Source organism: Roseovarius litorisediminis (assembly GCF_900172295.1).
GTDB lineage: Bacteria > Pseudomonadota > Alphaproteobacteria > Rhodobacterales > Rhodobacteraceae > Roseovarius > Roseovarius litorisediminis.
This window is the reverse complement of sequence record NZ_FWFL01000001.1, coordinates 171,266-286,608: the sequence shown is the minus strand read 5'-3', so window position 1 is coordinate 286,608 and position 115,343 is coordinate 171,266. Positions and strand designations below refer to the sequence as shown.

Here is a 115,343-nt window from a genome sequence, read left to right as displayed (position 1 = left end):
GCCTGAAGGCGAATGGAAACCTCTGATCCTGACGGCGACCTACGTGATTGTGGTGTTTTCGATTATCGTACAGGGGCTGACGGTGGCGAAACTGGCCAATAAGATGGGCCGCGAACCCGACCTAGTATAGCGCCTCAAGCCGTTTGATGGTGTGGGCGTTAGGCATCAATTGTGAAATCCAGATCAGATGGAAAACGCTTTAACTTACGGCGCGCGTCTGCCCTGGCATTTTAGCCCGTTGGTAAACGCGCCGCGCAAATGCGCGCCAGAGCGGCAGCGGGCGCTCAAAGACCGCGGCAAACAGCATGCAGGTCACAAAGGTCACCGACAGTAAAAAGGCATCACCGGCAAGACCACCGATCATTGGCAAAACCGCCTTGTAGATCTGCAAAAGCGGATAGTGAATCACATAAAGCGAGAAACTTCCCCCCGCCAGCCAACGCGCGATACCCTCTGCGCGTGCGAATGATCTCTCTCGCATCAGCCCGGCGATGCCAGACAGATGCGCCAGCACAAGAATTCCCAGCAACCCATTCCACACGAATTCATCAGAAAACCGAAGCTTAAAAACCTGCGCGACCGGGGTGGTCAGATTTTCGCAGAAGCCGGGCAGGTCAAACGTCAGGGCCAGCACATAGCCCAGCACCGGCAGCCCTGCCAGGGCCCATGCCATGGTGCCTTGCGGCAGTTTCCGCTGCTCGACCAGATGATAAAGCACGACACCCAGCAACCAGGCAGGCATCAGCAGCAGCACATTCAGGCCAAACAGCAACAGACCCGTGATCAGCATCAAAACCCGGCGAATGCCGCGCAGATAAAAGGCAAATCCAAAAAGCAGGTAAAACGCAACCTCATAACTGAGTGACCAATAGGGGCCGTTCGACCCCAGTCGCGACACCGAGAGGCTCCATTCGTTCGAGAACGTCAGACCGCGCAGCACCTGTTCCCACAGCGGCAGCGGGTTGTAATACGGCCTGACATAAAGCTCGGGCGCCAGTTCTGCACCAACGCGATCCATCGCGAATCCCAGTACAAGCGCGGGCAGCGCAACCGACACAAGACGGGTGATGCGATCGAACAGATAGCCGCCAAACCCACCCTTTTTTTGTGCAGCAACTAATGCAATTACAAATCCGGAAAGGACAAAGAACACGATAACGGCGTCACTGCCGATGTTCAGGTCGCGCACCCACATCCAGCGACCTTCAGAAAATCGCGGGTAGCCAAAGTGCGACACAAGCACGACAAAAGCCGCGCCAAAACGCAGAAGGTCGAGATATATGGAAAATCCTCGGGTCATACTATTCGGCTGGAGATATGGTTTTGTTGCGTTCGGGCTTTTTGTTGCTACCGTTGAAGCGGCGGATGATCTGTTTCCAGCTGTCGCGCACCGGTACAACCAGAGCATTGATCAGGTTGTCGTGGCGCTGTTCCAACCGGTTGCCCTGCTTATCCGCCAGACCGAATTCAAGTTTTTCCTCGTGTTGAGGCACGTAAAGCGTACCGAACATCCAGTCCCAGATTGCCAGCACCTCGCCATAGTTCTTGTTGTGATGTTCAGGTGCCAGCGAGTGGTGAATCTGGTGCTGGGCGGGCGAAATCACGACATGCTCAGCTACCCGGCCAAAACTGAGCCAGATATGGGTGTGGCGCAGATTTGCCCCTGCCATGTTGAACAGAACATATCCGGCATTGACGCCGACCAGCGTGAAATAGGAAACACCACCGGTGAAAAGACCCAGCAAAAGGCCTTGCAGCACCCCCACGAAAAGCCCCCGCACCAATGTTGCAATCAGATCGTAGATTGGATGTTTGCGGTACACGGTGATGGGTGTCATCACCTCGGCCGAATGATGCAGCGAATGGAAGGGCCAGAAGATGCGCGACTCGTGATGCACGCGGTGCACCCAGTAGGTGCAGAAATCCCCGACAATCAGAAGCAGCAGTGCAACGATCACAGGGCTCAGATTGGGCAGCGCCGCCTCCGCGGTGAAAAGCCCGCTGACCTTATCGGCAACAAAGGCTCCGAAGAACACGAACTGCAAAAAGCCCAATGCGGCAATGGCACGGTTTACACAAAAGATTTTGAGATCGACGATATGCGAGGCGTGAAAATAGATGGATTTCGGCAGTAACCAGGCCAAAAAGGGCTGATCAACCCGGTTCCTGCGATAAATCACATAGCAAATCAGAATCGCCGCAAGCAGATAAAAAGGCCAAAGCCGGCTGCCGGGGCCCGCCAGGATATCTGCCAGTTCGCTGAAAACAGCCTGAATTTCGTCTAGCCCCATGTCCCATTCCTTTTTCCACGTTAAGGGTACCGCTGGAATTGGGCGAAATTATGCAGCCCGTATGGCATTTAATCCCTTCATGCGCGCGGTTGGGGCCGCAGGCGGAGCCCTTTTTTGTGACCCGTTGTCAAGGTGATGACGCACCTGGCTGGAAATTCCCCTGCCCCATTCCCCCCTGAATTGTGCTAACCTGCGCCAAGTAACTAAAGGGAGAATTCGCGTGAGTTTAATGAAAACATTGGCCAAGGTGGCCATTGGCGTAGCCGTTGCGAAAGGCGTCAGCGGAATGATGAAGCAAAGCGGCGGATCGCAGACGGCTACCCCAGGCCAGACCGGCGATGGCGGGTTGTTTGGCGGGGTTCACTCTCCAAACCGTCAGGCGCAGGCACAGACCGGTGGCGGGCTGGAAGATATGCTGGGCTCGGTTCTCGGCGGCGGCAGTAGCGCTGGCCAGGGCGGTGGGCTGGGTGGCCTGCTGGAACAGCTAAGCAACGGACAGGCCGCGGGAGGAACCCGAACCAGTGGCGGCGGACTGAACGACCTTCTGGGTGGTCTGGCCGGTGCAGCCCAACAAGGGGGCACTCAGGGCGGGCTGGGTGGCATCCTTGGCAGTCTGGCAAACGCCGCGCAACAAGGCGGCGGTGGCGCCGGCGGAGGATTGGGCGGCCTTCTGGGGGGCCTCATGGGCGGTGCCCGGCAAGGCGGCGCACAGGGTGGCTTTGGCGACATGCTCAACCAGGCGATTGCCAGACAGGACGAACCCGAGGTCGCGCCTTCGGCAGATCAAGAGATCGTCGCCGCGCTGATGCTGCGCGCTATGATCCAGGCCATGAAATCGGACGGCGAGATCGACAGGGCCGAGGAGCAGAAACTGCTGGGCCGTCTGGGCGATGTGTCTCACGAAGAGCAGGCGTTTGTTCAGGCGGAAATGCGCAAGCCCGTCGATGTGCAGAAACTGGCCCGTGAGGTGCCTCGCGGGCTTGAAAAGCAGGTCTATGCAATGTCGGTGATGGGGATTGATCTGGATAGTCAGAACGAAGCCAGATACCTGCACGATTTAGCTACAGCGCTTGGCATTCAGAAACAGGCCATCAACCTTATCCATGATCAATTGGGCGTACCCAGAATTTACGCCTGAGCGCAACGTAGTTGCCCGCTAACCCTGCCAGCGAATTGGCCAGGATAAATACGGCCGCTATACCAGCAGTTTGCCGCGCGCCAACCCATCCCGTGATCAGGAAAACGGGCAGAGAAGGACCCGTCGCCAATACCTGACAACCCGGATATGAAACCAATACCTGCCACGGAAGCCATTCCGCCAAAACGAGAAAGCCCTCGGGTCGTTGCAGAGAACACGGCGCTTGAGCGTGTTGTCTGCCAGATCAGATATGCTGCCGCAAAGGTAAGGAGCGTTCCGAGGAGCGGACGATACACCTCGTCGGGCAAGACGATTCCACCACCGATAAAGGCCATGGGACCCGATGCGATTAGAATCGGGACGGCCGATCCCCAATCGATAAAGCCGCCTTTTGCGAACCGATAGCTGGCCATAACGGCGATATAGCCGGAAGCAGCGCTATGACCGACTGAAGAATACAGCTTCGTGATCACTGCATGGATCGCGCCGATCAGCAATATTGAATCAGGTCCCATCCTAGTCCAACCCGCCCGATCATTTTACAACTGAACGAAGTCCAACCGGTCACCGGATGCGATGCGATCACTGTGCGCGGGGATCACGGCAAAACCATCCGATTTGCAGATCAGCGAGATTTTGGCCGAAAAGCTCTGGTCAAGCAGTTGAACCTTGGGCCTGCCATCTGGAGAGAAGCCGACGATCTTTGCGGGCCTGAATTCCTGACGCCCAGGCCGGCGGGTGAAGCTTTCCGACGCCTCAACCTGTGAAACAGAAACTTCATTGGTACCTTGCCCGGACATTTCCTCGGCGATACGGCTACCGATAATTTTCCAGGTGGTGAATGCGGCAACCGGGTTGCCCGGCAAGCCGACGAAAACGGCGCCGTTCAGTGTTCCAACCGACAGAGGCTTTCCGGGTTTCATCGCGATTTTCATCACCTCGATCCTGCCACCAGCGGAACGAAGCTGTTCAACCATGTGATCTTCTTCACCAACTGAAACGCCGCCCGTTGTCACCACCATGTCGACGGAGGCAGCGGCGTGTGTCAGCGCGGCGCGCAACGCGTCAGGGTCATCTACGACAGCCCCCATATTGGAAAGCTCGATCCAGGGTTGCCGAAGGGCGGCCATCAGGATGAACCGGTTGGAATTATAGATCTGGCCCGGCGCCAGGCTTTCTCCGGGCTGTCGGAGCTCGCTGCCGGTACAAAATAACGCAATGCGGACCTTTCTACGAACCCGAATCCGGGGCAATCCGACCGAAGCAATCGCCCCGATCTCTCGCGCACCAATCAGGCTGCCTTTCGGCAGCAGCAATGAGTCTTTTGCGGCATCCTCAGCTTGTCGGCGGATGCAGCTGCCCGGGGTAACAGGATTTTCGAGTTCGATGAAATCTCCGAGACGTCGGACACGTTCCTGCATAACCACGGTGTCCCCACCTTTGGGGATGCCGGCGCCAGTAAAGATGCGAAAGGCCTCGCCCTCACCTACAGCACCGGCCTTGTTCGCGTTGTCACCCGCAGCAACGCGCCCGGCTACCCGAAGGCGCCACGGGCCAACGCCGGACAGGTCCTCGCTGCGAAAGACGTAGCCATCCATGGCCGAGTTGTCGAACGGCGGCAAAGGGAAAGGAGCCAGCAGGTCTTCGGCCAGGACTCGGCCGATCGCCTCGTCTAGTTCGACGACCTCGATCCCATCAACTTTTCTGGCAAGTGATAACCCACGCGAGATAGCATCATTCACCGGGACAAGCCCGCCGATGCCTGTACGCTCGTCGACACAACAGGGATCCTCAACACTTTTTGTTGTGGTTTTCATCATTTCACCCCCTGTTTTTCTTCCTTCGGCCAGTATGAAAGTTTTTCTTTGGCGCCTGGCCGCTGTGCAGGGCCCGGTTGCTTGGAAATCGTTCCAATGGCCACAAAACCCAACAAGAGTTCGTCGGGCGCCAGCCCAAGCCCATCGCTCAAGGCCCGGGTAGAAACTTTGTCCCCGCTGACGAGCATTGATCCGAAACCAAAAGATTGCGCGGCGAGCAGGATATTTTGAATCGCAGCGCCGACGGATACCCATTGCTCATGCGGTGGAACGTCCCGAATGCCATTCCGGATTTCGGCGACGACCGCGATCAGGCAGGCGCCATTCTCTGCCTTCTCGCGAGCCCGTTTGACCTGATCACTGTTTAGCGCGCCATGCGTTTCCCGTGCCGCGGCCTCGAACAGATCGGCAAGGGCTTCTCTCGCATCCTTCCGGATCAGCACAAACCGCCAAGGACGCAACCGACGGTGATCCGGAGCCGCACAAGCGGCCTCGATGATCGCGTTCAGTTGCGCGGAGTTCGGACCCGGCTCGATCAACCGTCGCGGCGAAACCGATCGACGTTCGACTATTTCAGCTATTTGCATGACGTCACCTAAGCAGGAAACGGGCGGCGCCAAGGCCGCCCGTTCCAGTGGTTGTCACAAGTGTCAGGCCTTGTATTCCTTCGACTTGAAGGACACGGCCCGAGCCTGCGGCGGGGCATCCGCGAGTTTGCGGACATTGCCGAAAGTGAGCTTGTATTCCGGGAGAATCAGCTCACTGACGCCCGGGTTCACCACGTTGCCCTGACTGCCTGCCGGCGAGCCGAACACCATCGCCACCTGACCCCGCTTGGCGGTGTCAGTGGGATAGGCCATGCCCTGCGTTGCCCCGTTTTCGTTGGTGATCTCGATGAGGTCGCCGGCCGCAATGCCCAGATCGGCCATGTCGTCGGCGTTCATCTCGATGAACGGATAGGGGAAACGATCTTGAACGAAGTCGCTGTCCTGGTCCAGAAACTGGTTCTGCCAGAAGATGTTGGCGCGCACATTGTTGACGAAGAAATCGTGGTTCTCGGCCTCGCGCGCCTTGCCAGCGGCGGCATAGCCGCGCCATTGGGCCGCGCAGAACAGCGCCTTCCTATCGTCGCGCCCGTGCCTGTCGAACTGGCCGTCGGCATAAAGCCGCGGCGTGCCGACAAGCTGTCCGCTCTCATAGCCCGCGACCGGCTCTTGCACCCCGTTGTTTCCCATGGCACGCAGGCGGTCATAGGTCACTTCCGGATTGCCGGCGTTGTACCCGTCCATGAAGGCGTCTTCCTCGGTCTCCCAGTCATAGCCCTTGAACTGGTCGGCATAGGCATCGTTGCCCAGATCGCGCAGGGCGGTTTCCATGTGCTGGGCAACGCCGGCTGCGATCAGGCAGTCGGGTTTCGAATTGCCGAACGGATCCATGTAGCGCTCGGACAGGCGCATCCGCCGCTCACCGTTCATCGAGGTGAGGTTCATCTCGTTCGATTCACAGGCGGGCAGCAGAACATGGGCGTTCTGGCCGATCTGGCTGTGGATGATGTCCACATCCACCACGAAGATACCCCCGGCATTGACCGCCCCGACGATTGCATCGACCAGTTCTTCGCGGGTCCCGCCAGCGGCGGCGTCCATAGCCTCCTTGACCATGTCAGACCGCTTCTTGAGCACCCGCTTGAACTGCGATGCATTCAACGTGGTCTTGTAATGGTCGCAGGCCCAGATGTGGTAGACCTTGCCGCCGCCCTTGATCAAAAGCTGGTCGACATACTCCGCCGGCCGACCGACATGGGCGTCGGACGGACGGTAGTAGCCTTCCTGGTGGCCCCCGAGGCGGCAGCAACCGCCGCCTTCACGACCGATATTGCCGGTCGCCAGCGAGATGTTCACCAAGGCGCCGATCGTGCGGTAGTTGTCGTTGCCCCAGATGATGCCCTTTTCATAGGCGGTGACGCATTTGCGGCGCGCGCCGTCATCATGCGGCTGGGCAATCCACTCGGCGGCCTTGACGATATCGGCGGCGTCCACGCCACAGACTCCGGCCGCTTCTTCAATCGAGGTGCGGCAGGTCTGCATGGCATAGTCGAGGCTGCCCAGACCGGCGGGCTGGCTTGATCCCTCGGTAACCGCTTCGCCACCCTGAAAGGTCGAGGCCGCGATGAAGTCATTGTCGGTCCAGCCATTGTCGACGATATGGGTGAGCAACGCGTTGAACAGCGCCATGTCGGTGCCCGGCTTGATCGCCAGATGCAGGACGTTGTCCTTTCCGGCGACCTCTTCAGCGGCATGCACCGTGACCGTCCGGCGCGGGTCCACCATGATGAACTTCGCCCCGTTGCGCAGCCCCGGAACCATGTGATTGAGGAACAGGTTGGTCTGGGTTTCCAGCGAGTTGGCACCGATCATGAAGATCGTGTCGGTCACCTCGTAGTCGGAATAGCTGTAGTTCAGTTCACCCACACCCATGTCACGAGACGAATGCACTTCCGAGTTATAAGCCGGACGGTTGTGGATACGGCAGTTCTTCACCTTCATGCTGTCGAAATACAGCTTGCCCGTGGCCCAGGTGTTTTCGTAACCGCCAGCCGAGCCGCCGTGGTCGAACATCGACACGACAAGCTCGTCCTCGCCATATTCGTTGACAATCCTGGCTGTCACGCGAGCAACGAGATCAAGCGCATCGTTCCAGGTGGTGGGCTGCCATACCCCGTTTCGCCACACGAGCGGGTCCGAAAGGCGTTGCTGCTGGGTGCCGGTCACGCGGGACGGACGGTTTTCAGCCATGCGCGCGCCGCGGATCGAGGCTAGCCCCGAGTTCACCACGCATTCGTGGTCGGGCACAACTGCAAGGTGCACGTCCTGGCCGTTTTGCCGGACCATATTGTACATGGACGGCGCCAGCCAGGTTCCATCAGCCGGCTGCTGCTCGCCGAGGTCAATGCCAAAGGCATTGTTGTCCATCGTGCCTTGCTTGTTGCGTGGCCAAGTGTAGGCCTTGTAGCCGCAACCGACGATGCAATAGTGGCAGGTAACGTTGTGAACCTGAGCATCCGCGGGCGGAATGGGCAGGCGGTCGATTTGTCTTTTGTAGGCCATGTTCTTTCCTCCCCTCAGAGCACGTTGGACGGACGACCGAAGATCAGGTCGCTGCAACCTTCGGCGTAGATATCGCCCTTGTCATCGACACGCAGCGTGAACTGCGGAAGGTTCTGGGTTGCGTGGCCCCAGATCTGCTGTCCGCCGACCTCGGCGTCGAAGCGAGAGAAGTGGCCGGGGCAGTTGAGGCTGCGATCCTCGGCATTATAGGTCAGGTACCAGCCCTTGTGCGGGCACAGAACCGAATAGGCGACGATATCGCCGTCCGGCCCGGCGCCGCCTTCGACTGCCTGCCCGAGTTTCAGCAGGATGCCCGGGCTGTCGGCGTCAGGGTATTCGATATCCATCGGCTCATTAACGGCGAGATCTGCGACATTGGCCAACCGGTTCGACGGGTAGTCTAGCTGCGCGTTAGCCGGCGAGGCCTGGGCCGGGGCGCTTGTCACGGTCGCGGCCGCAGCACCCGCGACGGCAAAGGCGCCGCCACGCATGAATTGCCGGCGGCCGACATCGACAAGCCGGTTGCATTTTTTGCTCATTTCAGAGTCCTCCCTTCAAATCCTTCTGGAAGGATAGCACTGAGCGGAGTTCGGACGATGGTCGATCCGGATCGAAATGCAATAGCTATTTATTTGTTTTAAATCGATATTTTTTCGTGTTCAGATTTCCGAACACGTCTGCAGGGAGTCCGTTCAGTCGGATTGGCCAGAAAGTCCCAATTTCTGCATCTTGTCCCAAAGAGTGGTCCGCGACACATCGAGCAGCTTTGCCGCCTGTCCAATTTGTCCGTCGACACGCTCGAGCGCTTCGATGATCTGCCGGCGTTCCGCTGCCGCGCGGGCTTCGGCAAGCGTCATGATCCGGTCCTCACTGGCGATGCGTTCGGGAAACAGGTCGGCGGGCTGAAGATGGTCACCAGAAGCGGTCTCGATCGCTCTTGCCAGACGCGATCGCACCTCACGTCCGCCGCCCGGCCAGTCATGAGCCCGGATGGCCTGTTCCGCAAGCCGGCTGATGCCGGTCATTCGCATCTCCCGTCTGCTATTGAATTGGTCAAATAGCCTTGACGCCAGCCAGACCGCATCTTCCGTACGATCCGCAAGCGGTGGCACTGGAATTTCCAGCATGTCGAGCCGGAAGAACAGGTCGGGCAGAAACCCTCCGCCCGCCATGATCTGTTCCATGTCGTGGCCGCACGAGGCAACAATACGCCCGTCGAAACCATCGTCCAAAACGTGCAGTAATTTGAGCTGCTGTTCACCGGGAAGGCGGCTCAGCGCCTGCAGGAACAGCGTTCCATCGGCGACCGTCCTCACGGCACCCTGCTCTGCGAACAAAGCCGCATCAAGGTTGGGGTCGCGGGCAATGTTCACGGTCACAAAAGGGGCGGCGCGCCGATCGGATTGATCATGGATTCGTTTCGCAACCAAGGCCTTGCCGGTACCGGGACCGCCGCGGATAAGGACAGGCCGGTCGGACGCTGCCGCCTGCAGCGCCAGTTCGTCCACCCTAAGTGCCGCAGCGGAAATACCAATCGTCGGGTCTGCCTGATCATCGGATTGCGAATTCAGGAGCATGGAAAGCCGGTCGAGGAAAACCGGCATCTCGAACGGCTTGGTTACATATTCGGCCGCGCCCGCCTGCATGAGGCGCACGGCCTGTTCGACCCCGCCGTGTCCGGTAATAAAAAGAAATGGCGGTGGGCTTACCGTCTGGCACAGGGTGTTGAACAGGTTTTCGCCGTCCCCATCGGGCAAACGAATGTCGCAGATCACGGCGTCAACCGGGACGCGAGGCGTTCGTAGTGCTCCAAGCGCGGGGCGCACCTGTTTGAACCATTGCACCGAAGCGCCTTCTAGCTCGAGCCGTTGCAGCAATGACGAGCCCATGATCTCGTCGTCTTCCACCAAAACAATGCGAAACCCGTTCAGCATCTCAGTTGTCGACCTCTTTCGCATACGGCAGCACTAATTCGATCGCGTTCGCACCGCCTGTTCTTTGCACTTCGATCTTGCCGTTCATATCATGCACCAGGTCGTGAACGAGGCGCAAACCAACGCCGCCGCCGGGAGGCACCGGATCGGATGACAGTAGCCGCTGCCGCGCGGCATCATCCAGCCCAGGGCCAGAATCGACAATCCGAAGTCGCAAACCAGTTTCCTCCTCGGTCGCCCGCAGAGAAACCTCGCCTCCTTGGCCTGCGGCTGAACAGGCATTCAGCAGGAGATTCAGCAAAATCTGGCGAAGCTGCGCCGAAGGAAAACGGGCCAGCGTAACTTGACCAACTTCGATTTCCCAAACAAAGTTTTGGGCTCTCCGCCGGATTTCGGGGCCAATCAAGAGCTGCAGGTCTTCGAAGTCATCAGGGCCGGCGGGTGATCCCGCTCTGTCGATCCGGTTCTGTTCCAAGGTCACCCTTACGACGTCACGCAGGTGACGAAGGCCGCGTTCGAGAAGTTCGGTTGACTTCCGGACGACCTCGGGATTGTCGGCATAGGTCTGGATCGTGTCGGTTGCATTCAACAACCCGCCGAGCGGATTATTGATTTCGTGAGCCAGGGAAGACGATAGCCGACCCAGACTCACGAACCGCTCTCGTTCCGCCAGCCGCCGCTCTGCCTCGGCCTTTTCCCTCACGGCATTCGCCATGGTGTTATAGGTTCGCGCCAGCCGACCGAATTCGCTTTCCATTGAAAGTAAATCACGGTCGGTGATTGGTTCAGGCGCTTCGGCTGAAACGCTCATTTTTTCTGCGAGGGTCGTGACGGGCGCCATCATCCGGCGCATGGCAAAGAACCCGACCAGTGCGAGTCCTCCAGTGGCAATGGCATTCCAAAGAACTAGTAGACGTGCCACCCTCGCCCGTTCTGCAACAAGATCAGCGACATTCAACTCGGTGGCGATGCGTCCCACGCGCCGCCCTTGAAAAACAAGTGGCGCGGTGAGCCGAATAGTGGCCTGAGATCCGGAAAAATTGAGCCCTGCGAGCGCTTGCGCTTCCTGAGCGAGCGCTTCGAACGGGCTCCCCGTGGGGGCGCGAAAGGGATCGCTTGCCGCCAAGACCTGACCCGAAGCATCAGATACAGCGGTAAAAGCGATACGCCCCTTGCTCGAAGCCGAGGCGGCGCGTTCCAAGGTGTCGTAGACTTCCCACACGTCGTTACGCAACACGAGCGGGCCCAGTGCCACCGACAGGGCTTCGACATGCGTGGTCGCGAGTTCACGAATACGCTCGGTCTGCACAAGTCCCAGTGTTCTGAGAACTTGTTGAGACGCCACGATCCCCAGAAGCACCATGAGTCCCGCGGCGACAAGCGCCACCCGCGCAGTCAGTGGTATTCTTTTTAGCACGGGCCTCACCGCAGTGCTTCCAGTTCTCGCATCCGTGCGGCGATTCCGGCGTATAGATCCGGTTCTCCGAGAGCCATTCCATCAAGCTGCAGAAGATCCAGCGCCTGCTTGCCGGTGTCCTGTTCGACGAGCGTTAGCAACGCCTTTTGAAAGGCGCGGATTCGCGGTTCACTCATGCGTTCCTTTCGGGCACAGAAAGGTGGAAACCCGACCCACTCCGATTTTGCAATCACTTTGGTTCGCCGGGTCAATTCCGGTTCCTCTTTTGCCAGAACTTCCCAGACATAGCCGTCCACACTTCCGGAGCGGACCAGCCCTGCCGCCACCGCCCGGACAACATTCCGGTGCCCGTAGGTGAAAATCGAGCGGCTGAAGAAATCGGTTGGTGTTTCACCAGCGCGGACCAGATCGGTCACCGTCATGAGGTAACCCGAGTTTGAATCCGGGTCGGAAAAGGCATGCGCGGCGCCTTTGAGGTCATCCAGAGTCGTCGCAGTGTCCGAGGCGCCGACGATCAGATAGGATTGATACAAAGGCTGGCCATGCCATACCGGAATGGCCAGCAATGAAAGCGCATCCTGATGCTGAAGGAACGGGAAGCCGCAAAGCCAAGCCGCATCCACCGCCCCCTGCAGCAAGAGGCCGGTGACTTCCTCATAGGTTCTTCTCTGTTCGAATTCGACAGTGAAGCCGGACGCTTCAGACAAGGCCGTCCCGAGCTTGTCCAGCAGGTTGGCGTCGTTGTCGAGAAATACAGGTGTAATGCCTAGCCTGAACCGGTCCCTTCCTAGAGCAAAGCCAGGTCTTGTACAAAGTGTGCTTCCTAAAATCCCTAGAAGTTTGCGTCTCGAAAACAGTCGCAATGGCCGATCTCCTATACACATTGCTAAAGGATAGCATGTCGTGTCCGGCATTCTAATGTGGAACGCCAATTGTCGAAAGCTGTCAATTATGTGTGGTTTGGCTTCCGTAGGATCTGTCGAATCCGAAATTCGGTTTGTCGCGTACAGAAGTTCTTTTTTTCCACGTACGGCCGCTTTCGAGTAGAACCTTGGGCTAGGTCACACATCGGCTTTGGGTCGCCTGTTAAGACGGCCCAGAAAATCTAGATTTCATTGGCGTGTGCAATAGCCAGGGCGTCTTCAAGCTCAACACCAAGATACCTGACCGTGCTGTCCTTCTTCGTGTGACCTAACAGCAGTTGGACGGCGCGCAGGTTGCCCGCTTTCTCGTAAATTTGGGTAACCTTCGTCCGCCGGATCGAATGCGTACCGTAAGTGTTCACCTCAAGGTCAATCGAAGTTACCCAGTCACGGACAATCCGCGCGTACTGGCGGGTCGAGATATGCAGACGCTCATGGAAGCGGCCAGGCCTAAGGTACTCAGAGCCAACCATGAGCTCGTCTTCCATCTACTTCTCGACTGATGCCCGGGTGCCTTCTGAAATCTCGAATCGTACCGGTTTTTGAGTTTTGCTTTGCAGAACGGACGCGCGTTCTTTGATCTGACCCGAGGCCATCACATCCACGACTTTCATCTTCACAAAATCACAGCCGCGGAGCTTGCTGTCGATCGCCATGTTGAACAGGGCGAGATCGCGATGGTTTTCGGCCAATTCAAGTCGAACGCGGATGGCCCAAACGTGTTTGGGTTTCAAAGGCCGTTTCTGACCGACGATGCGACCCTTGTTCCAGGCGGGGCGAAGTGCGCGAATTGCCGGTAGGTCTGGTGTTTCCATGACTGATCCTCCGATCCGCCACGCCCTCCCACAACGACAGCCCGACGTTGACAATCCATCATAGCACAAGATGCTGCGCTGCCTCCGAAGTCTGCAACGAGCCCTGTTGGCAGATGCTGCGCTGAGCATGAATGTTCGCGAAGCGCAGAAGGTTGCCATTCGACATAAAATTTAATTTTGAGGGCCACACAACCTCGTGATCAAAAACCATCATAAACAAAACTGATTGCGGGAATGATGTTACGACGCTACCTAGAAGAAATGATGAAGTTGCACTGCATCTTTCGTATCTTTGTACTCGCACTGATTTTTGCAGTGGGTGCAAATGGTATTGTGATGGCATCTAACGACGTGATGCATAAAGAGAATTGTATTCATACAGACGCTGGTGACACTCTGACCGATCACCCCGTTCATGGGCATTCGGATCATCACGATACTGCTGACAATGCAGCGCCAGGGCATGACCACGAAACCTGCATGATGCACGCCTGCTCGGCCATCACGTTTGAAGCGCTCGCCGCAGGTGAGATACCGGCTTCACTGTCAGCGGTTCTGACCACATCTGAACATGAGCTTGCCCCGCTTGGCCTTGCTGAGAATTTTCTGAGACCGCCAGACGCCTGATCTATCCGGCTGGACCGGATGTGAGCGAAGGGACCGCACGTCAATCGTGACGGACCGCAAATCTCATCTATCGATCAGGAAATATCATGAAATTATTTATCGTTTTGGGCTTTCCAATTGCCCTTGCCGCTTGTGGCAATGTCACCGAACCCGCGCCGTCCGAGACATTGGCAACTGCTGCCATCGCAGACGGGCATCCATCTCACGCACCGAATCCTGCACTTCTTTCTGGCTACGTCGAGCGCCCGGTCACCGGCCCAGCTTCGTGGCGCAAACTGAACGAGCAGCAATCCCCAAGCCAGGGAGGCATTTGATGAGACATTTGAGAAGTACAGGTTTGAGCCTGTTCGCTGCACTGTCGCTCTCGGCTTGCGCATCTCCGCAGCAAGTGGCCCGGTTGTCGGACCCGAAATTTGCTTTCAACACCGTATCTGGCACCACGCAATCGGTGTTGAGAAAAGAAACCGTCCTGCTGATGGATGCGGCAGCGATTGAAGCCAACGCCAAACGCGTCCACGCAATGGTTCAGGGAAAGACGCTGAACGCAGATACCGCCGTACAGGTGGCATTATTGAACAATCGTGGCCTGCAGGCCGCTTATGCTCAGATGGGTATTTCCGCGGCCGAGGCCTGGCAATCCATCATGATGCCAAACCCGGTCGTCTCGATCGGAGTGCTTGGGATCAACGCAGATGGAGTGGGCGCGTACCGGTCTATCGAGGGGACCATCGCCAGCAATCTGCTGGCTGCGTTTACACAGGAAGGCCGCAGCAGGCGGGCAGACGTCCAGTTCCATCAGGCACAGCTGGCGGCTGTTCAGGAAACTCTTAGCGTTGCGGTTGAAACCCGCCGTGCCTGGGTTGAAGCTGTGGCGGCGTTTGAGGCCGCAGGTTTGATCCGGGATGCGCAAAGTACTGCGAATGCAGCCTCAGAGCTTGCGGCGCGTCTTGGGGATACCGGTTTTCTCAACAAGGCGGATCAAGCGCGCGAACATGCGTTTTACGCGGAGTTGACAGGACAACGTGCACAGGCCCGGCTTGCGGCCACATTGGCAAAAGAGACACTGACGCGACAGATGGGTCTTTGGGGCAGTGATGTGAACTACTTCGTGCCCAACAGTCTGCCGCGTTTGCCCGGACATGTGCACAGCCGCCCGCATATCGAGCGGGATGCGCTGAAATCGCGGGTTGATCTGGCCCTTGCACGGCTTGAACTGGACAGCATGGCCAAGTCGCGCAGCATGACCGAAGCCACACGTTATGTCACCGATCTGGAGCTGATCGTCGGGGCCGAAAAAGAGCGCGAGAATGACGGCGACGGAATCAGTTCCGAGACCACGCCGCAGGCCGAGCTAGAGTTCGCGATTCCGATTTTCGACAGCGGCAAGGCACGCCTGAAACGGGCAGAAGCGGCCTATATGCTTTCGGCGCATCAACTGGCGGAAAAGGCCGTGAATGTCCGCTCCGAGGCCCGGGCGGCCCATGCCTCGTATGTGGGCAAGCACCAGATCGCCCGCCACTACCGCGATGCTGTCTTGCCCCTGCGCCAGACCATCGAGGAAGAGGCGCTGCTTTCCTACAACGGCATGATCACCAACACGTTCGAGTTACTGGCTGACACCCGTGCACGGCTGAATTCAAACCTCATGGAGGCAAACGCCCGGCGGGATTTCTGGCTGGCGGACGCCAACCTTGTCTCGGCCATCCATGGCGGAGGCACTGCAAGTGGTGGCGGCGCGAAAATGGCAGAGGTGGCCGGTGGCAGCACCGCAGCGCACTGAACAGGAGAAAAAAGATGATGAACAGACGCCAACTACTTACTGCCGGTGCGGGTCTCATGGCCACCGGTGCCATGGCAAAATCCCAAAATATGGGCCTGCCCGAGGCCGCGATCATGGACAGCCCCAGCACGCAAGCCCCGCTCAGGCCCCAGTCCGGCCCCGACTACAACCCGGTGGTCACGCTGAACGGCTGGACGCTGCCCTATCGCATGAATGGCAACATCAAGGAATTTCACCTGATTGCCGAGCCGGTGGAACGCGAACTGGCCGATGGCATGACCGCCTATCTGTGGGGCTATAACGGCCAGTCCACCGGCCCGACGATTGAGGCTGTGGAAGGCGACCGGGTGCGCATCTATGTCACCAACAAATTGCCCGAACACACGACGGTGCACTGGCACGGCATGATCCTGCCTTCGGGTATGGATGGCGTGGGCGGTCTCAGCCACCCCGGTATTCCGCCCGGCAAGACCTTTGTTTACGAGTTCGACCTCGTGAAGTCGGGCACCTTCATGTACCACCCGCATGCCGATGAGATGGTGCAGATGGCAATGGGGATGATGGGCATGTTCATCGTCCACCCCAAAGATCCGGCCTTCATGCCGGTGGATCGCGATTTCTGCATCATGCTGAACGCGTTCGATATTGATCCGGGCACCTACATTCCGCGCGTGATGACGATGACCGAGTTCAACCTGTGGACCTGGAACAGCCGGGTGTTTCCCGACATTGACCCGCTGGTAGTCAACCATGGCGATCGCGTCCGCGTGCGCGTCGGCAACCTGACGATGACCAACCACCCGATTCACATGCATGGCTATGACTTCGAGGTGACCTGCACCGATGGTGGCTGGGTTCCGCCCGAGGCGCGTTGGCCCGAGGTGTCGATCGACATTCCCGTCGGCGCGATGCGCGCCTACGAGTTTGACGCGGTTCATCCCGGCGATTGGGCGATCCACTGTCACAAGTCACATCACACGATGAACGCCATGGGCCATGACGTGCCCAATTTCATCGGGGCAGACAAACGGGCTCTGACGGGGATGATCCGCAAGCATCAGCCAGAGTACATGCCGATGGGCAGCAATGGCATGGCCGAGATGGGCATGATGGAGATGGAATTGCCCGACAACACCGTACCGATGATGACCGGCTGGGGTCCGCATGGGCCGATTGAAATGGGCGGCATGTTCTCGGTTGTCAAAGTCCGGGAAGGCATCGGCGCCGACGATTACTCCGACCCTGGCTGGTACGAGAACCCACCCGGCACCGAAGCATATGAATGGACCGGCGAACTGCCGGAATTCTCCTCCAACAACAACCCAAAGACTGTCCTGACAAATCGCAAGGCCTGAGGGTTCGGCACGAATCCGATCAGATAAAGGAAAAACAAAATGAAACTCGTAACACTTTCTGCAATTGCAGCACTTAGCGCCTCGTCCGCCTTTGGCGCGGGCTCGCACGATCACTCTCATGGCGGAATGGAAGAAGGCCACATGATGGAAATGATGGCGATTGGTATGCCCGGTATGATGGGCAAAGAGGATCGCACAATCGAAGTCACGATGCGTGAAACCGATGACGGCGGCATGATTTTTGAGCCCATGCAGTTCGATATCAAACAGGGTGAGACGATCCGCTTTCACGTCACCAACAACGGCGAGCTGGAGCATGAATTCGTGATCGACACGCTGGTGGGTAACGCCAAACACAAAGAGCTGATGGCCAAGATGGAGATGGAGCACGACGATCCAAACTCTGTACGTCTTGATGCAGGCGAAAGCGGTGAGGTTATCTGGACGTTCGCCAATGCGGGAACGTTCGAGTTTGCCTGCCTCATCCCCGGCCACTACGAATCCGGCATGCATGGCCCGATTGAAGTTGCTGAAACGATGACCGAACGCACCTATACCAAGGGCGTGGTCAAGAAGATCAAGGCGAGTTCCGGCAAGGTCACCATCATCCATGAAGAACTGGTCGATCTGGATATGCCTGCCATGACTATGGTGTTCCGCGTCGCCGACAACGCGATGCTGGATGCCCTCAGCGAAGGCCAGGAAATCGAGTTCATCGCCAAACGGGTAAAGGGCAAGCTGACCGTCACTGACCTGAAGTAATACCTCTGGCCAAGACTGCATCGGTGCGGTCTTGGCCACTTTGTCTGCCCAGCGAAAACAAAATCAGACCAGAAAGGTGCAAATGCGAAAATTCATTATCCTGGTTGGGATTATTGTCATCGGAATAGCGGCCTATGTCGCTGCTCAGAAAAACCGGCACATGCCCATGACAATGGTCAAAACACCTGATCAATCCAATGCACTCGCGTCTGTTAAATTGCCGGCAACGCTATCGGTCGAGGCTTCTATAGGCAAAACAGCTTATCAGGCGAAATGCTCAACTTGCCACGGCGATAATGCGGCGGGAAAAGACGGTGTCGCACCACCCTTGGTTCACTATATTTACGAACCCTCGCATCATGGCGACGAGGCCTTTCAACGGGCTGCCTCACTGGGCGTGCGCAGTCATCACTGGCCTTTCGGGGATATGCCCAAGATAGAAGGTTTGACCCGCGCAGATGTTGCAACAATCATTGCCTACATCCGGGAACTTCAGCGCTTTAATGGTATCAACTGATACCCGCCATCTACACAAAGCACCGACACCGGACATTGGTGAAATCGCAGCGAAAGGCTGAAATATCATCACACTGGCCTCTTGGCCGAGGCAAGATCATGCAGCTGCAGCGTAAGTCCAGAGTGACGGGCTGCACTGCAGCATCAGGCCGTTACGTTCAACGTTGGCAATGGGCCGTGAGTACCGGGCGGAAATGCCACCAAAGCCCTCGATGCCGCGACGAAAGCGTGGTCCGCGGCAAGCCCAAGGTGACAAATGCTGCGCTGACGACAAATGGCCGATACGGCGGATGCGCGTGCTATTCTACTTAGTCAGGAATCCCTGCATTGCTGAGGCTAGACAGCCAGAGTCTTCGGTTCTCAGGATGGTTTTTCGATCCGGCGAACTGCCGCTGCATGGCCGTAATAGAGAGGTTCGGATTTAGGTCGAGCGCAGCCTCGACGGCTGCATTCGCCTCTTCCGCGCGATCCATCTCGATCAGGTTAGCCGCGCGCAAGAGATGGTGGAATGTCTGCCAGGTTTTGCTGGTGGCCACTGTGCCGAGTTGCCGTGCCGCCTCCAGGGCTTCTTCATGCCGACCAAGGTGAAACAGGATGTGGCCCTTGTAGAAATACATGTTCTGCAGCATCGGGTCACGGGGACTGAGCTTTAGCGCCATGTCGATTTGCGGCAGCGCATCTTCCTGCATGCGGAACCAGTCGTAGGTGTGGGCAAGCTCCAGCCTGATGCGTGCGTCGTTGGGGTTAAGCATCACCGCCCGTTCGAGGTTCGCGATGGCTGGCTCGGCGTCTCCAGTGAAACGGTAGATATATCCGAGCGCGGCATGGGCCTGCGCGTCCCTGTTATCCAGCGCAATCGCGCGCTTGGCGGCTTCGGTCGCAGCCACCAACGTATCTTGCGGTGTGTCGCTCCACTGAAAGAAGAAAATTGTTCCAAGCGCACGAGCCTTCAGACTGTAAGCTGCGGCAAAATCCGGGTCCCGTTCAATCGCTTCTTCCGCAAACCGGATTGCATCGGTCTGGGCGTCCTTTGAAAACACCGCCTGTCGGGCACGTCCCCGAAGATAAAGATCCCAGGCGCCAAGGTCGTCGGTCGGCTCTGCAAGCGCGTCCGAGACATCCGACTGATAGATTTCCGGAAGCAGTCGGCCGGCGATTGCCTGGCTGATTTCGTCCTGGACTTCGAAAATGTCGATCATTTCACGCTCGAAGGTTTCTGCCCATATCGTTTCGTTGGCTCTGACTTCCACAAGCTCGCCACTGACCCGAACTTTGTCACCGAAACGACGAATGCTTCCGCGAACGACATATCCGACGCCCAGGTCACGGGCGATTTCCAGGGGTGTTGCCGGTTCTTCCGCGTAAGAAAGCATTGTCGCACTCGAGACCACAAAGAGCTCGCGGTTGCGCGACAGATGGGCGGTCAGGTCATCGGTCAACCCGTCGGCGAAATACCGCGTCGAAGCGTCTTCACTCAGGTCGTCAAATCGCGTGACAGCAATCGAAGGCTTGCCGGTGTCCAGGGCGTCAGGACCATCGCCAGAAAGCAGTATCCAGACGGAAAGAAGCGCCGTCACAGCCAGGACCGCGACAACTGCCCAGCGTCTGGAGGGCTTCGGTTTCGCCTGTTCCAACGGCTCGACCAGTGAGACCGGCGCAACGAACTGAAACCCCCGTTTGGGATAGGTCTTGATGAAGCGGGATGTAGCCGCAGAATCGCCCAGAGCTTTCCGAACAGACCGGATACGCGTGTTCAATGCCGCATCAGTGATCGCATTCCCGTTCCAGATTTCGGCGATGATGTCCTCTTTGCTGACAATCCCTTCCCGGCGGCTGACGAGGAATTCAAGCAATTGAAGCGCCTGCGGTTCCAGGGCCACGGGATTGCCATCGCGGGTCAGACCATGCGCAGAATCAAGTTGGAAATCGAAGAATTTGTACATAAGGCAGCCTCTATCCGGGCGATGTCGCGGTTTAACGAGCGATCCCGGTTGTCATTTGAATGTCAGGGAAAATCATCTTTCGATCAAGCTTCGCGGCGGCAGCCGATCTATTCGTGGTGTCCGGGGTAAGTGCTCCAACACGAAAATTGTCAAACGAGGAGACTGACATGACACGTTTCACACGCGCCGCCGCTGCTGCTGTGGCTATTTCCTTGGCGGGAAGCGCCGCCATGGCGGAAACCGACTTGGAGGCCGCGCTGAAGAGCGGTGGAGAGAGGCTTAAGTCTGACGAGATCGCGGAGCTTTTGATCGGCAATATCGTCACGGCCAAATCGGGTGAGAAGATGTTCAGGTTCTTCTATGACCCGGCCAATGTCCTGAAAGGAGAACTGACCAGTGGCGGATGGAGTGGGACGGGCGCCTATGCGATCACTGACACCGACCAAGTATGTGTCTCGATGGCCGCCGATAAGGGCCGCTATCGTTGCCTGAGCGCTGTGCGCACTGGCGATACTGTCCAGAAGTTCAACGCCGACGGCAAGATGACTTTCGAGCTTCTTGATTTCGAACCATCGACGGGGCTTTGAATTCGATCATTGCTGCCATTGTCCTGGACAGTACCAATGGCAGCAAGCCCGCTGAGCGAGATTTAGTCACCTCGCGGATTTAGCGCGCGCAGCGAATGGCAGGTTCGACGGGCCGCGTCGCAGCATCACGGCCTTTTGGTGAACGGCAGGTCAGGGCCGTTCTCTCCTTCAAAATCCACCGCGCAAGCTTTGCAATTCTCGTCCCCGCAGCTTTCGAAACGTACGTCCGGGCTCAACCCTTGGCCTTGGTGCGTTTCTTCTCGGCCACCACTTTTTCGGCCAGATCGCGGGCGATGGCAAAGGCGCCCTTGATCTTGTCGCCCTCAACCTTCCAGTCGCGGCGCACGACGATCTTGTTATCGCGGACCTTGGCCAGCCCACGCTGATCCTGAATGAACTCGACCAGCCCTTGAGGCGAGGCGAACTTGTCGTTGTGAAACTGGATAGTGGCGCCCTTCGGCCCGCCATCCAGCTTGGCAATTCCGGCCTTCTTGCACATCGCCTTGATCCGCACGATCAGCATCAGCATGTTCACCTCGCGCGGCAGTTTGCCGAACCGGTCAATCAGTTCCGCAGCAAATCCTTCCAGTTCGACTTTGCTCTGTAACCCACTGAGCCTGCGATACAGTCCAAGACGTACATCCAGGTCTGGCACATACGCTTCGGGGATCAGAACCGGCACACCCAGATTGATCTGCGGCGCCCATTGATCGTCGGCCTCTGACAGGCCCTCCATCTCTCCGGCCTTGATCTTGGCAATCGCCTCTTCCAGCATCGACTGGTACAGTTCATAGCCGACATCGCGCATCTGGCCGGACTGCTCTTCGCCCAGAAGGTTCCCCGCCCCGCGGATATCCAGATCCTGACTGGCCAGCGTGAAACCCGCCCCCAGCGTGTCGAGCGACCCCAGAACACGAAGGCGTTTTTCGGCGGTGGGCGTCAGTTTCATCCGGGGTTTGGTGGTCAGATAGGCATAGGCCCGCGCCTTTGACCGCCCGACCCGCCCCCGGATCTGATAGAGTTGAGACAGCCCGAACATATCAGCCCGGTGAATGATCATCGTGTTTGCTGTCGGGATATCCAGACCGGATTCAACAATCGTTGTCGCCAGCAGAACGTCATATTTGCCGTCGTAAAACGCGTTCATCCGATCATCCAGCTGCCCCGCAGCCATCTGACCGTGGGCCACGACATAAGACACCTCGGGCACCTGGGTTTTCAGGAAATCTTCAATCTCGGGCAAATCACTGATGCGGGGCACCACATAGAAACTCTGCCCTCCGCGGTAATGTTCGCGCAGCAGCGCCTCTCGGATGGTCACAGAGTCAAATTCGCTGACATAGGTGCGGATTGCCAGACGATCGACCGGCGGCGTGCCGATAATGCTCAGATCGCGCACGCCGCTCAGACTTAACTGCAGGGTGCGCGGAATCGGCGTCGCGGTCAGCGTCAGAACATGCACGTCACTGCGCAGTTGTTTCAGCCGTTCCTTGTGACCGACACCAAAGCGCTGCTCTTCGTCGATCACCAGCAGCCCAAGGTTTTTGAACCGGATACCCTTGGCCAAAAGCGCATGTGTGCCCACGACGATATCTACCGTTCCGCGCGCCAGGCCGTCACGCGTCTTGGAGGCATCACCGGTACTGACAAAACGCGACAATGGCTTGACCGCAATCGGAAACCCGCGGAATCGTTCGGAAAAACTCTGATAATGTTGCCGCGCCAACAGGGTCGTCGGGGCAATTACCGCCACCTGCATACCGTTCATCGCGGCAACAAAGGCCGCGCGCATCGCCACCTCGGTCTTGCCAAACCCGACATCACCGCAGATCAGCCTGTCCATTGGTGAGCCAGATTCCAGATCGTGCATCACATCCTCGATGGCGCCAAGTTGATCCTCGGTCTCGGAATACGGAAAGCGTGCGGCGAATTCCTCCCAGGCGTGATGCTCGGCTTGCAGCACGGGCGCCTTGCGCAACGCGCGCTCGGCGGCAATTCTGATCAGCCGGTCAGCCATTTCGCGAATGCGTTCTTTCAGCTTGGCCTTCTTGGCCTGCCACGCGCCCCCCCCCAGCCGGTCCAGCAGGCCTTCTTCATGGCCGTATTTCGACAGCAGTTCGATGTTCTCGACAGGCAGGTAAAGTTTGGAATTTTCGGCATATTCCAGCGTCAGGCATTCATGCGCTGCCCCCAGGGCGGTAACCACTTCCAGCCCCAGATACCGGCCAATGCCGTGGTCCACATGCACAACCAGATCGCCGGGGCTTAGCGCGTTGGCCTCGGTAAGGAAGTTCTCGGCCCGGCGGCGGCGCTTAGGCCCCCGGATCAGGCGATCACCCAGCACATCCTGCTCGGCAATCACCGTCAGATCAGGGGAGTCAAATCCGTTCTCCAGCGGCCAGACTGCAAGATGCAGCCCGTTCCGGCCAATCCGCCCGGCGTCGCTGACCGTAATTGCACCGATCAGGCCCTCATCCTCCAGCAAACCCTCCAACCGCTCGCGGGCACCTTCGGAATAGGCCGCCAGCAACACCGGCCCATCCGCAAGCTTTGCGTCAATGTGGTCTTTCAGGGCACTGAACAGGTTGATGGACTCCTGCTGGCGCTCTGGTGCAAAGTTGCGCCCGATACGCCCGCCGGCATCAATCACACCGGGGCCTGTCGCCTGCGGCAGCGGCACAAGCTGCATCACCCGGCGGTCAGAAATCACCGAAGTCCAGGCCGCATCATCTAGGTACAGCAACTCTGGCGGCACGGGTTTGTAAACCGTATCGCCACGGGATTTCTGGCTTAGCACATGTTTGCGGGTTTCATATTGATCCGCCACGCTATCCCAACGGGCCAGCCGCGACGGTGTTACCTGATCGTCCAACGCAATTGTCGCGCCAGGCAGATAATCAAAAAGGGTTTCCAGATGCTCATGAAAGAACGGCAACCAATGTTCGACGCCCTGATGCTTGCGGCCGGCACTGATCGCCTCATAAAGCGGATCATCGGTGCCCGCCGCGCCAAACTCTATCCGATAGTTCTGCCGGAACCGGGTAATTGCAGCTTCATCCAGAATTACCTCTGAAACCGGGGCCAGTTCGATCACCGAGAGTTTCTCGATGGTACGTTGCGTGACCGGATCAAACCGGCGAATCCCGTCCAAAACATCGCCAAAGAGATCCAGGCGCACAGGGCCACTGTCACCAGGTGGATAGATATCGATAATCCCACCGCGTACCGCGTAATCACCAGGCTCGGTCACCGTGGGCGCCTGACTGAACCCCATGCGCACCAGAAAGGTTTTAAGTGCATCTTCATCAATCTGATAATTCACGCGTGCGCTAAAGGCCGCATCACGCAATACTTCGCGCGCGGGCACCCGCTGCGTCGCGGCATTGAGAGTGGTCAGCAGAATAAAACGCCCCGACATGCCATGAACAAGACCGGCCAGCGTCGCCATTCGTGTGGCCGAAATATCGGCATTGGGGGAAACCCTGTCATAGGGCAGACAATCCCACCCCGGAAAAGTGATGACCGGAACATCGGGCGCAAAAAACCGCAGGGCCGCCGCCATGGCCGCCATTCGCTTGTCATCGCGCGCCACGTGACAGACCGGCCCATCACGGTGCGATAATTCGTTCAGGATCAGCCGCGCATCAAACCCTTCGGGCGCACCGCTGACGGTGACATGATCCATGGTGTTTCTTCCCGATTACCTGCTTGCGACCTGGTCCGCTTACCACGACAGGGCGCTGTGGTTCATGTTCTGCAACATTCCCCACATGGCAGTTACAAAAATTGAGACCACACCAATCGCCTGTGTGATTACCCGGTGACGGTGCAAGCGCTTGAACAGGGCCTCCCCGGAAAGTTCCAGCCGCTGAATCGCACTGGCAGAACTGACAGACACCAGTGCCACAATACTCATCGGAAACGCCATCAGGAACAGAGCCTGCGCAAATTCATTATGGTAAACAAAGCCCAGCAGGCAAATGGCTGTTAATGCAAAAAAGATAGCACCGGTCAGCAATAACCCGGATTCGCGGGCGATGTACAAAATGCGATTGGTGTTGATTCGCACAAGATCTTCCAGATCCGCCACGCTCTTGGGGTCTTTCCCCTTGTGCGCTCGCATCGCCATATCCCATGGCACGCCAAGAACCCAATGGCTGGTTGTTGACCAAAGTACCGCCAGCGCAATCCAGAACCAAAGATTGCTGAAACTGCGCATGTCAATCAATTCGAAAACGTTGTCGTACCAGTCCACGGATTGACCCCAATTAATTCCCTGTCGCCCCTCTTAGCGCTGCTGCGCGGCAATTCCTACCCTTGAGATGCTTGAATTTCCATGTCACTCAGTATCGGAATTCTATTGGAAAGCCCCGCTATGCGCCCGACCCAAGCTTCTTTTCCCGCCACGCGCCTGCGCCGCACCCGGAAATCTCCGGCCATTCGCGCTCTTGTCGCCGAAAATACCCTCACCGCCGCCGATCTGATCTGGCCTGTTTTCGTCCGCGAAGGCGACAATATTGAAGAGCCGGTTACCTCGATGCCCGGCGTGGTCCGCCGCAGCGTTGACCGCGTGGTCGAAGCTGCCCGCGATGCCGCCGATCTTGGCATTCCCGCGATCTGCCTCTTTCCTTACACCGAGGCGCAAAATCGTACCGCCGACTGTGCCGAAGCCTGGAACCCCGACAACCTTTCAAACCGCGCCACCCGGGCAATCAAACAGGCCGTGCCCGGGATTGCGGTCATGACGGATGTCGCCCTTGACCCCTATTCCGACACTGGCCACGACGGTTTTGTCGTGGACGGTGAAATCGTCAATGACGCCACGGTCGAAGCTCTGGTCAAGCAGGCGCTGGCTCAGGCCGAAGCGGGTGTCGATATCATCGGGCCTTCTGACATGATGGACGGGCGTATCGGCGCCATCCGCTCTGCGCTGGAATCCGCAGGCCATCAGAACGTTATGCTGATGTCCTATGCCGCGAAATACGCCAGCGCGTTTTACGGGCCGTTCCGTGATGCAGTCGGCGCCAGCAACGCGCTTAAAGGGGATAAGAAAACCTATCAGATGAATCCGGCCAACACGCACGAGGCGCTGCGTTGCATTGAACGCGACCTCTCGGAAGGGGCCGACATGGTGATGGTTAAACCGGGCATGCCCTATCTGGACATCTGTCGCCGGGTCAAAGACCGCTTTGGCGCACCGACATTTGCCTATCAGGTTTCCGGTGAATACGCGATGATAATGGCCGCCGCCCAGAACGGTTGGATCGACGGTGATCGTGCCATGATAGAAAGCCTTCTGGCTTTCAAACGCGGGGGCTGTGACGGGGTGCTGACTTATTTCGCCCCAGCCGCGGCAAAGGCCTTGGCACGGGGGACTGCCTTGTATTAATTGGGGACTGTAAAAGGTATCGTGGTATCGGTGAGTGGGGGCTCATGGGAAAAGTTTTCAACAAATATACACCGTCATTTCGCGCGCCGTCGGGGCCGAGCTACCCAAAAATGGATGCGCGCTATGTGGACGAGATTTACCAGACAAGCCTTACGGTCGTCGACCATTCGGTTGATCCGGATATCGTTACGCTAAGCTGTCGTGCGATGCATGACGGCACCCCTGCCGGTTTTGATTTGTCACTGCCACGTGTGTGCTATGCCGGATTGTCCGGGGACGCACGCAAAGCGACAGTCAAATCGGGGGCAACGATGCGCCCCGGCGCCGTTTTCACCCACTCCGGCCGGGAAAGCGAAACCTTTACGCGGGCGCTGGCGGGCGGGCTTGGGCTGCCGGTCGCACCGGCCCGAAATGATCAATTACATGATGATATCGCATTCAGCGTGATCCATCTGTCTGCAAAAGACATAGAGCTGACCCAAACCAAAGCGACGTTCAAGCTGATCTTTGAAGCCGCTTCAAGTGCTCGTCTTTACTGGGAGGCACGCCTGATCGTCGACCTGCCCCTCAAAACAGTGCGACTGGCCGAACAATGCGCCAGTTACCGTGCGGCGATGGCGGCGACGTTCTGCAAATCATGGGGACCCGAGCGAACCATGGGGATGCAACATCTCGCCTAACGCTACAATCTCTAGTGACAGCAACCGCCTGAGACACTATAGTTATCCGCAGTTCGGTTCGCGCAAAGAAACCGGCATCAAATCAGGCAACACACAGGCAATATCATGAGCAATCTTTCCAGACGCAGCTTTACGCTTGGCGCACTAGCCGGCGTCCCCCTGTTGGCCGCTTGCGGCAACGGTGTGGGCAGCAAAGGCGCCGAAAGGATCGACGCGCGCGTCGATTCAACCCTGAACCACCTCTACACCAATTATCCCAACACCCAGTCACTGGCTGCCAAATCGACCGGCATGCTGGTAATGCCGCTGGTAACCGAGGCCGGCTTTGGTCTGGGCGGAGGCTATGGCCGCGGTGCGTTGCGGATCAATGACACAACTGTCGATTACTACTCGGCGACAAAAGGCAGCATTGGCCTGCAGATCGGCGCACAGCAGTTCGCCCATGTTATGTTCTTCATGACTGAAGACGCACTTGAGAAGTTCCGCCGATCCAATGGTTGGGCCGCCGGCGCCGATATCGAGTATGTGTTCAACGACCGCGGCGAGAACATCCGTGCCGAGACCACAACCGCTACCGCGCCTGTGGTTGCGGTTATTTTCGGCCAGGCCGGACTTTTGGCCGGGGCGTCGTTGGAAGGTATGAAATACAGCCGGATTATTCCCTGACCCAAGCACCACGAAAGGGCGCGCCTGCCCTCTTATCGTATTTGCAGCAAGGCGCGTTTCATAACGCGCCTTTTTGCGTCAATGCAGCGTAAATTCACCGGTGACATGGCGCCATTCGCCTGGCCCGATCAGTTTACGATGGGTAAAGCTGACGGAATGTAGCGGACCTTCAAGCTCGCGCTGCCAGAATTCGATGAATTCAAACATCCGCGGATGGTCCGGTGCCACATCGTAATCCTGCCAAATGAATGTGTTCAGCACATGCGCATAATCCGGCATGTGGTAAAAGAATTCCGCTGTCGTCAGCCCATAACCTTTCAGCATCATTTCTGTCTCTGACATCTGCATTTTTCTGCTCCTGCTTTTGCCCCCTGTCCCCATGATGCCTGAAAGAAATTACTTTTCAATAAAAACAGTGTGTTAGCAATCATACCCTGTGGCTGCCAAGCCCAAGCTATGACAACCATTGCACCCAATATCCGCCCTCTGATATAGTGCAAACAACAATATATAGAAAAAACAGACAGGACGGGCACCCAAGTGAGCGACACGCCTCAACCCCCTGAAAATATGGATGAAAATCCTCCGGAACGCCCCGTTTATGACGGGCCGAGCATCTCGATCGAAGACGAGATGAAAACCTCTTATCTGGATTACGCCATGTCCGTCATCGTCAGCCGGGCGATTCCGGACCTGCGCGATGGCCTGAAACCGGTGCACCGGCGCATCCTTTATGCGATGTTCGAGACCAACAATACCCACGATAAACCCTACCGCAAATCCGCGCGTCCGGTTGGCGATGTCATGGGTAAATACCACCCCCATGGCGACAGCGCGATCTATGACGCCCTTGTGCGGATGGCGCAGGATTTCTCGATGTCGCTGCCGTTGCTGGATGGACAAGGCAACTTTGGCTCGATGGATGGCGATAATGCCGCCGCCATGCGCTATACCGAGGTGCGGATGGACAAACCCGCCAGCGCCCTGCTGGCTGATATTGAAAAAGACACTGTCAACTTTCAGGACAATTACGACGGCAAAGACCGTGAACCAACCGTCCTGCCCGCCCGTTTCCCCAATATGCTGGTCAATGGTGCCGGGGGCATTGCCGTCGGTATGGCCACCAACATCCCGCCCCATAACCTGGGCGAAGTGGTCGATGCCACGCTTGCCCTGATCGACAACCCCGATCTGACCAGCGAAGAACTGATCGAATATGTGCCCGGCCCCGATTTCCCGACAGGCGGCATCATGCTGGGCCGTACCGGTGCGCGCAAAGCTTATCTTGAGGGGCGCGGTAGCGTCATTATCCGCTCGAAAACCCGTGTAGAAGAGATCAGGAAAGACCGCTACGCCATTGTTATTGATGAGATTCCCTATCAGGTGAACAAATCGGCGATGATAGAAAAAATCGCCGAGGCCGCCCGCGACAAAAAGATCGAAGGCATCGCCCACGTACAGGACGAATCCGACCGCAACGGCGTGCGGGTCGTGGTTGAACTCAAACGCGACGCCACTGCCGAGGTGGTGCTGAACCAGCTGTTCCGCTTTACCCCCATGCAGACCTATTTCGGCTGTAATATGCTGGCCCTCAATGGCGGTCGCCCCGAACAACTGACCCTGCGCCGCTTCCTCACCTGCTTTATCGCGTTCCGCGAAGAGGTTGTCGCCCGCCGCACAGCATTTGAGCTGCGCAAGGCCCGCGAACGAAGCCATATCCTGTGTGGTCTGGCCGTGGCCGTCAGTAACGTCGATGAAATCGTGGCGACCATCCGCAGTTCAGCCGATGCGGCCGAGGCACGTGAAAAATTGATGAACCGCCGCTGGCCTGCCGGTGACATCCTGGAATATATCGCGCTGATTGATGATCCCACTCACAAGGCCAATGACGACGGCACCTATAATCTTTCCGAAACCCAGGCCCGGGCAATCCTTGATTTGCGGCTGCAACGCCTGACCCAGCTGGGCGTGAACGAGGTAACGGACGAACTGCGCGAACTGGCCGGCAAGATCAAGGAATACCTAGCTATCCTTGCCAGCCGCGAACGTATCATGCAGATCATCAGCGACGAGTTGCGCGAAGTTCGCGAACAATTTGCCGTGCCCCGCCGCACTCAGATTGTCGACTGGTCCGGCGACATGGACGACGAAGACCTGATCGAGCGTGAAGACATGGTCGTGACCGTCACATCCGGCGGCTATATCAAACGTACCGCCCTGGCCGATTTCCGCGCGCAAAAGCGTGGCGGCAAGGGCCTGAGCGGCATGCAGACCAAAGAAGAGGACGTGGTTACCACCCTCTTTGTGGCCAATACCCACACTCAACTGTTGTTCTTCACCACCGACGGCATGGTCTACAAGTTGAAAACCTGGCGCCTGCCTCTGGGGGGACGAACCTCTAAGGGCAAGGCGATCGTCAACATATTGCCAATTCCCACCGGCGTCTCGATTGCCGCGATCATGCCGGTTGATGTCGCCGAGGATCAATGGGCCGATCTGCAGATCATGTTTGCAACCACCGCGGGCGATGTGCGCCGTAACGCGCTTTCGGATTTCACCAACGTGCGTTCCAATGGAAAGATCGCCATGGACCTTCCCGACGGGGTCGAATTGGTAAATGCCCGTATCTGCGACACCGATGATGACGTCATGCTGATCACCAAATCCGGCCGTGCCATCCGGTTTTCCACGACCGACGTACGTGTATTCAAAGGGCGTAAATCCACCGGCGTGCGCGGGATTCGCCTATCGGGTGATGACAAGGTCGTGTCGATGTCCATTATCCGCCATTTCGAAGCGACATCCGATGAACGTGCAGCCTATCTCAAGATGCGTCGCGCATTGGCCGGGGCCGCCGACGATGATGCTGTTTCAGATGAAGAGGCCGATGAAAACGCTTCGATCAGCCCGGAACGGTTTGAAGAGATGCAGGCGGCTGAAACCCTGATCCTTACAATCACAAGTGGTGGGGCAGGCAAGCTCAGCTCCAGCCATGGCTACCCGATACGGGGACGTGGCGGCATGGGTGTGGCCGCCATGGACAAAGCCATGCGCGGCGGTGATCTGGTCGCGTCTTTCCCGGTGCAGATTGATGACCAGATCATGCTGGCCACCTCAAAGGGTCAGTCGATCCGCGTGCCGGTCAAAGGCATCTCTTTCCGCTCGCGCAGCGCCGGCGGCGTCAAGGTTTTCGATACCGGCAGAAACGAGGTGGTCGTAAGCGTTGCCTGGATCGCAGAACAGAGTGAAGAAGAGACCGCCGAAACGGAGGAATAGGATTTTTCTGAAAAAGCCCTGTGAGAATTTCCCGAATGATCACCATTGGGGAACATTCCCGCCTAATTTTCGACTAATTGTAATTGCAGTCTATGATTGTACTCAACGTGTAATCAGTGTCTCTGTCTGCTCCCAATACTTCAATCAGGAAGAAAACTTTGGCACAGAAAAACGACCGTTGGCTCGACCAGACTGGTATGAACATCATCCGCATCGTGATCGGCTCTTACTTTTTGGGCGCGTCCCTTGATCTGGTTGACGGGGTGGATCAGACCGCTCTTCTTGTTCCATTTATAAACATTGAAGTTGCGGATCTGATCGGATCGACGCTTCTGTTTTCACTCAGTGTTGCCTTCATGACCGGCATCTTCCTGCGCACGACGGCGCTGATGCTGGCGCTTTTTGTTCTGTGTTCCAGCATCATTCAGAATTTCGTCGCGTTCGATCTGGGAAACGTTTCGGATTTCTGGCGCGATCTGACACTGGTCTGTGCAGTGATACTGAACTATTCCAACCTTGGTCGTCGAGAAATACGTAAAGCATCGGTTCTGGCGCGTCGCGCCCGCGCCCGCCATATCTTCGCCAAGGAAAACGTCACGCCCCGACGTGTCACTCCCGAAAACCTGTCTAAACGTCCGGTTCAGCGCGACATTCGCAATGCACTGTTTTCATCCAGCAGCCTCTATTCAGATGAAGACAGCGACAATATTTTCGCCAATATCTAAGCGTTTAAAAATCATGCGTCCACCAACAGCTGACGCGCGGTTTGATATGCCAAAGCAAAACGATCAGCAAAACCTTCCCCACCTACAGGACCACTGTTTTGTCGGACATTTGACCTATTGCAGCCCCTAAAGGTCGACCAGTATGCAGGCGTCCTGGCGGGTGTGCGATTTAATGCACCCTGAAAATTTACCAGCGTTAAAGCTGGATCACTGTTCACAACAGTTCCCTATCCCCTGTCATTGATGATAGATATCCTGCAACCCACCCGCAGGCTTAAAAGCAGACACCTCATTGACGCAGAACCCTACAGAAGCGGCCATTCTGGTTACTGGCGCCAACGGGCGGCTGGGGCAACTGTTGCACAGGGCCTGGTCACAGGTATTGCGCCCGGAACGGCGCATGATTTACCTGGCCAGATCCGCGCCGGCAGACCTGATCTGGACCCCGGACAAACCGCTTGACGCTCTGCCCGCCTGCAGCACGGTGATTGCCCTGTGGGGCGTAACATCAGGCACCGCTGAAGAACTGGCCCAGAACACCGCCCTTGCCCGGCAAAGCCTTGAACTGGCTCGCGCCTGTGGTGCGAAACGTGTGCTGCATTTTTCAAGTGCGGCGGTCTACGGGCCCGGCAGCAACATGCACGAATCCAAAGAACCTGCCCCGGTCACTGCCTACGGCCACGCCAAGCTGGCGATGGAGGCCGAAATCGCTGGTTTCCCTGCTGAAGGAATTCACCATTGCTGTCTGCGACTGGCCAATGTCGTCGGCGCCGACAGCTTGGCACCTGCCCTGCGCCCGTCGCCCCGCCCGTTGAGCCTGGACCGGTTTGGCAATGGCGACGGCCCGATGCGCAGCTACATTGCACCGGGTGATCTGGCCCGGGTCTTGATCGCCATGGCGCAACTTCCACCACACGCCCTGCCCGATACGCTGAATGTCACGTCCCCGAAACCCATTGCCATGGCTGCATTGGCCGATGCCGCAGGCCGCAATATTGACTGGCAAGATGCGCCGGAAACCGCGATTCAGACCGTCACGCTGGACGGGACCCGACTTGAACGCTTGTTGCCCGGCATCATTGACTTTACAACTGCGAGGTGGATGGTCGCGAACTGGCAGCAACTGGAGGCGGCCAAATGACGCCGACGAAACGGCTCGTGGATATCATTCTGGCACTCATACTCGCCGCGGTTCTCGCGCCGGTTGTTGCCGTGATTTCCCTGGCAATCCTGATCAGTGACGGCCATCCTGTGTTTTACCGGTCCGAACGGATGAAAACACCTGAAAAACCTTTCAATCTTTGGAAGTTCCGCACGATGCGCGCCGTACCGGACGACCACGGGGTCTCGGCTGCCTACAAGTCCCGTCGCATCACCCGGCTTGGTGCGTGGTTGCGCCGTCACCGGCTTGATGAATTGCCACAGCTTTTTAATATCCTGCGTGGCGACATGAGCTTTGTCGGGCCGCGGCCACCCTTGCGCTGCTATGTCGACATGTATCCGGCGCTTTATTCCCGCGTCCTGCAAAATCGTCCCGGCGTTACCGGCCTGGCCACACTGGTCTACCATCGCACCGAAGAAAAGCTTCTGGAAAATTGTCATTCTGCCTCGGAGACCGAAGAAGTATACGTCCGCCGCTGCATTCCGATGAAAGCCCGGCTGGATTTGATTTGGGCTGACAATCAAAGCCTTTGTTACGATTTGCAACTGATATGCCTGACCGCAACTCGGTTGTTCACATCAAATTTCCGTTAGTGGCAGTCTAACTTTTGGCCATTATTCTCCTTAAGATTGTTTTTCTTTGCGGCTGCAGAATTCCATACTTGTCCGTATTTGACCTGTGCGGCTATGCTGAATGCCAGCCCCACGGGGGTAATCTGATATGAATGCTACGGGCGATAGGCCTGCGGAGACAACTTAATGCTTTATAATCTGGCGATCTCTCTGTCACGGTCACAGAAACGCACGATCATTTTGTTCATTGATGTTCTTCTGATCGCAGTGGCGTATCTCCTGGCATCCTTGCTGCTATACGGTCTCAGCCGGGTATCACCCTTCGCAAGGCCTATGTTCTTTGACCTGGCTGTACTTCTTGGGGTTGGTGCGAACCTGATCGCCTTTCTCGGATTACACAAGATCAAGCTGAACGCCTACCAGATGCAGGGTGTTATCGAATCGGCTTTGGTCGCAGTGGTGTTGGTTGCCACCGGTGCCATGACATCCCTTCTGATCGCCAGTATCGACACACCTGTGCAGGTCTATGTCGTGACCGGCATGCTATACCTGATCCTGACTGTCATGGCGCGACTGACGATGCGTCAGGCCCTGCTGCAAATCTACCGACGGGGCACAGATCGCACCAATCTTCTGATCTATGGCGCCGGTCAAACCGGTCAGCAACTGGCCTCTGCGCTGGCCACAGACGACACGTTGCTGCCCGTCGCTTTCATTGACGACGATCCCCGTCTGCAAAGCCTGACAATCGCGGGTCTCAGGGTCCACCCCCCCGCTGAAATAGATGATCTGATTACCAAATACGATGTCGCCCGCATTGTTCTGGCCATGCCAAGCGCCGGTCGGGCAGTACAGTCGAATATCACCCAACGTCTGGCCAAAACTGGGATCGAAGTGCATGTCATGCCCTCTTTCTCGGATCTGATCTCAAAGGATGCCAAGGCGCTGTCCGACACCCATCCGATTGACTTTAACGACCTGCTTGGGCGCGAGCGTCTGGAAGAAGAGCTGCCCGGCGTCAGCGACGCCTACCGCAATCGGTGTATTCTGGTAACCGGTGCAGGCGGATCAATCGGGTCCGAACTTTGCCGCCAGATCGTTTCGTGTCGCCCCAGCAGTCTGGTGATGGTCGATCACGGCGAACATTCGCTGTTCCAGATCGACCGCGAATTGCGCGCTCTGGCCCCCGACATCGACGTCAACGCTGTACTTGGTTCGGTCACGGACAAATCGCTAATGTCCGCCGTACTGAAAAAGTGGGACGTGGATATAATCCTTCATGCCGCCGCCTACAAACATGTCCCGCTGGTCGAATCAAACGCCATTGAGGGCATGCGCAACAACGTTTTTGGCACCAAGGTGATGGCCGAAGCCGCGCGCGAAGCCGGGGTGGAGCGTTTTATCCTTGTTTCGACCGACAAGGCCGTGCGCCCCTCCAGCGTGATGGGTGCCTCAAAACGCTTTGCCGAACTGGTGGTGCAGGATCTGGCCACGCGCTCACCCTCAACCCGGTTTTCCATGGTTCGCTTTGGCAATGTCCTGGGCTCGTCGGGGTCGGTCATACCGCTCTTTGCCGAACAGATTGCTGCGGGCGGCCCGGTTACCCTGACCCATGCAGATGTCACCCGCTATTTTATGACCATCCCCGAGGCGGTGCGGCTTGTCCTTCTGGCCGGGTCATTCGCGCGCGGTGGTGATCTGTTTGTGCTGGATATGGGTGAACCGGTGCCTGTCTTGCAGGTGGCAAAACAGATGATCACAGGCGCCGGCCTGACCGTACGTGACGACGACACCCCGGACGGGGATATCGAGATTGAAATCACCGGCCTGCGCCCCGGTGAAAAGCTGCACGAAGAGCTGTTGATCGGATCGGACATGCTGACCACACCGCATGCCAAGATCATGCGCGCGCAAGAGGATCACCTGTCGGAAATCGAACTGGCCAAGGCCCTCAAGGCCCTGCGCGAAGCGATCGACGCCCGCAGCCCCGACTTGTTGACCTCAACCCTTGCCCGCTGGATTGAGAAGTTTGAAAAACCCGAGAGTGCAACAGTCAACGAATAAACGTTCATTTCGCAGATTCCGCTAAAAACCACGCGACGCGATCAGTTACCGATAATGTCGGCTTTGCGGACGAAGCGGTCGAACGGCATTTGTCTGATCCGATCCATTTCTCTTAGTTAGCGCATCTCTCCAACAGGTCCTCGAGATCCCGATTGTGCTGCTGCGCCCTTGCAGTGAACCAAGTGGCGAAGGTGCGCTGTATGAAGGACATTGCGACATCGCGGTGCCGGACAAGACGATATTTGTATGTCGTCTCGTATCGATGTGTCGCGCCAAAGGGCATCGTGAGCCGTCCGTCGGCCAGTGCATGAAAGGCCTCGACCAACCCTGCCATCACCAAGCCCTCTCCAGCAATCGAGGAAGCTAGCCCGGAGCCCGCCTTTGAAAAACGGATCCCGTGGGCAAGGCTCGACGGATCGATGCCAAAAGTCCGACCCCACTCGTCGAAGCCAATCCAATTCGGATCGCCAGTTCTGTTTAGAACGTGAATGAGCGGTACGCCACTTAGGTCCCGCATTCCCGGGTGAAGTCCGTGGCGGCATGCAAACTCTGGCGAACAGACCGGCTGGACAGAGTCTCCGAAAAGCAAAGTTTCCTCGAAGGGGTCGCCTAGCGATTTACCATAGCGGATGGCAAAGTCGAAGGTCTCCGACGAGAGATCGTAATCCCGGTTCGAAGCATCGAGCCGAAGATCGGCTTGTGGGTGCATTTCCGTAAATTCGGAGACCACCAGCGCGAACCAGTTCTCAGCAAAGGACTCTGGCATGGTAACCAAGACCCGTTTAGCCGCCTTTTCTGGCTGCAGGTCTTCAAGCACGCCAGCGAGTGCCGAGAAGCCTGCGTTCAGGGCGGGCTGCATCTTCCGTGCCTCAGCGGTGGGTGTGGCACCCGTAGCCGACCGCTCAAAAAGACTTCGACCGATATAGTCCTCGAGTGCTTGGATACGTTGCCCGACCGCCGCCGGCGTGACGCCCAGCTCCTTGGCAGCGGCCGTGAAGTTTCCCTTTCTGAGCGTGGCTTCCAGAGCCCTTAGGGCATTGAGATGCGTGATCCTCATAGCCCGTTATCTCTAAAGGTTTTCTTTAATGGGGCCAAACAAATTCTGCCGTGCACCGGCGGCAGCCCTTTCCGATAGTTGGATTGGACACACCGGAGGAGAGCAAATGTACACACTGTACTGGGAATACATGGCGGGTTCGATCGTCGTACAGGCGACGCTGGAGTTGCTCGATGCCGATTACCGGATGCGGTACGTGGATATGGAGGCCAGCGAACACCTGTCACCGGACTTCCTGAAGCTGAATCCGGCTGGCCGGATTCCAGCTTTAGATCTGCCCAACGGCACAACGATTGGTGAGACGGCCGCAATCGTCACGATACTCGGCGAGAGTCATCCCGAGGAGCCAGTTGCACCTCAACCGGGAGAGCCTGATCGCGCGGCGTTCCTTTACTGGCTTAACGTCATGTCGACGGCGGGATACGTCACGTCAAGTCGCGTTGGCCATCCCGAACGCTTCGCCCGTGATGACACCGCCATCACTCAGGTCAAGGAGCAGGCCGACCGGGACTTCGCAGGCTTCTTCAGGCTAATGAACAAGACCATCGCCGGGGATGTCTTTTTTCTGGAACGTGGACTGACTGCGCTCGACTTCTACCTCACGATGCTCAGCGAATGGATCAGCGACAGGGAGGCATTGCTCAGGGGTTTGCCACGCCTTCGTGACCTCTGCGCTGCGGTTCGCGAAACGCCAGCATATCGGACGGCGCTCGTCACACACAGAATACCGTCCCTCGATGCGACCGGATAGTTCGCCGAGACCAAGGTGAAATTGGCACAGGACAAGGGAGACAGAAGATGAAAAAATTCGTAATCGAACGGGATATACCGGGCGTCGGCGAGATGAACGACGAAGAGCTCAGCGGCGCGGCGAAAACCTCTAACAAGGCCCTCGACCAACTTGCGCCGAAAGTGCAGTGGACCCATTCCTATGTGACGGGGTCCAAGACCTTCTGTATCTATCTCGCGGAGAGCGAAGAGGCGATCAGAAAGCATGCCGAAATCTCGGGCTTTCCGGCTAACACCATCACCGAAGTCACGCGTGTCATCGACCCGACAACGGAGAAGCGGCCTTACTAGGCAACGCCGTCGAAGCGATTGAACTCGCGTCGTGCCAAGGCCGGTCGCACCTGTGAAGCCCCGCTAGACCACGACTGCGTCACGTGTCGGATTCGGCCGCTTCGGGCTCAGAGCGGCCTCTCACCCAATCCGTTACCCCGGGTAAAGCGCCCGAAATTTTTCCTCCAGATAGGTCATCAACGGCCCTGCCGTGGGTTCAAACCCGCAGGCACGGGTGATCACTTCGCGCGGCTCATAAAGCCCGCCATGCACCTGCACGGCCTTTTGTAACCACGCCGTTGCCGCCGCCAGATCACCCTGCGCCAGCCGATCATCCAGATCCGGCAGAGCCTGTCGCAAGGCGCTGTGCAGGCACCCGGCATAGACATTGCCCAAGCTGTACGTCGGGAAGTAGCCAAACAGGCCCACTGACCAATGCACATCCTGCAAACATCCGTTTGACGCGCGATCCACCTCATAGCCGAAATCCGCTCTGAACCGGTCGTTCCACGCAGACTCCAGATCATTCGCCGCCAGATCACCGGCGATCAATGACCGCTCCAGATCATACCGCAGCATGATATGCAGGTTATATTGCACCTCATCGGCTTCGGTCCGGATATAACCGCGGTGCACCCGGTTTACAGATGCATAAAAAGCTGTCTCATCCGCCACACCCATGTCACCGAAAACGTCTCGCATCTGACCAAACAGGAAGTGGCAAAAGGCCTTAGAACGGCCTAGTTGGTTCTCGTAAATCCGGCTCTGGCTTTCGTGCACCCCCATCGACACGCCCTGCCCCAGCGGTGTCAATGTGTAAGTCGGGTCAATCGCCTGCTCGTAACAGGCATGGCCGGTTTCGTGGATGGTCGAGTAGATACAGTTGAACGGGTCATCCGCCGCCGTGCGCGTTGTGATGCGCACATCATCGCCGCTGCCCGAACTGAACGGATGCACCGCCTTATCCAGCCGCCCGCGCGCCATGTCATAGCCAAACAACTTTGCCAGTTGGCGCGCCAGTTTCATCTGCTTCTGCTCGTCGAACGCGCCGGTGATCGCGGGCACCGGCGCCTGTTCCAGCGCCGTTTGCCGCAAGGCCACCAGACCGGGCCGCATTTCGGCAAACATCTTGTCCAGATCAGCCGCAACCGCGCCCGGCTCGTAATCATCCAGCAGCGCATTGTATACATCGCCACCCTCGGCCAGGGCGGCCCCTTCTTCACGCTTGAGGCGCAAAACCTCGTCCAGAACAGGTGCGAATGCCTTGAAGTCATCCTCGCTGCGCGCCTCGGCCCACTGGCCCTGCGCCCGACTGGTCAGCCGGGCCAGGGCGCTGGCCAGATCACCGGGCACCTTGTTTGTCCGCGTATAACTGCGCCGGATCAGCCTCAGCTGCGCCTGCCCCACCTGATCCAGCGGTTCAGCTGCCGCCATTTCCAGCCACTCGCCCACACGCGGATCAGTGCGGCGGGCATGCAGAACCGATTGCATAGCACCGCTTTCCTCGGCCCGTTGGTGCGCAGCCCCTCGTGGCATCATGGTTTCCTGATCCCAGCCCAGACGCCCAGCCACCTGCGCCAGCGCCTGGGTTTCACGCTCAAACGCCATCAGTTTGTCATAGGCAGTCATCTCAGGCCCTCCGGATGGATTGAGGCAGCGGATAAAGGCTGAGGAATCGTGCCCGCAGGATCAGTACCCATAACAGAACCGCCAGCACCTGATGCACAATCGCCACCTGCCATGGCGCGCCATACAGCACCGTGGCAATACCCAGCACGACCTGACCACACAGCGCAACAAAAGCCGCGGTAAACGCAGCACCGGTCGCGCTGTTGGCACTGCGCCGTCCGCGCATCCAGACCATGATACCGAACGCGAGCAACAGATAACCGGTTATCCGATGGATGAATTGCACCAGGCCGGGGTTTTCAAAAAAGTTCCGCCAGCCCAGATCCGCCAGCCAGATACTGGGAGGCAGGACCTGCCCGCCCATCAGGGGCCAGTCGGTATAGCTGCGCCCGGCGTCGATCCCCGCTACCAGCGCACCGATGAGTATTTGAAGAAAGGCGAAATGCAGCCATCCTGTGGCAAGCCCGAACAGCTTGGCCTCTTTGCCGCGCCGCGCCTGCATCAATTCGCGCTCTTCGCGGCCCAACAGAAAGATATACCAGGCGATAAAACCCAGAATGACAAAGGCCAGTCCCAGATGCGTGGCCAGCCGATAGCTTGCCACATCCGTCATTGTCCCCGTCAGGCCCGAACTGACCATCCACCAGCCAACGGCCCCCTGCACCCCGCCAAGCGCACCGATGAACACCAGCCGTCCGGTCCAGCCGGCAGGGATCTTGCGCAGCGCCAAAAAGGCCAGAAACCCTACAGCCCAGACAAGGCCGATCACCCGGCCCAGCTGACGATGACCCCATTCCCACCAGTAAATCGCCTTGAAGTCTTCCAACTGCATCCAGCTGTTCTGTACCTGAAATTCCGGTATCGCCTGATACAGGGCAAATTCGGCCTCCCAATCGGCGGTAGTCAGTGGTGGCAGCGCCCCGGTCAGCGGTTTCCATTCGGTGATGCTCAGGCCGCTGTCGGTCAGCCGGGTCAGCCCGCCGACGGCAATCATCAAGGCCACAAGGGCAAACAAAACCATCAGCCAAAGGCGGATTGCGCTACGTGCGCGCCCGCGCCCCTTGTCGATCATCCCCCCCTGTGGCGCCTCTCGCCTGGGCGTGGTCTCGCCGACCTCTTCGAAAATGCTGCGTTTGCCGCTCATCGTGTTACCCCTTGCCTCACGTACCGAAAGGTTTAGTGCGCCCTCTGCGCGCCTTCAAGCGCACTCAGTCGCCCCGTTCTTTCCAACGGACCATCTGCCGCATGACCCCGTGCAACATCTGGACATCGGCTCGGGTCAACGGCATCCGGCTCCACATGTTACGCAGGTTGATCTTCATGTTTTCGGCCTTGTGCTCGGGAAAGAAAAAACCCGCCTCATCCAGCCGATCTTCGTAATGCGTGCTCAGCTTTTCAATTTCGATCTGTTCGGCCCAGTTGGTTTTGGCCATGTCCATGCGTTCGGGCGTGACCTGCGCCCCGGCCCGCTGCCATTCATAGGCAGTCAGCAACACACATTGCGCCAGATTGAGGCTGGCAAACTCGGGGTTCACCGGTACGTTGATAATCGCATTGGCCCGCGCGATATCGTCGTTTTCCAACCCTGCCCTCTCGGGTCCGAACATCACCGCTACGCGATGTCCCTCGGCAATCTTTTCCGCGGTCATCTGCATCGCGCGTTCCGGGCTGACAACCGGCTTGGTCAGGCCCCTCGCCCGGGCCGTAGTCGCGAAAACGAAATGACAATCCTCTAACGCCACCTTTGTGTCGTCGCATAGCATCGCCTCATCCAGCAAGCGCCCCGCTCCGCTGGCCATTGCCACTGCTTTTTGGTTCGGCCAGCCGTCGCGCGGGGCAACGATCCGCATCCGGTCCAGCCCGAAATTCCACATCGCCCGTGCCGCTGCCCCGATATTCTCGCCCATCTGCGGGCGGATCAGCACAAAGGCCGGCTGGGGTGTGTATTTCGGCATTTTCCTAAGGCTCCTTCGGGTCCTGAAGCCTCTTAGGACACTGCCAGCGCCAAGAAAACCCCAAGCCCTTTCTTCTTGCCGCAAATATCCCCACCGGGGGCATCGAATCTCTTGCCTTCAGAGCACGCCTTTCAGTGGTCAAAACAAAATCACTTCGCTATACGGGCGCAATCACCAGCAGGAGCGCCCGCAATGGCCGACACCGAGCAGCCGCAGATCTACCTGATCACCCCGCCCGAGATTGAACTCAGCAGTTTTCCGACGCAACTGGCAAAGGTTCTGGACACGCACGAGGTGGCCTGTGTCCGTTTGGCCCTGGCCACCCGCGACGAAGACCGAATTGCCCGCGCCGCTGACGCCTGTCGCGAAGTGACCCATGCGCGCGACATCATGCTGGTGATCGACACCCACCTTGCCATGGTCGACCGGCTTGGCCTCGACGGCGTACACCTTCCCGATGGGGCCCGCACGGTACGCTATGCGCGCAAGGAACTGGGGCCCGATGCCATCGTAGGTGCCTTTTGTGGCACCTCTCGTCACGAGGGGATGAATGCTGGCGAATCGGGCGCCGACTACATCAGCTTTGGTCCGGTCGGCATTTCCTCGCTAGGCGACGGCTCGCGTACCTCCTCAGATCTGTTTGAGTGGTGGTCTGAAACCATCGAAATCCCCGTTGTCGCCGAGGGCGCGCTTGATACCGACCTGATCGCTCAACTCGCACCCTTCACCGATTTCTTCGGTATCGGCGACGAGATCTGGCGCAACGACGATCCTGTCACCGAACTTGGCCGCCTGATTGCCGCCATGTCTTGAAGCAGGAGACGCGCGTTTGGATGTGATGAGAAATTTCCTTTAAAACGTACAAAACCTACGCCCCTCAGACGTCCAGACACGCCTGCGACATGCCCTGCCGGACAACCATTTCCAGATGCCCCGTTAACATTTTTCGATCGGGAAACTCATCAACCTTCACCGGCAGATGATAAACTACCTTCACCGATCCCTGCGGGAACGCCGCCAAAACCTTCAGCGCATGGGGCCCAAACCCCATATCTCCCCACCAGCCATAAAACCGGGGGTCCTGCCCCTTGGGCTCAGTATAAATCACCGTTACCGGCTGGATATACATCTCATGCCGCAAAGATTGGCTGAAGAACGCCTGAAAGAGAGTTGATTTAAAAGGTAAAACACGCAACCCGTCGGTTGAGGTGCCTTCGGGGAAAAATAGCAGTTTATGCCCTGCCAACAAACGCGCCTCAAACAGTTCGGTCTGTGCCCTGGCCTGTCTGGGGTCGCGGGCAATGAACACCGTGCCGGTGATTTTGGCCAGTACTCCTATCCCGGGCCAACCTGCCACTTCGGATTTTGACACAAAATATATCCGTTTTCGTGCATTCAACGCAAAAATATCCAACCAGGACGCGTGGTTAGCCACCACTGCACCTGGCAAGTTCATGCGCTCCCCCTCGATTTCGTGGCGCATCCCCAGCACGACAAAAGCAGCCCTGCAGACCCATTGGGTGATATAGGGGGTAACCGGCCGGTGCAGGCCGTAAACCGCCTGCTCGAACAAGCGGATAGCGGCGGTTACAACAACCCCAGAAAGGAGGATCAAAATCAATGCTCCGCCACGCAACACCACTCTGATCCAGCCTGCTGGTGTAATTCGGAAAAGGGGCGGTTCTGTTTCGGGCGTCCACTTCAGGTTCACTCCGTAACCCCTTTGGTATAAATTGTTTTTTGCTTTTCCTTCATCCGCGCAGTGTCCATCACCAGACAGACATCGGTGGTATTAAAGGCATGATCCACAAAAGCACCCTCGCCCACATAGCCCCCCAAACGCAGATAGGCCTTAATCAGCGCAGGCACCTGCAACATCGCGGCCCGCCGATCCAGATGATTTTCCTCAATCAGATCCATAGGCTGAAAATGCGCCGCATGCACCCTTACCCGCAATTCTTCCGGTGCCAGGTGCCGATGATGCAGCAAGGAGAGCGGTTGCGCCAGCTGATCAACGTCAGACCCATGAAAGCTGGCAACGCCAAACAGGATTTCTATATTGTAGTCAGCAACGTACCGGGCCAAACCATGCCAAAGATGGTACATTGCCACGCCACCCCGATAGGCAGGGTCCAGACAGGACCGGCCCAGCTCCATCATCCGGCGGCCCGAATTTGCCAGAACGCTCAGGTCATATTCATCTTCGGAGTAATATTGCCCTGCCAATTTCGCCTGATCATCCCGTAAAAGCCGGTAAACCCCTACAACAGCGCCATTATTATGCTCGTCAATCAGGATCAGGTGGTCGAAAAACTCATCAAACCGGTCAAGTTCAAGCCGCGCTTCGTGGTCCACCAGTGGGCCATTACCGCCCAACTCCTCAATAAAAACCCGATACCGCAAGCGTTGGGCCGCGCGCAATTCCTCCTTTGTTTCTGCTAGCTTAATGCTGAATTTTGGCTCCTGACAGGGCATCTGATCTTAGCTCCTCAAAGGCAGGAAGGTTTTAGGCGGACACAGGACAAATGGCAACGTGCACCCTGATGCCATATGGAAATCAACTTATACGTGTGTTAACCTCTTGGTAACCTGGATCAGGGATCAATAACGGGTATCAAATCAATCCGGGCGCTCTCGATGACAACTTTGCCCTGTTCGCGAAAGTTAACGGTTACCTTGCCTGAGATATTTGACTGCACCTGCCCAACACCCCAATCGGGACGGTCAGGATGCCGAACCAGCATTCCAGGTTCCAAAATCGCGTTCAGCCCCACCATGTCCGTTCCTTAATTTGGAGAAATTAGCTTGACCTACCATAGCCATAACCTGGCCGCGCTGATAGGGTCTCGTATTTGCCACGATCTGATCAGCCCCATCGGTGCCGTGACCAACGGATTGGAATTACTGGCTTTATCAGGAACTACTGATTGTCCGGAAATGACTCTGGTCAATGACAGCGCCGCCAATGCCAACGCCCGGATCAGACTGTTTCGCATGGCCTTTGGGCTGGCGTCTGCGGATCAGACCACAGGATCCCAGGAAATAAGAGATTTCCTCAAAGGCGTCTATTCCGATGGTCGCATCGTCGTCAACTGGATGCCGACGGGTGATCTTCTGCGCCGCGTCGCCCAGGCTGCGGTATTAAGCATCTTATGCGCAGAACAAGCGATTCCCTTTGGCGGAACGCTGACTATATCCGAGTCTGACGGACAATGGATCATTACCGCCACCGGCGATCGCCTCAAGGCTGACCCGGCACTTTGGGCGGCGCTCAAGGGATATGATGCCCCAAGGGAAATAGCCCCGGCGCATGTGCAGTTCATCCTGCTACCGGCGGTGCTGAACGAAATAGGGCGCCACTGCCACTATGATATTTCACCGTCCGGGGCGCGTATCCTGTTCTAACTGCGGATCGCACCATCGCCTTCGACCAGATATTTGAAACTGGTCAGTTGCGCCGCACCGACAGGGCCGCGAGCATGCATCTTGCCCGTGGCAATGCCAATCTCGGCGCCCATGCCAAACTCACCCCCATCAGCAAACTGGGTTGAGGCATTACGCATCAGAATTGCACTGTCCAGCCTTGCAAAAAAGGTATTCGCGGCACTGTCATCCTCGGTAATGATGCAGTCAGTGTGGTTCGATCCATACTTTCGGATATGCGCAATCGCGGCGTCGATGTCATCCACCACCTTTGCGGCAATGATGCTGTCCAGAAATTCACGGCCCCAGTCCTGATCGTTGGCCTGAATTGTGCCTTCGATCATCTTGAGTGTGGCATCCGCACGCACCTCAACCCCTGCATCCAGCAGCGCCTTTATCACCCCTTGCCCGATGGTGCTGACCACGTCGCGGTGGATCAACAGGCATTCGGCGGCACCACATATGCCGGTGCGCCGGGTTTTCGCGTTCATCACCACGCGCAAAGCCTTTTCCGGGTCGGCCTCTTTATCAATGTAAATATGAACAATGCCTTCAAGATGGGCAAAAACCGGCACCCGCGCCTCGCGCTGGACCAGCCCTACCAGCTCTTTGCCGCCCCGCGGCACGATCACATCCACAGTGTCCGTCATGGTCAGCAGCGCCTGCACCGCAGCCCGATCACGGGTCGGCACCAGCTGGATTGCATCCGCAGGCAGGCCTGCTGCCTGCAACCCTTTGATCAGGCAGGCATGAATCGCCGTAGAGGAATGAAAGCTTTCGGACCCGCCGCGCAAAATCACGGCATTGCCCGATTTCAGACAAAGCGCACCAGCATCCGCGGTCACGTTCGGACGGCTTTCGTAGATCACGCCGATCACCCCCAAAGGAGTACGCACACGGCGGATATGCAACCCGCTTTCCATGTCCCATTCGGCCAAAACTTCGCCCACCGGGTCATTCTGCCCGGCAACGGCGCGCAGCCCGTCCACTATCCCCTGAATGCGGCCTTCGTCCAGCGTCAGCCGATCCATCATTGCATCCGACAGGCCTTTTTCACGGCCGAACTCAAGATCTTTCTCGTTCGCCTCAAGGATCACTGCGCGGTCGTCCCACACTGCATCAGCCGCCGCCAAAAGCGCATCTTTCTTGGCTTCAGCCGTGGCCACAGCCAGCTTTGCTGCCGCTGCTTTGGCGCGGGCTCCGATGTCGGCCATCAGGGCGGGGATATTTTCAAGATCTTTCATCGCATCCAATCCTGCAAAATCTGGCGCAGAGTATCATTAACAGGCATCAAAAAGCCATATCGTCACGGTGCATCAATGGCCCACGCGCAGGATACCCCAGCACCGGCTCGATCTGTTGACTGCGCAGCCCTTTGATTTTCTCAGCGTCCGCAGCATCATACCGGGTCAGCCCCTGACCCAGGCCGTGACCCGCTGCATCCACCACCTGAACCGCATCACCCCGTCCAAACAGGCCCGACACCTGAGTCACGCCGGCAGGCAACAGGCTGCTGCCTGCCCTCAGGGCCCGCGCGGCGCCTGCGTCGACGGTCACGCGTCCTTTGGGTTTCATCGCTGCGATCCAGGCCTTGCGCTTTTGTTGCGGATCACCCTGTGCATTAAACCAGGTGACCGAAGCGCCGTTTTCCAACGCCAGAATCGGATGCAGAACCGATCCTTCGGTGATCGCCATGTCACAGCCTGCCGCGATCGCGGTTTTGGCGGCCATCAGTTTGGTTTTCATCCCGCCCTTGGACAGGCCCGACCCTGCATCGCCCGCCATTGCCTCGATCTCGGGCGTGATCGCGTCAATCACATCAAACCGCCGCGCGGTTGCATCCTGCGCCGGGTTCGCCGAATAGAACCCATCCACGTCCGACAGCAAAATCAACTGATCCGCCCCCGCTGTGACCGCCACCTGCGCCGCCATCCTGTCGTTGTCGCCATAGCGTATTTCGTCTGTTGCCACGGTATCGTTTTCGTTCACGATCGGCACCACACCCAACTGCAACAACTGCTCCAGCGTCGCTCGAAAATTGAGATAACGGCGCCGGTCTGCGCTGTCCTCCAGCGTCACCAGCACCTGCGCCGCTTTCAGCCCGTGCAGAGCCAGCGCTGTATCATACGCGCCCGCCAGCTTGATCTGCCCGACGGCTGCCGCCGCCTGCGATTGCTCCAGCGTCAGTTCTTTGGCTGGCAGGCCCAAAACCCCGCGCCCAAGCGCGATAGAGCCTGACGAGACCAAAATGACATCCGTGCCGCGCGCGCGCAGCCGTGCCACATCTTCGGCCAGCGACCGCAGCCAGTCACCGCGCAAATCGCCACTGGCCCGATCCACCAGCAGAGCCGAGCCGATCTTGACGACCAGGCGCTTTGCGTCACTTACGGTTGCCACGATTCCGACTCTTCATTGTTTGCCCTGTGGCGCAGTTTATCTTCGTCTATCTGCGCCCTGAGTGCCCGCAGAACTTCGGTCAACCCTTCGCGCGACACGCCTGACAGCATCATCACCGGCCCGCCTGATGCCTCTTCCAGTTCGGCGCGGGCAGCGACGCGTTCGTCATCATCCAGCGCATCTATCTTGTTCAGCGCCGTCACCCTTGGCTTGGCGGCAAGGTCACCGGCATAAGCCTCAAGCTCGCCGATAATCGTCTCGTAATCCTCGGTAATCGTCTGGGATGTACCATCGACCAGATGCAGCAGAACCGAGCACCGCTCGACATGGCCAAGGAAAAGATCGCCCAGCCCCCGGCCTTCGGAGGCACCGCCAATCAGGCCCGGAATATCCGCCACGACAAATTCAACATTATCCACGCCCACCACCCCAAGATTGGGATGCAACGTAGTAAACGGGTAGTCTGCAATCTTGGGTCGCGCGTTGGAAGTGGCCGCCAGAAAAGTGGATTTGCCTGCATTGGGCAGACCCAGCAGGCCGACATCGGCAATCAGTTTCAGCCGCAGCCAAATGGTGCGCTCAACACCCTCCTGCCCCGGGTTGGCCCGGCGCGGCGCCTGATTGACGCTGGTCTTGAAATGCAGGTTGCCAAAACCGCCATTGCCGCCACGCGCCAGTTGTACACGTTGGCCCACTTCGGTCATGTCGGCAATGACCGTTTCCTGATCCTCGTCCAGAACTTCAGTACCGACGGGTACACGCAGAACAATATCGTCACCATCCTTGCCCGTACGCTGCCGCCCCATTCCGGGTTGACCGTTCTTGGCAAAGAAGTGCTGCTGATAGCGAAAATCGATCAGCGTGTTCAAGCCATCGACGGCTTCGACCCAGACTGATCCGCCTTTGCCACCATCCCCGCCGTCGGGGCCGCCGAATTCGATATATTTTTCGCGTCGGAAGCTGACACAGCCGCCACCGCCCGAACCGGACCGAATATAGACCTTTGCGAGATCAAGAAATTTCATGTCGGCCCTCAAATACGTTTCGCATCACGCGATAGAGCGTTGACGCCGCCGCTTCAACCCTTGCCTTTGACTGGCAAATACCCGATCCGACTTTATCAACGCCAGACTTGCCCAAAACCGCAGCCGGTGCCGTTATATCGGCCCGTAATTCGGCCTTGATCATCTCAAGGTCAAAACTCATGAAAATCCATTGCACAAACCGCTGCAAACGTGGCGCATCGGCGCGCAGGATCAGGCGTTTGGTTTGCGGGCACAGGTCAAATGCCATTGGTTTAGTCCCGTTTCAGGCTGTAGGTCCAGGTGGGCACCTTGGCATTGCGCGCGACCGAGAAACTCTCGGCATCTCCAAGGTATTGAAAGCCGCAATTGGTCAGCACCCGCGCCGAAGCCGCGTTATCCTGGAACACACTGGCAAATATAGTCCGGCAGTTCTGCGGATTGGCCGCCATCAGTGCCTCAACGGCCTCCGAGGCCACACCGCTGTTCCAGAACGCCGGGGCCACCCAATACCCCACCTCGGACTGCTCCCGGTTAAGCCGCACCAGGCTGATTACACCCATCACCTCGGGCGCGCCCGATTTGATGCCATCCATCGCCCAGAAATCCTCGATCCGGTCTTCGGCCTGCGCGCGGGCGATCATTGCCTCTACCATGCCGGGCGGCATCGGGTGCGGAATTGAGCTGGTGTTCAGCGCCACACGCGGATCGCTGAGATTCATCGCGATCAGGCCTACATCCGACGGGCGCAGTGGCCGCAGGTCGAAACGTTCGACCTCGATCACGGGCTGGTTGATGATGGTTTCCAGTTTCATCGGCGTCCTCCTCCAAAGAGCACGAATAGAACCGAGACAACGGTCAATGCCGCCAAGGCCCACATCAGGTATTTCTCAGTTGCTGTTCCGGCCACGGTCTGCGCGATCCGGTCTCCTCCAAAAGTCCAGATCGGGTGAAGAATGGCCTGCAAGCCAAACAAACAAATGGCAATCCAGGCGGTTGCGTACAAGGCCGGGGTGCCCGGTGTCACGAAATTGGTAAATCCCGTTACAATCATCGCCCAGGCTTTGGGATTGAGTGGATGCACGATCAGCCCGGCCAAAAATCCCGGTGCAGCTTCAACCGAACCATTACCGCCCAGTCGCAGATGCGCCACCTTCCACGCCAGCCAGCAGATGTAGGCCGCCGATACCCACCTCAGCGCGGCAAACACTCCCGGGGCCTGTGCGGCCAGTTCCATCAAGCCAAAACCGATCGGCCAGATGATCAACTGCTTGCCAAGTGCGACACCTGCCACAAACGGCAGCGCGGCACGAAAGCCAAACCGCGCGCCAGTGGCCAGCAACACCATGTTGGCCGGCCCCGGTGTGCCGACCTGGGACGCGCCAAACGCCAGAAAACTGATCACGGCAACACCCATATCGGTTGCCTCCTGCGCAAAAGAAAAGGGACCGGCGGTATCGCCGATCCCCTGATGTTCTAAAAACCTTAAGGTCGGCTTATTCAGCGGCCTCCGCCACTGGCAGAACCGAAATAAAGGTGCGGCCTTTGAGGCCTTTGTGGAATTTCACCGCGCCTTCGACCGTGGCAAAGATTGTGTGATCCTTGCCTTCGCCAACGCCCTGACCCGGCCAGAACTTATTGCCGCGCTGACGCACAACAATATTGCCCGGAACCACAGCTTCGCCGCCGTATTTTTTAACGCCAAGACGACGACCCGCCGAGTCGCGACCGTTACGGGATGAACCGCCTGCTTTTTTATGTGCCATTTGGTCTCTCCTTAGCCTTTAGCCAGTTCTTTGGCCTGTTCGATCCAGCCTTCACGCTCGATCCGACCTTTGAACGACAATTTCTCGTCCATATCAGCAACGTCCGCATCCGTCCATGCCGCGATTTGGGCAAAGGTGGTAACGCCAGCCTCGTGCAGCTTCTTCTCCAGCGCAGGGCCAACACCGCTAAGCTGTTTCAGATCATCACCACCCGCAGCGGCCTTGGCGGCCTTCTTGGGGGCTTCTTTTTTGGCTTCAGCCTTTTTCTCGGCTTTCTTGGCTGGCTTTGCAGCCGCCGTTACAGCCACAGCCGAAACCGAACCGGCACCCATGGCCGCCTTGACGCCCGACTTGTCAGCGCCTTTTTCCAGAATTTCGGTCACGCGCAGCAGCGTCAACTGTTGACGATGGCCTTTGGTCCGCTTGCTGGAATGCTTACGACGGCGTTTGACAAAATGGATCACCTTGTCGCCTTTGATCTGGTCAACAACCTCGGCCTGAACGGCGGCACCGTCCACCAGAGGCGCGCCAACGACCGGCTTGTCACCGCCCAGCATCAGAATCTCGTTGAATTGTACTTTTTCACCGGCATCTGCTGCAAGTTTCTCAACACGAAGCATGTCACCCGAGGACACCTTGTATTGCTTGCCACCGGTCTTGAGGACCGCAAACATGTGCATTTCCTTTTCATTTCCGCGCTCTGTGGTCCCCTTGCGGGTGTTTTCGGCCGGATCGGCCACCTCGAACTGCGCGCCGCTGGGGCGTCATTCAAATAAAATCCCCGGCAAGATCACCCTGCCGGGATGCGCGCTTATTCAAGGTCACGGGTCAAAAGTCAAGGGGGTATTGCCGGTTAACTCTGCAGCAGATGTCAAAGCTTTTCACTCAGCATATTCTGCGCCACGGCCTGCCCCAGAAGATACGATATCTGCTCATACATTCTATCAAAGGCCTGAAACAGGGCCCGGTTCAGATCGCGCCCTGCAGGGCTGCGGTAAAGCGCTATGTAGTCTTCCAGAAGGTCGCTCTCTACCGGCTGGTACGCCATCAGCAAAAAGCCATGCAGCCACCGATCCGACTCGGCCCGGATATCCTCTTCCTGGGCCCAGACATCCGACAGCATCTCGTCCTCGGCCATATCCAGCGCGCCGCCGTCATTCAGACCGCGATAAAACATCAGGTTCGAGTTAAGTGCCCCCACCACATTCATTTCAATCAGGTCGCTGTCGGCAATCATCCGGTCGATCTGATCCAGAATGGGCGCCCCCTCGCCCTGCATCACCTCATATCTGGTCTGTGCCGCCGTTTCGATATCGCGATCCAGAAAGGCGCGACGTGCGGCCAGCTCCAGCGTCACAACCTCCTGCCCGCCCTCTGAAGTGTAAAAATCCAAAAGCGTGGTTAGATCGGTTTCGCGCAGCGCATCGTGAAACTCTTCAGCAAGCAGGGCATACATCCTGTCAGTGTCGTAAACACGTCCCACGGTCAGCCGCCAGCTGTCCGGGTCTGCATCCGGCAACATGTCGATTGCCACTTCGGTGCCGTAGCGCAGGCCTTCTTGTTGAAGGATACTCACCGTTTCCTTGAAATCCATCGCTTCCATCAGGCGCGCCAGGTCCTTTTCCTGATCAGCCATAACCGGGCCGGCCAACATCACGGCAAGGCCAAGCCCCAACAAACCACCCCTGGACACCGCCCCCATCAAAGCTCCTGCCCCGGGTGCAATTCGGCCATGCGCGCAGCGAGAACCTCAAACCGGTTGGCCATAACCTCGTATTGCACCGCGTTCATCAATTCATAAACAACCTGCATCGTCGGATGCTCCAACGCGTCCACATAGGCCTGCAGGTCGTCATCCGAGAGATCCTGATAGGTATAGGCCGCACCTGCCAGGCTGGCGCGTTGCATGCTCAGTCGCAAGTCGGATTCGCTTTCTTTCATCAGGGCGCGCAACATGCCTTCGTCCAGTTCCTGCTCCAGCACACCGGCGTTTGACGCCGCCATCAAAAACCTCACCTGAATTTCCTGCACTGCCCGCACCGAACTGTCCGAGGCATCAATGGCTGCCGTCATGGCCCGCAAAATGCCCACGCGCGGGTTTCCTTCGGCGACATCCCTGGCCACCAGTTCTTCGCCGGTCGCCCGTTTGGCCGCGTCATCGTCAACCATATGCGAGGCATTTTCGACCTCGACCAGGCGCTGCCCCAACGGTGAAGCATAAAACTCGGCCGCATGGGTCAGCATCTCGTCGCTTAGCGTCTGCTCAAGAATATCCAGCGCTATGCCCTGCATTTTAGCCGTATCAAATACCTCATCTGCGACTCGCGTCCATTCGCTGCCGAAATCGCTGGCCGACATGCCAAGCATTTCTGGCGCATCGGCAGCAGCCAGCGCGATACTGTCCAGCGCCACGTCAAAGCCGGTGACCTTCAGAAAGGCCTGCAACCGGTCCCGGTCAGCTGCCCGACTTTGGGTCACCGTCAGAAAAACGATCAACAAGGCAAACACCGCCAGGGCAGGCAGCCTGTGCAGCTTAATGAAATTGGGCCGAGGGATCAAAATCAGTCCTTTCCAGATAGCGGTTCACCATCAACCTAGGCAAAATCTCTGGCCAAACAATGCAAAAGCCCCTTGTCTCGCCAGACAAAGGCAATTAAACGCACCCTCCAGACCCCCGCGGAGAGGTGCCGGAGTGGTCGAACGGGGCGGTCTCGAAAACCGTTGTGGGTGCAAGCCTACCCAGGGTTCGAATCCCTGTCTCTCCGCCATTACCACATTTTCCGCGAATTGATTAGGTTGCCATGGGCAGCCTTTTTCTTTGTTTTATTGGCTTCCTTGCGTTTTCCGATTGCGCTGGCTTTCTTCGATAGGGTCCGTATTTTTACCTTGAGTGGTATGGAATGTGGTATTTGACATGGCCCTGTCTGGAAAGCTGACAAAGAGGCTGGTGGAGAATCTCGGTCCCGGCCGGCATGGAGACGGCAGCGGGCTTTATCTGGTTGTGGACCCGTCGGGCGCGCGGCGCTGGATCGCGCGGGTGGTGGTTAAGGACCTATTCGAACCCCTCAAGCCCTTCTCAAAACAACACTTTCAGGGGGCTGTCAAACAGCCTGAAATTCAAGCCAATCGAGCGGATAAAAGGAGAACAAGGACGATGAGAAAACATGTTGAGGAAAACGAGCGCGCTAAACGGGCCTATGTGTTTCATCTTGAGCAAGCGGCCGGGCTGGACGAAAAGACAACCGACAAGGTTTTGGCTGCAATTCTCAAGTTTGAGCAGTAGACCAATTTCAAGCCATTCAAACGGTTTCACACAGAACAGCTCAAAGCTGTGGTCGATGAATTTGGGTCATGAAAGCATTACGGTGACGGTTTCCTCATACATACCCGTGACACGACAAAGGCCAGCGAAGTTGTTGAAAACAATGGCGAAGTGAGGGCGGAAAGCCGATCTTCGCTGAGGGTGCAAACACACAAGATTGGCGCACCGGAAGCCGCCATTCATTGTCGCCGGGGTCAACAGTGAGCGCGATGGTCTGCGCCGTTTACAATCGTTTTCGGCGATCTTCACCCGACATTGGCGCGAGTAGCATCTCGTCAGGTTTCAGGTCTTGATCCATGCTAATCGTATCCTGTCCCGCATCAACCTTACCAGCAATGTCCAAAAGATAACTTTTGCGAAGCCTCATATGCCGTCGATCAGAACGAGAATCTACCGATTCAGTTCGGGCGGCACAAGGATTTCAGGCATCCCTTGGAGCGTGTAGGTGCCTTCGCCGGCCGCGCCTACATCTGAGCATAGGTTTGCCATGGCGCGAATTCCGCATCGCCGATGTCGAGCTGCTCAGACTTCGTTTGTTTGCCCGAGGCCGTTTCGAGAATGGCGCGGAAAATCCTTTCACCCGCTTCGGCAACGGTTTCCGAACCCTCGGCTATGGTACCGCAATTGATGTCCATATCGTCCACCATGTGATGATACATGGTGCTGTTCGAGGCGATCTTGATCGACGGGACGGGTTTGTTGCCGTAGCACGATCCACGCCCCGTAGTGAAACAGATCATGTTGCAGCCCGACGCGACCTCTCCTGTCAGCGAAACCGGATCGTATCCGGGGCTGTCCACGAAGACGAGCCCCTTGGCCGTGATCCTCTCGCCGTATTCGTAAACGCCGGTCAGGTTGGTGCTGCCGGCCTTCGCGACTGCGCCAAGCGATTTTTCAAGGATGGTGGTCAGACCACCCATCTTGTTGCCCGGGGTCGGATTGTTATTCATTTCGGAGCCGTGCTTGGCTGCGTAGTCTTCCCACCATTCCAGAAGATCGACCAGCTTACGGCCGACCTCGGGACTTGCGGCGCGATCCGTCAACAGGTTTTCAGCGCCGTAGATTTCGGGCGTTTCCGCCAGGGCCGCGGTACCGCCGTTCCGGACAAGAAGATCGACGGCGTGGCCAAGGGCCGGGTTCGCCGTGATCCCGGAATAACCATCCGAGCCGCCGCATTGCAGCGCCACGCTCAGATGCGAAGCGTCGATCGGTTCGCGCTGCGCCTTTGCGGCGTTCTGCAACGCGGTTTCGAGCCAGACCAGACCCTTTTCGATGGACTTGCGGGTGCCTCCGGCGCTTTGCAGCGTGTAATACTGAAAGCTGTCATCTTGGGGGCGGCCATAGGCTTCGAGCATCAAGGGAATTTGGTTGGCCTCGCACCCCAGGCCCAACATCAGGACCGATGCGAAATTGGGATGCGTGGCATACCCCCAGATCGCCCGCTGCAGCTTGCGAAAAGCGTCGTCATCGGTGCCGATACAACACCCGGCGCCGTGTACGATGGGCACGATGCCATCGACACCGGGGTAGGCATCCAACAAGCCAGAGCGTTCGGCTTCCTTGGTCAGCAGCTTAGCAGCAGAGGCCGAGCAGTTCACCGATGTGACGATGCCCACGTAATTCCGCGTGCCCACGGCGCCAGTGGTACGGCGGTAGCCATCAAAGGTCGCCCGGTCCGCAACAGGCAGGATGTCCGTGTCGCGGGCCTTGGAGCCGAAAGTCTCGCTGCGCTCGAAGCTGGCCATCGTAACGTTGTGCACATGAATGTGGGAGCCGGCGGGAATGTCCTGCGTGGCGACCCCTATGATCTGACCGTATTTGGTGATTTTTTGGCCGGCGGCGATGGATTCCATGGCCACCTTGTGGCCTGACGGGATATTTTCGACCGCAGTGAGGCCGGTGGATGCCAACGCAGTGTCGGACTCGATCTGGCGCAGGGCCACTGCGATATTGTCGGTCTCATGAAGCTTAAGGATTTGGTGGCTGGACATGTTCAGTTACTCCTGCGGTGCGTTGGGAACGGATCGGTGTTCGGTCTTCTCTTGCGCCTTGTGGCGCAGCAGGGCCATCAGCTTTCGGTCGCGTTCCGCTTGCTTGATAGGAATGTCTGCGACAGGAATTAGAGTTTCCAACTGGGCCTTTAACCCGGTTTCGACGATATCTTTCCAGTCGACGTCATCGTAGTGACCAAGACCAAAGCCGCGATACATGGCGCCGTAACGTTCGACATATTGTTCGACCCCTTCTGGCGCATTAAGGTGGATCGTCTGCATTGGCCCCATGAAGGACCAGCGCAGACCGAGTCCATCGCAAATAGCCTTGTCGAGATCAGAGGCCGACACGATGCCGCTGCCGACCAGCTTGAAGGCCTCTTCCAACAGCGCACCCTGAAGACGGTTGACGACAAACCCGTCGATTTCCTTAGTCAGAACGATGGTTTCGCGTTGGCAGGCACCCATCAGTTCTGTCGTTTTGGATACAATGTCGGGGTCGGTCCACGGTGTCGGTACAATTTCAACCGCGGGAATAAGATGCGGCGGGTTGATCGGGTGCACCACAAGGCAGCGGTGCCGTCCGGCGATATCTTTACAATAGCGCGAGGCCGATATGCCGGAGGTCGAGCTACCGATGGGCACGTCCGCAGCGGCAAGCGCGTCTAGTCGTTCGGTGATCTCGCGTTTCACCTCGATACGCTCAGGCCCGCTTTCCTGGACATAGACGACACCTTCCAAGGCGTCTTCGAGACTTGGCGCGACCGTGATGCGGTTTAAGATGGCAAGGGCGTCACATGCCGCGACAAGGTCGAAGGCAACCAGATCCGCCACCCGCCCTTCCATTGCACTCAGGGCATGCTCTGCTGCTTCAGGCGAGGCATCGTACATGGCGACATCGAACCCCGCCTTGGCAAATACAGTGGCCCAACCCTGGCCAATCAGGCCGCATCCGATTGTGGCTATCTTAGTCATTTTCACTCTCCTTGAAGCGCTTGATTTGCGGCTAGGCCATTATTCTGACGTCGTCCGCCGTCTCGAAGCGCGCCTCGGTTGCGTCCGCCACCTTCTCCGGCGTCAGGCCGGGCGCGATTTCCGTCAGGACCAGACGGGAGGCACGGACCTCGAACACAGCCATATCCGTGACGAGCAGGTCGATAGGCCGGCTCGACGTCAGTGGCAGGTCGCATTTCTTGACGACCTTGCTGGCACCCTTCGCAACGTGCTGCATCGCAACGATGACGCGCCGCGCTCCGGTCGCAAGATCCATCGCTCCGCCCATGCCCGGGACCATCTTTCCCGGGATCACCCAGTTGGCCAAATGGCCGGTTTCATCCACCTGCAAGCCACCTAGGACTGTCACATCGATATGGCCGCCGCGGATCAGGCCAAAGCTCATCGCGCTGTCGATGGCCGCAGCACCCGGAACGGCGGTGACAAAACCGCCCCCCGCATCGGTCAGGTCCGGATCTTCCATGCCTTCCGGGGGGCGTGCCCCAAGGCCGATGACGCCGTTTTCCGATTGAAAGAACACGCCAGACTGCGCGGGAACGAAGCTTGCCACCAGGCTCGGCAGACCAATGCCGAGATTGACAAGCGTTCCTAGCTCGATTTCCTGCGCGACACGGCGGGCGATCCGTTCTTTGGGCGTCATCTATTGCGGCCTTTCCACAAGATGATCCACAAGAGCGGCAGGCGTGCGTACCGCGTCCGGGGGGATGACACCGACCGGAACAATATGTTCCGGTTCCGCGATCACGGTGCCGGCCGCCATCGCCATGATCGGATTGAAATTCTGGGCGGTCAGGGAGTAGTCCAGATTACCGAGGTAGTCGGACTGACGCGCGGCGATGAACGCAAAATCGGCGCGAATGGGAAGTTCCAGCAGGAAGTTCTTTCCGTCAACGTCAATAACCCGCTTGCCCTCTTCCAATCCGGTGCCCAGCCCTGTCGGTGTAACGACCGCACCAAGCCCCATGCCGCCCGCGCGGATGCATTCGACGAGGGTCCCCTGTGGCATCAGCTCGACCTCAAGGGTGCCCTCGTTCATCTGTTTCTGCGTTTCCGGGTTCAACCCGATATGCGACACGATCAGGCGGCGGACCGCTTTGGCCGAAATCAGCTTGCCGAGCCCACGTCCCGGCATGGCGGTGTCGTTGGCGATCAGGGTCAGGCCGCGTTTTCCAGAGGCCACCAGAGCGTCGATAATCCGCCTTGGCGTGCCCACGCCCATAAAGCCGCCGACCATGATCCTTGCCCCATCCGGGACAAGCTCTGCGGCTGCGCCCGGCGAGAGAACTTTTTTCATCATATCGCCTCCCAGCGTCCTGCGCGCCCACGACCGTCGGCAACCACAGGGATCGGACACTGCTCAGAACGCAACTTGATCACCACCCTTGAGGTCGAGGATTTCGCGGGCTTCGTCCGGTGTCGCGACTTGCAGGCCAAGGCCTTCAAGGATCGTGCGCACCTTGCGGACCTGCACGGCATTGGAGGTGGCAAGCTCTCCGCGGCCCGCCCAGAGGCTGTCTTCGAGCCCGACGCGCACGTTGCCGCCAAGCGCGGCCGCCTGCGTGGCAATGCGGAATTGGTTGGCGCCTGCGCCCAGCACCGACCAGCGGTAGTCGCTGCCGAACAGCCGGTCGGCGGTGCGTTTCATATGCATGACGTCCTCAGGGTGGCTGCCGATCCCGCCCAACAGGCCAAAGACTGATTGGACAAAGAAAGGTGCCCTGACCAGGCCACGATCCGCAAAATGCGCGAGGTTGTAGAGATGCGAGGTGTCATAGCACTCGAACTCGAACCGGGTGCCGTTGCCGTAGCATGTCTCCAGCACATATTCGATGTCCTTGAAGGAATTGCGGAACACCAGATCGCGCGAGCCTTCCAGATGTTCGCGTTCCCAGTCGTGTTTGAACTTCTTGAACCGGTTCAGCATCGGATAAAGCCCGAAATTCATAGACCCCATGTTGAGCGAGGCCAGTTCGGGCTGGTGCGTCGCGGCCGGGGCAGCACGTTCGGCGACACTCATGTAGGGGCTGCCGCCGGTGGTGATGTTGACGACCGCATTGGTGCCTTGCTTGATCCGCGGCAGGAAGGCGGCAAAGCCTTCCGGACTTTGATCCGGCCTTCCGTCCAGTGGGTTGCGGGCGTGAAGGTGCAGGATGGAAGCACCTGCTTCGGCCGCTGCCAACGATTCCTGAATGATTTCCTCGGGTGTTACCGGCAAATGCGGCGACATGGACGGCGTGTGAATGGCGCCGGTGACCGCACAGGTGATGATGACCTTGCCCGCGTGTTCATTTGTCGTGCTCATGTTCGGACTTTCTATTTGAGATCAGAGAGTTTCGACGTTGCCATCGACGGCAAGGGATTGACCCGAGAGATTTGCGCCAAGATCGGAGATCAGAAATGCCACGGTCGTAGCAACATCGTCCGGCGACACCATGCGGCGCAGGGAGACGTTCTTGAGATATTCCTCACGCATTGCCTCGAAACTAACGCCAGTTGCTTCGGCACGAGCCTGGATCACCCCGTCCATGCGGGGGCCTTCGACGATGCCGGGCAGGATGGCGTTGACGCGGATGTTGTCCGGCCCCAGCTCCTTGGCGAGGCTTTGCGTCAGGCCGATCACGCCGAATTTTGCCGCCGAATAGGGCGTGCGGTAGGCGTATCCGTGCTTGGCGGCGGCAGAACCCATGTTCACCAAAGCACCGCCGCCGCTGGCCTTGATCATTGGGATCGCCTGGCGCGCGCAAAGGAACTGACCCGTCAGGCAAATGTCGACGCAGCGCCGCCACTCGTCCGGCGTCAGGTCTTCGAGATGGCCCGTCGGGCCCGCGATGCCCGCATTGTTCACCAGTGCGTCGAGCCCGCCGAGCCCGGCCCTGACCTTGTCGAAGAACGCCTCGACCGCGGCATCGTCCGAGACATCCGCTTGCTCCGCTATGCAGCCCCCGAGGGCGTCGCTGGCCCGCTTCAGCGCATCCGCGTCAACGTCACAGATCGCAACCCGCGCGCCCTGCGCATAGAGTTGACGGGCAATGGCAAAGCCTATGCCACCAGCGCCCGCCGTGATGACAACCTTCCTGCCCTTCAACCCCGGCAGACGCATGTCTGTCATGCCCTCTTTCGCCTCGATCGGATGGTCGTTCATGTCAGTCTCCTTCAATTGCCGAACACGGCGTCGGGTGCCCAAAGCACGAGGTCGGGCCAGATGATCAGCAGCGCGAGGCCGAAAAGCTGCAACGCGACGAATGGCACAATGCCTCGGTAGATCGTGCGGATAGTGATCTCCGGCGGGGCCACGCCCTTGATGTAGAAGAGCGAATAGCCAAACGGCGGCGTCAGAAAGCTTGTTTGCAGGTTGACCGCCACGAGCATGGCGAACCACAAAAGCTGCTGTTCCTGAGAGATGCCGAGACCGAAATCCAGCGCCGCGACGATGGGCGCAAAGAGCGGCAGCACGATAAAGCTGATCTCGACCCATTCGAGGAAGAACCCCATGATGAAGATCAGAAGCAACAGGATGCCCAACGTGCCATAGGCGCCCAGGTCGAAGAACAGGATCGCGTTTTCGATCATCCTGTCGCCTTTCAGGCCCTTGAACACCATGCCGAAAATTGTGGCGCCTACGAGCACGCCTAGGATCATGGCTGATGTATTGCCGGTCTCGCGGACACAGGCCGACATGGTCCTGAACGTCAGTTTGCGGTTCATGGCGGCAAGGACCATGGCGCAGATCGCGCCAAGCCCGGCTGCTTCAGTTGGCGTCGCGGTTCCGGTTGCGATTGACCCCAGTACCGTGAGGATAAGCGCGAGGGGCGCAAACAAGTCCCGCAGAAGTGCGATGAACAACGACCCCTCTGCCCGCACCGCCGTCGATATGGGTGTGTAGCTCGGCTTGGTAAGTGCGATAAAAACGATGTAAGCGATGTAGAGACCACCAAGCAGCAGGCCAGGGACAATCGCCCCCAGAAAAAGCTCGCCAACTGAAATCTGGAGTATATCGCCCACCAGCACGAGCATGATGGAGGGCGGGATCAGAATGCCAAGTGTTCCCGAGGCTGCAATTGTGCCGACAGCCAGTTCCGGCTTGTAGTTTTCCCGAAGCATGATTGGCAGGGCGAGCGTGCTCAACATGACAACCGACGCGCCCACGATCCCCGTACTCGCCGCCATGACAATGCCGAGAAGTGCGACGGAAATGGCCAGCCCGCCGCGCTTGCGCCCAAGCGCACGCTCCAACGAATATAGCAGGTTCTGCGCAAGCCCCGATTTATCGAGCATCGCTCCCATGAACACGAAGAGGGGCACGGCAAGCAACAACCAGTTCTCGATGACACCGGCGTAGATGCGCGAGACACCAATCTTCAGAAAGGCGAGTGGCAAGCCGCCGAAAAATGCAAACAGAATGCCGACACCGCCCAGAACGAAGGCCACCGGGTAACCGCTGAAAATGCCGACGAGGAGGCATATGACCATCGAAAGGGGAACAATATACTCAATCATCGACTTTCCCTCGCCCCATTTTGAAGAGTGCCTGGAGTCTCACAACAATCAGTCCGATGCCCGCGACCAGCATCAGTGCGAACCCGATCGGGATAAATGCTTTCAGCACGAACCGGTCGTACATCCCGTCGTAGTTCGACCCTTCTCCCATGGTGAAGGAGCGCAACGTGAAATCATAACCATGCAGGACGACGATGATGCACAAGGGCATGAGGAAAACGATGTGACCAATGAGATCGACAATGTTCTTTTGCCGCTCGCTCATGTTTTGCCGCAAAAAATCAACGCGCACATGCGCATCGTTTACAAGCGCCCCCGCCATCGTCAGCATCAGCATGATCCCGAAGAGATGCCATTGCAAATCGCCCAGACTTGAAAGAGTCAGTTTCGATCCAAACAGAAAAACGTCGTTTTCCCACTGCACGATCGTGCCAAACTTGGCGGCTGAAAATGTCACACTGACCAGGACGAGGATAAGGATTGGAACAATGAGCCAAGCCGCAGCGCGGCCTATCCATACGATCCCGCTAAGAACCGTATGGACAGGGCCGGTGCCACGATCTGGACCACTCGATTGCGTGTCCATATCGTGTACCAAGGTCTTATTCGGCAGGGAGGGTCTGGAGCGACGTCCAGCGACCCGAGGAAGCCACGAAGTCCTTCATCGAACGGTAGGCCTCGCCGTAAAGAGGATCTTTCTCGGCCTCGGCATCCAGCACCCGCTCAGTCGCGGTGCGCAGTTCTGCGAGAACCTCATCGGGGAAGGTCTTGACGATAGTGCCGCCAGCCTCGAATTCCTCGATTTGCGGTGTCTGGGCTGCCGGGGCATAGGCCAGGGTCCATTGCAGGCTGACCTGGCAGGCCGCTTCATACATCGCCTGCTCCTGCTCGCTCATGCCGTTCCAGACGTCCATGTTGATCATCAGGATGTCGGCGCTGCCCGGCTGGTGCCAGCCCGGATAGTAATAGTATTTGGCGATCTGGTTGAAACCCAGATCTTTGTCGATGATTGGCAGTGAAAATTCGGTGGCATCGATCCGGCCGCGTTCCAACGCGAGGTAGATTTCGCTGGCGGGCAAATACTGTGCCGAGGCGCCGAATTCGTTAAGCACACGCGCACCAACACCGGCCATGCGCATCTTGAGACCGTTGAAATCTTCGATCGAGTTGATTTCCTTGTTGAACCAGCCGCCGGGCTCGGGGTTGGTGACGTGGCAGGCCATGACCTTGATGTTGAGTGGGTCAAAGCCGCGCTGAACAATCTCCAGACCGCCGCCGACATGCAACCAGGCCGCCAGAGCTTCGGGGCCCGCACCAAAGGGTGTCGCGCCGATCTGGGCAACCGGAACCTGTCCGCCCCACTGGCCCAGAAAGCTCCAACCGGCCGGAATGGCGCCGGAGCTGACGTTTTCAAGAATTTCCCCTGCCGGGACCAGCTCGCCGGCCCCGTAGAGCGTGAACCCGGAAGCTCCACCGCTCATCTTTCTGAGTGTCTCATCCATCAGCTTTGCGCTGTCGGCCAGGAATGTCAGGTCCTTGGGGATGTTCATGTGCACATCGAGGATGTCAGCCTTTGCGGACATGCCAAATGCCATTGAACCTGCGATCAGAGCCGCGGTGATTTTCGAATATTTCATACTTTCCTCCCAGTTGGGCTGACCCGTCAACGCACCGTCAGGACGGCGCCGACGACCAGCAATACAAAATTTGTATTTGATTATTGATCAAATATCAATAACTATGATGCGACGGCGTATTGTGGCAGTGTTTCAAAGTGTTGAAGGGAGGGCGCGCGGTTGGAGTCGCGACTACAAATCTGCTGGTGTGTCAGGTTGATTCGGTCTGAAAAAGCATCCGGACAAGCACTTCGTAGGCATCGGAGAGATCTGCTATCAAAGCTTCGGATGCTGCATCGGCATCGCCTCGGTGGATGCTCTCGACGATCTTTCGGTGGTGAATGTTGGACACCTTGTACTGGTCCTCTTTCTCCAACTGATAAAGATGCGGACTGACGCGCAGCCAGAGGGTATCGATAACCTCGGTCAAAACGGGAGACCTTGATTGCTGGTAGAGACGAAGATGGAATTCGTAGTTGGTCTTGATATATGCGGCAATATCGCCCGACTGCTCTGTTTTTTCGAGACGCCCGAGCAGATCGTCAATCTCGGCCAGAAATGCCTTGTCGCAGTTCTTTACCGCCCACCTAACGGCCAGAGATTCGATCTCGAGGCGGACGTTGCGCAGGTCGGTCAACTCATCATAGCCAAGTACCGGCACACCCACCGAACGGCCCGATACATTTGCCAGAACGCCAATTGCCAAAAGCCGGGTCAAGGCTTCGCGCACCGGCATGGCACTGACGCCGAAGGCTTTTGCGACCTTGGACACGGGAACGGCTTGCCCCGGCGTAAACTCCCCTTCGCGCAAAAGCGTACATAGACGATCGTAGACCTGATCGTGCAGCTTGTCTTTCTGAATCGGTTGTTGGTTCTCGAACATGATACGCGTCTTTGCATAGAAACAGGGTGGAAATCCATAGCGCGTTTGCGGGACCGGGTTCTCTTTGAATGCCGGTTACACTTCGGATCGCGCGAATTGCTCTTTTCGACGCCCTTTGAAAGAATCGAACCATGACCAAGAAGGATAGCGGAAGAATGTCATCACGAATCAAGGATCTGCGCGCCCTCGAACCCGATGCGCGATTGAAGGCCGTAACCCGCGCGACCGGCATTGACGCCTCTTCCGCCTTTGCCCTTTCTGGGGAAACCGTTCTCGGGCTCGATATCGCGAACGGGATGATCGAAAATGTGATCGGAACGTTCGAATTGCCCTTGGGCGTCGCAACCAATTTCACGGTCAACGGGCGTGATTACCTTGTGCCCATGGCGGTCGAGGAACCGTCCGTTGTTGCGGCAGCGTCCTACATGGCCCGGATCGCGCGCGCCGGGGGTGGTTTCTGTGTCACCTCAACCGAACCGATCATGCGGGCGCAGATCCAGATCCTTGGGCTGAGCGACCCCCATGCCGCGCGCGCACGGCTTTTAGCCGAGCGCGATGCGATAATGGACAAGGCGAATGCCAAAGACGCCGTTCTTGTCGACCTCGGCGGCGGATGCCGGGACGTCGAGGTGCATGTGTTCCCCGAAACGCCCATCGGGGCGATGGTGGTCATGCATCTTCTGGTGGATGTACGGGACGCAATGGGCGCAAACACGGTCAACACGATGGCCGAGGCGCTTGCGCCTTTTGTCGAAGAGATCACAGGCGGCACCGTGCGCCTGCGAATCCTGTCCAACCTTGCCGACAGGCGCCTGGTGACGGCCAGCGTGCGCGTGCCGGCCGCCGCCCTGGACACCGATGTTCTGGATGGCACCGACGTGGCACAAGGCATCGTCGAGGCCTGCGCCTTGGCACTGGTCGACCCGTATCGCGCTGCGACCCACAACAAGGGCATCATGAACGGGATCGACCCCGTTGTGGTGGCCACCGGCAATGATTGGCGCGCCATCGAGGCGGGCGCCCACGCGTTTGCGGCACGCTCTGGGCGCTACACATCGCTCACGACATGGGAAATCGCAAATGACGGAGCGCTTGTCGGGACGCTGGAAATGCCGATGGCGCTCGCTATCGTTGGCGGGGCGACGCGTACACACCCGGCGGCCCGCGCGGCGCTTGACCTGTTGGCGGTTTCCTCCGCGCAGGAACTTGCCGAAGTCGTGGCAGCCGTCGGATTGGCACAGAACATGGCCGCGCTGCGGGCTCTTGCCAACGAAGGCATTCAGCAGGGGCACATGAAATTGCATGCCCGAAACATCGCAATCACTGCCGGAGCCACCGGCACTGATATCGACCGCGTCGCAAATGCTCTTGCGGCCGACGGCGACGTCAGTGTCACCAAGGCGAAAATGTTGCTTGAGAGGCTGAAACCATCGTGACTTTCTCTTGCCTTCGTCATGTCCAGAACGCCAAAAAACCGACTATTCCCGCGCCCGGCCGGAACAGACATTCTCTGCGGTGGGTGCGGATGACATTTGTAGCTAAAGCGAATGTCGGCAAAGCGGGTTTCGGATGCAGAATATCGAGACTTTATCGAGTGTCCATTATGGGCCGGTTCGCTTACCCCCCGAATTTCGAGCGCTGACGTTAGCTGCTATTTGTTGTCTGCCGGTCTTCAAAGTGAAGGAGATCGGCCATGTCGAAACGGACGCGAAATCATCCAGAGGTTCAAGGCAAAGGCCGTGTTGGAAGCGCTTGAGGGCGAGGAGACGGTTAGTGAACCGGCCAGTCGTTTGGAATTCACCCTCAGGCGCGGACGATTTGATGCGTGCGGCCCGGGCATGGACCACGGCACGCGCATCGCAAGACTCCACGATTTGGCGCGGTAAAGGCAGTATTTCTGCCTCATTTCGATGCCAACCTACGGATCCTGGGTACCTGTGTGAAAGGCATAGAAGGCATAGAAGGCATGGAAGAACGTCTCAAACCCGCCACAAGGCCGCGCCACGCGCTGCTGTTTGAATTGATCCGTCAGCGCGACGTGGCAGACACCATCAACCGTAAAATGCCCGGCGCGTCCGGCGCTGATTCCAGTCAGATAGAACAGTTCATGCTACAGGCCACGCAATCCCTGACGCCGCACAGAACCCTGTCCGCAACCCTTTAGGGTTCTCCCCGGAACCCCATTGCGACAACGAATTTTTCCGAACTGTCGGATCGCGATGCCGGGGGTTTGACGTTTGCAACCTTTGTAAACCGCTGCTTCAGAATTTTCTGCAACTCACCTTCGGCCCCACCTGCCAGAACCTTGGACACAAACGTACCGCCCTCGATCAGTACATCGAATGCGAAGTAGGCCGCTGCTTCGCACAGTGCCATGATTTTCAAATGATCCGTTTGCTTGTGCCCGCTTGAGGACGCCGCCATGTCCGACATCACCACATCGGCCTGCCCGCCCAGCCATTGCTTGACCATCTCATCGGCGCCTTCGTCCATGAAATCCAGCTGGTGAAACTCGCATCCGGCAATCGGCTCGACTTCTTGCAGGTCGACGCCCAGAATCGTCCCGCGCGCCTTGCCCGACTTGTCGCCCAGGGCATTCACCCGCGGCACCGCCACCTGGCACCACCCGCCCGGCGCGCAGCCCAGGTCGACCACCCGTGCGCCCGGCACCAGAAAACGGTACTTGTCGTCAAGCTCCATGATCTTAAAGGCCGCCCGCCCGCGATACCCTTCATTCTGGGCCCGCTTGACATAAGGATCATTCAACTGCCGCTGCAGCCAGCGGGTTGACGACGCCCTGCGCCCCCGCGCGGTCTTTACCTTGACCGTCAGATCACGCTGCCCGCGCCCCGATGTGTTTTTGCCGTCCGGCCCTTTAGCCATCTAATTCGCCTCACGCGTTCGCAATTGAAATACCCTCATGTGCGATTTCAAGTGTTTCAACCGCAACCTCATTGCCCTCGGCCTTCAGATCAGTGCTTGTAATTTTGACCGGAAAGGCATTGTTGATGTGCCAGACCATCACCGGTTTCCCGCCTTCGTCCAGCAGTGAAATCGTTACCTTCCTGCGCTTGATCGTGTTCATCTTGATTTCGGAAAACCAGTCGAAAATCGCGTTGTCCCTGACGAAAACGCCTTTCTTCATCGTGATGTTAGCGCTTTTCATCATACCCGGCATTTTCACCGCTGAAAACACGGGCGAGTTCCCCGTCCGGTATTCAAGTGGCTGAGTCTCGGCATCCAGCCCCGAGACCTCCTGAAAATGCAGTTCGGCTTTGTCCCAGGTCACTAGAAAGTGAAACTTTGGCAAGGGCCAGACCGTCGCCGGCACAGATCCGTCATCGATCATCTAATCCACCGTATCCTTCAAAACCCCATCCGCCGACATTTGCGCATAAAGCATGCCTTCGCGCAGGCCCCGATCGGCCACCGACAACCGGTCAGTAGGCCAGCAGCGCAACAGCGCTTGTAAAATGGCGGCGCCGGACATGATCAGCGCCTGACGGTCCATTCCTATCCGCGGGTCCTTGCGCCGTCCGGCGGGCCCAAGCAGCAGGTAGTTCCGGATCACCTTGTCAATCTCGTCGCTGGTCATCGTCAGGCCATCTACCTTGTTGCGATCATAACGTCTGAGCCCCAGGTGGCTGGCCGCAACTGTAGTCACCGTCCCGCTGGTGCCGACAATCTGAAATCCTTCGCGGGACTGCTCATCCTTGTAGGGCGCGAATTCAGCAAGATTTTCCTCGAAAAACCAACTCATCAGCGCAAAACGCGCGCTGTCATCCTCGACATCAATAAACTGATCGCGCAGAGTTGCGACACCCAAAGGCACACTGATCCAGTCCACCACTTTGGCCGCGGGAAACCGGTTGTCGGTGCTGTGAAACCCGTGGTGCATCCGCATGATAGCGCGCGCGCGGTCCCGCGGCGGCACATCGCGCAGGTCGATCCACACAAGTTCAGTCGATCCACCACCTATATCGACTACCAGCAACTGGTTCGTGACGGGACTCACCAGCGGCGCACAGGAAACCACCGCCAACTGCGCCTCTTCCAGAGGTTCGATGATATCCAGCTTCAGACCGGTTTCGCGCTGAACACGCTCCATGAATTCGACACCGTTGGTCGCCCGGCGGCAGGCCTCGGTGGCCACCAACCGCATCCGCCGCACCTGATGACGCTTGAGTTTTTGGCGGCACACCCGCAGCGCCTGAATCGTTCGGTAAATCGATGACCGCGACAACCGGCCCGAACTTTCCAGTCCGGCACCCAGCTGCACTGATTTTGAAAAGCTGTCCACGACTTTGAACTGATTGCCCTGCGGTTGGGCAATCAGCATTCTGCAACTGTTTGTTCCCAGATCCAGCGCCGCATACAAATCGGCGGAATCCGGCAGTCTCAGTGCGGGGCTCTCTACCAGTTTAGGGATCGCGCCCGCACTTTCGGGACGCTTGGGCGTCATGACGACACGCCCTCCATTTCAAGTTACCCACAAGGTAGTTGCTAACGTCGCGCCACGCAAGCGCTGCGCGACACTGATAACCATCTTGAAAGATTTTCCTGTTGCCCCCTGTGGCGCCGCCCCCTGCCCCTGCTCTATGATCATTACGTCGCATGACGTATCAGGATTGTCGAAAACCGACCCTGAACCGGTCGCGTGCTGCTTTAGTTAGGGGCCACTGAGGAAAAGGAATCAGCCATGGTTGACGTTACCATTGTTTACTGGCGGGACATCCCGGCACAGGTCATCGTCGGCAAGGGTCGTAAAGGCGCCAAGAAACAGCTGCCCGAACGATTCGAGCAGGCCATCGACCGCGCTGCCATGAAAACCGGCGCTGGTGGTACCGATGACTATCTTGCCGAATGGCGCAAGGCCGCTCCTTATCAGGTCGAGGGGGAACCCTCGGACGTCGCAGAATCCGAAGCGGCCCGGTTGGACGCAGAATTTGATCAGGACCGCATCAAGCAACTGATCGCAAATGATGGCTGGGCATGAGCTCCAGATCGTTATGGGAGGCCGCAATGGCTCTTTTGAACTTCCGCAAGCGTGAGAAAACCAGCGGCGCGCCGGTCAACGGTCAGGTCGAGGCATTTCTCAAGGATTATTCGATCGAAGTGATGCCGCGGACCGCTGAAAAGGTTGAAGATTTTCGCGATCTTCTGCCGGCAGGCACGCGCGTCTACATTGCCCACATCGAAGGCACACCGATCACCGAGATGGTCGCCACGGCCAAACGCGTAGCCGCAGAGGGCTACCCTGTCATGCCGCACTTCCCTGCGCGCATCATCAAGGATCGGGCCACCCTGGCCGACTGGATCGCCCGCTATCAAGGCGAGGCCGGCGTCGAACAGGCCCTGCTTCTGGCCGGTGGCGTTGAAAAGCCACACGGTGATTTCCACAGCTCCATGCAATTGCTGGAATCAGGCGAGTTCGACAAGGCTGGTTTCAAACGCCTGCACGTCGCCGGCCACCCTGAAGGCAACAAGGATATCGACCCCAAGGGCGGAATGAAAAACGTCGAAGACGCGCTGCGCTGGAAGCACAAATTTTCGGAAACCACCGATGCCGAAATGGCGTTGGCCACCCAGTTCGCCTTTGACGCCAAACCGATCATCAAATGGGCCGATGACCTGTCTGCGGCGGGTATCACACTGCCCATCCATATTGGCATTGCCGGCCCCGCAAAACTGCAGACCCTGATCAAGTTCGCTATCGCCTGCGGCGTTGGACCCTCTTTGAAGGTCCTGCAGAAACGCGCTATGGACGTCACCAAGCTGCTGCTGCCCTACGAACCCACAGAGGTGTTGACCCAACTGGCCGCCCACAAGGTCGCCAACCCGGATTTCAATATCACCAAAGTGCACTTCTTCCCGCTCGGCGGCATCAAGACCAACGCCACATGGGCTATCGAAAACGGCGGCAGCTCAGCTACACCCGCCAACCAGCAAGGATAAGAAATGACCCGCACAATCGTCGAGAGCAAAACCAAAACCGCCATCATCGGGTTCGACGAACCCTTTTGCGTGATCGGTGAGCGGATCAATCCCACAGGTCGCAAGAAACTGGCGGCCGAGCTTGAAGCGGGTGATTTCTCGACCGTCGAGGCCGACGCCGTCGCCCAGGCTGCAGCCGGTGCAACTGTTCTCGATATCAATGCGGGTGTGGTCTATAACTCCAACCCCAACCCGAACGAGACCGAACCGCCGCTGATGACCAAAATCGTCGAGTTGGTACAGGGTCTCGTTGATCTGCCGCTGTGCATTGACAGTTCGGTACCTGCCGCGCTTGAGGCCGGACTGAAAGCCTGTGAAGGCCGCCCGCTGCTGAACTCGGTTACAGGTGAAGAGGACCGGCTGGAATACGTCTTGCCGCTGGTCAAGAAATACAACGTGCCCGTCGTGGCCATCTCGAATGATGACACCGGCATCTCGGAAGACCCCGATGTGCGCTTTGAGGTCGCCAAAAAGATCGTTCAGCGCGCCGCCGATTTCGGCATTCCCGCGCATGATATCGTTGTGGATCCGCTGGTCATGCCTGTCGGCGCAATGGCCACCGCCGGTCTGCAGGTGTTCACTCTGGTGCGCCGCCTGCGCGATGAATTGGGCGTGAACACCACCTGCGGCGCCTCGAATATCTCGTTCGGCCTGCCCAACCGCCACGGCATCAACAACGCCTTCCTGCCGATGGCCATGGGCGCCGGTATGACCAGTGCCATCATGAACCCGATCGCTCTGCCGGTAAAACAGGCCGAAATCGACGCCAAAAAAGCCGAAGTCGCTGCTACAGGTCTGGTTCTGCCCGACGATATGGATGACGAAACCTTCTGCCAACTCTTCGGGCTTGGCTCGACCAAACCCCGTGCTGGCAAGGAAATGGAGGCAATCATGGCCGCCAACTTTCTCACCAACAACGACCCGCACGGCGGAAACTGGATCAAGTTCAACAAAGCGCCGCCAAAACCCGGCGACGAGGTCCGCTCTGGCGGACGCGCAGGCAGCCGCAGCCGCAGTCGCCGTCGCGCCTGATCTTCAGCCTGTCTGAAACGATCTGAATAACCCCGCCATCGCGCGGGGTTATTCTTTGCCCACTGATTTTTCGCAGAAAAATCGCGCGCGCGCTCAAACGGTTCTAATCGCCAGACAGGTCAATCGTCGCCGATACATCAAACCCCTCCGGCAGAAATCCCAGACGCCGTTCTACCGCCTCGCGTCGCGTCGCGTCCAGCGCCGTTCCGCTCAGGATCAAGCCGCCGGGTTCAATCGTCACAGTTCCCGTTTCCAGCATCGACAATGCCTTGATACCCGTCCGCGCCGCATTCCACCATTCAGGACTTGCAGGCACATCGGCATAGTTCAGATCCCCGGCTTCAATTACGCGGCCAAAAATCACTGATTGCGACTGCAGCCCCAGATCATAGGGCACTTTGCCACTGGCTCTTGCACCATTTGCATCGGTAGTCAGCGTCAACCAGAACGGCCGCCCGTCATCCAGAAACTCCAGCTCTGTCTCGGCATCAAATCCATCTGGCAGCCCGGCCAGCAGGTCCTGCATCTGCGTTTCCACATTCGGATCACGCAGCAGCCCCTCCAGGCGTAGACGATTGTCCGACACTTGCAGCACCCCGTTCTCAAACAGGGCAAGCGCGCCGATACCCAGTCGCGCGGCTGCTAACCAGTCGGAAGGTGCCTCCAGCTTACCGTCCACCAGCCCCCCGGGCGATACCGGCCCCCCCAACAATCCGGATTGCGCGCTTATCGGCAACGCCGCCGGCACCTTGCCCTTGGCGATTGCATCCCTGCCATCAAACTCAAGCGACAGGCGAAACGGGGTACCATCATCGTAATAGTCCAGGTCAAACCGCGTCTCGACGCCGTCCGGCAAGACTGCTGCCAGTTGCGCGGCCATCTTTTCCTGACGCGCCGAATCGAACACAAGACCGGTGAACGTCAGCTCATCATCGCTGAAGGTGACGGCCCCGTGTTCCAACTCTTTCAGTGCCTCGATGCCCGCAGTTGCCGCCTGCCACCATCGCTTTCCAGCCCGAACCTGTGCAATCACCAGATCGGGCCCGGTAACCGGGTGATCCAAAAACGCCGACTGCACCCGCAACCCCAGATCAGCGGGTGCTTTTCCGCGGGCCACCGCAGCCACGCCATCAAAGGTAATTGTCAAAGCAAACGCCGCGCCGTCATCCATCTGTGCGATGTCTGTTGTTGCCTTGATGGCACCGGGCAATTGATCGACCAGGGCATGGGCCTGTTCATACGCGGTTTCCGACCATGCCTCGCCCGACAGGGTAAAACTTGACCCGATCAGCGTCATATTTCCTGATTGCAACTGGTCCAGCGCTTTTAGCCCGGTTGCCAATGCGTCACTCCAGCCATCAAAGGGCACGGCGATGGGTGTAATCGGCAAGTTCTGCTCAGACAGGCGCTGATCAATCGCTGCCAGCTCCAGTGCCTGAGGCAACTTGCCGGACATCTTAAGGGTACCATCCGGCATTTTCGTCACCGACAGCCGTAACGGGCTTCCGTCATCCAGCAGTGTCAGATTTTTTTCAAACCCGTACCCTCCGGGCAATTCAGTGAAAATCCGCCCGATCTTTGCGTCGACTTCCGGCGTTAACGCAGTGCCGTTCAGCCGGACCATGCGGCCATCCATCTCCAAACGTCCGTTTTCCAACATAACAAGCGCCTGGGCGCCGCGTAGCGCAACACCACCCCATTCCAGATCCGGTGCGCCTGACGCCAGTGTCAACGCCTCAACCCGATCGCCCAGCACCCCGCGCAGGGCGGCGCGCTGGCGCTCGGTGGGGACAGGCCCCTCGATCTCTGTCGCCTGTCCCTTCTGATAGGTGATGTGCAGCGCATAAGGCACTGCAGGTTCCAGCACGGTCAGCGCACTGCTGATCCTGCCCCGGCCTTCAATTTCACGCAGATTTGTCAGGATGAATTCCCGCTCCGCCTCTGTGTCGGCAACACCCGACACACTGATGCTTCGGCCGTTCACCTCGACGGACAAAGGATGTATCGCCGGGCCGACAATAGCCTCGGCTTGTGATCGTAAACCGGCTTCGACCAGCGGCTCATCCTTCTGAAAGTTGAACATGCCAAAGGCAAACAAAGCCGCAATCAGAAACACCGCTCCCAGAAAATCTTCCATGTACCGCCCATTGCCAAGAATGTGTCACATCCCCGGTTATTCATGGCGCCCCTGCCGACTGTCAAACGCATATTCCCAAAGGCCATAGCCAGCGGTGCGCTGAGGTTGTGCAAAACCGCGGTCCAAATCCTGGAGTGATTCAATTTTTACCGGGTCAAAACCTGATCTCGGGCCGCGCATAGCTTTCAAATGCTGCGGGCGTCCCAACACAGAACAGAAAGAAATCAGGATGCCGGAACGCTTCAGGTCAGTCCCATGTCCCGCGCCAGCATCGCCGCATGTGTCCGGTTTTTCGCCCCCAGTTTTCGGGACAGTGTTTTCAGGTGCAATTTAACCGTAACCTCCTGAATATCCAGATCGCGCGCGATTTCCTTGTTGGATTTACCCTCGGAGATACCCAACAGCACATCCTTTTCCCGCGGGGTAAGGTTAATCCGCCCGTCGTCAGGCTCGATCTTGGTCAGAAAATCCAGGGGCATATAGGTTTCGCCCGAAAGCATATGGCGCACCGCCGCAACCAGTGACTGCGGCGCCAGCGTTTTTGGCAGGAATCCCGCCGCCCCGGCCCTAAGCGCCCGTCTGGCGACATCGGGCGGCGCCGTGCCAGTAAGGATCGCAACCGGGCATCCGGCACGTGCCTTCATCGTGGCCAGCCCCGTCAGGGCATCCATCCCCGGCATCGCATAGTCCAGCAATACCAGATCTACCGGACCTTCCTTATCCAGTGTGGCAAGTGCGCTATCCAGGCTGTTGGCCGACACAACGCAAAAACCGCCCTGAAGGCGAAGAAATTCAGCTATCGTTTCGCGAACCAGTTCATGGTCATCGGCCAGTAGCAACTTGCGCATTTTGGCGTCTTTCAAATTTGCAGGCATTCTAAAGCTTTACACCCGCAGTATTCCCCAATTCGGCAGCCTCCCACAGGCGCCTCATTACATATATAGAAGATGCATTGGTATATATACCATACCCTCCCCCTATCCAATTGCATAGGGGGATAGCTCAAACTCGATCATAAGGTGATAAGTTGTTTAGTTGAAAGGTCTGGTAATTTGGTAATCTTCTGGAAAAGCTTTTTGTTTCTGATTGTGTTGGCGATTTCACCTGTAGCCCATGCTAAGGACACCACCCTGATAAAAGCGCCCGATGCGGCAGTTCTGCTGACAATCGATATGCAGGAAAAGGATTGCTCCATCAGCGAACAGATCAGATTGACACTTGAAGATCTCAAAGAACTTCCCGTTGATGAAATCAACACAACAACAATCTGGACCGAAGGCACACAGACATTCCGTGGTGTTCGGTTAAGCACATTGCTGACGATGCTAGACCGAGAGGCCGTTGATCTGGAATTGATCGCGATAAACGGCTACCGCGTTACAATTCCTGCCGCCGACATCACACCTGAAGGACCACTTTTGGCATACCAGCGCAACGGCAAAGCCATGTCCGCCCGCCAGAACGGGCCGCTTTGGATGGTCTATGATTACGATTCCAATCCGGCTTTCAGAACCGAGACCATCTATTCGCGCAGTATATGGCAACTGGACCGGATAACGATTTCACGCTAGCTACGGCCTGTAAGGTAGCAACCGGGCCTGTCGCCATGTCACTGCGAAAAATAATGAAATACCTGTTTCGCCGACGGGTTCAACTTGCGCTTTACAGCGGAATTTCCCTGGCCTGCCTTGTGGCGACCGCTATCCTTACCGCTCAGGTCTTCCTCAAACTTGATGAATATAAAAGCACCAATCGCGACAATATGCCATGGACCATTACCCAGCTTCAGGTGGATCAGCTAAAGCTGATCAATGCGATTGTCGGCCCGGATACGCTTGATCCCGAAAAGCTGCAGATTCTGCGCCAGCGGTTTGACATTCTTTACAGCCGGACCCAAACAATCAAGAACGGCGAAAGCTACAAACTGGCGCTTGCGGATACAGCCGCCGGAACCGAACTGTCAGAGATTTCCGAAACACTCGACCGCATGGTCACAATCATTGACGCCGATGATGCAAGCCTCATTCGCCAGCGTCAGCTACTGCTCGACGCAACTACCGGTCTAACCGACCCGATCCGCCGTTTGTCAGCCGCAGGCATCATGGTCAACGCTCGCCTGGCCGAGGTCGAACGAAGCTTCATAACGTCAAAACTGGTAAACCTGTCCGTACTCAGCCTGCTGATGCTGCTGGCCCTTTTGTCGCTGATGATCCTTTTGTGGCGTCTCTATCACCTTTATCGAAAACGGGCCTTTCAGAACCGCATCACGCTCAACCGCCTGGCAACCATCCTCAATACATCGCAAGACGCCATCCTGGTTGTGGATGCAACAGGCAAGATCATCGACACCAACGGTGCGGCTGAAACGATGTTTGCCCTTTTGCGCGCAGCAGAAACACCGGTCAGCATTTCACAGGTTTTGTTCTCAAGATCGGACGATGGCACAAACCGGCTTACGCCTCTGTCAGCCCAAAAACTTAACTTGTCCTGCGCAAATGGGCCCAACCGCAGCACAAACCTGATTGCCCGCAACAAGACCGGGCTGGAATTTCCGGTTGAACTGTCTGCGAACAAGGCCGCACGTTCGGGGGACGAGGTGTGCGTTTGCTTCATCCGCGACATCACCAACCGCTTAAAAGCCGAGGCTGACGTCAGAAGCGCCCGCGACAAGGCCCTTGTCGGGGAACGCGCCAAGGCCCGTTTCCTTGGGATGATCAGCCACGAAATGCGCACGCCCTTGAATGGCATTCTGGGGTCTCTGGACCTTCTCGAAGAAACCGGGCTTCGCGAAGATCAGGAACGCTATTCCAAAATCATGAAGTCCTCTGGCCAACTGCTGCTGAATCAGATCAACGACGCGCTTGATGTAACACAGGCCGATGCGGGCCGACTGACGCTTTCTCACAGCACCTTTGATCTTGATGATCTGCTGCTAGACCTGCTGCACAGCCAACAACCCATTGCCGCCGCACAGGACAACAGCCTGACATTGCTGAAGCCCGAAACCAACGGCGAATTGGTTCAGGGTGATCGCGACCGTGTTAATCAGGTTCTGCTCAATCTCATCGCGAACGCGATCAAATTCACCCGCGGCGGCGAGATCGCGATCGAGGTGACACGTCTCGGGGGGCCGGACCATCCCACCGACGAAGTTGAATTCCAGATCAGCGACACCGGTATCGGGATCGCCGAGAGTGACCTGCCACGGATATTCGATGACTTTGTGCGCCTTACCGATCCTAACAGCCCCGATATTGAAGGCACAGGCCTGGGTTTGGGTATCGCCCGCCACCTTGTCTCGCTGATGAATGGCAAAATCGGTGCGGAAAGTGTCAAAGGGGAAGGCAGCCTTTTCTGGGTGCGCATTCCATTGCCACGGGCGCATTCTGATGTCACGCTCATACCCGACCTTCCGGACGAGGCTCGGAAAGCTGACCGCATGGATATCCTTGTGGTCGAAGACAACTTTACCAACAGGCAGGTTCTGTGTGAACTCCTGCAGAAAGACGGTCATCGGGTTACTCTGGCTGTTGACGGCCCCCAAGGCGTTGCAGCCGCCAATCAAACCAGGTTTGACGTCATTTTCATGGATATCAACATGCCCGGCTTTGACGGCATCGAGGCAAGTCGCCGGATCCGCAATGAAGGCGGCCCCTGCGCTGGCACCCGTATCATCGCCCTGACCGCGCATTACCAGCCCGAGCATGATTTGCAGATGCAAACCGCAGGCTTTGATGCTGTACAGTCCAAACCCCTGCGCCGCAATGTGTTGCGACAGCTTCTGGCCGGCGATCAACAACCGCCTGAACCGCCGAGAAAACCGGCCAACATCGACTGGGAGGTGCTGGATCAACTGACCGCTGTCTTGCCGGATCGTAAAATTGCAAAGCTGTTAGACGGATTTGAGTCCGAAGGTCAGGGGTTGATTGATGGCTTGCCCAGCCTCAAGGCTGAAGGCGCCCGGCAATTCGCAGCCCGTCTGCATAGTTTTGCCGGAACAGCAGCCACCCTCGGGGCCGTTTCGCTGCAATCCATGCTCAGTCGGGCTGAAACCTTTGTGATCGAGGGCGATCTCGAAACCGCAGATCAGTTTCTGGACGATCTTCCCAAAATCTGGCTCGAGACGCTTCAGGAAATTCAACAGCACTGCCTCGCGGCTTAGAGCGCGCCTTGGCCAACGCCCCGCTTTACTTTTCGATGATTAAAATATCTGGTTAAAAAATGCCCCCGACTCCGGCTGGGCCAGGCGCGCTTATGACAAACCGAAATACAAGGCATGAAAAAATCAAAACTCAGCCTAAAATGGCTTGAAATCGTTCAGCTTGTCGCGCGCACCGGTTCGGTTCAGGGTGCAGCCGACGAGGCAGGCCTGTCGGTCAGCACCGCGTCGCATCACCTGCGTCGCCTCGAAGACAGCCTTGGTGTATCCCTTTTCGATCACACCCGCCGCCCCATGCGCGTCACCCCTGCCGGTGCCGTTTTCCTGCGCTACACCGACGAAGCTCTGCGCATCCTGCGCAAGGCCGAGGTTGAGGCGCAATCAGGTGACCTTTCTGAAACACGCAACCTAAGCCTGGCCCTGGTCGAGGACTTTGACAGCGAAATCGCCCCCGAACTGGCGCGTATTCTCGCCGCTGGTATGCCCAATTGCGCGTTTCGTCATCTGACACGGCCCAGCCACGACATTTTGGCGCTGCTGCGCAATCGCGATATCGACATTGGCGTCGCCACACGGCCTCAGTTCGATCAGTCTGATCTGACAGAGTACCCGCTGTTACGTGACCCGTTCGTTCTGGCCGTGCCTGCCAGCCTTGGCATCGCGCCCGAGGATTACATTGCCGATAAATCCGGCCTGCCCCTGTTGCGCTACAGCCAAAGCCAAATCATGGGAATCCAGATTGAACAACACCTGCGCCGCCTGCGCTTGTCGCTGCCCAACCGGTTCGAATTTGAAAGCACCCAGTCGATCATGAATACCGTGGCCGAAGGCGACGGTTGGACCATCACGACCCCCACCAATCACATGCGCGCGCGTCGCTTTAACCGTGCGATCAGTCTGATCCCGTTTCCCGGCAAAGGATTCGCCCGATATCTGTCGGTCTTCACCAACGACGCGCTTGCTGACAACCTGGTTGTTTCAGTCAACAGCACCCTGCGTCGGCTGGTACAATCACGCGCCATCGATCCCATGGTCGAGCGGCAACCCTGGCTTGCGGAAATCTTCACTCTTCTGCCTGATCGCAACAAGAACTAGGGCTGCGCTTTGTGGGTGCTGTGCGTTTCGCACGGTATCCACCCACAAACCTTAACGACCTTCCATGCACCGCAGCCTTATAAAATCCTGAATTTCCCCCGGATCGCGGCGTTCTGATCCGCCGTCAGATAATTGGGATGGTGTTCGGCCAGCACTTCTCGTGCCTTTTTGCGCGCCAGCGCCCAGGCATCGGGCGCGCCTTTTTCCTCCCAGGCCCTGGGATTGTCACGATCAGCCAATAACGGATAGAAATAATCCCGCTCCATCGCCGCCATGGTCTGGGCCCCGCCCAGAAAATGCCCTTCGCCCAGAACCGCGTCACAAATGGCGTCAAATCCAAGGTTTTCTTCGGTCACTTCGATACCGCGCAGCACCCGGTAAGTATTTGAATGCATTTCGTCATCCAGGATGAACGCCTCAAAGCTTGCCCCCAGAAGAGAGGCTGTCATACCCGAAGATTCGTAAATCAGATTGCCCCCTGCCAATGCTGCAGCAAGTGACGTCATGGCCTTTTCAGCCCCGTATTGGGCATCGATTGCCTTGGCATCGGTCATTGAAGCCGCCACGCCCGACGGCAGCCCCAGCCAATTACTCAATTGCGCTGAGGCCGCATTCAAAACAGCAATCTCCCCACCGCCACCGGCAAAGGCCCCGGTTCGCAGGTCAATTACCAACGGCCAATTGGAAAAAACCATTGGATGTCCAGGCTTTATAGCATGAACCATCACCAGACTGGCGAGTGTTTCCGCCAATGATTGCGCCAGAAAACCTGCCAATGTTGCCGGTGCCGTAGCCCCCGATTGCGCCGCCGTGATGCAGGAAACCGGAATATTGTGGCGCAGGCATTCAAACACCACATCCACCGCGTCCGCGCCAAACCTCATGGGCGAAATCACCGGACTGATATGTGCCTTTACGAACGGACGCCTGGCAAATTCACCGTCTCCTCCGGCTGCAATGTCAAACATCCCGACAATCGGCGCGACATTTTCTGCCAGGGTAAAAGCGGTTGCTACAGGTTTTGTTGTGTTCTTGATCAACGCATAGGCGGTGTTGACATCCAGATCGAACGGGTCAGGTACATCAGTCGCAATACAGCAGCGCGTGAACCAGCTAATATTGTTAAGAGTGTCCTGTAACCTTGTGAAATCATGTAAATCTTTTAGCGTTGAGGAACGGTAAACTCCACTGTCCATGTCCAGGGTCTGCACCGCCGCACCACCGGTACCAAAGTATACCTTGTTGCCACCGACCTCAATCGAACGGGCCTCGTCACGTCCGTGCAGAACAAAGGTTTTGGCCGCCCGGGCAATGGCATCTTCGACCAGCGATCGCGGCAAGGAAAACCGTCCCGACCCCAAATGCTGCGCCCCTGCCTTCAACAAAACCTCGGCCAGGTTGGCAGGCACTTCTCCTATTCCAAGCTGTTCCAGAAGTCGCAGCGCGGTATCGTAAATCGCCAGCAGATCTGCATCGCTCAGTGGTCTATAGAAACCACCAACCTGCCCCGGTGACGCTGGATTTACCAGCGGCGGCGCCGCGCGTTTCGCCATCCGCTCGCGTCGGCCCGACCGGCGCGATGCCCTGCCATTTTTTTCGGTCATTCATGAACTCCGGCAAAATCCGCGCAAAACCTTTGCGATCGGGTCTGTTGTCGCCATGGAACCTATCCACCCCCTCCCCAACAAGAAATTTTACTCTTTTCTTATTATCTCATATGTGAATTACGACTTCTTCGAAACTCCTAAGGTTCCATTGACCTTTCTTAGAAAAATTCCGTCATTGCTTTTTAAAACCAATCGGAGAATCTGATGAAAACCCAAACCCGTTGTGTTGTGATCGGTGGCGGCATTGCTGGCTGTTCGACCCTCTACCACCTGACACAGGAGGGGTGGAATGATGTTGTGCTGGTCGAACGAAACGAACTGACCAGCGGCACCACTTGGCATTCGGCGGCTCAGGTTACCAATTTTGGAATGAACCAGACCATGGTGGGTCTGAAAACCCATTCCATAAACCTTTACAAAGAGTTATCGGATGATCCTGAGTATCCGATAAACTACCATCACGGTGACGGCGGCATTCGTCTGGCCAACACCGAGGCACAGATGGAAGGCTACCGCCACTTTGCGTCCATGGCGCGTGGCATGGACGTGCATTTCGAAGTGATCGACGCCGCCGAATGCGCCCGCCGCCACCCTCTGATCTCAACCGAAAATCTTTTGGGAGGCCTTTGGGACCCTCTTGATGGCGATATCGACCCTGCGCAGCTTTGTCAGGCATTGGCCCGCCGCGCCCGCAATGCCGGGGCCGAAGTATACCGGAACACTCCGGTTACTGGCCTGACCCAGCGTAAGGACCACACATGGACCGTACATACCGAAAAAGGCGATATAGATTGCGATGTTGTCGTGAACGCCTGCGGCTACCGGGTGAACGAGGTGGGCGCGATGATGGGGGTGCACCACCCTGTCATGTCGATGGAACATCAGTATTTCCTGACCGAAGAGATCCCCGCCATCCGTGATGCGGCCCACCGCATGCCACTTTTGCGCTGTCCGATCAGCGACTACTATTGCAGGCAAGAGAAAAACGGCCTTCTGGTTGGATTTTACGAACAGGGCTGCAGGACCTGGGGCATGGACGGGATTGACCCGAATTTTGTCAACGCGCTTTGCCCGGACGACATTGATCGCGTCACGGACGTACTGGAAGGGGCCTTTGCCCGAATGCCCGCCCTGACCGAGGTGGGCATCCATACCGTGGTCAACGGGCCAATAACCTATACCATTGATGGCGCCCCCCTGGTTGGACCCATACCCGGAAAACGAAACGCATTTTGTATCATAGGCTTACGCGCCGGACTTGGCGAAGGTGGCGGGCATGGGTGGCTGTTGGCGCAACAGATCGTCCATGGCGAAGCCTGCTATGACACATGGCCACTGGATCCGCGCCGTTTTACCGGGCACGGGAATGTCGAACTTTGTGCGCTCAAGGCCGTCGAAGACTACCAAAACGAATTCCGCTTCCATTTTCCGCACGAACACCGCCCGGCAGGCCGCCCCGTCAAAACCACACCTCTTACACCTGTTCTTGCCGCCGAAGGGGCTGAATTTACCGTTGTAAATGGTTGGGAACGTGCAGATTTTTTCAAACCGACCCCAGATTTCAAAGAGACTCACTGCTTCCACTTCAATGAGGCATTTTCTGTAATCGCTGGCGAAGTGGCCGCGGTTCAAAACAGCGTTGGCCTGACCGAGGTCAATGGCTTCAACCGCTATGAACTGTCCGGCGATGGCGTGCATGACTTCCTTGATCGCATGATCTGCGGCAATGTTCCCCGCAGATCCGGGCGCGTTGGGTTGGGCTATTTGCTGAACCATCACGGCATGATCAAGTCAGAGGCAACAATCGCCAATCTACCGGGTGGTCGCGTTTGGTACGGGTCTGCAGCAGCAGCCGAATGGCATGATATGGACTGGCTGCGGAAACATCTGACGCCCGAGGACGATGTGCAGATCCGGTCGCTTACCAACGATCAGACCATTCTTGTAGTGGCCGGTCCAAAAGCGCGCGAAGTGATGCAGGCGGTAAGCCGTGCGGATTGGTCCGCAGCCGCCTTCCCATGGCTTTCCGTGCGTGAATGTTTTGTCGGAATAGCGCCAGCAACGGTCATTTCGGTCAGCTTTTCCGGGGAGTTAGCCTATGAAATTCATGTTCCGAACAACCAACTTTATGCGGCCTACCTTGCCCTGCGCGCCGCGGGTGAACCCCATGGGATGACACTCTTTGGCGCGCGTGCGATCGAATCGATGCGTCTTGAAAAAGGTTTCCTGCACTGGAAGGCCGAGCTGCTGACCGAATTTGATCCGTTCGAAACCGGACTGGACCGGTTTGTCAAAATGGACAAACCCGAATTCATCGGCAGAAAAGCCTTGCAAGCACGGCAGCAAAACGGCCCAAGGAAGCGACTTGTTTCACTTGTCGTAGACGGCACCGACGCACCGGCCCACGGCGGCGCATCGGTGATGCTGAACGATCGGGTGGTTGGAACAGTCACATCGGGTGATTGGGGCCACCGGGTTGGCAAAAATCTGGCATATGCCTTTGTTGACCCCGCTCTAGCGGTTCCGGGCAGGAAGCTTTGCATTGATATCATTGGAAAGATCACCCCTGCCCATGTGATAGACAGTTGCCCCTACGACCCGCAAATGACACTCCCTCGTCACTAGGGCGCATCACAATTAGTTGCCATTAGGCAGACTTCCTATACCTTCCCTAACTGACTATGCTTTTTGCTGGTCGTGTCAGGGTCTCGGAACCCGATATCGGGGATGGAAATTGTCAGTCTGGAAACAGTTTTTAGTGTTATGCCTGCTCGCCGGCGTCGCGTACGGCGGGTACATGGCCTATTTTACCTATTTCGCTCCCACCGCGCCCACTGCGTCAGAGCAGGCTGGACCGCGCCCTGTTTCAGTTGAACTGGCGCGCGCTGAACTCCGTGTTCTGAAACAGACCATCGAGGCCGTCGGCACAACGCGTGCGCGCCAGTCCGTTGAAATCGTGCCCGAAACTGAGGGGCGTATTGTTGAAATCAACATCAAACCTGGCGCTCAGGTTGCCAAAGGCGACGTTCTGGCACGTCTCGACGATACGATCGAGCGCGCCAATTTTACCGAAGCCGAAGCACGTCTGACTCAACAGCGCCAATCGCTCGACCGGATCAACGTGCTGCGCAAAACCAATGCCGTGGCTCGGGCCTCGCAGGAAGAAGCCACCGCACTTTTGGCCGAAGCCACAGCCCAGTTGGACCGTGCCCGCCGGCGCCTGGAAGAGCGCACAATCCGGGCTCCGTTTAACGGAATTGTGGGGCTGACCGATGTCGACCTGGGTGCCCGTGTCGCCGAGGGTGACCTGTTGACCCGGTTGGATGATCTGTCTGAAATCGAGGTGGAGTTTTCACTGCCAGAGACCCTGTTTGCCCAAATCCGTCCTGGTCAGGCGATCAGCGCCACCAGTTCAGCTTTCAAGGATCGAGAGTTCGCGGGTCGGATTGAAGCGTTAGACAGCCGTATCGACCCGGTTGGCCGATCTTTCAAGACCCGCGCTATCATTCCCAATCCAGACCATATCCTGCCCGCAGGCATGTTCATGTCGATCACCCTGACCTTATCTGAATCCAACGAGTTGGTCGTACCCGAGGAGGCGATCATTTTTCAGGCCGCGGATACATATGTGTTCGTGATCAAGGACGGCAAGGCATTGCGTCAACCTGTACAGACGGGCCAACGCCTTGGCGGGATCGTGGCTGTCGTGTCCGGATTAGAGCAAGGTGACCTGATCGTGGTTCGCGGGTTGCAACGAGTGCGCGATGGCAGCCCGGTAAATGTTCTTGGCGATGATCCAACCCCGGCAATGACAACGGATGGTGGCTCATGACACTGTCTGATATCGCAGTACGGCGCCCGGTGCTGGCGGCTGTGGTCAGCCTGTTAATCGTGATCTTCGGCATAGCCGCGGTGCAATCCATTCCGATACGCGAATTGCCCGATGTGGATAACGCTGTCGTCACCGTAACCACAGCGTATCGCGGTGCGGCGCCTGAAGTGATCGACACCGATATCACCGAACCAATTGAAGGTTCTGTCGCCTCAATCACCGGCATACGGTCAATCAGTTCGGAAAGCCGACAGGGGCGCAGCCAGGTCACTATCGAATTTGACACCAAGCGAGACATTGACGAGGCCGCGAATGACGTACGCGATGCGGTGGGCCGCGCGACCAGCAAACTACCTGAAAACGCCGATCAGCCTGCGGTCATCAAAAGCGATGCAGATGCCGACCCGGTGATGCGTCTTGCCATCACCTCGACCCGCATGACAACGGCCGAAATTACTGACTATATTGACCGCTTCATCGTTGATCGTATTGCAACACTCGAAGGGGTGGCCAATGTACGCATCTACGGTGCAAGGCCCTTTGCAGTGCGTATTTGGCTGGATCGTCGCGCCATGGCAGCCCGCAAACTTACCGTGGCCGATATCGAGACAGCCCTCCGGCGCAATAATATAGAACTGCCAGCAGGCAATGTTGAATCCCAGAATCGCCAACTATCCGTCCGTCTGAACAGTCGCCTGCAATCCGTTGACGATTTTCGCGATGTGGTGCTAGAAAGTGTCGCAGGCTATCCCGTCCGCCTAGGGGATGTGGCACGTGTTGCACCGGGCGTGGCGGATGACAGCACAATCGTGCGCACGAACGGCGCCGACGCCGTCGGTATGGCAATTCTGCGCCAGAGCCAGTCAAATACACTTGCGATCTCGAAAGCCGTCCGGGCCGAAATTGATCGTCTGAAACCCTCGCTGCCCGAGGGCCTTGAAATCATCATCGGATCGGATGATGCCCTGTTTGTCGGCGCCTCAATCCGCGAGGTGGTGATCGCGCTGATGATCTCGCTGGCGCTGGTCGTTCTTGTCATCCTGTTCTTTCTGCGCAGCCTGCGCGCAACTCTGGTTCCGGCCATCACAATTCCTGTATCGCTGATCGGTTGCTTTGTCCTTATCGGCGTCTGGGGATTTTCCCTGAATACGCTGACTTTACTTGCGCTTTTGCTGGCCATCGGTCTGGTCGTGGATGATGCAATTGTCGTATTGGAGAACATTCAGCGCCGGATTGAAAATGGCGAATCTCCTTTGGTGGCCAGCCTGCGTGGCGCGCGGCAGGTGACTTTTGCGGTCATCGCAACATCTGTCACGCTAATCGCCGTGTTTGTTCCGCTGTCTTTCATGCCCGGGCAGGTTGGGCGCCTGTTTGTCGAATTTGGCTGGGTCATGGCGGGCACTGTCGCCATTTCAACCTTCGTGGCCCTTACGGCCTGTCCTGCTTTGGCAGCAAAACTGCTGCGCGCCAAAGACTTGAAGGGGAAAACTTCAACAGACACGCAAAAATCTCTTTTTCAACGCTGCTATGCCGCGATCCTGAACAAATCGCTGCAAATGCCGGTGGTGGTTCTTTCACTGGCCCTTGCCATTACCTGCGGGGCCGCGTTTTTCTATAACGGCCTTCCAAGGGAATTGTCCCCGCGTGAAGACCGTGGCGTTGGCTTTGTGCCGCTTACAGCCCCGCAGGGCAGCACCATCTCTCATTCCGACATCGCTGCCAAACAAGTTGAAGAAATTCTTGAACCCCTGCGCCAAAGCGGCGTGATCGAAACCGTCTTTACCTTTACGGGTTGGGGCAACCGTGCATGGCGCTCGTTTGTCGTTTTTCGTCTGGCCCCGTGGGAGAAACGGGATCGCCCGATTGCGGATGTTGTTGCTGAAATTGCCCCTCAAATGAATAAGGTTACGGTCGCCCGGGGCTTTCCGGTCACCCCGGCCGGCCTGGGCCTGAGGGGCAATTCTACGCCTGTGCGGGTTGTCATCGGTGGTCCCGATTTTGAAAGCGTCAAGGTCTGGGCCCTGGCCATGCTGGAGAAAGCCGAACAGATACCCGGCCTGGTCAACCCCGAAATCAATTTTGATCAGAATCTTCCGCAACTTGATATCAACATAGATCGCGCCCGGGCGGATGATCTGGGGATCTCGGTTGATACCATCGCAAACACGCTGCAAACCATGCTGGCATCAAGCGAAGTGACAACATTTGTAAGCCGTGGTCGTGAATATCCTGTTTTGCTGCAAGCCTCTGAAGAAGATCGTCGCGACCCTTCGGACATTACAAATATCTTTGTTCGTTCGGGCGATAACGAAAGCCTGGTGCCCCTGGGCGCATTGGTCAGCCTGACGGAAAACGCCGCCGCCCCGTCACTGCGGCGGTTTGACCGGCTGCCATCGATCCAGCTGTCCGGTGCTTTGGAACCAGGTTATGATCTGGGCTCGGTCCTGACTAAAATCGAAGATACAGCGCGCGATATTCTTCCTGCCGAGGCCAAACTTGGTTATGAAGGCCAGTCGCGCACCTTCAAGGACACCTCTGCCGGCGCGGGGGTTGTCTTTATACTGGCGATTGTGATCGTGTTTCTTGTGCTTGCCGCACAATTTGAAAGCTTCCTTCATTCGGTCACCATTATCCTGACTGTGCCTGCAGGGATCGCCGGAGCGATCTATGCCATGGCCCTTGGTGGCCTGTCGCTGAATGTTTACAGTCAGATCGGCATCATTCTGCTAATCGGACTGGTTGCCAAGAACGGCATCCTGATTGTCGAGTTCGCAAATCAACTGCGTGATGAAGGTATGGAGGTGCGCGATGCCGTGATCGAGGCCTCTGTCCTGCGGCTGCGGCCAATCGTGATGACGGTGCTTTCAACCATCCTTGGGGCGCTGCCGCTGGTATTGGCCACCGGCGCTGGTGCCGAAAGTCGCAATGCAATCGGGACTGTCGTTATCGCGGGGCTGGCTGTGTCCTCGGTGATGATGCTGGTTGTCACGCCTGTCCTTTATAACCTGCTGGCAAGGTTCACCGTTCCCAGAGGAACAATCGAGAGGGCGCTGGAGACAGAGTTGCAGCGAAATCCATTGCCGAACTGAAGACTTGCCCCTGTTCGGTAGATTTCCGCCTACTGGGGAAACTCGCCGATAGCGTGGTAACCCGCACCTAACAATGCGATACAAAGGGGGTGCGGTATTGGAGGTCCTGAGTTGTTCGAATCACGTGTCACACGCCCGGTTCTGGCGTTTGCAGTTTTTGCCTTTCTGGCCGCAAGCGTGGGAGCGACCGAAGTGACCCTGAACGCCCCTGGCGTCTCAAAGGATTTTGGGGAAAAGCTGCGCCGGTCATCGCTAAGTATTGCCACGGCGGCAGGCGAAGACGTGACTCCACAAGACATGCTTGCCGCAGCGCAGGCCGACTATGCCCGTCTGGTTGGGGTACTTTACGCCGCAGGATATTTTGGCGGTGTCATTAAAATCAATGTCGATGGCCAGGAGGCCGCCAACATTCCCCCACTTTCAACCCCGAAACGGATTGACCGGGTCACGCTTGACGTGCGGCCCGGGGCGCCCTTTTTCTTTTCCACCGCACGAATTGCCCCCCTGGCCAACGGAACAACACTTCCAGAAGGTTTTGCCAAAGGCCAGCAGGCCCGGGGCGATCTGATCGGGGAAGCTGCCGCTGCCGGCATATTGCGCTGGCGCGAAGTTGGTTATGCCAAGGCAAAGGTCGTATCACAGGAAATTACCGCCGATCACAAAAAGCATACGCTTTCTGCAGATATTGGTCTGTCTCAAGGGCCATGGCTTAGATTTGGCAATCTCAATATCGCCAGGCAGGGCCGGGTCAGAGACAAGCGTATACGTGAAATTGCAGGCCTGCCCACGGGCGACGTATACTCACCGGACGAAGTTCGCAAAGCGGCCACCCGGCTACGCCGAACCGGCGCCTTCCGGTCGGTTGTATTGGAAGAAAACGAAAGCACCGGTCCCAGTGACACTCTGGATATTACAGCCGATCTGACCGACGCCAAACGCAGACGTGTTGGTGTTGGCGCCGAACTTTCATCGCTGGAAGGTCTGACACTTTCAGGCTTCTGGCTGCACCGTAACCTGCTGGGCGGGGCTGAGCGGCTAAGATTTGACGGCGAAATAAGCGGAATCGGCGGGGATTCGGGTGGTATCGACTACCGCCTGTCCACCCGATTTGAGCGCCCAGCCACGTTCACACCAGACACCAGTCTGTTTTTGCTGGCAAAACTGGAAGAACTTGACGACCCGGACTACCGGGAACGCAATATTCAGCTGGGCGCTGGCCTTAGCCACATATTCTCGGACAAACTGACAGGTGAGGCGGGGATAACCTATCGCTACACTGAAATTGATGACGATCTGGGATCGCGCAGCATTCAGCACCTGATCTTTCCTCTGCGACTTACGCTGGACAAGCGTGACAACGCGTTGGATGCCACCAAAGGGTTTTACATCGACCTTCACACCGACCCGTTTATCGGGCTTGATGAAAGCACAACCGGTGCCAGGGTTTATGCGGATACCCGGGTTTATCGCAGTTTTGGCGCCAACGACGGCGTTACCCTTGCGGCGCGTGCTCAGCTGGGTTCTGTCGCCGGGGCCAGCACCGCAGATGTGCCGCCAGATATGCTGTTTTTTTCCGGTGGGGCGGGCACGGTCAGGGGGCAGCCTTACCAATCGCTTGCTGTGGAACTCAGCGGCGGACGGCGTGTCGGGGGGCGGTCTTTCATGGCTTTCAGCGGCGAGGTGCGTGCTGACATAACCGACAAACTGGGTCTGGTTGTCTTTGCGGATACAGGGTTTGTCGGACAGGATGCATGGGCTACTGAGAATGGAAATTGGCACAGCGGCGCCGGGATTGGCGCGCGTTATACAACTGGGGTTGGCCCGATTCGGGTTGATGTCGCGACACCAATTGATGGCAGCAGTGGTACAGACTTTGAACTTTACATCGGAATTGGACAGGCCTTCTGATGCGGACATTAGTGATCATAACCCTGATTGCCTTTCTTGCGGCTGCCGGTTGGGCGCAGGATACAAGTCAGGATGACCGCGGATATTTGCAGGCTTTGCTGGAAGACAATCTTTCTGACGCTGGTCGAGAGGTCAGGATAAAGGGCTTTAAAGGAGCTTTGTCATCTTCCGCGACGATCGAAGAGTTGACCATCGCGGATGACAACGGCATCTGGATCACCCTCCACAACGTGGCATTGGATTGGACGCGCAGTGCGTTGCTGGCAGGAAAGCTTGAGGTAAACCGTCTGAACGCTGAGGAAATCCTGCTGCCGCGTCTTCCCAAAGGCGATGCAGGTCTGTCGCCCGCCGACGCAGAGGCCACCGACTTTTCCCTTCCCGAACTGCCGGTTTCAATTCGTATCGGTGAAATCAGCGCAGACCTTGTATACCTAGGCCAGGCCGTTTTTGGCGCCGAGGCTGAATTGTCGGTGACGGGCAGTGCAATTCTGGGCTCTGGCAACGGTCAAGCCAATCTTGCAGTTTCGCGAACCGACGGCCGTGGTGAACTGACACTTGATGCAGGGTATTCGAACCTCACAAGCGTTCTGGCGCTGAAGCTGGATCTTCGCGAGGATGAAGATGGAATTGCCGCCAACCTTCTGGGCCTGCCCGACCGCCCGGCCCTGGACCTGCAGATTGAAGGCGAAGATCCTCTTTCGTATTTCACGGCGCTGATCACCCTCGCCTCCGCCGGCGAACCCCGGCTGCAAGGCGACATCCAGATCCAGTCGACGCAGTCGCCAAATGAGCCAGGAAAGCAATTTTCCGCCAATCTGCAAGGCGATCTTGCCCCGTTGTTCAAGCCCGACTACCGACGCTTCTTTGGCGATCAAAGCCGCCTTGCACTAGAGGGGGTGGCATCGGATAGCGGAAAGGTTGAAATATCGAACCTGACGCTTGCATCCGCCGCGCTTGTACTTTCCGGCCAGCTTGAACTTAACGCTGATCACTGGCCCGTCCACTTTAACCTGAATGGTCAACTTGGTGATGGCACCCGGATCAGGCTTCCCATTTCCGGCCCGGGGACCTGGGTGGAAAAGGCGCAGGTCGCAGCCAGATTTGACGCGGAGCAGGATAATCAGTGGCAGGCGGACATCACCTTTTCCGAACTGGAACAAAATGCCTTGAAGGTAGCAAGGGGCACTTTGTCTGCGACAGGTGTGATCGGGCAATCCACCGTGAAATCTGTCTCGGCGCGCCTGGAGGTCTCTGTTGATGGTATCGAAAATTCAGATCAGGCACTTGCAAAGGCAATGGGTACAACCCTTAACGGTAGTGCCGATATTGACTGGCAGGAAGACGCGCCACTTGAAGTTAGCGATCTCACCCTGAAGTCAGGCGATGTCCAGCTTGAGGGCGACGCAACTCTGGATGGCCTGTCCGAAGGATTCCCCGCCTCAGGGCATTTGCGGATTGTCGCTGACGATCTTGGGCGTTTTGGCCCATTGGCAAATCGGGGACTGGCGGGACGTGCAGATGCAACGCTGTCGGGTAACGGCACGCTTCTGGGCGGCGCCTTTGATATCACGCTGGACGCCCAGACGACAGATCTGAACACCAGCACACCGCGTCTTGATCCATTACTGGCGGGCAAAAGCAATATGCAGCTTGCAGTCATGCGCGATACTTCCGGCACGGAGCTGCGAAAGCTGGCATTTATAAATGACGCCCTGTCGGCGAATGCCGCCGGTCGGATTGACACCGACCGGGGAAAACTGGGGATTACCGCGCAGGTCTTTGACATATCGCTAGTCGAACCCAAGCTGTCAGGCCCGGCTAGAGTTGCTTCGGATTTCAGCTGGCAGGCTGGCGGCGACGTAACCCTGACTGCTTTGAACCTGCAAGTGGCGGATGCAACCCTGAACGCCGCCGGCTCGGTTTCACCCGAACGACCGGGGTTACCGGTCACCGGAAACCTGCAAGCGACAATCAATGACCTGTCCCGATTTGCAGCCCTTTCCAAGCATAATCTGGCAGGAAAACTTGATCTTTCGCTCGACGGATCAGGCGCGTTGCAAGGTCAGGACTTTCAGGTTTCGGCCAGTTTGAATGGCAATGGCGTGAAAACCGGCATTGCCACTCTTGATCAGCTGATAGCAGGAAGTCTGACATTCAGTACGGTTTCAGGGCGCAGGGGAAACCAGCTTGATATCCGCTCATTGTCCCTTAAATCGTCGCAACTGCAGTTGGATATCAAAGGTGACGATAACGGCACTGGACCGCTGCAGATCAATGGGCGTCTTGCAAATCTGGGCCTTCTTGCACCGGGCTTTGACGGCCCGTTAAGCGCCTCGGGCACGATTGCGCATCTTGGTCCAGATGCGCGTGACGTTGCTGTCGCTCTCAGCGCCATCGGCCCCGGTGGCACCACAGCAAACGTGCAAGGCAACATTGTAAATTACGGCGAACGTGTTGATCTGGCCCTGACCGGTAAAGCTCCGATGGCACTTGCCAACAACTTCATCACGCCGCGTTCCGTTCAGGGCAATGCTGCTTTTGACCTTCGGCTTTCCGGCCCTCCGACTCTGTCTGCGCTTTCCGGCACCATCAGTACCAACGATGCGCGCCTGTCGCTTCCTGCCCTGAAGTTCGCAGTCCAGAACGTTGCTGGCACTGTTTCGCTGGCGTCTGGTAGTGCGCAAATTGATATGGCGGGGCAATTACGCGACGGCGGCAGGGCTACGGTTGCCGGCACGATCAACCTGGCAACCCCGTTCGTGGGTGACATTTCTGCAAATCTGGAAAACGCCGTACTGACTGACCGCATTCTGTACGAAACGACCGTGAACGGAAACGTCGCTATTGCCGGGCCCCTGACTGGCGGTGCGCGCATCGGTGGTGAATTGCAGCTGGATGAGACTACAGTTCGGATACCGTCCTCGACTGCTGCGGCAAGCGTTTCATTGCCCGATATTCAACATCTGAACGAACCTGCGAATGTCAGGGCGACGCGCGCGCGGGCCGGTCTTGTGAAGACCGCCGAAACCAAACCAGGCAAACCATTTCCTCTAAGTTTGACGATCAACGCCCCAAACCGAATTTTTGTACGCGGCCGGGGGCTGGATGCAGAACTGGGGGGGCGTTTGTTTCTGACCGGGGACACTAACAATGTCGTACCAAGTGGCTTTTTCCAGTTGATCCGCGGTCGGCTTGATATTCTGGGTAAACGCTTGGATCTGACTGAAGGGCTGATAGACCTTCGCGGCGCCCTGGACCCCTACCTCAGATTTGTTGCCGAAACCCAGTCGGATGACATTTCAATTCAGGTCATTATCGAAGGATTGGCCAGCGAACCGGAAATTACGTTCCAATCCCAACCCGAGTTGCCCCAAGAGGAAGTAGTTTCGCGCCTTCTGTTCGGCCGAGGACTGGATACGGTTTCACCCTTTCAGGCAGCGCAACTTGCCTCGGCTGTCGCCACGCTTGCTGGCCGCAGCAATAATGACATTGTGGGCCGCCTGCGTGACACGGTCGGTCTGAGCGATCTTGACATTTCTTCAACCGAAGAAGGTTCAACACAGGTCAAGGCAGGTGCCTACCTGTCCAAAAATATCTATTCAGAGGTTACAGCCGACAGCGAGGGCCGACAGGAGATCAACCTGAACCTTGACATAAACTCGCGCCTGACGGTCAAGGGTGGCCTTGACAATGAAGGCGGTACCGGGCTGGGTATCTTCTTTGAAAAGGATTATTAGATGTTCCGCATTCGTATAAGCGGAACCTGTTTCACATCAGGGGGGCCGATATGCTGACACTGAACTCTGCAAGCTCTGACCTTTTGGTGATTGATTTTCAGACCCGGTTGATGCCAGCCATTCATGACTCAGACGCTGTGATAAGCAATGCGTTCAGCCTGATCGAAGCGGCCAGATATCTGAATCTGCCCCTGACTTATACCGAGCAGAACCCAGAAAAATTGGGGCACACGCTGACAAAGCTTGCGCCGTATCCCGGTGAAGTGCTGCATAAGATGACTTTTGACGCGCTACGCACACCAAAGGTTGCGGGCCACATAGATGGAACGAATGCAATCGTCGTCGCTGGCTGCGAGGCCCATGTCTGCGTCCTTCAGACTGTGCTTGGCCTGATTGATGCCGGTCGTCAGGTGTTTGTGGTCGCCGATGCCGTTGGTTCCCGAACCCCGCAGAACAGACGAGCCGCCCTTGAACGAATGGCCCGCCACGGCGCCGAGATCGTGACAACTGAAATGGTGATCTTTGAATGGCTCGGATCGGCCGAACACCCATCTTTTCGCGACATCCTCAAGCTTGTCAAATAGGCAGGGCGTGCAATCACATGCATTCAACGTTCATTCGCATTCCAATGGGAATTCACACTGTCAACTTTGGCCCGCCACAACGAAATGAAGGCCTGTGCCAGTTGTGACGGTGGCCGGTGTGCCGGGGTCAGCGTTGCAAAAGAAAGGGTGATTTCAGGACTGAATGGGCGGAAAACAACACGGTGCGCAGCCTCTCCGCGATAGTGCCGATAGGTTTCTGCAGTCAATGTATCTACAATTGCACAAGCGAGCCCTTCTTCGACATAGGTCAGCAAGGGCAGATAATACTGCGTTTCAAAACGTACCACCAACTCCGCACCGGCAACCTGAAAAGCTCTGCGAATTTCACGATGGCTGTGGTGCTCCCTGTGCAACGTCGCTAATGGCCGGCCATTCAGATCAGCGGGTTGCAACACCTTTTTCTGCGCCATCGGGTCATTGGCAGGAACGGCAAACAAACAATCGCTGGCAAAGGGTTCGGACCGCACAAGCGAGGTGTTCAGACTATATTCCACCCCCAGATCGGCAATGCCAACGTCGTAACTTTGGGTTGATACCAGTTGATGCACCTGCGGCGAGCTGCGGGTGACCACCGTCGCACGGATATCATTGTTGTTTTTTGCAATCTGGCTAACCAGCTGGGGGACAAGAAATACCGAAGGCCCCGGCATAGCGACAATGCGCAATTCGCCACTTTGGAGGGCTTTAAGGTTCTGAATATTGCGTTCCGTCGTGGTTAGCTGGTCCAGTATCTGAGTGGCTTCTTCCAGCAGATAATGCGCTTCAGGCACTGGATACAGTCGCTTGCCGCGCCGCTCGAACAGCTGAAATCCCAACCCGGCCTCCAGTGTGGCAAGTGTGCTGCTGATGGCGGGTTGGGTGCGACCAAGATTACGAGCGGCCTGTGACACCGATCCTGACAGCATGATTTCGCGAAAAACGGTAAGTTGGGTCATGTTCATACCCAATCTCTATATTAGAATTTATTATGTTCAGAGAAAAATTTGCAATTTGTATTTATGTTTTTTTTGCGCAACCATCCTGCTCACTAAAGGGGCAAGTATCTTGCAGGTCACGTTGTCGAACTGGCCTTCAAGGCAAATTTCCCAATTTGTACAACAGCGGAGAGAAAAAATATGAAAATGATTACCAGATTTGCAGCTGTCGCCGTGGCAGGTGCCATGATGATCGGCACCGCATCGGCACAGGAGATGAAATTCTTCCGTATTGGTACCGGTAGCGCCGGAGGCACCTATTTCCCTATCGGCGGGCTGATTGCCAACGCCATCTCAAACCCGCCCGGCTCGCGACCCTGCGGAGAAGGTGGCAACTGTGGTGTGCCCGGTCTTGTGGCGATTGCACAGTCGACCAATGCCTCGGCCCATAACGTGAATGCCATTCAGGCAGGCCAGATGGAGGCCGGGCTGACCGGGGCTGCCACGCTGAACTTTGCCTATAACGGCACCGGCGTGTTCGAAGGCAATGCCAAGAAGGACCTGCGCGTGATTGCCAACCTGTTCCCCGAAGACGTGCATCTGGTGCTGCCCAAGGGGACGACGCTGGACAGCCTGAAAGCGCTGGAAGGCAAGCGCGTGGGCATTGCACAGGCCGGATCGGGCACGCAGATCGCGGTTGAGCTTATTCTGGCCACCCAGGGCATCACCCGCGATAACATTGAAGAGGCCGAGCTGAACAATACTCAAAGTGCCGAACGTCTGGCCGATGGTCAGCTGGATGCTTATTTCTACGCTGCCGGTACGCCTGTGGCGGCGATGATCCAGCTTGATAACACCAAAGGCATGGAGCTGTATAGCTGGACCGACGAAGAACTGACCGCCGGCAATAATGCTGTGCCCTATTACATCAAGTCGAAAATTCCGGGGGGCACGTATCCCGGCGTTCAATACGATGTCGATACGCTGGCCGTGTCGGGCATGCTGGTCGCCAATGCCAATCAGGACGAAGAGCTGGTCTATGAAATCACCAAGGCCCTTTGGTCGGATACTGCGCGCAAACTGCTGGACAGCGGCCACCCCAAGGCCAAGGTCATCACAGTTGAAACCGCCCTTGACGGGGTTGAAGGCATCGGCGTGCCGCTGCACCCGGGTGCCGAGCGGTACTATCGCGAAATTGGAATGCTGCAATAAGCAGCCATTCGGGGGCGGGCCATTGGTGCCCGCCCTTTTTTCACCCCCCGGCATTCCCAAACCAACTGGCGCAACCTGATCTGCGCCCGCAAAGGCAGTGATCCCATGACCTCTGATCCAATTTCCACACAGCTTGACGAAAAACAGCTGGAAGAACTGGAAAAGAAATACGACAGCGCCCTCAACACTCGTGACAACGGGCCGGTGGTGTCGCAGTTTCTGTATTGGGCCATGATCGCCTTTGCCTTCTATCACATCTGGACCGCCGGATTTGGCACGCCGGTGGATCACATCCACATGGGTATCCATCTGGCAGGGCTTTTCCTGTTTATCTTTCTCAGCTTCCCCCTGATCCGCAACGCCCGCACGCTGGCCTATTCAGGCAAAGCGATGTCACCCGGCAATGTGCCGCTGTTTGACTGGGCGCTGGCGCTGGCGGGCATGGTTGCGGCCTTGTTTTTATGGGCCAGCTGGCGGGGCTTCACCTGGTTCGGACTGGACATTCCGGAACAGGCGCTGCGTCAAGGTAACCCGACCCAAACCGATGTGGTGCTTGGTACGATTCTGGTTGTCGCCACACTTGAGATCGCCCGCCGCACCATCGGTTTTGTACTTCCGCTGATCATTCTGGTTTTCATGTCCTACGCCCTGTTTGGCCCCTATATGCCGGTGCAGATCCTGCAACACCCCGGCGTGGACTGGCACCAGTTCATCAACAACATGTACTTTCCGTCGGAAGGTATCTTTGGTGTCACGCTCTGGGTGGTCTCGACGGTGGTGTTTCACTTTGTGCTGTTCGGCGTCGTTGCCCAACGCATGGGGCTGGGACAATTCTTCGTCGATAACGCGATGATCCTTGCCGGGCGCTATACCGGCGGACCTGCCAAGGTCTCGGTCGTGTCGTCGGCATTTTTCGGCACCATCTCGGGCTCGAGCATCGCCAACACCGTTTCTACCGGGTCGCTGACCATCCCCAATATGAAGAAGATGGGTTATCCGGGGCATTTCGCCGGCGGGGTCGAGGCGGCCTCAAGCGCCGGAGGCCAGATCACTCCGCCGATCATGGGTGCTGCCAGTTTCCTGATGGCCGAGTATCTTGAGGTGCCCTATACCACCATCGTCATAGCCGCCATCGTACCCGCGCTGATGCATTATATCGGTGTGCTGTCGATTGTGCATTTCACCGCCAAACGACTGGGCCTGCACGCCTACCCCAAAGACCAGTTGCCGAAAGTGGCGCAGGTCTGGCGCGATGGCTGGTTCACCATTATCCCGCTGATTGCCCTGCTGGTGGTGCTGTTTTCCGGTTATTCACCGAATATGGCAGCCTTCATGGGGCTGACGCTCTGCATTGTTGTGGGGTTTTGCGCCCCCGACAAACCCGCCACCCTGCTGATCCCGCTGGCATTGCTGGGTTTTATTTTCTGGAAAGCCTCTCCCCTCAGCGGCGAAGGTTTTTCCCCGAGCCTTGCCGGCATCCTTGCCGCACTGACGCTGGTGGGGGCCCTTAACCGGAACAAGCGCAAGACCTTCAAGGATCTCTTCGACAGCTTCCATGTCGGCGTCCAATATGCGTTGGCCGTCGGCGCTGCTTCGGCCGCCGTAGGCATCGTCGTGGGCGTGATCAACACCACCGGTATCGGCTTTCGCCTTGGCTTCATGGTCACAAACGGGGCGGCCGATATCGCGGCAAGCCTTCATCCGCTGATCGGCTGGCTGCCCGGCGAGGCCTTTACCCAGGGCGGCATCCAGCAATTCGTGTCACTGGTCCTGATCGCCATGGCCTGCATCCTGATGGGCGCAGGTCTGCCGACGACAGCGCTTTACATAATGCTGGTGGCCGTCGCCACCCCGGCCCTCAGCCAGTTGGGCGTGCCGCCTTTGGCCACCCATATGTTTGTTCTCTATTACGGCGTGATATCGGAAATCACCCCACCGGTCTGTGCCTCGGCCTACGCTGCCGCCGGTATCGCCAATGCCAATCCGTTCCGTACAGGGGTCAGTGCCTTTACCCTTGGACTGGGCAAACTGATGGTGCCGATGGTCTTTGTCTATGCGCCCACGATGCTGATTGTGCTGCCCGAGTATTTCACCCTTACCTCGTTCCTTCAGGTGTCGCTCACCTGCGGCTTGGGTATTTTTGTGATTGCCACAGCGGTCTCGGGCTTCTTCCTGATGCGCCTGTCAGGCCTGTGGCGTCTAAGCATGGTCGTAGGCGGTGTTCTGCTGGTCGCCCCAAGCCTTACCAGTGACCTGTTGGCACTGGTTGTTATTGCTCCGGCCGTACTATTCCAGATCATGGCGCAGCGGCGCACAGCGGGGAACCCGGCATGAGCAGCGAAACCAATAATCCGGTTGCCGTGATCGGCGGAGGCATTGTCGGCATTTGCACCGCCCTCACCCTGGCCGAACGTGGCGTTCGCGTTCAGCTTTTTGACCGTGACACTCCCGGACAAGGCGCGTCGATGGGCAATGCCGGTGTAGTCTCACCCTTCGCGGTCGTACCGCAATCATTACCCGGAACGTGGCGCCGCATTCCGCGTTGGTTGCTGGATCCCCTGGGGCCGGTCGCCCTGCATCCTACCTACCTGCCCCGGTTTCTGCCGTGGGCGCTGCGTTTTCTAAAGGCAGGCCGTCAGGCAGAGGTTGAGCGCATCGCAACAGCAATGCATATGCTGAACCACGACAATGTCGATCTGTATCGTCAGCATCTCAAAGGCACCGGGCACGAGGATCTGATCCGCGAAAGCTGCTACGTGATGGCAAGTCGGGACCCGGCCAAACTGGATCTGAGCGGATTCGAAATGGACTTGCGCCGCCAATATGGCCCTCCTCCGGAACGTATAGACCGGACCGAATTGCGCCGGATCGAGCCCGCACTGTCCGCCGACTTCTCGGGCGCGATTCTGATCCGGGGCCAGGCCCGGGCAACTGACCCGGGCCGCATCTGTGCGGTGCTGCTGGACAAACTGAAATTGCTTGGCGGTATTGTCACTCAGGCCGAGGTCGTCGAGCTTAAACCCGACGATGGCGGGTCTTGGCAAATCATAACATCCTCAGGCACCCACGCCGCCGAACAGGTGGTTCTGAGTGCCGGGGCCTGGTCAGCAAGGTTGCTGGCACCATTGGGGGTAAAGGTGCCGCTTGAGGCCGAGCGCGGCTATCACATTGTCTTTCCCGATGCCGGTGTGACTCTGAACAATTCGGTTATGGACATGGATAAAAAATTCGTGGCCAGCAGTATGGACATGGGGCTGCGCGCCGCTGGCACCGCTGAATTTGGCGGGCTGGGTTCTGGCCCAAGCGATCGCCGCGCAGGGGCCCTTGCAACGGTTGCCCGGCAGATGTGCCCCGATTTGGGAAAAGCGGACTACAACACATGGTCGGGCTTTCGCCCCTCGTTCCCTGACAGCCTGCCTGCCATCGGGGCAATCCCTGGCCAACCTGGATTGACAGCTGCTTTTGGGCATAGCCACTGGGGGTTCATGATGGGCCCCAAAACCGGGCGCCTGGCGGCCGATTTGGTGATGGCCCGAAATACAAACATTGACCTCTCCAGCTACCGCCCTGATCGTTTTTCATAGACGGGCCCGATTGCGCCTGGCAACACCACGTTATCGAACCCCGTAAAAATCAGGGAAGTGCCACACCCGCTTCTTGGAAAGATAGTATATGAAAATCGTCAGGACAGACCGAGAACTGCAAACGCCGCTGCTGGACGGGGCATTGCAGGACGCCGGACATGATCTGGTGCTGCTTCCCGACGGCATTTCCGAGGATGATCTGGTAGATGCAGTTCGTGACGCCGGACTTTTGCTTATGTGCTACACGCCGATCACCCGGCGAGTTATCGAGACGGCAAAAAATTTGCGGGGCATCGTAAAATATGGCGTCGGAATCGATGCCATAGACATTCCCGCGGCGATCGAAAACGAGGTGACTGTCGTCAACATCCCGGAATACGCCGAAGAAACTGTCGCCGAGGGCGCCTTTGCCCTGATGATGGCCCTGGCCAAAAATCTGATTCCGCTAAACCGGCAGATGGATGCAACCGGATGGGCCTGGCCCGAGCCAACCTGGCTGGGATCGGATATTGCGGGCAAGACCGTCGGTATTATCGGTTTGGGCAGGATCGGATGCAGCATGGCCCGCATGGCCGGATTGGGGTTCAGGGCGCGCGTGATATCCTACAGCCCTCACACTCCGGAAGAGGATATGCGCAAGCTTGGCGTCGAAAAAATCGATAATCTTTCCGACCTTCTGTCGCAGAGTGATTTTGTTACTATCCACTGCGTGCTGAATGATGAAACCCGCAGCATGATTGGTGAGGCAGAATTGCGCGCCATGAAACCGAATGCCTTTTTGATCAATGTATCGCGCGGCGCAATCGTCGATGAAAACGCGCTGGTTCGCGCTATCAGCGAAAAGTGGATCGCAGGGGCCGGGCTGGATGTCTTTAGCAATGAACCGCTTTCCCGCCGGGGCCACCCGCTCAGCCCGCTTTTCGACCATCCCAATGTGATCCTGTCACCGCATCTTACATTCTATACCCAACAGGCGATGGAACGCCTGGAATCAGAAACGCTGGAACGGTGCCTGGAACTGATCGAAGGGCGTGAAGTTCTGGTTAAATCGGCTGATCCCCGGCTGCGGATGCAGACAAAAGGGGTGATTTTTCAAGATATTACAATTTCTTAGAGTTCGGAGCCAACAATGGATGCTACTGCCCCAAACCACATGTTCGAAGCGTCAGAAAATCCATTGTTAAACCTGCACGAGATGCCGTTAATCATTGCAACCGACGCCGCCATAGAAAACCACGCTGCGACGGGCCGCGCCGAGTGACATCGACCCGACGATCCCGTCACGCGGCGGCCTTGATCGCCGTTACCACAATGTCCAGCGCCTGGTCCAGATCCGCGCGCGCGATCGTCAACGGTGGCGACAGGGTCAAAACGCATCCCTGGCTGATCTTGAAACTCAACCCTGCCTCAAGGCACGCATAGTAGATTTTCTCGGCCTTTGCGTTGCCTGGCGTCTTGTCAGCGCGATCCTCGACAATCTCGACTCCGAACATCAGACCGCGACCGCGAATATCACCCACAATCGGGCAATCGGCCAAGCGATCCTGCAGGGTCTGCATTGCATGTTGGCCCAATTCAGCCGATCGTTCGACCAATCCTTCATCTTCGATGATTTCAATGGTTGTCAGCGCCGCTCGGGCTGTCACCGGGTTTTTCTCGTGCGTATAATGCCCGATGGCGAAATCGCCACAGACATCCAGATCACGCCGCGCGATGCAAGCGGCGATAGGCAGAATTCCCCCGCCCAAAGCTTTGCCGATAGTGACGATATCGGGGATTACCCCATCATGGTCGAAAGCAAACATGCGTCCGGTTTTACCCAGACCGGTCGGAATCTCATCCATGATCAACAGCGCCCCGCGCCGGTTGCAGGCGTCGCGTACGGCAGCCCAGAATCCCGGCGGCGGCACATAGGGTACGGCACGCATCGGCTCGGCAATGACAGCGGCGACGTCGCCTTCACGTTCCAACACGTAGTCAACCATCTTGGCACAGGCCAGCCCGCAAACATCGGGGCCGGCGTGATTGTACGGGCAGCGATAGCAGGCGAAGGGCGCCACGTGTTCAGCGCCGGGCAATAGCGGACCCGCAATATGGCTGCGGAAAGTCGCTTCGCCCCCTACACTTGCCGCCCCCATGCCGGCGCCGTGAAAGGCATCCCAGAATGATACGGTTTTAAACCGCCCGGTGGCTGCACGAGCAATCTTCAGGGCCACTTCGTTGGCATCTGAACCGCCCGTTGTGAACAGTGTTTTGCCTAGGTCACCAGGGGCTATTTTGGCCAGTTTTTCTGCCAGCGCGACCGCGGGATCATTGGTAAAGCGCCGCGGGGCAAAAGGCAGATCATCCAGCTGGTCCTTGATTGCCTTGATCAGACGGGGGTGGCCATATCCGATATGATGAACGGAATTCCCGTGGAAATCCATGAAGCGACGACCGTCCATATCCTCGATCCAGATACCTTCGGCCTTTGCTATCGTACTCACACAGGGGCTGGACAGGCTTTGGTGCAAGAACACATCGGAATCACGTTTCAATAGCGGTTCAGATTTTGGGCCGATGGATTTTTTCAACCATGTCTGCCGGGCGTCCGACGTGTTGGATTCACCCTCGGTATGAACGATTTTAAGGACCATCTTGCACCTGTGAGAAAAAGGCGGGCCCGGAATTGGGCCCGCGTGTCAGGAAGATTAAGTTGTTTCACCCTGGCCAAGGGAGGGAGTATGTTTTGACGTTTGTGAAGAACTTCATGGCCTCGATGACGCCCTCCTTGACGCCATTGCCGCTGTCCTTGATGCCACCAAAGGGGCTCATTTCTATGCGGTAGCCGGGTTGTTCCCAGATGTTGCAGGTGCCCACGTTCAGCCCGTTGATATAGGCAATGGCGCGGTTCAGGTCATTGGTGCAGACGCCCGAGGACAGGCCGAACTGGGTTGAGTTCGAGATGGCCATCACCTTGGCGTCGTCATCGGGGACACGCACGATGGGCACAATCGGGCCAAAGGTTTCTTCCATCACCAGCTCGCTGTCATGGGGCACTTTATCCACCACGATGGGTGGCAAAAGCGCGCCCTGACGGCCGGGGTGATAGAGGATTTCGGCCCCTTGCTCTTCGGCCATGAAGACCCGTTTTTCAAACAGTTCAGCCGCCTGCGCATGGATCACGCAGCCCAGCTCGGTCGCCGGGTCCTGCGGGTCGCCGAACCGGATCTTTTTGGCCTTCTCCAGCACCAGCGGCACAAACCTGTCGGCCACGCTTTCCTGCACCAGAATGCGTTTCACCGCGGTACAGCGCTGACCGGAATTGCCCGTCGCGCCCGCCACCGCAATCGTCGCGGCCTTGTCCAGATCGGCGTCAGTCAGATCATTGCAGATGATCAGCGGATCATTCCCGCCCAGCTCCAGCGCCTGACGTTTATACCCGGCTTTGGCGGCGATGATCTTGCCCACCGGCACGCCGCCGGTAAAGGTGATGATGTCGATGTTGTCATTGGTGATCATCTCATCGCCAATATCGCCCGGCAGGCCGGTCACCACCTGGAACATCTCGGGCGGCAGCCCGGCCTCGTACAGGATATCCGCCAGCGCGATGCAGGTCAGCGGCGTCAGTTCGGTCGGCTTGCAGACCATGCAGTTGTTGGTGGCAATCGACGGCGCGATCTTGTGGCTGACCATGTTGAGCGGATGATTGAACGGCGTGATCGCAGAGATCGCCCGCACCGGCTCGCGCGTGGTGTAGATCTTGCGCTCCTTGCCGTTATGGGTCAGATCGCAGCTGAAGATTTCGCCATCGTCATTCATCGCCTGCCCGGCGGCGAACTGATACACATCCTGCGCGCGTTTTGTCTCGTAAATCGCGTGCTGGTGGCAAATCCCCAGCTCCAGCGTCAGCCATTTCGCCAGATCGTCGCGCTTCTCGCCGATCAGCTCGCCGGCACGCTGCAGGATCTGGCTGCGCTCGTAGCGGCTGAGCTTCGGCGTGTAATTGGCGGCAATCTCAAACGCCCGGCGGGCGTGTTCGGCCTGCCCCGCAGGTACGGTGCCCACCACGTCTTCGGTGTAGGGATATTTTACCTCGATCACATCATCGGTAAAGACAATCTCCCCGCCGATACGCATGCCCTCATGGCGGACTTCAATCGTGTCTTTCATATCGGGTTCCTTCCCTCAGAGTGCCGCAGCGGCGGTGGCATAAAAGAACGCATCAAAATTGCGCAACTCAGGCTGGTTCGGCAGATCAATGACCCGGTTCACGATGAAGGGCACCTCCTGTTCGGTCAAGCCACCATGGCTGCGCAAGGGCTCTTTCAGCGCCGCCAGATCATGCCGGTGCTCAGAAGTGCCGATGCAGATATTCTCGCCCGAAATCATGACGATATCGCCAATCCTGTCGCCCGGCAGATCAAACCGTCTGATCGCCTCGGCCTTGTCGATGACCAGAATCAATTCCTCCCGGGCCCGGAGCCTGGCCATGATATCAGCCCTGTCCGCACCCTCAGGCAGATAGGCGGTTGCAAAACTGCCAAGCGCGCCGTGGTGCACCACATAAGGGTCGGTGATCGGCAGAATCACCCGGGCCGCATCCTTGCCCAGCCACGCATCCATCAGATCCTGCGCATAGATCACGTTGGGCGACCCGTCCGCATGGTGCTTGGGCTTCATGCCGTGGTCGGCGGTCACGACAATGGCCGCGCCCAGGTCATCCAGTTGGCCCAGATATTTGTCGAACATGGCATAAAAATCCAGCGCACCCTGCTGATCGGGGGCGTATTTGTGCTGAATGTAATCGGTGGTCGACAGATACATCACGTCGGGCTGCCACTCTTTCAGAAGCTTCACCCCGGCGGCAAAGACGAACTCCGACAACTCTGCCGAATAAACCTCGGGCACCGGCATGCCCAGCCATGCACTGGCGTTGTCGATCCCATGCTCGGCCCGGGTGGTCTCGCCCGAACGCTCCGATGAGAACGCCACCGCACGATCTTCGTCAAATTTCAGCCCCGCGCCTAAAAGAGCCCGCAGCTTGTCCTTGGCAGTGACCACCGCAACACGCGCACCCGCCTCGTAGAATTTCGAAAAGATCGTCGGTGCGCGCAGAAAACGCACATCGTTCATCATCACCTCTTCGCCGCTTTCGGGGTCAATCAGGTAATTGCCGCAGATGCCATGCACACTCGGCGGGCGACCGGTGGCAATCGACAGGTTGTTGGGGTTGGTGAACGACGGGATCACCGAATGCGCCAGACGGTCCGTCCCGGTTTCGCGCATCCGCTTCAGCACCGGCATCAGACCCCGCGAAATAGCCTCCGTCAGATACGCGGGCTCGCACCCGTCCAGACAAATCGAAATCGCGCAAACCTTCGGCGCTGAATAAATACGGTCGTTCGCTACAACCGGTGTTTGGATCGTCATACCTGTATTCCTTTGTAATCAAGCGGCCAGTTTGGCACGTTCTTCCAGCGCAGCTGCAGGAGGGGCAGCGCTTGCGACACCCATTTCAGCCAGCGTTTCCTTGGCGGCGGTCACAACCTGCCGCATAACCTCGGCGTCCATCTGCCCGATACAGCCGACACGGAAACTGTCAACCACTGTCAGTTTACCGGGATAGATAATGAAGCCCCTGTCCTTCATCAGTCCGTAAAATCGAGAAAACTCGAAATTGGGATCGGCAGGGCAGAAAAACGTCACGATAATAGGGCTAAGCCAGCGATCTTTCAGGAGGGTTTCAAACCCCAGATCGCGCATGCCTGCCACCATCACATCGCGGTTGTTGGTATATCGTGCGCCCCGCCCCGCCACACCGCCTTCGGCTTCATGTCCGCGCAGCGCCTCAAGAAAAGCGGCAACCACATGGGTGGGTGGGGTGAACCGCCACTGTCCGGTTTTTTCCATATTGTCCCATTGTGCATGCACATCCAGCGACAGTGAATGACAATTACCTTTGGACGCCTCCAGCTCGGATTTGCGGGCAATGACAAACCCGAAACCGGGCACTCCTTCGATGCATTTGTTCGCCGAGGAAACCATTGCCTCGTACCGGACCTTTGAAACTTCCAACGGGATGGCGCCGAAAGCCGACATCGAATCGACCAGCAATTTGCGGCCCGCCGCATAGGTGGCTTCCGATATCTCCTCAACTGGGTTCAGGATGCCAGAACTGGTTTCACAATGGATGGCCACCACATGGGTAATCGCCGAGTCGTCTGCTAATATCTGCGCTACCTCCTGGCCGCGTGGCGGTAGATAATCACCCTTGTCCAGCACAACATGTTCACGTCCCAGGTATTCCATTGTTTTGGCCGAACGTAGCCCATAAGCCCCGTTGGCCAGAACCAGTGCCTTGCCGTCTTTTGGAATAAACGTCCCCAACATTGCCTCGACCGCGAAGGAACCGCTGCCCTGCATCGGAACACAATCAAAGTCGTCCGCGCCGTCCCCTAGCAGGGATAACAGGCGCGTGCGCATATCTTGGGTCATGGCCCTGAAGTCATCATCCCAACTGCCCCAATCTCGCAGCATCGCCTCTTTCACGGCAAAAGAGGTGGTCAGCGGGCCGGGTGTTAAAAGATAGGGTTCGCCCAAACGGGGTGGTTCAATTTTCGTGCTGGGGGCTTTCATCAGACTACTCCGAAAAGGCGCTTCTGAAACACCATTGCAGGAACTCTATCCATATGTGAAATTGCAATTAACAATCGAAATATAGGTTTAGCTTATAGAGATACGATGGAATAATTTTATGCGCCACAGCCAATTGAAAGCCTTTCACCATGTCGCCCTGATGGGTGGTTTTTCACGCGCAGCCGAAGCGCTTTTATTGACGCAACCAGCGATCTCCGAACAGGTTCGAAAACTTGAGCAGGACCATGATGTCCTGTTATTTCACCGCGAGCGAAAGCGGGTGCGCCTGACCGAAGCGGGTGAACAGCTTTTTTTACTGACCAAGCGCTTTTTCGAGATTGAAAAACAGATCGAAGACTACATGTCCGAGACCAGCGCGGCAATTGACGGCGAATTAAGGATCATCGCCGATTCGGCCCACCACGTAACAGATATTCTGGGGCGTTTTCGCCGGCGTTATCCAGACGTTGCCATATCCTTGAGGGCCGGCAATACAGAAGATATTCTGGAAGCGTTGCGCGCTTATGATGCGGAAATCGGTGTTGTCGGAAACCTGCCCTCGGGAAAGGACATGGCAAGTATCGACTTGGGTGCGACCGAAATAACGGCCTTTGCCGCCAAGGGGTTTTTACCCGCATCGAAAAAAAGCATAAGTCTGCAAGAGCTGGCTGAACTGCCACTGATTTTTCGTGAAACGGGTTCGAAAACCCGTCAATACATGGAAGAAGAGGCCGCAAAGCACGCGATTACACTGACACCGGTGATTGTTGCCGAAGGTCGCGAAGCCGTTCGCGAGGTCGTCGCATCCGGAGCAGGTATTGGTTTTGTGTCCGAAGCAGAATACGTGCAGGATGATCGGCTGATGAAGATTCGCCTGGAAAACCTGTCTATCCGGATGAGCGAAACTATCGTGCACCTGACCCAGAGGCACGACGTCAAGGTGATCCGTGCCTTTATGGAACTCGCCAGCGCCGCCCAGATAGAAAAATAACCGCCCGGCCCGGTCCGACCTGGTGGCAAAGGTTCTTGATTAACGATTGCGCCAGGCCTGGGTCCGCTGCAGCACCCCTTTCGAAGCCAGAAGGTGCAGCAGGCGCGCCGCCGCGTTGGTATAAAAGATCATCATGCCCATCGCCGCTGCAGGTGCGATATCACCTGCGTCATCCATGTTCAGAACAGCAATCGAGGCAAGCGTTGTCTTGGGTGAATATAGAAACACAACCGCTGAAACCGTTGTCATGGCATTGACGAAAAGGTAGATCGAAATGTCCAATACCGAAGGCAGACAAACCGGCACGGTAACCCGGCTGAATAATTTCATGGTGGGTTGTTTCAACGATGCCGAAACAGACTCAAACTCGCGGTCCATCTGCTTTAACGCGGTCACCGCTGTCAGATGCGACACCGTGTAAAAGTGCGTGACCGAACAGATCACCAGAATCGCCATCGTCCCGTAGAGGGGATTCAGCGGATTGTTCGGGTTGTTGAAGAAAAAGATATAGGCCAGTCCAAGCACCATACCCGGGATTGCCATCGGCAACATGGCAAACATCTGAAAAAGGGAACGCCCCATTTTAAAGCCGTTTGATTTTTCCACCAGATAAGCACCAAAGAACACAATGGACGTGCCCGCAACCGCCGTCAAAAGCCCCAGTTTGATCGAGTTGAAATACGACCCCCAGCCACCGCCATCCATTTTGTCAAACTGGTAGTTGCTCAGGCTCAGGCTCAGATCATATGGCCAGAATTTGATCAAAGCCGCGAACTGGCAAACCGCAAGAAGCCCGACAATAAACAAGCCGATCAGGCTGCAATAGATCAGGAAAATCCGATCTGTACGGGGATTTGGATTTGGCTGATAAGGCACCGACCGGGCCGACAACTGGGCCACCTGTTTGGATTGCACCAGACGGTCAATCGCAAAGGCAAAAATGGCCGGAACCACCAGAACAACCGACACCACCGCGCCCATCTCAAAGTTCTGCTGACCAATCACCTGTTTGTAGATGTCGACCGCCAGCACGTTGAATTGCCCACCGATCACCTTGGGCAAGCCAAAGTCGGTAATCACCAGGTTGAACACAACAAACGCCGCCGAGATAAGCCCATAGCGCGCGCCGGGAATGGTTACTGTCCAGAAGGTTCGCCAAGGCGTTGCACGCAGGCTGGTGGCTGCCTCGTATAGGCGGGCATCTGAAATAGCCAGCGCTGTTGAGATAATCAAAAACGCATGCGGGAAAGTGAAAAAGATCGATCCGATTACAATGCCGATCGGCCCATAAATACTGGCACCAAACAGCAATTCTTTCAACATGCCCTGATTGCCAAATAGATATACAAGCGCGATGCCAGGCAGCAGTGATGGCACCAGGATCGGCGCCATGGCAATCAGCCGGAAAAGCCCCTTGAACCGCATACAGCTTCGGTTCAGCGCATAAGCGAACCAAAACGCAAGGGTGACGGTGACGATTGTGCTAACGACTGAAATCCAAAGCGAATTCTTGATCGAGTTGAACAGCGCAGGCGTCGAAAAGTAATTGACAAAGTTGTCCACACCCGTTGATTTTGTCGGCCTTAACTGGACCCGACGAAATGTGTTGGAATCCAGCGTGACCCATTCAGTGCCATCGTGCAAAGTAGATCCAACGAGAAAGCGACCATCCTCGACCGTATTCCGAATCTGATACTTGACCGGGCTGCGAAAGCTGAATTCGGGGAAAAAGTTGGTTACTCCAAGGCGCCCATCCGACCCGGCGCTTAGCTCCGTCGCGGTATAGGCGCCGGTGCTGGCATTCAGGTCGCTGGCGCGTAGAATCGTGCCCTCGAATTCCCCACTTTCATCACTGACCTGAAATTCGTAATTGGCTAACTCGAACCGGTAGGTCGAAAAAGATTTCGAAAGCATTGCATAAAGCGGCAAGGCAAGCGTCACCACCAGATACAGTGCAATCACCATCATGCCACCACGCATGATCAGATCGTCTCGGCTCAACTTACCTTTGACAACAGGCCCGGCAGGCATTCGTGATGTATGAGTCAAAGGCACCGTCATTGCGTGGCCTCATTGCGATCGAATGCCATCAGACGATCATCAGGTAACTCGATCATCATCTGCTTGCCTTCGCCCAGTTCAAGACGACGCACTGCATTAATCGAAAAATCTGCGATCAACTCGGTGTCGCCAAACCGCTTGCTGGCCAGTCGGCAACGCCAGAACGATCCAAGAAACTCCATTTCATCGACGGTAACCTCAAAAGCGTTTTCCTGCGTTGATATTTCATCCGTCAGCCCGGGCGACAGGGCATCGTCCCCGTGTGGAATAACATCTTCGGGTCGTATCGCCGCGATGATCGGTGTGCCGGCCGCAAAGTTATGAGGTCGGGATATCATTTCAGCTTCGCCAATTTTAATCCGCCCCGAGGTGCCGGCCACCGCATTAATTTGGTTCATTTCGCCAATGAAATCAGCCACAAACAATGTTGTTGGGTCCCGGTAAATCTCAGTTGGGGTTCCAACCTGTTCAATGACCCCTTGGTTCATCACCACAATCCGGTCGGCCATCGACAGTGCTTCTTCCTGATCGTGCGTTACCATGACGGTAGTCACGCCAAGTTTGCGTTGTAATTCCTTGATTTCATGACGCAAATGCACACGCACCTTGGCATCCAGGGCTGAAAGCGGTTCATCCAGCAGCAAAAGGCCGGGATTGGTTGCAATCGCCCGCGCCAGAGCGATCCTTTGTTGTTGCCCACCTGACAACTGTGCGGGATATTTCTTACCTTGCTCCGGCAGGCCAACCAGCTGCAACAGCTCGTTCACCCGCGCCGCAATTTCAGGCTTTTTGCGCCCGGTATTTTCAAGCCCGAAGGCGATGTTCTTTTCAATCGTAAGGTTGGGGAACAGTGCGTAAGATTGGAAAACTATACCGAAATCACGTTCGGACGGCGGCAGGTTTGACACGTCCTTGCCATCCTGCAGCACCCTGCCCTTGGTCTGCAGATCAAGGCCCGCGATAGCACGTAACAGCGTGGTCTTTCCACATCCGGATGGCCCGAGAAAGCAGACAAACTCACCTTCAATGATTTCCAGCGATATATCCTTGAGCGCAAGAAATGTCCCAAAGGCTTTCCACAGGTTTTCGATGCTCAGGTACGGTTCGCCGGATGGGTTTGTTTGCGTCACGTGATAAGTCCTTGAAACTTTTTTGCGTGGAGAATCCTGCCGCGGTCGGCTGCAACCAGGGGAAGATCCAACAGAGATGAGAAGAAAGCGAGGAAATGCGAGGGGCAGAATCCGCCCCTCGCATCGACGCCTTACTTAGCTTCGGACTTACCGTCGTAGCGGCTTTGCCATTCCTTAAGAATTGCTGCGCGATTATTGGCGGCAAATTCAAAATCGTTGTCGATCATCGCATCCAAAAGACCATCCGGGAAATGTTCGACCGGTTTGGCCACACCGGGATAGGCGACAACAGCATACCCAGAATTGTACATTTCGTTGGCTTCTTTGGTGACAGTGAAGTCGACCAGCGTTTGTGCTGCTTCAAGATTGGCCGTACCTGCGACGATCGCAGTTGCTTCCATGTCCCAACCCACACCTTCACTTGGAACGATGATTTCCAGAGGTGCGCCCGCTGCCTTTGATTTGGCACCGCGGAAAGCAAACGAAATGCCAATCGGAATTTCACCCGCCGCTGCAAGTTTGCACGGCTTCGAGCCGGAATGGGTATAGCGCGCGATGTTTTCATGCAGCGCATCCATATATTCCCAGCCACCCTCTTCGCCAAACATCTGCAGCCAGCTTGAAACGTCAAGGAATCCCGTACCTGAAGAGTTGGGGTTCGGCATAATCACATGACCTGCATATTGCGGATCTGTAAGGTCTTTCCAGGATGTAGGGGGCGTAAGCCCTGCCTTCTCTGCCTCGACTGTATTATAGCAAACCGAGGCCACCCAGGCGTCCATGCCGACCCACGCAGGCGGGTTGTCACCGTCGACAAATTTGGGATCAAGCTTTTCTACGCCAGCAGGCGCATAAGCCTCGAGCATTCCCTCGGACTTCAGCAACAAAAGCGAAGTCGCGGCAAGGCCCCAGATCACATCGGCCTGCGGATTGTCCCGTTCAGCCAGCAGTTTCGCCGTAATGATACCGGTAGAGTCGCGAACCCAGTTGATTTTGATATCTGGGTTGCCCTCGTTAAACTTTTCCGCGTAGCGCGCCAGGTCCTCTGCTTCGACCGCCGTATAAACGGTCAGCTCGGTCTCGGCCAAAGCCGAGGTGGCAGCCAGGGCCCCTGCTGCAATTGACGCAAAAATAGTTGCTTTGAGTTTCATTTGTTTCTCCTCTGTTGGTCATTTTCGGGATCTAGCGTCCCAGGCTATTGAGAAGCCTTTTATTGATTGTTCGCCGAACATACTTTGGCAGGTTTCCAGAACAAGAAAAATCGATAAAACCTACCACTTCATTATTCAGGCTTATGCGCCTAATTTACGGTCCAGAGTAATCTTCACAGATCATATCTGGTCAAAGAGACCAGTCTGTGATGCCAGAACCGAACAGTTTCAGAAACCCCGGAAAGGCGGTTAGCACAGTCATGTAAAACTATTTCAAAACATCCTGTCAACTTTGCAAGCATTCCGGCGAATTACTTGGGTGTACCCGGCAAAAGTAACAAAATCATATCGTGAAATACATCGCTGCAGAAGCTGCGTTCAAGAACCGAGGTTTAAGAATATCCTTAAGAAAACGCACCCAATGAGTTTAAAAAAAACTGGCTATCGTTTGGAAAAGCAATTTTTACCGGTCAGCAACGTGTCGCTAAAATACAATTTCACGTCGAATTTCGTCATTTTTTACTCGCGCCAGGCATCTAAGCTACCTGACAGCACGATAGGTATATATCGACTGCAAACAGCAGTGTTTCTGGGGATGGGAAGTTCACAATTTGAAAGTCGATTGTATTCCCGACCGCACAAAACCGCTCCAAATGCTACTAAGTATAGACCCGGATTGAGGAAAGTTTGCTGAACATGGCATCCAGCAGCGAACGCTTAATGAAATGGCGCTATGCTTAAAAAAACAACTCGAAAACAGGGAGAAAAAAATGAACCGAAAACATTGCAAACGTGGTGAAATCCACCCTGCGGCAGAAATGTACGCCCAGGAATTCCGTCAAGGTAAACTCAACCGGCGTGAGTTTTTCGCACGTGCAACAGCGTTGGGTGTCAGCAGCACAGCGGCCTATGGTCTGATTGGTGCAACCCTGCCCACCGCAGCACATGCAGAGACCAAACAGGGTGGTACACTGCGTTGCCAGATGGAAGTTCGCGGCACCAAAGACACCCGTACCGCCGACTGGTCGGAAATTGCCAACGTTACCCGCGGCACACTGGAATATCTGGTAGAATATAACAACGACGGCACGTTCCGCGGTATGTTGCTGGAAAGCTGGGAAGCGAACGAAGACGCCACTCAATATACGCTGAAGGTTCGCAAGGGTGTGAAGTGGAACAACGGTGACGACTTTACTGCCGATGACGTGGTGCGCAATTTTGAACGCTGGTCCGACAAGACCGTAGAAGGCAACTCGATGGCCGGTCGTATGGCCACATTGATCGACGAAGACAGCCAGAAAGTGATCGAAGGCGCAGTTACCGCCGTCGATAGCCACACAGTTCTTATCAAGATGCCGAAACCCGATATCTCGATCATTCCGGGCATTGCAGACTATCCGTCAGCCGTTGTTCACAGCAGCTATGACCCGGAACAGGGCAAAGACGCTGTTGGTACCGGGCCCTACCTGATCGAAGAGATTGAGGTCGGTGTAAAGGCCACTTTGGTGCGCAACGAAAACCACACATGGTGGGGCACCGACGTTTACGGCGGCCCCTACCTGGACCGTATCGAATACATCGATTATGGCACCGACCCGGCTTCGTGGGTTGCCGCGGCAGATGCGGATGAGATCGACATGGTCCATCGATCGGAAGGCGAGTTTGTCGAGCTTCTGGATTCGATCGGATGGCCGACATCCGAAGTGGCCACCGCAGCCACAGTCGTGATCCGGCCCAATCAGCTTGCCGAAGTGGATGGCAAGAAACCCTACGCCGATGTTCGTGTGCGCAAAGCACTTCAGATGGCAGTTGACAACGCGATTGTGCTGGAACTGGGATTGAACGGAAATGGCGTTACCGCTGAGAACCATCACGTGGCGCCGGTGCACCCCGAATACGCCAAACTGCCTCCTCAAAAGCACGACCCTGCAGGCGCGCTTGCACTGATGAAAGAGGCCGGCATGGAAGATTTCGAGCATGAAATCATTTCAATCGACGACGGCTATCGCAAGAACACCACCGATGCGGTTGCAGCGCAGCTTCGCGATGCCGGTATCAAAGTAAAACGGACGGTCTTGCCTGGGTCTACCTTCTGGAACGACTGGACAAAATACCCGTTCAGTTCCACCAACTGGAACCATCGGCCGTTGGGTGTTCAGATCCACGCACTTGCGTATCGCTCGGGTGAAGCCTGGAACGAATTTGGTTGGGCAAACGCCGAATTTGACGGGTTGCTGAATGAGGCTCTGTCTCTGGCGGACGCAGAGAAACGCCGTGTGGTAATGGAAAAAATGGAAAAACTGATCCAGGACGAAGGCGTCACCATTCAGCCTTACTGGCGCAAGCTGTTCCGGAATGCCAAGCCAGAACTGACCGGCACGGATCAGCAAATTTCGTTCGAACATCACCATTACAAGTTCGGGTGGTCTGCCTAATATACGTTCTGCGCGGGGCCGCTGAACTTGGCGGCCCTGCCCTTGAATTTGCGGAAACCTCAGGCTGAGACCTGAACCACAAGCATCGCAAAGATGCATCGTTTCTGCGACCTGAAAATGGGGATGTCATGGGAGTTTTCATTCTTCGCCGGTTGGGGGTTATGCTCCTGACCGCAGTGTGCCTGACCTATATCGTCTTTTTTCTGACGAACCTTTATCCAAACCTTGAAAAGGTTGCCAAGTTCGAAGGCAACATGCGGATGACCGATGAGCAGGTCACCACATGGCTTGGCACGAACGGCTATCTTAGGCCGAACGTCATCAAATATGGCGAATGGCTGGGTGTGGTTCCGGGTTTCAAGCGCACCACTGAAGACGGTGAGGTGAAAGGCCGCTGTATAGGACAAGGCATCGATCCCGCGGATGCCCCGACATTCTGTGGCATCCTGCAAGGGTACTGGGGCGATAGCAGTGTTTTCAAAGAGCCCGTTTCGGAAACCATCGCCAAACGCCTTGCCCTTACCGGCAAACTGATGCTGACAGTGCTTCTGGTGATGGTGCCAAGCGCGCTGATCGTGGGGATTCTGGCCGGGATGAAAGAAGGGTCGCGCACCGACCGATCGCTTTCAACCTTTTCTATCCTCAGCACGGCCACGCCTGAATATGTATCAGGTGTTATCTTTATAGCGGTTTTCGCATCCTCGGCCGTTGGGCTGAAATGGTTCAAGGGCAGTGCAACCAGCGCGATGGATGATGCCACTTTTGCAAACTTCACCCTGCCGGTGCTGACCATCGCGCTTTATGGTATGGGATACATCGCCCGTATGACCCGCGCCTCGATGGCCGAAGTGATGACCGCGCAATATATCCGCACCGCGCGGCTGAAGGGCGTGAAATTCACCACTATCGTGTTCAAACATGCGCTGCGCAATGCGCTGATTGCCCCTTTCACGGTGATCATGCTGCAGGTTCCCTGGCTGTTAAACGGTGTCGTGATCGTCGAGACACTTTTTAACTACAAGGGCTTTGGTTGGGTTCTGGTGCAGGCTGCAAGCAACAACGATATCGAGTTGTTGCTTGGCGTTTCCGTAGTTTCCGTCGTCGTGGTTCTGCTGACGCAGCTGATCTCAGATATCGGTTACGTCTATTTGAATCCACGCATCCGCATATCCTGAAGGAGCTGAGACATGGAACCACTTTCCGCATCCGGAATTTTCATCCAGATACTCATCCAGCTTCTACCGGTCTGGATTGCGATGATCGCGACATTCTGGCTTTCAATCGCCTACAAACGTCGGCTGGGCCTTTATGGCAAACTGTTCGACAGCATGATCGGCATGATCGGTTTTTGTATCGTTATATTCTGGGTTTATGCTGGCTTCTTCGGGTCGCTTGACCTGATCCTGACCCATGATCCGTTGACACAGCTTTCGGGTATGAAAAACAAAGTGCCGGGAACGCCTGTGCCCGACAACTCAGTCCCATACCCGCATTACCTGCTGGGGGGCGATAATCTGGCGCGTGATGTCTTCAGCCGGGTCATTGCCGGGGCCTGGGTCGTGATCCGGATTGCACCGCTGGCGACGCTTTTTGCCTTTATGGTCGGCATCACACTTGGGCTTCCTGCGGGATATTTCGGCGGACGGCTGGATACCATCCTGTCATTCATCGCCAACCTTATCCTGGCCTTCCCGGTAATTCTTCTTTTCTACCTGTTGGTCACGCCCGAGATCGTCCTGACAGGCCTGCCGCAATACATGGCAGCGGTGCTGTTCTTTTTCCCGCTGATCTTTCTTTTCGTACTGGTCAATTCGCGGTTCCACACGCAACCCGCAGCGCGCAACATCATGGTGACTTTGATCGCGCTTGTGGGCGGATGGCTATATCTGTCGCTGATTTCTCAGTCGGGCGGCAACTCGGCCATCAGTATCCTTCCGGCGGCCATTGATGGGTTTGATATCCCGGGCGGTTTGCTTGTGGTGTTCGTCTCGGTGGTTTTTGTAAACTCGCCCACAGTGTTCCGGATCGTGCGGGGCCTGACGCTGGACATCAAATCGCGCGACTATGTCGCCGCAGCGCAGACCCGGGGGGAAGGGCCATGGTATATCATGTTATGGGAAATCCTGCCCAACGTCCGTGGTCCACTGATCGTCGATTTCTGCCTGCGCATCGGCTATGTAACCATCCTGCTGGGCACCCTGGGCTTTTTCGGATTGGGCCTGCCACCCGAAAGCCCCGACTGGGGATCTACGATCAACGAAGGGCGCAAACTGTTGTCGGTCTATCTGCACCCCGCGCTGCCGCCCGCGCTCGCATTGCTAAGCCTTGTGCTTGGTCTGAACCTGTTGGCGGACGGGCTGCGCGAAGAAAGCCTGAGGGATTGATACGATGAGCAAGCTTGCAGAGTACAATGGCCCAATTCTGGAAATCGACAAGCTGTCGATCAGCTTTTTCACCAGATTGCGCGAAATCCCGGCGGTGATGGATTTCTCAGCCAAGGTCATGCCCGGCGAGGCGCTTGGCCTGGTAGGGGAATCCGGATGCGGAAAATCCACAGTTGCCCTTGGTGTAATGCAGGATCTGGGCGTAAACGGAAAAGTCGTTGGCGGCTCGATCAAGTTCAAGGGGCGCGACCTGTCTGCAATGTCCGCCGAAGAACTGCGGGATATTCGCGGTAACGAAATTGCCATGATCTATCAGGAACCGATGGCGTCGTTGAATCCGGCGATGAAAATCGGCAAGCAGTTGACCGAAGTCCCGATGATCCATGAGGGCGTCAGCAAGGAAGAGGCCTATCGTCGTGCCTTGGAGGTGGTAACGGACGTGAAGCTGCCCGATGCCGAGCGTATCCTAAATAGCTATCCCCACCAGCTTT

General features: G+C 57.1%; 101 protein-coding genes, 1 tRNA gene and 1 pseudogene (2 of these 103 running past the window's edge). 47 read left to right on the top strand and 56 right to left on the bottom strand.

Annotated features, from left to right (window positions below):
- Positions 1–130, top strand: partial view of a cation:proton antiporter gene (locus tag PEL8287_RS01300; protein WP_085890553.1) — the 3' end only. Its footprint begins 1,118 nt before the window's first position; 130 of the gene's 1,248 nt are visible here — the last part of the coding sequence; its start codon lies off the left edge, out of view; its stop codon occupies positions 128–130.
- Positions 131–199: 69 nt separating this feature from the next.
- Here PEL8287_RS01300 and PEL8287_RS01295 read toward each other — a convergent pair whose 3' ends face one another.
- On the bottom strand, positions 200–1,300 hold the full coding sequence (locus PEL8287_RS01295; protein WP_176228527.1) for an acyltransferase family protein: 1,101 nt from the start codon (positions 1,298–1,300) through the stop codon (positions 200–202).
- A gap of 1 nt (position 1,301) precedes the next feature.
- The gene (locus PEL8287_RS01290) at positions 1,302–2,291 is read right to left on the bottom strand and encodes a sterol desaturase family protein (protein ID WP_085890551.1); all 990 of its coding nucleotides are present in this window, start codon (positions 2,289–2,291) and stop codon (positions 1,302–1,304) included.
- A 229-nt stretch (positions 2,292–2,520) separates the two neighbouring features.
- Here PEL8287_RS01290 and PEL8287_RS01285 point away from each other — a divergent pair, with 229 nt between their 5' ends.
- The gene (locus PEL8287_RS01285; protein WP_235862151.1) at positions 2,521–3,429 is read left to right on the top strand and encodes a DUF533 domain-containing protein; all 909 of its coding nucleotides are present in this window, start codon (positions 2,521–2,523) and stop codon (positions 3,427–3,429) included.
- On the opposite strand, the gene PEL8287_RS01280 is transcribed toward PEL8287_RS01285, so the two are convergent.
- From PEL8287_RS01280 to PEL8287_RS01240, 9 genes and pseudogenes are all read right to left on the bottom strand, one after another.
- A complete protein-coding gene (locus tag PEL8287_RS01280) occupies positions 3,420–3,944 on the bottom strand; it encodes a sulfite exporter TauE/SafE family protein (RefSeq protein WP_085890549.1) in 525 nt (174 codons plus the stop codon). The genes PEL8287_RS01285 and PEL8287_RS01280 overlap by 10 nt on opposite strands.
- A 24-nt stretch (positions 3,945–3,968) precedes the next feature.
- Positions 3,969–5,246: a molybdopterin molybdotransferase MoeA gene (locus PEL8287_RS01275; RefSeq protein ID WP_176228526.1), complete on the bottom strand. Its 1,278-nt coding sequence runs from the start codon at positions 5,244–5,246 to the stop codon at positions 3,969–3,971.
- Complete coding sequence (locus PEL8287_RS01270) at positions 5,246–5,866, bottom strand: nitroreductase family protein (protein WP_139837660.1); 621 nt, start codon at positions 5,864–5,866, stop codon at positions 5,246–5,248. The genes PEL8287_RS01275 and PEL8287_RS01270 overlap by 1 nt, the downstream gene beginning before the upstream one ends.
- Before the next feature lie 30 nt (positions 5,867–5,896).
- Positions 5,897–8,353 carry an arsenate reductase (azurin) large subunit gene (locus PEL8287_RS01265; protein ID WP_085890546.1) on the bottom strand — a complete coding sequence of 819 codons (2,457 nt, stop codon included), beginning with the start codon at positions 8,351–8,353 and terminating at the stop codon, positions 5,897–5,899.
- 14 nt (positions 8,354–8,367) lie between these two features.
- Positions 8,368–8,892, bottom strand: a complete 525-nt coding sequence (locus PEL8287_RS01260) for an arsenate reductase (azurin) small subunit (RefSeq protein WP_085890545.1) — start codon at positions 8,890–8,892, stop codon at positions 8,368–8,370.
- Between the two features lie 153 nt (positions 8,893–9,045).
- Positions 9,046–10,287: a sigma-54-dependent transcriptional regulator gene (locus PEL8287_RS01255; RefSeq protein WP_085890544.1), complete on the bottom strand. Its 1,242-nt coding sequence runs from the start codon at positions 10,285–10,287 to the stop codon at positions 9,046–9,048.
- A gap of 1 nt (position 10,288) precedes the next feature.
- Positions 10,289–11,674: an ATP-binding protein gene (locus PEL8287_RS01250; RefSeq protein WP_235862105.1), complete on the bottom strand. Its 1,386-nt coding sequence runs from the start codon at positions 11,672–11,674 to the stop codon at positions 10,289–10,291.
- A gap of 35 nt (positions 11,675–11,709) precedes the next feature.
- The gene (locus PEL8287_RS01245) at positions 11,710–12,588 is read right to left on the bottom strand and encodes a substrate-binding domain-containing protein (protein WP_085890543.1); all 879 of its coding nucleotides are present in this window, start codon (positions 12,586–12,588) and stop codon (positions 11,710–11,712) included.
- Between the two features lie 221 nt (positions 12,589–12,809).
- Positions 12,810–13,442 (bottom strand): annotated as a pseudogene (locus PEL8287_RS01240) (tyrosine-type recombinase/integrase).
- 336 nt (positions 13,443–13,778) lie between these two features.
- On the opposite strand from PEL8287_RS01240, the gene PEL8287_RS01235 reads away from it, so the two are divergent.
- From PEL8287_RS01235 to PEL8287_RS01210, 6 genes are all read left to right on the top strand, one after another.
- A complete protein-coding gene (locus tag PEL8287_RS01235) occupies positions 13,779–14,069 on the top strand; it encodes a hypothetical protein (protein ID WP_139837659.1) in 291 nt (96 codons plus the stop codon).
- A gap of 86 nt (positions 14,070–14,155) precedes the next feature.
- Positions 14,156–14,383: a hypothetical protein gene (locus tag PEL8287_RS01230; protein WP_085890541.1), complete on the top strand. Its 228-nt coding sequence runs from the start codon at positions 14,156–14,158 to the stop codon at positions 14,381–14,383.
- Positions 14,383–15,849, top strand: a complete 1,467-nt coding sequence (locus PEL8287_RS01225; RefSeq protein WP_085890540.1) for a TolC family protein — start codon at positions 14,383–14,385, stop codon at positions 15,847–15,849. Before PEL8287_RS01230 ends, PEL8287_RS01225 begins: the two co-directional genes overlap by 1 nt.
- A 14-nt stretch (positions 15,850–15,863) precedes the next feature.
- Entirely contained in the window at positions 15,864–17,204 is a 1,341-nt protein-coding gene (locus PEL8287_RS01220; protein WP_139837658.1) for a multicopper oxidase family protein, read from the top strand.
- A 39-nt stretch (positions 17,205–17,243) separates the two neighbouring features.
- Complete coding sequence (locus PEL8287_RS01215) at positions 17,244–17,966, top strand: copper-binding protein (RefSeq protein WP_085890539.1); 723 nt, start codon at positions 17,244–17,246, stop codon at positions 17,964–17,966.
- Between the two features lie 82 nt (positions 17,967–18,048).
- Positions 18,049–18,483, top strand: coding sequence for a c-type cytochrome (locus tag PEL8287_RS01210; protein WP_085890538.1), 435 nt, complete (start codon positions 18,049–18,051; stop codon positions 18,481–18,483).
- 307 nt (positions 18,484–18,790) lie between these two features.
- Here PEL8287_RS01210 and PEL8287_RS01205 read toward each other — a convergent pair whose 3' ends face one another.
- Positions 18,791–20,425, bottom strand: coding sequence for a winged helix-turn-helix domain-containing tetratricopeptide repeat protein (locus PEL8287_RS01205; RefSeq protein WP_085890537.1), 1,635 nt, complete (start codon positions 20,423–20,425; stop codon positions 18,791–18,793).
- A gap of 167 nt (positions 20,426–20,592) precedes the next feature.
- Between PEL8287_RS01205 and PEL8287_RS01200 the strand changes: the two genes are divergently transcribed.
- The gene (locus PEL8287_RS01200) at positions 20,593–21,012 is read left to right on the top strand and encodes a hypothetical protein (protein WP_085890536.1); all 420 of its coding nucleotides are present in this window, start codon (positions 20,593–20,595) and stop codon (positions 21,010–21,012) included.
- 232 nt (positions 21,013–21,244) lie between these two features.
- Here PEL8287_RS01200 and mfd read toward each other — a convergent pair whose 3' ends face one another.
- Together mfd and PEL8287_RS01190 are read right to left on the bottom strand one after the other, a co-directional pair.
- Positions 21,245–24,697 carry a transcription-repair coupling factor gene (mfd, locus tag PEL8287_RS01195; protein WP_085890535.1) on the bottom strand — a complete coding sequence of 1,151 codons (3,453 nt, stop codon included), beginning with the start codon at positions 24,695–24,697 and terminating at the stop codon, positions 21,245–21,247.
- 39 nt (positions 24,698–24,736) lie between these two features.
- The gene (locus PEL8287_RS01190) at positions 24,737–25,267 is read right to left on the bottom strand and encodes a component of SufBCD complex (RefSeq protein WP_085890534.1); all 531 of its coding nucleotides are present in this window, start codon (positions 25,265–25,267) and stop codon (positions 24,737–24,739) included.
- Between the two features lie 120 nt (positions 25,268–25,387).
- Here PEL8287_RS01190 and hemB point away from each other — a divergent pair, with 120 nt between their 5' ends.
- The 3 genes from hemB to PEL8287_RS01175 all read left to right on the top strand — a co-directional run bounded on the left by hemB (position 25,388) and on the right by PEL8287_RS01175 (position 27,747).
- Entirely contained in the window at positions 25,388–26,401 is a 1,014-nt protein-coding gene (gene hemB / locus PEL8287_RS01185) for a porphobilinogen synthase (protein ID WP_085890533.1), read from the top strand.
- 44 nt (positions 26,402–26,445) lie between these two features.
- A complete protein-coding gene (locus PEL8287_RS01180; protein ID WP_085890532.1) occupies positions 26,446–27,081 on the top strand; it encodes a hypothetical protein in 636 nt (211 codons plus the stop codon).
- A gap of 105 nt (positions 27,082–27,186) precedes the next feature.
- A complete protein-coding gene (locus PEL8287_RS01175; RefSeq protein ID WP_085890531.1) occupies positions 27,187–27,747 on the top strand; it encodes a lipid-binding SYLF domain-containing protein in 561 nt (186 codons plus the stop codon).
- A 78-nt stretch (positions 27,748–27,825) separates the two neighbouring features.
- Here PEL8287_RS01175 and PEL8287_RS01170 read toward each other — a convergent pair whose 3' ends face one another.
- On the bottom strand, positions 27,826–28,095 hold the full coding sequence (locus PEL8287_RS01170; RefSeq protein ID WP_085890530.1) for an usg protein: 270 nt from the start codon (positions 28,093–28,095) through the stop codon (positions 27,826–27,828).
- A gap of 222 nt (positions 28,096–28,317) precedes the next feature.
- Between PEL8287_RS01170 and gyrA the strand changes: the two genes are divergently transcribed.
- From gyrA to PEL8287_RS01145, 5 genes are all read left to right on the top strand, one after another.
- Positions 28,318–31,023 (top strand): DNA gyrase subunit A, encoded by a 2,706-nt coding sequence (gene gyrA / locus PEL8287_RS01165; RefSeq protein WP_085890529.1) that lies wholly within the window; start codon positions 28,318–28,320, stop codon positions 31,021–31,023.
- A 158-nt stretch (positions 31,024–31,181) separates the two neighbouring features.
- On the top strand, positions 31,182–31,748 hold the full coding sequence (locus PEL8287_RS01160; protein WP_085890528.1) for a hypothetical protein: 567 nt from the start codon (positions 31,182–31,184) through the stop codon (positions 31,746–31,748).
- 292 nt (positions 31,749–32,040) lie between these two features.
- Complete coding sequence (locus tag PEL8287_RS01155) at positions 32,041–32,889, top strand: NAD-dependent epimerase/dehydratase family protein (RefSeq protein WP_085890527.1); 849 nt, start codon at positions 32,041–32,043, stop codon at positions 32,887–32,889.
- Positions 32,886–33,503 carry a sugar transferase gene (locus PEL8287_RS01150; protein ID WP_085890526.1) on the top strand — a complete coding sequence of 206 codons (618 nt, stop codon included), beginning with the start codon at positions 32,886–32,888 and terminating at the stop codon, positions 33,501–33,503. Before PEL8287_RS01155 ends, PEL8287_RS01150 begins: the two co-directional genes overlap by 4 nt.
- Positions 33,504–33,668: 165 nt before the next feature.
- Positions 33,669–35,546 (top strand): polysaccharide biosynthesis protein, encoded by a 1,878-nt coding sequence (locus PEL8287_RS01145; RefSeq protein ID WP_085890525.1) that lies wholly within the window; start codon positions 33,669–33,671, stop codon positions 35,544–35,546.
- A gap of 112 nt (positions 35,547–35,658) precedes the next feature.
- Here PEL8287_RS01145 and PEL8287_RS01140 read toward each other — a convergent pair whose 3' ends face one another.
- Positions 35,659–36,603: a LysR family transcriptional regulator gene (locus PEL8287_RS01140; protein WP_085890524.1), complete on the bottom strand. Its 945-nt coding sequence runs from the start codon at positions 36,601–36,603 to the stop codon at positions 35,659–35,661.
- A 106-nt stretch (positions 36,604–36,709) separates the two neighbouring features.
- Between PEL8287_RS01140 and PEL8287_RS01135 the strand changes: the two genes are divergently transcribed.
- Both PEL8287_RS01135 and PEL8287_RS01130 read left to right on the top strand, forming a co-directional pair.
- Complete coding sequence (locus tag PEL8287_RS01135; RefSeq protein WP_176228525.1) at positions 36,710–37,354, top strand: glutathione S-transferase family protein; 645 nt, start codon at positions 36,710–36,712, stop codon at positions 37,352–37,354.
- A 47-nt stretch (positions 37,355–37,401) separates the two neighbouring features.
- Positions 37,402–37,683, top strand: coding sequence for a DUF4242 domain-containing protein (locus tag PEL8287_RS01130; RefSeq protein WP_085890522.1), 282 nt, complete (start codon positions 37,402–37,404; stop codon positions 37,681–37,683).
- A gap of 132 nt (positions 37,684–37,815) precedes the next feature.
- On the opposite strand, the gene PEL8287_RS01125 is transcribed toward PEL8287_RS01130, so the two are convergent.
- From PEL8287_RS01125 to PEL8287_RS01115, 3 genes are all read right to left on the bottom strand, one after another.
- A complete protein-coding gene (locus PEL8287_RS01125; RefSeq protein ID WP_085890521.1) occupies positions 37,816–39,291 on the bottom strand; it encodes a carboxypeptidase M32 in 1,476 nt (491 codons plus the stop codon).
- Between the two features lies 1 nt (position 39,292).
- Positions 39,293–40,435 (bottom strand): heme A synthase, encoded by a 1,143-nt coding sequence (gene ctaA / locus PEL8287_RS01120; RefSeq protein ID WP_085890520.1) that lies wholly within the window; start codon positions 40,433–40,435, stop codon positions 39,293–39,295.
- A gap of 64 nt (positions 40,436–40,499) precedes the next feature.
- The gene (locus PEL8287_RS01115) at positions 40,500–41,246 is read right to left on the bottom strand and encodes an RNA methyltransferase (protein WP_085890519.1); all 747 of its coding nucleotides are present in this window, start codon (positions 41,244–41,246) and stop codon (positions 40,500–40,502) included.
- A gap of 192 nt (positions 41,247–41,438) precedes the next feature.
- On the opposite strand from PEL8287_RS01115, the gene PEL8287_RS01110 reads away from it, so the two are divergent.
- A complete protein-coding gene (locus tag PEL8287_RS01110) occupies positions 41,439–42,059 on the top strand; it encodes a thiamine phosphate synthase (protein WP_085890518.1) in 621 nt (206 codons plus the stop codon).
- Between the two features lie 64 nt (positions 42,060–42,123).
- Here the strand turns inward: PEL8287_RS01110 and olsA are convergent, their stop codons facing one another.
- The 3 genes from olsA to PEL8287_RS01095 all read right to left on the bottom strand — a co-directional run bounded on the left by olsA (position 42,124) and on the right by PEL8287_RS01095 (position 44,023).
- Positions 42,124–42,957: a lyso-ornithine lipid O-acyltransferase gene (gene olsA, locus PEL8287_RS01105; protein ID WP_085890517.1), complete on the bottom strand. Its 834-nt coding sequence runs from the start codon at positions 42,955–42,957 to the stop codon at positions 42,124–42,126.
- Entirely contained in the window at positions 42,954–43,721 is a 768-nt protein-coding gene (gene olsB, locus PEL8287_RS01100) for an L-ornithine N(alpha)-acyltransferase (RefSeq protein WP_085890516.1), read from the bottom strand. Before olsB ends, olsA begins: the two co-directional genes overlap by 4 nt.
- A 119-nt stretch (positions 43,722–43,840) precedes the next feature.
- Positions 43,841–44,023, bottom strand: coding sequence for a DUF3553 domain-containing protein (locus tag PEL8287_RS01095; RefSeq protein WP_085890515.1), 183 nt, complete (start codon positions 44,021–44,023; stop codon positions 43,841–43,843).
- Between the two features lie 28 nt (positions 44,024–44,051).
- On the opposite strand from PEL8287_RS01095, the gene PEL8287_RS01090 reads away from it, so the two are divergent.
- On the top strand, positions 44,052–44,651 hold the full coding sequence (locus PEL8287_RS01090) for a histidine phosphotransferase family protein (protein WP_176228524.1): 600 nt from the start codon (positions 44,052–44,054) through the stop codon (positions 44,649–44,651).
- On the opposite strand, the gene PEL8287_RS01085 is transcribed toward PEL8287_RS01090, so the two are convergent.
- From PEL8287_RS01085 to PEL8287_RS01040, 10 genes are all read right to left on the bottom strand, one after another.
- Entirely contained in the window at positions 44,648–45,913 is a 1,266-nt protein-coding gene (locus PEL8287_RS01085; RefSeq protein ID WP_085890513.1) for a glutamate-5-semialdehyde dehydrogenase, read from the bottom strand. The genes PEL8287_RS01090 and PEL8287_RS01085 overlap by 4 nt on opposite strands.
- 46 nt (positions 45,914–45,959) lie before the next feature.
- A complete protein-coding gene (gene proB, locus PEL8287_RS01080; protein ID WP_085890512.1) occupies positions 45,960–47,066 on the bottom strand; it encodes a glutamate 5-kinase in 1,107 nt (368 codons plus the stop codon).
- Positions 47,054–48,091, bottom strand: a complete 1,038-nt coding sequence (obgE, locus tag PEL8287_RS01075) for a GTPase ObgE (protein ID WP_085890511.1) — start codon at positions 48,089–48,091, stop codon at positions 47,054–47,056. The genes proB and obgE overlap by 13 nt, the downstream gene beginning before the upstream one ends.
- On the bottom strand, positions 48,078–48,359 hold the full coding sequence (locus PEL8287_RS01070) for a hypothetical protein (protein ID WP_085890510.1): 282 nt from the start codon (positions 48,357–48,359) through the stop codon (positions 48,078–48,080). The genes obgE and PEL8287_RS01070 overlap by 14 nt, the downstream gene beginning before the upstream one ends.
- A 4-nt stretch (positions 48,360–48,363) precedes the next feature.
- Positions 48,364–48,903: a GNAT family N-acetyltransferase gene (locus tag PEL8287_RS01065; protein ID WP_085890509.1), complete on the bottom strand. Its 540-nt coding sequence runs from the start codon at positions 48,901–48,903 to the stop codon at positions 48,364–48,366.
- A complete protein-coding gene (locus tag PEL8287_RS01060) occupies positions 48,900–49,505 on the bottom strand; it encodes a LysE family translocator (protein ID WP_085890508.1) in 606 nt (201 codons plus the stop codon). The genes PEL8287_RS01065 and PEL8287_RS01060 overlap by 4 nt, the downstream gene beginning before the upstream one ends.
- Positions 49,506–49,584: 79 nt before the next feature.
- Positions 49,585–49,854 (bottom strand): 50S ribosomal protein L27, encoded by a 270-nt coding sequence (rpmA, locus tag PEL8287_RS01055; RefSeq protein WP_085890507.1) that lies wholly within the window; start codon positions 49,852–49,854, stop codon positions 49,585–49,587.
- A gap of 11 nt (positions 49,855–49,865) precedes the next feature.
- Complete coding sequence (locus PEL8287_RS01050) at positions 49,866–50,528, bottom strand: 50S ribosomal protein L21 (RefSeq protein WP_085890942.1); 663 nt, start codon at positions 50,526–50,528, stop codon at positions 49,866–49,868.
- A 197-nt stretch (positions 50,529–50,725) separates the two neighbouring features.
- Entirely contained in the window at positions 50,726–51,556 is an 831-nt protein-coding gene (locus PEL8287_RS01045; RefSeq protein WP_085890506.1) for a DUF2059 domain-containing protein, read from the bottom strand.
- Positions 51,556–52,353 carry a DUF2059 domain-containing protein gene (locus tag PEL8287_RS01040; protein WP_235862103.1) on the bottom strand — a complete coding sequence of 266 codons (798 nt, stop codon included), beginning with the start codon at positions 52,351–52,353 and terminating at the stop codon, positions 51,556–51,558. Before PEL8287_RS01040 ends, PEL8287_RS01045 begins: the two co-directional genes overlap by 1 nt.
- Positions 52,354–52,532: 179 nt before the next feature.
- Here PEL8287_RS01040 and PEL8287_RS01035 point away from each other — a divergent pair.
- Both PEL8287_RS01035 and PEL8287_RS20220 read left to right on the top strand, forming a co-directional pair.
- Positions 52,533–52,622: transfer RNA gene (locus PEL8287_RS01035), tRNA-Ser, on the top strand.
- A 146-nt stretch (positions 52,623–52,768) separates the two neighbouring features.
- Entirely contained in the window at positions 52,769–53,137 is a 369-nt protein-coding gene (locus PEL8287_RS20220; RefSeq protein ID WP_085890505.1) for an Arm DNA-binding domain-containing protein, read from the top strand.
- A 503-nt stretch (positions 53,138–53,640) separates the two neighbouring features.
- On the opposite strand, the gene PEL8287_RS01025 is transcribed toward PEL8287_RS20220, so the two are convergent.
- From PEL8287_RS01025 to PEL8287_RS00980, 10 genes are all read right to left on the bottom strand, one after another.
- Positions 53,641–55,167 carry a UxaA family hydrolase gene (locus tag PEL8287_RS01025; RefSeq protein WP_085890504.1) on the bottom strand — a complete coding sequence of 509 codons (1,527 nt, stop codon included), beginning with the start codon at positions 55,165–55,167 and terminating at the stop codon, positions 53,641–53,643.
- A 6-nt stretch (positions 55,168–55,173) separates the two neighbouring features.
- Positions 55,174–56,142: a 3-hydroxyacyl-CoA dehydrogenase gene (locus PEL8287_RS01020; protein ID WP_085890503.1), complete on the bottom strand. Its 969-nt coding sequence runs from the start codon at positions 56,140–56,142 to the stop codon at positions 55,174–55,176.
- A gap of 31 nt (positions 56,143–56,173) precedes the next feature.
- Positions 56,174–56,821 (bottom strand): 3-oxoacid CoA-transferase subunit B, encoded by a 648-nt coding sequence (locus PEL8287_RS01015; protein WP_085890502.1) that lies wholly within the window; start codon positions 56,819–56,821, stop codon positions 56,174–56,176.
- The gene (locus PEL8287_RS01010; protein WP_085890940.1) at positions 56,822–57,475 is read right to left on the bottom strand and encodes a CoA transferase subunit A; all 654 of its coding nucleotides are present in this window, start codon (positions 57,473–57,475) and stop codon (positions 56,822–56,824) included.
- A gap of 63 nt (positions 57,476–57,538) precedes the next feature.
- Positions 57,539–58,483, bottom strand: coding sequence for a 3,5-dioxohexanoate:acetyl-CoA acetone transferase (kce, locus tag PEL8287_RS01005; protein ID WP_085890501.1), 945 nt, complete (start codon positions 58,481–58,483; stop codon positions 57,539–57,541).
- Positions 58,484–58,504: 21 nt separating this feature from the next.
- Positions 58,505–59,323 carry an SDR family oxidoreductase gene (locus PEL8287_RS01000; RefSeq protein ID WP_235862102.1) on the bottom strand — a complete coding sequence of 273 codons (819 nt, stop codon included), beginning with the start codon at positions 59,321–59,323 and terminating at the stop codon, positions 58,505–58,507.
- A gap of 11 nt (positions 59,324–59,334) precedes the next feature.
- Entirely contained in the window at positions 59,335–60,678 is a 1,344-nt protein-coding gene (locus tag PEL8287_RS00995) for a TRAP transporter large permease (protein WP_085890500.1), read from the bottom strand.
- Positions 60,671–61,264, bottom strand: coding sequence for a TRAP transporter small permease subunit (locus PEL8287_RS00990; RefSeq protein WP_085890499.1), 594 nt, complete (start codon positions 61,262–61,264; stop codon positions 60,671–60,673). Before PEL8287_RS00990 ends, PEL8287_RS00995 begins: the two co-directional genes overlap by 8 nt.
- A gap of 16 nt (positions 61,265–61,280) precedes the next feature.
- A complete protein-coding gene (locus tag PEL8287_RS00985; protein WP_085890498.1) occupies positions 61,281–62,315 on the bottom strand; it encodes a TRAP transporter substrate-binding protein in 1,035 nt (344 codons plus the stop codon).
- 190 nt (positions 62,316–62,505) lie between these two features.
- Positions 62,506–63,177, bottom strand: coding sequence for a GntR family transcriptional regulator (locus PEL8287_RS00980; RefSeq protein WP_085890497.1), 672 nt, complete (start codon positions 63,175–63,177; stop codon positions 62,506–62,508).
- Between the two features lie 131 nt (positions 63,178–63,308).
- Between PEL8287_RS00980 and PEL8287_RS00975 the strand changes: the two genes are divergently transcribed.
- Positions 63,309–64,613, top strand: coding sequence for a hydroxymethylglutaryl-CoA reductase, degradative (locus PEL8287_RS00975; protein ID WP_085890496.1), 1,305 nt, complete (start codon positions 63,309–63,311; stop codon positions 64,611–64,613).
- 503 nt (positions 64,614–65,116) lie between these two features.
- Positions 65,117–65,341: a hypothetical protein gene (locus PEL8287_RS00970; RefSeq protein WP_176228523.1), complete on the top strand. Its 225-nt coding sequence runs from the start codon at positions 65,117–65,119 to the stop codon at positions 65,339–65,341.
- Here the strand turns inward: PEL8287_RS00970 and PEL8287_RS00965 are convergent.
- Genes PEL8287_RS00965 through PEL8287_RS00955 form a run of 3 tightly spaced genes read right to left on the bottom strand, consistent with a single transcriptional unit; the run spans position 65,338 to position 67,639 of the window.
- Positions 65,338–66,060: an RlmE family RNA methyltransferase gene (locus PEL8287_RS00965; RefSeq protein WP_085890494.1), complete on the bottom strand. Its 723-nt coding sequence runs from the start codon at positions 66,058–66,060 to the stop codon at positions 65,338–65,340. The genes PEL8287_RS00970 and PEL8287_RS00965 overlap by 4 nt on opposite strands.
- 10 nt (positions 66,061–66,070) lie before the next feature.
- Entirely contained in the window at positions 66,071–66,526 is a 456-nt protein-coding gene (locus tag PEL8287_RS00960) for a phage tail protein (protein WP_085890493.1), read from the bottom strand.
- Complete coding sequence (locus PEL8287_RS00955; protein WP_085890492.1) at positions 66,527–67,639, bottom strand: Ppx/GppA phosphatase family protein; 1,113 nt, start codon at positions 67,637–67,639, stop codon at positions 66,527–66,529.
- Positions 67,640–67,876: 237 nt separating this feature from the next.
- On the opposite strand from PEL8287_RS00955, the gene PEL8287_RS00950 reads away from it, so the two are divergent.
- The 3 genes from PEL8287_RS00950 to PEL8287_RS00940 are packed head-to-tail and all read left to right on the top strand — an operon-like array spanning position 67,877 to position 70,203.
- Entirely contained in the window at positions 67,877–68,173 is a 297-nt protein-coding gene (locus PEL8287_RS00950) for a virulence factor (RefSeq protein WP_085890491.1), read from the top strand.
- Positions 68,174–68,199: 26 nt separating this feature from the next.
- Positions 68,200–69,132 carry a methylenetetrahydrofolate reductase gene (locus PEL8287_RS00945; protein ID WP_085890490.1) on the top strand — a complete coding sequence of 311 codons (933 nt, stop codon included), beginning with the start codon at positions 68,200–68,202 and terminating at the stop codon, positions 69,130–69,132.
- Between the two features lie 3 nt (positions 69,133–69,135).
- On the top strand, positions 69,136–70,203 hold the full coding sequence (locus PEL8287_RS00940) for a methyltetrahydrofolate cobalamin methyltransferase (RefSeq protein ID WP_085890489.1): 1,068 nt from the start codon (positions 69,136–69,138) through the stop codon (positions 70,201–70,203).
- Positions 70,204–70,306: 103 nt separating this feature from the next.
- On the opposite strand, the gene PEL8287_RS00935 is transcribed toward PEL8287_RS00940, so the two are convergent.
- Positions 70,307–72,340 (bottom strand): hypothetical protein, encoded by a 2,034-nt coding sequence (locus tag PEL8287_RS00935; protein ID WP_085890488.1) that lies wholly within the window; start codon positions 72,338–72,340, stop codon positions 70,307–70,309.
- Between the two features lie 242 nt (positions 72,341–72,582).
- Entirely contained in the window at positions 72,583–73,188 is a 606-nt protein-coding gene (locus tag PEL8287_RS00930) for a response regulator transcription factor (protein WP_085890938.1), read from the bottom strand.
- A gap of 228 nt (positions 73,189–73,416) precedes the next feature.
- On the opposite strand from PEL8287_RS00930, the gene PEL8287_RS00925 reads away from it, so the two are divergent.
- The 3 genes from PEL8287_RS00925 to PEL8287_RS00915 all read left to right on the top strand — a co-directional run bounded on the left by PEL8287_RS00925 (position 73,417) and on the right by PEL8287_RS00915 (position 77,594).
- Entirely contained in the window at positions 73,417–73,911 is a 495-nt protein-coding gene (locus PEL8287_RS00925; protein WP_139837654.1) for a putative pterin-binding protein, read from the top strand.
- A gap of 35 nt (positions 73,912–73,946) precedes the next feature.
- Positions 73,947–76,502 carry an ATP-binding protein gene (locus PEL8287_RS00920; RefSeq protein WP_176228522.1) on the top strand — a complete coding sequence of 852 codons (2,556 nt, stop codon included), beginning with the start codon at positions 73,947–73,949 and terminating at the stop codon, positions 76,500–76,502.
- Between the two features lie 114 nt (positions 76,503–76,616).
- Positions 76,617–77,594 carry a LysR family transcriptional regulator gene (locus tag PEL8287_RS00915; RefSeq protein WP_085890485.1) on the top strand — a complete coding sequence of 326 codons (978 nt, stop codon included), beginning with the start codon at positions 76,617–76,619 and terminating at the stop codon, positions 77,592–77,594.
- Between the two features lie 77 nt (positions 77,595–77,671).
- Here the strand turns inward: PEL8287_RS00915 and PEL8287_RS00910 are convergent, their stop codons facing one another.
- Entirely contained in the window at positions 77,672–79,198 is a 1,527-nt protein-coding gene (locus tag PEL8287_RS00910) for a trimethylamine methyltransferase family protein (protein ID WP_085890484.1), read from the bottom strand.
- Between the two features lie 207 nt (positions 79,199–79,405).
- Between PEL8287_RS00910 and PEL8287_RS00905 the strand changes: the two genes are divergently transcribed.
- The 6 genes from PEL8287_RS00905 to PEL8287_RS00880 all read left to right on the top strand — a co-directional run bounded on the left by PEL8287_RS00905 (position 79,406) and on the right by PEL8287_RS00880 (position 92,351).
- Positions 79,406–81,826: a GcvT family protein gene (locus tag PEL8287_RS00905; RefSeq protein WP_085890483.1), complete on the top strand. Its 2,421-nt coding sequence runs from the start codon at positions 79,406–79,408 to the stop codon at positions 81,824–81,826.
- A gap of 172 nt (positions 81,827–81,998) precedes the next feature.
- Complete coding sequence (locus tag PEL8287_RS00900; RefSeq protein ID WP_085890482.1) at positions 81,999–83,033, top strand: efflux RND transporter periplasmic adaptor subunit; 1,035 nt, start codon at positions 81,999–82,001, stop codon at positions 83,031–83,033.
- Positions 83,030–86,122, top strand: coding sequence for an efflux RND transporter permease subunit (locus PEL8287_RS00895; RefSeq protein WP_085890481.1), 3,093 nt, complete (start codon positions 83,030–83,032; stop codon positions 86,120–86,122). The genes PEL8287_RS00900 and PEL8287_RS00895 overlap by 4 nt, the downstream gene beginning before the upstream one ends.
- A 111-nt stretch (positions 86,123–86,233) precedes the next feature.
- Entirely contained in the window at positions 86,234–88,030 is a 1,797-nt protein-coding gene (locus PEL8287_RS00890) for an autotransporter assembly complex protein TamA (RefSeq protein WP_085890480.1), read from the top strand.
- Complete coding sequence (locus PEL8287_RS00885) at positions 88,030–91,767, top strand: translocation/assembly module TamB domain-containing protein (RefSeq protein WP_139837653.1); 3,738 nt, start codon at positions 88,030–88,032, stop codon at positions 91,765–91,767. Before PEL8287_RS00890 ends, PEL8287_RS00885 begins: the two co-directional genes overlap by 1 nt.
- Before the next feature lie 50 nt (positions 91,768–91,817).
- Positions 91,818–92,351: an isochorismatase family protein gene (locus PEL8287_RS00880; RefSeq protein WP_085890478.1), complete on the top strand. Its 534-nt coding sequence runs from the start codon at positions 91,818–91,820 to the stop codon at positions 92,349–92,351.
- Positions 92,352–92,374: 23 nt separating this feature from the next.
- On the opposite strand, the gene PEL8287_RS00875 is transcribed toward PEL8287_RS00880, so the two are convergent.
- On the bottom strand, positions 92,375–93,307 hold the full coding sequence (locus PEL8287_RS00875) for a LysR family transcriptional regulator (protein WP_235862100.1): 933 nt from the start codon (positions 93,305–93,307) through the stop codon (positions 92,375–92,377).
- A gap of 180 nt (positions 93,308–93,487) precedes the next feature.
- On the opposite strand from PEL8287_RS00875, the gene PEL8287_RS00870 reads away from it, so the two are divergent.
- The 5 genes from PEL8287_RS00870 to PEL8287_RS20415 all read left to right on the top strand — a co-directional run bounded on the left by PEL8287_RS00870 (position 93,488) and on the right by PEL8287_RS20415 (position 99,343).
- Positions 93,488–94,498, top strand: a complete 1,011-nt coding sequence (locus PEL8287_RS00870; RefSeq protein WP_085890476.1) for a TAXI family TRAP transporter solute-binding subunit — start codon at positions 93,488–93,490, stop codon at positions 94,496–94,498.
- A gap of 105 nt (positions 94,499–94,603) precedes the next feature.
- Positions 94,604–96,832, top strand: coding sequence for a TRAP transporter permease (locus PEL8287_RS00865; protein ID WP_085890475.1), 2,229 nt, complete (start codon positions 94,604–94,606; stop codon positions 96,830–96,832).
- Complete coding sequence (locus PEL8287_RS00860) at positions 96,829–98,082, top strand: NAD(P)/FAD-dependent oxidoreductase (protein WP_085890474.1); 1,254 nt, start codon at positions 96,829–96,831, stop codon at positions 98,080–98,082. Before PEL8287_RS00865 ends, PEL8287_RS00860 begins: the two co-directional genes overlap by 4 nt.
- An 88-nt stretch (positions 98,083–98,170) precedes the next feature.
- Complete coding sequence (locus PEL8287_RS00855; RefSeq protein ID WP_085890473.1) at positions 98,171–99,196, top strand: 2-hydroxyacid dehydrogenase; 1,026 nt, start codon at positions 98,171–98,173, stop codon at positions 99,194–99,196.
- A gap of 15 nt (positions 99,197–99,211) precedes the next feature.
- Positions 99,212–99,343, top strand: coding sequence for a hypothetical protein (locus PEL8287_RS20415; protein WP_268877789.1), 132 nt, complete (start codon positions 99,212–99,214; stop codon positions 99,341–99,343).
- A 19-nt stretch (positions 99,344–99,362) separates the two neighbouring features.
- On the opposite strand, the gene pbfA is transcribed toward PEL8287_RS20415, so the two are convergent.
- The 4 genes from pbfA to PEL8287_RS00835 form a co-directional block, all read right to left on the bottom strand.
- A complete protein-coding gene (gene pbfA, locus PEL8287_RS00850) occupies positions 99,363–100,718 on the bottom strand; it encodes a (R)-1-hydroxy-2-aminoethylphosphonate ammonia-lyase (protein WP_085890472.1) in 1,356 nt (451 codons plus the stop codon).
- Positions 100,719–100,782: 64 nt separating this feature from the next.
- Positions 100,783–102,234 carry a phosphonoacetaldehyde dehydrogenase gene (phnY, locus tag PEL8287_RS00845; RefSeq protein ID WP_085890471.1) on the bottom strand — a complete coding sequence of 484 codons (1,452 nt, stop codon included), beginning with the start codon at positions 102,232–102,234 and terminating at the stop codon, positions 100,783–100,785.
- Between the two features lie 15 nt (positions 102,235–102,249).
- Entirely contained in the window at positions 102,250–103,494 is a 1,245-nt protein-coding gene (gene phnA, locus PEL8287_RS00840; RefSeq protein WP_085890470.1) for a phosphonoacetate hydrolase, read from the bottom strand.
- 18 nt (positions 103,495–103,512) lie between these two features.
- Entirely contained in the window at positions 103,513–104,700 is a 1,188-nt protein-coding gene (locus PEL8287_RS00835; protein ID WP_085890469.1) for a 2-aminoethylphosphonate--pyruvate transaminase, read from the bottom strand.
- 118 nt (positions 104,701–104,818) lie between these two features.
- Here PEL8287_RS00835 and PEL8287_RS00830 point away from each other — a divergent pair, with 118 nt between their 5' ends.
- Complete coding sequence (locus PEL8287_RS00830; protein WP_085890468.1) at positions 104,819–105,691, top strand: LysR substrate-binding domain-containing protein; 873 nt, start codon at positions 104,819–104,821, stop codon at positions 105,689–105,691.
- A 39-nt stretch (positions 105,692–105,730) separates the two neighbouring features.
- Here the strand turns inward: PEL8287_RS00830 and PEL8287_RS00825 are convergent, their stop codons facing one another.
- From PEL8287_RS00825 to PEL8287_RS00815, 3 genes are all read right to left on the bottom strand, one after another.
- The gene (locus tag PEL8287_RS00825; RefSeq protein WP_085890467.1) at positions 105,731–107,752 is read right to left on the bottom strand and encodes a putative 2-aminoethylphosphonate ABC transporter permease subunit; all 2,022 of its coding nucleotides are present in this window, start codon (positions 107,750–107,752) and stop codon (positions 105,731–105,733) included.
- On the bottom strand, positions 107,749–108,882 hold the full coding sequence (locus PEL8287_RS00820) for a putative 2-aminoethylphosphonate ABC transporter ATP-binding protein (RefSeq protein WP_085890466.1): 1,134 nt from the start codon (positions 108,880–108,882) through the stop codon (positions 107,749–107,751). The genes PEL8287_RS00825 and PEL8287_RS00820 overlap by 4 nt, the downstream gene beginning before the upstream one ends.
- A gap of 131 nt (positions 108,883–109,013) precedes the next feature.
- Positions 109,014–110,033, bottom strand: coding sequence for a putative 2-aminoethylphosphonate ABC transporter substrate-binding protein (locus tag PEL8287_RS00815; RefSeq protein WP_085890465.1), 1,020 nt, complete (start codon positions 110,031–110,033; stop codon positions 109,014–109,016).
- Positions 110,034–110,803: 770 nt separating this feature from the next.
- On the opposite strand from PEL8287_RS00815, the gene PEL8287_RS00810 reads away from it, so the two are divergent.
- The 4 genes from PEL8287_RS00810 to PEL8287_RS00795 all read left to right on the top strand — a co-directional run.
- Positions 110,804–112,468: an ABC transporter substrate-binding protein gene (locus PEL8287_RS00810; RefSeq protein WP_085890464.1), complete on the top strand. Its 1,665-nt coding sequence runs from the start codon at positions 110,804–110,806 to the stop codon at positions 112,466–112,468.
- 128 nt (positions 112,469–112,596) lie between these two features.
- Positions 112,597–113,643, top strand: a complete 1,047-nt coding sequence (locus tag PEL8287_RS00805; RefSeq protein ID WP_085890463.1) for an ABC transporter permease — start codon at positions 112,597–112,599, stop codon at positions 113,641–113,643.
- Positions 113,644–113,655: 12 nt separating this feature from the next.
- Positions 113,656–114,852, top strand: a complete 1,197-nt coding sequence (locus PEL8287_RS00800) for an ABC transporter permease (protein ID WP_085890462.1) — start codon at positions 113,656–113,658, stop codon at positions 114,850–114,852.
- Positions 114,853–114,856: 4 nt separating this feature from the next.
- A protein-coding gene (locus PEL8287_RS00795; RefSeq protein ID WP_085890461.1) for a dipeptide ABC transporter ATP-binding protein crosses the window boundary here: on the top strand, positions 114,857–115,343 show its beginning. Its footprint extends 1,604 nt past the window's final position; only the first 487 of its 2,091 coding nucleotides appear in the window; it begins with the start codon at positions 114,857–114,859; the stop codon falls past the right edge of the window.

Excerpts from the sequence above, each read along its gene's own strand:
- phnA (WP_085890470.1), bottom strand. The coding sequence starts at position 103,494 with ATGACGATCCAAACACCGGTTGTAGCGAACGACCGTATTTATTCAGCG.
- olsB (WP_085890516.1), bottom strand. The coding sequence starts at position 43,721 with ATGCCCTGTCAGGAGCCAAAATTCAGCATTAAGCTAGCAGAAACAAAG.
- PEL8287_RS01070 (WP_085890510.1), bottom strand. The coding sequence starts at position 48,359 with ATGGCATTTGACCTGTGCCCGCAAACCAAACGCCTGATCCTGCGCGCC.
- PEL8287_RS00860 (WP_085890474.1), top strand. The coding sequence starts at position 96,829 with ATGAGCAGCGAAACCAATAATCCGGTTGCCGTGATCGGCGGAGGCATT.
- PEL8287_RS01215 (WP_085890539.1), top strand. The coding sequence starts at position 17,244 with ATGAAACTCGTAACACTTTCTGCAATTGCAGCACTTAGCGCCTCGTCC.
- PEL8287_RS01060 (WP_085890508.1), bottom strand. The coding sequence starts at position 49,505 with ATGGGTGTTGCCGTGATCAGTTTTCTGGCGTTTGGCGCGTCCCAGGTC.
- PEL8287_RS01175 (WP_085890531.1), top strand. The coding sequence starts at position 27,187 with ATGAGCAATCTTTCCAGACGCAGCTTTACGCTTGGCGCACTAGCCGGC.
- PEL8287_RS00980 (WP_085890497.1), bottom strand. The coding sequence starts at position 63,177 with ATGTTCGAGAACCAACAACCGATTCAGAAAGACAAGCTGCACGATCAG.
- PEL8287_RS00950 (WP_085890491.1), top strand. The coding sequence starts at position 67,877 with ATGGTTGACGTTACCATTGTTTACTGGCGGGACATCCCGGCACAGGTC.
- PEL8287_RS01125 (WP_085890521.1), bottom strand. The coding sequence starts at position 39,291 with ATGACTGCCTATGACAAACTGATGGCGTTTGAGCGTGAAACCCAGGCG.
- PEL8287_RS00895 (WP_085890481.1), top strand. The coding sequence starts at position 83,030 with ATGACACTGTCTGATATCGCAGTACGGCGCCCGGTGCTGGCGGCTGTG.
- PEL8287_RS01230 (WP_085890541.1), top strand. The coding sequence starts at position 14,156 with ATGAAATTATTTATCGTTTTGGGCTTTCCAATTGCCCTTGCCGCTTGT.
- PEL8287_RS01290 (WP_085890551.1), bottom strand. The coding sequence starts at position 2,291 with ATGGGGCTAGACGAAATTCAGGCTGTTTTCAGCGAACTGGCAGATATC.
- PEL8287_RS00870 (WP_085890476.1), top strand. The coding sequence starts at position 93,488 with ATGAAAATGATTACCAGATTTGCAGCTGTCGCCGTGGCAGGTGCCATG.
- mfd (WP_085890535.1), bottom strand. The coding sequence starts at position 24,697 with ATGGATCATGTCACCGTCAGCGGTGCGCCCGAAGGGTTTGATGCGCGG.
- PEL8287_RS00865 (WP_085890475.1), top strand. The coding sequence starts at position 94,604 with ATGACCTCTGATCCAATTTCCACACAGCTTGACGAAAAACAGCTGGAA.
- PEL8287_RS00825 (WP_085890467.1), bottom strand. The coding sequence starts at position 107,752 with ATGACGGTGCCTTTGACTCATACATCACGAATGCCTGCCGGGCCTGTT.
- PEL8287_RS01110 (WP_085890518.1), top strand. The coding sequence starts at position 41,439 with ATGGCCGACACCGAGCAGCCGCAGATCTACCTGATCACCCCGCCCGAG.
- gyrA (WP_085890529.1), top strand. The coding sequence starts at position 28,318 with ATGGATGAAAATCCTCCGGAACGCCCCGTTTATGACGGGCCGAGCATC.
- PEL8287_RS00830 (WP_085890468.1), top strand. The coding sequence starts at position 104,819 with ATGCGCCACAGCCAATTGAAAGCCTTTCACCATGTCGCCCTGATGGGT.
- PEL8287_RS00815 (WP_085890465.1), bottom strand. The coding sequence starts at position 110,033 with ATGAAACTCAAAGCAACTATTTTTGCGTCAATTGCAGCAGGGGCCCTG.
- PEL8287_RS01085 (WP_085890513.1), bottom strand. The coding sequence starts at position 45,913 with ATGAAAGATCTTGAAAATATCCCCGCCCTGATGGCCGACATCGGAGCC.
- PEL8287_RS00835 (WP_085890469.1), bottom strand. The coding sequence starts at position 104,700 with ATGAAAGCCCCCAGCACGAAAATTGAACCACCCCGTTTGGGCGAACCC.
- PEL8287_RS01280 (WP_085890549.1), bottom strand. The coding sequence starts at position 3,944 with ATGGGACCTGATTCAATATTGCTGATCGGCGCGATCCATGCAGTGATC.
- PEL8287_RS01180 (WP_085890532.1), top strand. The coding sequence starts at position 26,446 with ATGGGAAAAGTTTTCAACAAATATACACCGTCATTTCGCGCGCCGTCG.
- PEL8287_RS01135 (WP_176228525.1), top strand. The coding sequence starts at position 36,710 with ATGTACACACTGTACTGGGAATACATGGCGGGTTCGATCGTCGTACAG.
- PEL8287_RS00900 (WP_085890482.1), top strand. The coding sequence starts at position 81,999 with ATGGCCTATTTTACCTATTTCGCTCCCACCGCGCCCACTGCGTCAGAG.
- PEL8287_RS00805 (WP_085890463.1), top strand. The coding sequence starts at position 112,597 with ATGGGAGTTTTCATTCTTCGCCGGTTGGGGGTTATGCTCCTGACCGCA.
- PEL8287_RS00955 (WP_085890492.1), bottom strand. The coding sequence starts at position 67,639 with ATGACGCCCAAGCGTCCCGAAAGTGCGGGCGCGATCCCTAAACTGGTA.
- PEL8287_RS01115 (WP_085890519.1), bottom strand. The coding sequence starts at position 41,246 with ATGCCGAAATACACACCCCAGCCGGCCTTTGTGCTGATCCGCCCGCAG.
- obgE (WP_085890511.1), bottom strand. The coding sequence starts at position 48,091 with ATGAAATTTCTTGATCTCGCAAAGGTCTATATTCGGTCCGGTTCGGGC.
- PEL8287_RS00945 (WP_085890490.1), top strand. The coding sequence starts at position 68,200 with ATGGCTCTTTTGAACTTCCGCAAGCGTGAGAAAACCAGCGGCGCGCCG.
- PEL8287_RS01295 (WP_176228527.1), bottom strand. The coding sequence starts at position 1,300 with ATGACCCGAGGATTTTCCATATATCTCGACCTTCTGCGTTTTGGCGCG.
- PEL8287_RS20220 (WP_085890505.1), top strand. The coding sequence starts at position 52,769 with ATGGCCCTGTCTGGAAAGCTGACAAAGAGGCTGGTGGAGAATCTCGGT.
- PEL8287_RS00810 (WP_085890464.1), top strand. The coding sequence starts at position 110,804 with ATGAACCGAAAACATTGCAAACGTGGTGAAATCCACCCTGCGGCAGAA.
- PEL8287_RS00935 (WP_085890488.1), bottom strand. The coding sequence starts at position 72,340 with ATGGAAGATTTTCTGGGAGCGGTGTTTCTGATTGCGGCTTTGTTTGCC.
- PEL8287_RS01210 (WP_085890538.1), top strand. The coding sequence starts at position 18,049 with ATGCGAAAATTCATTATCCTGGTTGGGATTATTGTCATCGGAATAGCG.
- PEL8287_RS00855 (WP_085890473.1), top strand. The coding sequence starts at position 98,171 with ATGAAAATCGTCAGGACAGACCGAGAACTGCAAACGCCGCTGCTGGAC.
- PEL8287_RS01150 (WP_085890526.1), top strand. The coding sequence starts at position 32,886 with ATGACGCCGACGAAACGGCTCGTGGATATCATTCTGGCACTCATACTC.
- PEL8287_RS00965 (WP_085890494.1), bottom strand. The coding sequence starts at position 66,060 with ATGGCTAAAGGGCCGGACGGCAAAAACACATCGGGGCGCGGGCAGCGT.
- PEL8287_RS00915 (WP_085890485.1), top strand. The coding sequence starts at position 76,617 with ATGAAAAAATCAAAACTCAGCCTAAAATGGCTTGAAATCGTTCAGCTT.
- hemB (WP_085890533.1), top strand. The coding sequence starts at position 25,388 with ATGCGCCCGACCCAAGCTTCTTTTCCCGCCACGCGCCTGCGCCGCACC.
- PEL8287_RS01225 (WP_085890540.1), top strand. The coding sequence starts at position 14,383 with ATGAGACATTTGAGAAGTACAGGTTTGAGCCTGTTCGCTGCACTGTCG.
- PEL8287_RS00885 (WP_139837653.1), top strand. The coding sequence starts at position 88,030 with ATGCGGACATTAGTGATCATAACCCTGATTGCCTTTCTTGCGGCTGCC.
- PEL8287_RS00985 (WP_085890498.1), bottom strand. The coding sequence starts at position 62,315 with ATGAAATATTCGAAAATCACCGCGGCTCTGATCGCAGGTTCAATGGCA.
- PEL8287_RS00910 (WP_085890484.1), bottom strand. The coding sequence starts at position 79,198 with ATGACCGAAAAAAATGGCAGGGCATCGCGCCGGTCGGGCCGACGCGAG.
- PEL8287_RS01045 (WP_085890506.1), bottom strand. The coding sequence starts at position 51,556 with ATGGGGGCGGTGTCCAGGGGTGGTTTGTTGGGGCTTGGCCTTGCCGTG.
- PEL8287_RS01265 (WP_085890546.1), bottom strand. The coding sequence starts at position 8,353 with ATGGCCTACAAAAGACAAATCGACCGCCTGCCCATTCCGCCCGCGGAT.
- PEL8287_RS01205 (WP_085890537.1), bottom strand. The coding sequence starts at position 20,425 with ATGTACAAATTCTTCGATTTCCAACTTGATTCTGCGCATGGTCTGACC.
- kce (WP_085890501.1), bottom strand. The coding sequence starts at position 58,483 with ATGAGCACGACAAATGAACACGCGGGCAAGGTCATCATCACCTGTGCG.
- PEL8287_RS01275 (WP_176228526.1), bottom strand. The coding sequence starts at position 5,246 with ATGAAAACCACAACAAAAAGTGTTGAGGATCCCTGTTGTGTCGACGAG.
- PEL8287_RS00800 (WP_085890462.1), top strand. The coding sequence starts at position 113,656 with ATGGAACCACTTTCCGCATCCGGAATTTTCATCCAGATACTCATCCAG.
- PEL8287_RS01245 (WP_085890543.1), bottom strand. The coding sequence starts at position 12,588 with ATGTGTATAGGAGATCGGCCATTGCGACTGTTTTCGAGACGCAAACTT.
- pbfA (WP_085890472.1), bottom strand. The coding sequence starts at position 100,718 with ATGGTCCTTAAAATCGTTCATACCGAGGGTGAATCCAACACGTCGGAC.
- PEL8287_RS01255 (WP_085890544.1), bottom strand. The coding sequence starts at position 10,287 with ATGCTGAACGGGTTTCGCATTGTTTTGGTGGAAGACGACGAGATCATG.
- PEL8287_RS01095 (WP_085890515.1), bottom strand. The coding sequence starts at position 44,023 with ATGGTGGGGCTGAACGCGATTTTGGAACCTGGAATGCTGGTTCGGCAT.
- PEL8287_RS01000 (WP_235862102.1), bottom strand. The coding sequence starts at position 59,323 with ATGAACGACCATCCGATCGAGGCGAAAGAGGGCATGACAGACATGCGT.
- PEL8287_RS00905 (WP_085890483.1), top strand. The coding sequence starts at position 79,406 with ATGAAAACCCAAACCCGTTGTGTTGTGATCGGTGGCGGCATTGCTGGC.
- PEL8287_RS00875 (WP_235862100.1), bottom strand. The coding sequence starts at position 93,307 with ATGACCCAACTTACCGTTTTTCGCGAAATCATGCTGTCAGGATCGGTG.
- PEL8287_RS01015 (WP_085890502.1), bottom strand. The coding sequence starts at position 56,821 with ATGACGCCCAAAGAACGGATCGCCCGCCGTGTCGCGCAGGAAATCGAG.
- PEL8287_RS00995 (WP_085890500.1), bottom strand. The coding sequence starts at position 60,678 with ATGATTGAGTATATTGTTCCCCTTTCGATGGTCATATGCCTCCTCGTC.
- PEL8287_RS00975 (WP_085890496.1), top strand. The coding sequence starts at position 63,309 with ATGACCAAGAAGGATAGCGGAAGAATGTCATCACGAATCAAGGATCTG.
- PEL8287_RS01145 (WP_085890525.1), top strand. The coding sequence starts at position 33,669 with ATGCTTTATAATCTGGCGATCTCTCTGTCACGGTCACAGAAACGCACG.
- PEL8287_RS01050 (WP_085890942.1), bottom strand. The coding sequence starts at position 50,528 with ATGTTTGCGGTCCTCAAGACCGGTGGCAAGCAATACAAGGTGTCCTCG.
- PEL8287_RS01220 (WP_139837658.1), top strand. The coding sequence starts at position 15,864 with ATGATGAACAGACGCCAACTACTTACTGCCGGTGCGGGTCTCATGGCC.
- rpmA (WP_085890507.1), bottom strand. The coding sequence starts at position 49,854 with ATGGCACATAAAAAAGCAGGCGGTTCATCCCGTAACGGTCGCGACTCG.
- PEL8287_RS20415 (WP_268877789.1), top strand. The coding sequence starts at position 99,212 with ATGGATGCTACTGCCCCAAACCACATGTTCGAAGCGTCAGAAAATCCA.
- PEL8287_RS01065 (WP_085890509.1), bottom strand. The coding sequence starts at position 48,903 with ATGAAACTGGAAACCATCATCAACCAGCCCGTGATCGAGGTCGAACGT.
- PEL8287_RS00920 (WP_176228522.1), top strand. The coding sequence starts at position 73,947 with ATGTCACTGCGAAAAATAATGAAATACCTGTTTCGCCGACGGGTTCAA.
- PEL8287_RS01235 (WP_139837659.1), top strand. The coding sequence starts at position 13,779 with ATGGCATCTAACGACGTGATGCATAAAGAGAATTGTATTCATACAGAC.
- PEL8287_RS00960 (WP_085890493.1), bottom strand. The coding sequence starts at position 66,526 with ATGATCGATGACGGATCTGTGCCGGCGACGGTCTGGCCCTTGCCAAAG.
- PEL8287_RS00880 (WP_085890478.1), top strand. The coding sequence starts at position 91,818 with ATGCTGACACTGAACTCTGCAAGCTCTGACCTTTTGGTGATTGATTTT.
- ctaA (WP_085890520.1), bottom strand. The coding sequence starts at position 40,435 with ATGAGCGGCAAACGCAGCATTTTCGAAGAGGTCGGCGAGACCACGCCC.
- PEL8287_RS01170 (WP_085890530.1), bottom strand. The coding sequence starts at position 28,095 with ATGCAGATGTCAGAGACAGAAATGATGCTGAAAGGTTATGGGCTGACG.
- PEL8287_RS01025 (WP_085890504.1), bottom strand. The coding sequence starts at position 55,167 with ATGTCCAGCCACCAAATCCTTAAGCTTCATGAGACCGACAATATCGCA.
- PEL8287_RS01140 (WP_085890524.1), bottom strand. The coding sequence starts at position 36,603 with ATGAGGATCACGCATCTCAATGCCCTAAGGGCTCTGGAAGCCACGCTC.
- PEL8287_RS01010 (WP_085890940.1), bottom strand. The coding sequence starts at position 57,475 with ATGAAAAAAGTTCTCTCGCCGGGCGCAGCCGCAGAGCTTGTCCCGGAT.
- PEL8287_RS00990 (WP_085890499.1), bottom strand. The coding sequence starts at position 61,264 with ATGGACACGCAATCGAGTGGTCCAGATCGTGGCACCGGCCCTGTCCAT.
- PEL8287_RS01020 (WP_085890503.1), bottom strand. The coding sequence starts at position 56,142 with ATGACTAAGATAGCCACAATCGGATGCGGCCTGATTGGCCAGGGTTGG.
- PEL8287_RS01130 (WP_085890522.1), top strand. The coding sequence starts at position 37,402 with ATGAAAAAATTCGTAATCGAACGGGATATACCGGGCGTCGGCGAGATG.
- PEL8287_RS00940 (WP_085890489.1), top strand. The coding sequence starts at position 69,136 with ATGACCCGCACAATCGTCGAGAGCAAAACCAAAACCGCCATCATCGGG.
- PEL8287_RS01260 (WP_085890545.1), bottom strand. The coding sequence starts at position 8,892 with ATGAGCAAAAAATGCAACCGGCTTGTCGATGTCGGCCGCCGGCAATTC.
- PEL8287_RS01285 (WP_235862151.1), top strand. The coding sequence starts at position 2,521 with ATGAAAACATTGGCCAAGGTGGCCATTGGCGTAGCCGTTGCGAAAGGC.
- PEL8287_RS01200 (WP_085890536.1), top strand. The coding sequence starts at position 20,593 with ATGACACGTTTCACACGCGCCGCCGCTGCTGCTGTGGCTATTTCCTTG.
- phnY (WP_085890471.1), bottom strand. The coding sequence starts at position 102,234 with ATGAAAGACACGATTGAAGTCCGCCATGAGGGCATGCGTATCGGCGGG.
- PEL8287_RS00930 (WP_085890938.1), bottom strand. The coding sequence starts at position 73,188 with ATGCGCAAGTTGCTACTGGCCGATGACCATGAACTGGTTCGCGAAACG.